The following is a 115343-nucleotide window of genomic DNA, read 5'->3' on the forward strand; positions in this document are numbered from 1 at the left end:
TTGAACTTCTTTCTTTAATTGATTTACTTTTACACTTAGTAAAGTATCTTCAGGATGCTTCTCATCTTCAGCAGCACGGCAATATAAGTGATACTCTGCTTTTTCGATAGCCTGTATAAGTTGTGAAAGGATTACTGGGTCTTTTGTTGCTTTATATTCTACTTTTAGCTGTTCTATAGAAAACATAGGGTCCTGTTCATTGGAATATAGCCTGCATAAATCCCAGTTAGTTGGAGCATGTATAAGCTTATTCATTTTTAATAGCCTCCTATTTTTACAAATAGTTACAACAATTTAATCCCTCCATAATTATATATGAATCTTCAATTTTTAGATATATCCAAATATTGAAACTTGAATGAATGCATTTTAACATTCCTTACTCTGCTCCCTCCCATTTACAAGTCTACCTTTTATGAAATGTAAATAGCATAAAGACACTAAAGCTACAAGTATTGGAATAAGTATAACTCCTCCAATAAAGGGATAAACCGATACACAACATGTAAAAGCTATTATAGAAAAAATTTTACCTAACCTATTCTTTATTAACTTAATTCCGGCCGCAGTACCGACTATATATGTAACAATCCCCAGTGAGTTCGGTATTAATACGATTCTATCTATACTAATATGAAAAACGAAACTTATTAACAAACCTATTATTGCAATAAAACCCACAACTTTTACTGCATTTGTTGGTGCTGCTCTTTTTACATTAATACATGCTAAATAACGAGGGGCAACTTCTTCCTTTCCTAGTGAATAGCCTAAACGCCCCATACTTGTGATAAATGCATTTGTTGTCCCTAAACAAATAATAAAAGCTACAAATCCAATTAACCATGCAAATTGGTCACCTAATGTTTGCTTGATTACAAGTACTAGAGCTGTAGTATTATCAGCATTAATATGATACGATTTCGTTCCGATTACTGATAATGCAATGCCAATATATAAAACTCCAATAATAATAATCGCAAATCCCGTAGACAAAATAATATTTCTTTTTCTAGGCGTTTTAAATTCTGGAGCTAAACTCGCAATTGCTTCCCAACCGAAAAACGACCAAAAAATTAATAATGACGCATCTAAAATCGGTTTTACTGCTTTCATAGAAATATGTACATTTATATTTTTCATTTCAATATAAGGTAGTGAGCTTATAATTGTTACGATTAAAATAAAAAAAGTTAATACACCGATACATACTTGAAATAAACCGCTCATTTTTAATCCAAATAAATTGAAACCGATAGAAATACTTACTATGATTAACCCGATAATATAAGAAAAATACGATGGTAAAGAAAAAACTTTTACTATATACATTCCACCTGTCAGTGATACAATGATTTGTCCAACACTACCTGCGATAAAAAAACACCACCCTATAATGGCACCTACTTTTTTACCAAAAGCCTTCTCTGAAAAAGTTGCAATTCCCCCTGCACTTGGATGCTCAATAGATAAAAAAGCAAATGTTAATGCAAGTGGGATACTAAGTAAAATCATAATAAGCCAAGAAATAATCGCATTCCCTTCCGCTATACTCGCAGTCATACCAGGTAAAATAAGAATTCCTGATCCTAAAACTGCCCCTACATATAAAGCTGTTCCCTTTTTAATAGAAATTGTTTCGTTGAAATGATTAGACATTACATGCACCTCCATTTATATTTTAATTATAGAAAGTTATCAGTCTATTCGACATTCAATAGTGTATGTAATTTAGCATTAGATTTTATATTATGCATGTATTTCAGAAGTTTACTTTCAGTTTTGCAAAGGAGCATGATTAATGGATGAGATCGATAAGAAAATAACCCTATTATTACAAGAAGATGCCAGGATGACAATTACAGAAATGACTGAGCATTTACACCTTAGCCGCCCTAGTGTTACAGAAAGAATAAAAAGGTTACAAGATACAGGAATAATTGAAAAGTATACAGCACGGATATCACTAGATGCAGTTGGAAAATCAATTCAAGCATTTTTAAGAATTGAAAACTTAAAGATTCCATGTAAAAAATTTGAGGAGAAAATATACGAAGAACATAGGATACTCGAATGTCACCGGGTTACAGGTGAAAGTAGCTATTACTTAAAAGTAGCGGTTCACTCAATGAAAGAGTTAGAAGAAATAATTGATATTGTTATACCGTTGGGTACTGTAAAAACTTCTATGATTTTATCTTCACCGATACCATATCGACCAATTGTCACAGATTAAAAGTAAAAAAGGATTGATCAAAAGATCAATCCTTTACTCTACTTCATTTAAGAAGAACAATGTTAACGCACCAGGTCCTGTATGCGCTCCGATTGCTGCTCCAATTGTATTTACGATAAATACTTCACAAGCGAATCTTTCAGTAATTAATGCTTTTAATGCTTCGGCAGTTTCTAAATCATCACCGTGAGTCATACCGATTGTTTGACCTTTAAGGTCTTTCCCACGCTCTTCCATAATATCAACAATTCGGCTTAATACTTTCTTTTTCCCTCTTACCTTTTCAAGTGGTACAAGTTTTCCTTCATCCACATTTAAGATCGGCTTAATGTTTAATAAACCACCGATAAAACCAGCTACTTTACTTAAACGCCCACCTCTCACTAGGTACTGCAAGTCAGCTACAGTGAAGATATGTTCCATATGGTTCATTAGAAAAGCGACACGGTTTAATATTTCTTCTTTTGATGCGCCCTCTTTTGCCATTTTTGCAGCTTCTAATACGACAATACCTTGACCGAGTGAGGCACATTTTGTATCAATAATTTCTAAATCTAAATCAGTGTATGTTTCTTTCACTTCTTCTTTAATGAGAACTGACGATTGATATGTACCAGACAGTTCAGATGAGAAAGCTAAATATATACAAGGATTACCTTCTTTTGCATAAGAAACAAATTTTTCTTGGAAAGTTTCAAGTGAAGGCAATGACGTTCTATAAACTGCGCCTTCTCTCATTTGTTGCAGTAATGTAACCGATTTTAATGTAACCCCATCTAAATACTCTGTTTCTGCTTCATCATATACACGGAGTGGAATTAAATCAATATCATATGCTTGCAGCAATTCTACCGGTAAATCCGCCGCACTATCCGTAATGATTTTAACACCCATTTTTAAACCTCTATTCTGTTATAAATATAAAAAATATAAAATAAAAATAGTACTTTTAAATTATATACGTAAAACTTAAATGAAGAAAGGAAAAGACTTTATATTGTATGCACTATTCTTCAAAACTTGAACTGCAAATAAAAATGATTTCATTTTAACCTCTTTTTACAAGTTATTACACTGTGTATAATGAGAATATTACATTTTTTCTGAGGGAGGATACATATGAGTATTCAACTAGCTACATATAATGATTTAGAATGGGTTAATAATCATTATGAATCGATAGGATTTGTACCAAGTGATTTAACACGAGACACAGTTGCGATCATTACATATAACAACGAGTATGCAGGTGTTGGACGTTTAGTCCAAATAGATGAAGGTACTATTGAAATGGGTGGAATTTTTATTCTCCCTAAATTTAGAGGTCTACAATTAGCTGGGCAACTCGTTTCATTTTTAGTACAAACTGCAAAAAAATTACAAATACTAAATGTGTATTGTCTTCCTTTCGAGGAACTAGAAAATTTTTATAAAAAATATGGCTATACTGAAGTCGATACTACGAAAGAAGTTGTCCACCCAATTATTCTAAAAAAATATAATTGGTGTTTGGAAAATTACGATAAACATGTTTTACTATTTAAGTTGTGAGTTTTGTAAAAAAGGAGTCAATGCACTTTGTATTACACATCAGATTATACAAGCAATTATCTGTGAATTAGCTTCTTTATTCAAACAACATATACGCCACATTTTATACCCGTTTTTAATAAGTGTTAGCAAGTTCGTTGACAAACTTGTTAGCACCTTTTTAAAACTTAAACCTGAAGAAATTCATACAATTAAGTAACTATCCTAGCTAGCAATAATATCATCCTTCATAAATATTAAAGTGAATTCATTGAGGATAAACCGTTTGGAGGATATTCTATAGCACTGAATGATTTACAAAAGATTACGCATTGATACGCTACGAATAAAAATAATGAGCTAATCAAGGGAATATAATCATTTTTATGTAATTCGCACTTGTACTTCCTGTTCTTGTATCACTTGAATGATTAATTCCAATACAATATTTTGTACTAACTGATACACATTGTCATGAAATGTACTTTGTTCTGATATGTATTCAATACATTGATATATATATCCTTCTACCAATAAGCTCCCTTTTTCAACTGTAAATTTATTTTGTCCATTCTTTTTTACTTTTGGTACTAAAAATTCGGTTTTTGTCAAAACAATCTCCTGTTCCACCTCTTTTATTCCTATGACTTTTTCTGTAAATACCACTTTTTCTCGTAAACTAATTTCACCTTTATATCTTCCTATTTCTATTGGTAGTCTGGCTGTTATATAATTACTTACTTCTCCCCCATTTTCACTCTCTAATATTATGCTGTGAATAGGAATCCATGAAGATGTCTCTACCTTATTCTCTTCATTATTCCCTTTAACTTTTTGATTATATAATTCAACAAGCACTCTCTTTTCATGAAGATTTAAAGAAACTAATTTACAATAAGCCTCCGAATGATACTGTTGCACTGTAGTTAATAACTTAGAATCTAATTCACGCCCCTCCGCATCTTTTTCATTTCGAAATACAAATGCATCTTGATTTTTCACATTTATTTTTGGAAATACTTTAAAGCTAGACACTTCTGAAATAATAGAAAATGGCGTTTTCACTACCATTGAATGCACTGAAGTCTCTATTTTTGATCCTAAACCTATACTTTCTCTCTTTGATTCAGTTTCTTCACTTTTTTTCTCTGATTCATTTGCTACTTCTACTTTCTCTAATCCAATCACTTTATTTTCTTTTGCTGGTTCAGTCTCTTCACTTTCTTTGTTTGATTCAATTGCTATTTCTTCTTTCTCTAATTCTCTTTCTTCATATTCTTTTACTGATTCAATTTTCACCTCTTCTTCCTCTAATCCAATCGCTTTATTTTCTTTTGTTAATCCAGTTTTTTCACTCTCTTTCTCTATTCCAATTACTTTATCTTCTTTTTTTGACTCTGTTTCTTTACTTTCTTTCTCTATTCCCATTGCTTTATCTTCTTTTTTTGACTCTGTTTCTTTACTTTCCTTTTTTTCTCTTATTTCGCGCGAATCATCTTGAACATTCAGCATTTTCCATTTGTAAACTTTGTTCCATATTTCCTTACCAACCCATGGCTTATTCATCACCATCCCCCCATCTGATGAAATTCATAAAAATATGCTTTTTGTACGCGACCATTCCATCATTATATATGTTTTATAATAATAAAAAAGACATTGTCTTTTTATTAAAGACAATGCTTTTTTAGTCTTATACTTGTACTTGTTGTACTTGTAAAACTTTTAAAGTAAGATCTAGTACAATTTTTTCACGAAGAGTTCCAAATGGCTCGTTTAATTCTGTTGGACAAGGTGAAAAGTCTAATTCGAAAAATTGTGCGCTTACTAATTCACAATATGGTTGTTCATTATAAAAAACTGTATTTTCGAAGAAGTATTTGTCTAAACGTGGTAAATCACCATTTTTAGGATTAATAAAGTGAGATGTAGTATCTGATGAAGAAGCTACTAAAGCTAGTGAAAGAAAATCAGCTGCTGTCAAATCTGCAAAACCAGAAAATGGAACATTTGCAATACGATCATATAGCACTCCATTACACTCATCATTTGCATATTCAATATTTTTACGAATATATCCTTGTACAAATAATTTTGCTCTTGTAACTCGGCGATAAGGTGTAGCATCTACTGGAGTAAATGCTACAGGAACTAACTTACATTGTGTTAAAAATACATTTTTTAACACACGTTTAATCTCAGTTGCTGGAGGATCTAATGAAATATCAGATTCTACAACAATTTGAATTGTTCTTTCTGCTAATACAACTGGTATTTTTACAATCGGTGTTCCTGGAGTAAGAATTGGTGTTGCAGCTGCATCACTTAATGGCGTTTGAGTTTGTCCATCTACCTGACATGGTACATTAATTGGGCATTGTTCGCTCATATTTTATAATCTCCTTTATATGAAAAATTTAGAGCTTTTTAACTCTCTATACTGTATATGTTTGTCTTCTATTAATGCGTGGGTTTGTATCATAGTCACTTTTATCATTTACAAAAAAAAGAGTATTTTCCCTTTAATAATCAAATATACACAACTTAATATACTGAGTTTTTATGAGTATTTACCGATAAAAAATAAAATTTATTAACTCTCATCGTGGGAGAATAAAATGATATGTTAATTAAGTTCCGTAGTAAAAAAGATAACCATATTTTCAAAGAAACTTTCAAAAAATCTATTCTCAAATTTATTAAAACAGATAAATTTAACTTTATTGATTTCTTCATTTCATAATATCTATACAACTGCAATTTAATATTGGTAGCACCTTATTATTAAAAAATAAAAACCGACTTAATAAAGTCGGCTTTTATACCCAAATTGTTGTGGGATCACTTCATCTTTAATTCATATCGTTTTTTTACTCTCACCTTTTTCAATAGAATTTATCAATACTTCTATTGAAAACAATCTTGTCGTTGTTCTCCCCTCTAATACTAGTAATTAACATCTCTCTTAATTCCTTTAGTTTAGGTAAAATTATCTTTGGATATTTTATATTTGTAATTATAAAAAAGGACTAATTGATGTTAATTTAATTGGATTTTCTAGCCTTTTTATTTTGTACAATTCAATTCGTACAAACTCGTTCAATTACCTATTATTCACTGCATCCCAGTTTAGGTATTTCCCTTTTTCTAAACAATCCAATATAATAGCTGCACTAACTACAGTCGCCCATCCCTTTCTAATATGATCCAGATCGGTAGCAACTTCAATTTCAATCCCATCATTATAAATACTATACGATGATGCACCGCATACGACGTCTCCTTTATAGAACCAATCCCTCGATTTATATAATCATCTGTCAATTGAAAAAGTATATCTTGCACAAGGGGTAACATATTTACGTAAATCATTTGATGGACTAGCGGCTGTTGGGCGCATACCAGACGGAAATTTGATGAAGCCTTAAAGGCTTTATCTGATTCACAGAAGGGGAAAAAAGTGAAGTAAACAAAAAATAACTCCAAAATCAACTTCTATTGTATATTTTGGAGTTATTTTACGCTCGCTTTAAATTCGTAATTTTCTGTTTATATATATTTCTATTTTCCTTTTCTTATTTATGTTTATCAGCTAAGTATCTAGCATAGTGAACTAAATTTCTAGCTACATCTAATTCAAGATTAAATATATTAGGTACACCTGGTCTCCAATTCACCTCAAACAACCACAATTTTTGGTTTTCATCAATCCCAACATCAATTCCTAACTCATCAAATAATACATCCTTATATAAAGAATTAAAATGGTTAGAAAAACTCACCGCAAATCGTTCTAAATACCTTTGAACATTATACCAATCGTTATCAAACTCCGTTTTTAAAAAAATATCTAAATAAGTACTATAACCACCGCTAGCCATATTTGATACAACACTTCCTAATGGACCTATTCTCGGGAATATTGAAGTAATAACCCACTTTCCTTCTCCATTTCTTTGAACATGCAATCGAAAATCATAAACATGACCAGATTTCATTTGACATGAAATAAACTGTTGAACTATGTAGCCTTTCTCTTGAATCTTATCAGACAAAAAACTTAGTAATTGTTTTTTATTAATAAGTGAAATTTGTTCTGACTCATTCATACTGTAATTTATCCCATGTTTTTCAATAAAAATAATACCCTTACCTTGATGTCCAGAAATTGGTTTAATAATAAGTTTTTCATAACGATTAATCATGTCAAAAAACTTATTAACATCATTTAATTCATAAAAAGGAATAAGATATTGCTTAAATTCCCCTGCTTTTTTTATTCTGTTATATACACTTAATTTATCTCCGATTGAATGACTTGTGAACGGGACTTTATCATATAGATAATCAAAAATTTGCTGATTTTTATCACTAACATGAACACTTGCATTATAAATAACATCAGGAAAAGAAAATTCTTGTTCAACCCACTCACCATTTTCATAAGTTTTACCTAAAATCTTCTCAGTTTCTATATTTACTTTCCCTAAAGTAAAATAAAAAAAGTTTATACCTTCAGCTTTGGCTACAGCAGCATAAGTATATGCTTTCTTTACGTCATTCGGATCTTTCCGATGATGAAGCATACCAATTATAGTCATGTTGGCTCTTCTTCCCTTCTTTCTAAAGATCTTTTTCAAAACAAATATCAAATTCATTATATATATATTCATGTTCTCCCTCATTCAACCATTTTTCGAAAAATCCAGAACAAGCTTAACCTCATTTTAATATTCTACCTATAGAAATAATAAACCTGAGGTTTTATAAAATGATAAATGATAAAGGTTAAGGTGACATAAAATGGATACTATCGTTTTCATTGAAACAAATAAATCTGGATCAAGTAGGGAAGCAATCAAAGCAGCTGAAAAACTTAATTTTTTTACTGTTTTGTTAACTAAAAAAACAAAATTTATTAATGAACGCACTACATTCCCTGATGTACATCAGATGATTTTCACTGATGTAAATGATTATGATAATATAATTACAACAATTGAAAAATTAAATAAATCAGGAAAAAACATAAAAGGGATCTTTAGTTTTATTGACCCTTTTGTTTATGTAGCTGCACGTTTATCAGAAAAATTTTGCTCAAACTCACATATTGTATCTACTAAAGCTATCTATCGTATGGAAAACAAAATATTAACTCGTAATGCCCTTAAAGATTTACCAATCTCACTCAACTATTTAATTTACAAACCAACAGAATCATTATCATCTTTTCTTGAAAAAACTAAAGAGATGAATTTCCCTCTTATTGTAAAATCCCCTAAATCAACAGGATCCAAAGATGTATTATTAGTAAAAAATAAAGATCAATTAATCTTATCTATACAAAGTCTTTTAAAAAAACTACCTAATGAAGAAATTCTACTTGAAGAATATATAGATGGACCTCAGTATTTAGTTGAAATTTTAGTTCAAGATGGAAAAGTCCATATTATAGCAGTAATTGAACAAGAAATTACACTCTTTGAACGTTTTATTGTTACTGGTTATTCTTTACTAGGACAGGTAGACAAAAGTCTATATAATAGTCTTTTCAATGCAGTTAATTCTGTTATTCAGGCTTTTAACATGAAAAATGGAGCTTGTCATCTAGAACTCCGGAGAATAAATAATGATTGGAAATTAATTGAGATAAACCCCAGAATATCAGGTGGGGCAATGAATGATATAATTGAAATTGGACATGGAATCAACTTAGTGCAAGAGACTATTCAGTTAATGTTAGGAAATAAACCTTCACTAAATAAAAAACATCATAAATATGTATACACTCATTACCTAACAGTTAAATCTAAAGGAAAACTAATTCGAGTTACAGGAAAGAACCGTAGTTCTAAATATCCTGGTGTGGAGAAAGTTTATATAAAACCTAAAAAAGGAACTGTCTTAAAACCACCTACATCAATGGGACATCGATGTGGCTACGTTTTAGCAGCATCCTATTTTAAAACAGAAGCTAAAAAAATAGCTTTAAAAGCAGCTAAAGAAATTTCATTTGAAATCCAAAAAGAATAAATATAACATAAAAAACAAGATATATACACCAACTGATAAAATATACTAAAATCAAGTTTCGTATAATTCTAATTATCATAATGCATAATAAAAAAGTTCACTCCTTATCTACATTTATAGAAGGAGTGAACTTTTTTATTATGAAATTTTAATTTATTTACCCAAGCAGTTCCCATATGTCCTTGCAAATAAGAAAGTAGAACAACATTATTGAAACCTTCAAACATAGAAACTAACTTTTTTCTTGTATGTATATTCGCTTCATATATCATTTACATTCCTGCCTTCTCTGAAAATCAGCTTCTTATTGGACTACACGTAAATCATCCAAAAAGAAAGAATTGATACCTTGTTAACCTCGTCTACTAAAATTAAATTATCAAATAATTATAAATTATATACAAATACAAACTATTATAACACTTACTTACAGTAAAACGATTCCATCTAGATAAATAAATACTTTTTTATTTGTTGTATACAGTAGCTTTCCTCCCTATTTTCAAAGTAAAAACATGATTATTCGTAAATAATGCACAAAATATGTAAAAACCATATAAATTTCCGTATAAATACACATAACAATTTCATCTTTCTACAAAAAAGCGTTATAATAAAGTGAAACTCCCATTAGTAAGGAGCTCTATTCCTACTAATGGTTTGCCCTCACCAATCGGGCTCTTACGGGCAGTACCTCTCATCATTTACTTCTTCATCTTGAAGTGAGAGTTTACTGCTCGTTATTGCGGGATGAATTGCAGCCTCTAAGATTACGTAATAAAGGAGATTAAAACAATGACTAAAATTAAAGTATATCAAGTAAAAGAAGAAAATATGGAAGCAGTAAAAAACATCATTGATGTTGAGGAACAAAACCCAACTGCTGAGAACTTACAAAATCTATATACATGTGTATTAGATACTGAAGATATGGCATTACCTGAATCATACGTTGAAGAAGATATCTTAATTGATTCTATGGAAGTTATGGTTAACGCTTCTCAAAGCAAGCTAAGAGACTTAGGTACATATGATGTAATCGAAGTTCAAAACAAAGGTAAGAAAACACAAATTTTATTATTAGCAGACGAAGAATACGAAATTATCGAAGGCTAATTCGACTCCGTACATAAGAAAAAGCTCCTTTCAAAATTGAAAGGAGCTTTTTCTTTACGCTTTTGATGTTTCACTTTTCACCTTGTTTTGTTCTTTTTTATATACCATGCGCTCATTTCCCATAAAGAAAACGAATACGAACGCTAAACTTGCGGGGACTAACGCCCACATAAATGTCTGAACGATTGAACTAGAGAGAGCTTCAATAATTTTATCTAATATTTGCGGCGGAATTTGAGCTCTTGCCGATTCTGATAGAATAGCTCTTGAATCTCCTAAAGCGTTTGTATTCATTCCTCCGCTCATACCTTTAAACGATTCTTCTAATTGATCCTGGAAACCAGTTCTTTGAATCATCCCGAAGATTGTAATACCAAGTGTCATACCTAATGAACGAATGAAGTTACTCGTTGAAGTCGCAGAACCGCGTTGCTCCATACCGAAGTTATGAATAGCAGCCATACTTAGTACAGAGAATGAGAAACCAACTCCAAAACCGATAATAACCATATAAATTGTTAATAATATACGACTTGTTTCTGGTGTTAATGTACTTAATAAGAATAATCCGATTAGCATAATTACAGCAGAAATAATCATAATGTTTCGGTAGCTAAGTTTCGATGTTAAAAATCCACCTAACTGCGCTGTAACTACTGACCCTAACATCATTGGTAATAACAATAATCCTGAGTTTGTTGCCGTACCACCGTATACACCTTGAATAAATAACGGAATGTACACAGTTGCTGACATAAATGCCGCCCCGTAACATAAGGCAATAATTGTACTCATTCCGAATAGACGTTGTTTAAACATCTCAAATGAAATGATTGGTTCTTCTACTTTTCGTTCAATAACAATAAAAGCAATTACTAAAATAGCGAACCCAGCAAATAAACTTAAAATAAAGCTAGAATCCCAATCATACTTTTGTCCGCCTAATTCTAAGGCGAACATTAAACAAACTACTGCACCAACTAAAGTAATTGCGCCAAACCAATCAATCTTTTGTTCTCTATGAACTCGTGACTCTTTATAAAATAATGTAATAAAAATAAGTGCTAAAATTCCAAGTGGTAAGTTAATATAAAACACCCAGTGCCAGCTAATATAATCCGTAATATATGCGCCAAGTAATGGCCCGAAAATACTTGATAAACCAAATACTGCTCCGAATAAACCACCCATTTTCCCGCGCTTTTCAGGTGGGAAAATATCAAAAACGATAGTAAATGCGATCGGCACTAGTGCCCCGCCGCCAATACCTTGAATGGCACGATAAATACCTAACTGTGTAATATTTTCAGCAGTTCCACAAAGTGCCGAGCCAATCATAAAGACGATTAAACCGAAAATAAAGAATCTCTTTCTACCATACATATCTGATAGCTTACCGAAAATCGGCATCCCTGCCATTTCTGCAACCATATAGGCAGAAACAACCCATACAAAGTTTTCAAGACCTCCTAAGTCACCAACAATCGTCCCCATTGCTGTTACTACAATGGTATTATCCATTGATGCCATTAAAATCCCTAGCAATAAGCCCGCCACAACAAAACCGAGCTTATTATTCTTCTCAACCATAACCTTGCTCTCCCTCATACTACTTATATTTGTTTATGTTCTTTTACGACTGCATTACCTTTCTGATTAAAACTAGTATGATATTCTACTACACTAATTTCACAGCCAGGGCCAATTATAACATGATTTCCTCTTACTACGTCTGCTATTGTATGTTCTAAATAAATATCATCCCCTTCAATAATTGATGTTTGAAGGCTTCCTGCATGACTTGTAAAAGGAATAAATCTCGCTTTTTTACGTACTGTAATCTTTTTCCCACCGATTTCTCTCACTTTACTTCCTTCATAATGAAGTGAGATTTCAATATTTTCAGCATTAAGCAAACCATCACTTTCAAGACCACCAGTTAGTAATAATTCCTCTACTTCTATATCTCCCTTTACATTTAAAGCGCCTTTCACATCTACGAAATCACCGGATAGCTTCCCTTTAAACTCTATCATACCTCTAACTTTTGTTTTATTAATTTGTCCGTCGCCTTGTACTTGGGCATTGCCATATACTTTTACATATTCCGCCTCCATATTCCCCTGTACTTCACTATCTCCATACACGACATAATTTTTCGCTTTCATATTGCCACGTACTTCACTCGTACCATACGTTTTAAAATCATTACAACTCATATGATTAGAGATTGTTCCTTCGCCGCGTATCTTTACTTTGTTATAATCTCCACCTGCTGAGCTACCTGATCCATTTACAGTAAGACTATGTTGATTTTCCATACCGATTCCTCTCTCCCTTTTAAACTTAAACTTGCTTAATTTCTTTTACATTTGCGCTTTTATCAACAGTAAGAACCCCAGTATATTCAATTAGTTCAATCTCACAGTTCGGCCCTACAGTAACATTGTTTCCCCTTACTGTTTTAATGTGAGCATAATCAATATCGATATTGTCACCTTCTAGCAGTTCAGCTTCTAACTGTAAGCCAAATACTGTTTTAAATAGTCTACTAAAAGCACTCAATCTATGTTTTACTTTAATGGTTTGGCCACCAATTTCTTTCGCTCTACATGTACCGTGAATATTTATATTAATTTCATCTGCGCTTAATAATCCACCAACTGTAAATTGCCCTTCTGAAGAAAAAATATCAACTTCACAATTACCATCAATCGTCGCTTGACCATTGATTTTAAATTCTTCACCAGTTACATTACCACCTATCGTACCTTTTCCTGCAATTTTTAAACTGTTCGCCTTTACATCTTGTGTAATTGTCGCTTTCCCATCGATTCGCATCATTTCTGTGCTAACTGTACCATCAACTTTACCCGATCCGCTAATTCTTGCATTACTACTTTTCAAATCACCAGTAACTGCACCGTAACCATTACATTCAAATTGCTCACATTCAACGTTTCCATTAACAGTTCCTTTTCCGTTTAGCTGTACTTTGTGAAACTCACCGCCATTCGATGTACCGTAACCGTTTATAATTAAATTTTCTGTACGCATTATTTCTCCTCCACTACAACAGTTTAGTTTTTAATGCTTCGGTATATTTCATAATTGCTACACGTAAAACAATCTTTGTTCCCTTTTCAAAAATTAAATCCTCAACGCTTGATACTAAGAAGCATGTAGAAATCCCTAACTTCCGAATAATAACTAAGTCACAATTTTTATGTTTAATCGCTTCATAATTTTCACGTAAAACTTGTAAAACCATTTTCCCTTCTTCTAAGCTAACGTCTCCTGATTGAAGAAGTTCTTCTAACACGTATACATAAAGAATATCTGCAAATTGAAAATCTGCCGTTTTGTTCGTTTGCTCCATGAAAAATTGTAAAACAGGTTCTGATGTAATTTCTTTACGAATGAGATCTTCCTTTGCTAAAAGAATCTCTGTTACGCTTGGTGAAAACATATTTGCCAATTCATCAAGCGATAGATCCTCTTTCATCGTTTGAATTTTATCAATACGCTCTAATATCTTTTCTTTCGGAAAAAATGTTTCCTGACCTGTGAACGTTGACTTCCGTACAAACCAATCTTCCGGTATTAAATTTTTTCTCTTCCACCTATATAACTGTCCGTATGAAATACCAGTTAACTCTAATAAATCTTTTTTTGAAATTAAATCTGTAATCAACTGTATATCACTCCTTCCTAACAACAATGTAACATAACACTGTTACGCTGTAAATGAACTTTTATAACATGTAGCGTAAAAATGTGCAAAACAAACTTCATTTCCATACAAAAAAGGTTCTTACACATCTTACTAAAATGCATAAGAACCTTTATATATCAAGGCTTAAACCATATTTGATAAAAATCGATCCAACCTTGTGGATTGATCATTATATTTTGCACTTTTTCGTGTGAACTTACTTGCTGTTTGTTACGATATAAAGGAATAATATGAATTTGACGTAACAATGTGTCTTCAATATCGTGTAACAGTGTCATCCGTTTCTCTAATTGATTCTCTATAAAATAAGACTGCAATACTTCGTTAAATTTTATATTGCTATGCTGATGAATAAAGCTGTTTTTTGTAAGAAACATATATAGTAAACTATCTTCTATCCGTTCACTAATTGTCGCACTATCATGTATTATATCAGCCTTTTGTATCGTACTTGCTTGCAATAACTCTTTTGTTTCAAGAAAAACGACTTCAATAGTGACGCCATACTTCGCAGACTCTTTTTGTATCCAATATGAATCTTCAACATGATCTTGTTCTGTAAATGTATATAGTCGCAGTGTTTCATTACGGTAAGAGCTCTCTTTAATAAGCGTATATATGTCCTCATTTATATGTATAGTGCCACCCTTTGTTAGAACCAATTCTTCTGCTATTTCTCCGCGCGCTCCTTGCAATTCCTCGATAAGCGCATTGCTATGAATGATTTTATATAGAGCTTTCCGAAACATCGTGTTTCGCATAGGTCCTTCTTTTGCGATATTTAATGTAATGTATGTTACATTCGACTCAAGTCTAGTTAGTTCTTTATGATGTTTTTCTATATTGTTATAGTGTGCTTTCGCTAAAATATCGCACGTATTTACGCTTTGCTCTACATTCCATAATTCAATTCGATCGAGAAATGTTCGCTCGCGAAAATATAAATCATTTGCTTCTAATACGAATACATCCTCATTCTTTTCACATAATCGAAACGGTCCAGTACCGATTAACCTTCCATCTCCATCTTCATTTACAATAGAACACTGTTCTGTACTTAAAGCATGTAAAAACAACTTATTATCTGTAGATAAACGAATCTGCACAATGTAGTCATCAAGAATATGTAAACTTTCAACGTGCTGTAACATCCAAGCATGCGGGTTATTTTTCTCTTTCATAAATCGTTTAAATGTATGTACAACGTCATAAGCAGTAAATTCTTTCCTGTTATGAAACTGAACACCTTTTCGTAAGTAGAAGGTCCATATATATTTCTGGTCATCATATTCCCAATAAAACGCAAGTCTTGGCTCTACACTGTTTGTATTTCCGTCTATATACACTAACGTGTCGTATATATGTTTTACCATATGACATTCCGAACGCATCGTAGCGTATACAGGATCTAATGCAATATCTAGATTCATTTGGACTTGCAAACGTAGCACATCTCTTCTCCCTTTAGATGTCCTTTCGACTTGATAACCGAATATCGAATCAATCCACGTTTGAAATTGCGTTTGAAGTGATGGAAAATACGAGCTATATCTTTCAATAAATGCACTTCCACTTTTTACGTCCCCTTGTTTCGTTATTTCTTTTCCTCTTTCTAAAATTAAAGAAAGTGGATGTTTTTGAAATAACAACTTTGAACGATTTCCTCTCCCTCGGCCTGGAAACCACATAATCCAATTAAATTCTTCTAATTTTTTTATGATTAATTTACTATTTCGCTCTGTACAAAATAATGTTTCAGATATATTTTGTATAGTTATTTCTAATTGTTCTCCCTCTGCTCTCCCATTTCCATACTGGAGCCACAGGTGCATATATTGCTCCAAAATAATCATAAAACGCCCCCTAAAAGATGAAAAATCTTCCTCTTTCATTCTACCCTTTTTCATTTCTGGCTTCCATCTTATCATTTCAATATAGAAAGGAGGAAATAAAAATGAAGTATCTTTTAAAACGTTATAATAAGCCTATTCTCATTCGATTGTTCGGTGAATTGTTAGTCCGAACGACTGAAGCGATGTTAGCTATCATTTTTATCGTTCATGTTAATAAAGCGTTAAATGGTAATGTCATCGTTACAATGCTTCTTTTCGGATTACAGCCTCTCGCTGATATTGTGTTTACATTAATCGCTGGGGGTGTAACAGATAAATACGGCCGAAAGAAAATAATGTTACTCGGATTACTTTTACAAGCTTTTGCCGTAAGCGGCTTCGTTTTTGCTGAATCGGTCGCCTTTTTCGCCTTATTGTATGTAGTAAATGGTATTGGACGCTCTTTATATATTCCGGCACAGCGAGCACAAATCGCTGACTTAACGAAGGAAGAACAACAGGCAGAAATATTTGCTGTTCTGCATACTACGGGAGCAATCGGCTCTGTAATTGGCCCATTAATCGGCGCCTTTTTCTATACTAGTCACCCTGAGTATTTATTTATTTTGCAAGGTGTAGCCCTTACGCTATATGCTATTCTCGTTTGGACGCAGCTTCCTGAAACGGTCCCACTCAGACAAAGCGTTAATAAAACTAAAGAAGTATATTCGCCAAAACAATTTATTTCAAAGCATTATGCTGTGTTTGGACTTATGGTTTCTACACTACCTATTAGTTTTTTCTACGCTCAAACCGAATCAAATTATCGTATATTCGCCGAAAGTGTATTTCCAAATTTTTTATTCATACTCGTATTTATCTCAACTTGTAAAGCAATCATGGAAGTTATGCTCCAAATTTTCCTTGTGAAATGGTCTGAACGATTTTCTATGCCTAAAATCATTGTTATTTCCTATACTTGCTATACGTTAGCTGCGATTGGCTACGGTTATTCCACAACAATATGGTCATTATTCTTCACATTGCTCTTTTTAGTAATTGGGCAAAGTATAGCTTTGAATCACTTACTACGATTCGTTTCACAAATCGCTCCAAGTCATAGACGCGGATTATATTTTTCTATATACGGTATACATTGGGATATTTCAAGAACTTTCGGGCCTTTTGTAGGTGCATTGTTATTAAGTAAATTAAACGGTAGTACTCTATTTTATATTTGCGCCTTCTTATTAATAATCGGTGGTATCATTCAAGCTTTTTTTGTTCAATCGTTAGAAAGAAACAAAACAAAAGAGCTGTCCCTATAGGAACAGCTCTTCATTTAACCTGCCATTTTATTAATACTATCCTCCGGTGAGAACACAGAAATATGATGTACTTTACCAGTTGACTTTGGAATAACGAATTTCAATTCAAATTGGTCATTTACTTTATAAACGTATATTTTGTCATTACCATTTACTTTAACAGACGCTGGTTTTCCTAAAGCCTTTTCGATTTCTTGCAACGTAATCGATTTGAGTTCTGAATGATATGAGCGAACGTCAAAGACTTGAGATCCTTTGTTAAAGCCAAATGCTACATTTTTACTTGTAAAAGTTGCATACATCCCGTTGCCTGCTTGATCAGTTTTATCTGCTTTTCCCCACTCTTTTTCTATTTCCTCGATGTCACCTGTATGTGCTGCATATGGTACGTTAGGTACTTTACCTTCTTTCGCTTGCTCAAATAAATCTTTTACATGGTTAATTGATTTTTGATTAAGCACTGTATTTTTCGTATTAGACTCCGTTGAAGGTTTTACAGAATCATGACCTTTTGGTTTTTCCACAGGTTCTTTCTCTTTTTTGGGAGCAGTCTCTTCATTCTTTTTACCCGTTTCTGACGTATCACTCTTTTTTTCCGTACTATTTTCTGATGTTGAATTAGTTTGCTTCTTTTCCTCAGCGTTAGTACATGCGGTTAAAGCCGCTACACACGTTAAAGTTAGAAAAAATATAAGTACTTTCATATATACTTTCATCATTTTCAGCCTCCCTCTTCAACATATTCACTTTTGTAACCATTCCATTACACTACTCTTTAAATTATTTTTAGTCCAAAAAGTAAGTGCTTCGCTTTCCCCGAAAGTATTCACAATATACTCCATATACGATGTTCCTAAAAAATAACCGAGTCGGTTGCATCCGAAATAAGTCCCTCCTGATAAACGGAACCATTCTTTCTCTTTTTCATCTGTCCACCCTTTAACATAATCTTGTAAAAAATGTTTCTTAATATGATCTTTATGTTCTTCATAGCAATACAACCAATCGTCACCATCATTATCATATGAATAATAGACTGATTTACTTAATCCTTTAGCTATTCTTTGCGATAAATATGTCGCGACTCCCTCACGATATAAACTAACCGCTGCATCAGTCCATTGTGCTTTAGTCCAATCCATTCCACTCTCTTGTAATGCTACATTATGATATATATGACCAATTTCATGAGCAACGATAACACGAAGATGCTCCCTTTCAGGAGATAATTTTTCTGCCGAAAGAAATATATCCCCAATAATATCTCTTTCTACAAATGCATTGGAGCCAAACCCACCTACAAATAGATGAAAAGTCAAATCTATATTAAAACCAAATTGAATGTGATACTCCTCACTAATTTCTTGAATAATAGATGGTAAAGTTTCCGAAATAATACGGATGTCTTTTAGTTTTTCAGGATATTTTTTAATTGCACTAGAAAGACGTTCTTCCGTCTTAGGACAATGATAATTAAAATACTCTTCAAATGCTTCTGGATATATATCATAATATTTGTCCAAGTCATGTAATCCTATATCATCGCTTTCCAAAAGCTTCAAAAAGCTTGGAATTGTATTGTTAATCATCTTATTCATCTCCTTGTATACACCTTCTCTCCATACTCGCTATATCCTTTTTGTAACTTGAATTAAACTGCTACAAAATCTCCTTTAAATGCAAAAAACCAGCAGAAAGTGAATACTCATTCTCTGCTGGTTTAATGTTTTGTTCCTTCTGAATCTTATTCAAATCATTTGTCATGATCAGAAATCCATTAAGATTAACTATTTATATAATTAAAAAAGCTGTCCTATTAAAGGACAGCTTCAATTATGTATTTTTATACTTCGATAGATTTACCATCTTCAACGATATGGTAAAGTAAGTGCGCTAAATGATGAATTGGACCATTTTCTTCCTCTTCTTCATTTGTCTCACCTTGGAATTCAAGATCATTTAAGTATAGTGCTAAAAATTGATAGAACAATTTCAAATCAAATCCGTAGCAAGCACTTGGTTCTTCATGATCTCCTTCATATTGTAACATTAAGTATTGCTCGTTTCCTTCTGTATCTTCAGCATCAAAGAATACGAAGAAACCAACGTTTGTATCTAAATCAAATAGATGACGAGTACCTTTTTCTGTTGCTTTCTCGAAGTCCTCTTCACTTAATTTATGTACTGTTGTTGCCTTTGCATTATCCTCTTGATGAAAATTTACTGTAAATGATTTCAATGCTGACACCTCCTGATTGTATAACAGTAGCATAACAGATTAGACAACATAATACAAAGGGACTGCTTACAAATGTAAACAGTCCCCTGTATTCATTTCCGCATTGCACGGAATATAAAGCTTACGATGAAAATCAAAACAATCGCGCCTATTAAAGCCGGAACAATCGCATATCCGCCTATAACAGGTCCGAATTTACCAAGTAACGCTGTACCAAGCCAAGAACCGACAATACCTGCAATAATATTACCGATTACACCGCCAGGTACATCCTTCCCAGTAATTAAACTTGCAAACCATCCTAATATACCACCAACGATTAAAGACCAAATCATATCATTTCCTCCTTTATAATTGACCAATAAAAATTATAATCAGAAACAATTGCTTACCATTAGTTATGTTACATTTTTCGTAAGTTATTCGTCTTATGAAAATCATTCAAATCTGCTCACCCTTTTAAGGACAATCTGGCTTCAATATTGTTCTCATAAATTCGTCTTTAAACGCTTGATAATTAAATTCAACGGCAATTTTTTGTATAGGACGATTATCAAACGTCGTTGGCTCAGCTATTTTTCTAAAATCTGCAACACTTTGACCTCTCGTTACATCATTCGTCGTACTAATCCAAACTGCTGATTTTTTATATTCAAAAATATCATCATTTATAAATGAAATGAACGGAAGTAAATCGTGAATCGGACTCCCAGCAATACCTGGATATTCTTTTTTGTAAAAGTTCTCGTAATAAAAATCGATCATTGGCTTTATGAGTTTCGCCTGCCCTGTTCCTTCTTTATCAATAATATCGACCATTTCAGGGGTAATAAGAGCACGCTGCGTTACATTTAACGGATATATTGTAGCATTCTGCGCATATTTCATAACGATATTCGCGGCAATTGGATCGCCGTAAAAATTAGCTTCTGATACAGGTGTAACGTTTCCCGGAAATAGAAAAGCACCGCCCATTATATAATAAGAACATACTCGATTCATTAAATTGGGGTACAATAAAAATAATGTTGCAAGTGTTGTTAATCGTCCCGTCGCCACTATAATAATATCTTCTGGACAAGGCTCAATTAATTTAATCAATTCACAAAAATTTTCTCTGTCACAAATTCTCATTTTCGGTGGAATAATTGGACCTAAACCGTGATCTCCATGAATTTCAGGGAAAAACAAAGGTTCTTCAGCTGTCATTGGTCTACTGGCACCTTCGATAATCTTTACTTTTGTAGCATAATATCTTTCTAAAAAATAAACATTTTCCGTAACAATTTCTCTTGATACATTTCCATACTCTGCAACGATACCTATAATATCTAATTTGCATGTTTTATTCGCATAAATTAACGTCACTGCATCATCAATACCAAAATCTCCGAAAAAGATTATTTTTTTATTAACTTTCCTCACCCCTCTCCAGCATAATCTATTATCATTATTATGCGAAAAAGACAAGGCGGTGAAACAGAGATAATAAAAAAAGCCGCCTATTTATTGGCGACTTCAATCTTTTTATAAGATAAATATGCTAGTATACTTTTGCTTGAATCATATTTCGGATTATTCCCTTTTCTTGGTTCTCTCATATGTGTTTTTTCAAACCCAGGAATGTCAGGCATTTTCTCTAAAAATTCAAGCATCTCTTCCTCAGTTCCCTCAATACGTACACGAATCATTATTACTATTCCTCAATTCTCATTTTCTCTGTACTAAGTATATCGTACATCAGAAAGACTGCAAGAAATTTATCTTTTTAATGTTGAACTTTTTTTACATACGAACAGTGCCATTTCAGTATAAAACGATTCTATTTTATTATTTTCAAATTGAATTTTGAAAAATTCTTGCATTTCATTTGATGTTTTCATCATACACTCTGTTAACTTTACACGTTTTTGCATAGGAACATCCATCATATCGCACCACCAATCAAAATCGAACTTCTTGTCAAAAGTATGACATGACTGCATGTGCAAACCATGTTTTTCTAATAAAGTAATCCATTCTGTTTTTTTCAAAGCTCGTTCATGGCTTGGATCTCTCTTCTTTTCGATAAAGTTATAAAATGTATCAAACTCATTATTTTCTGGTGAAACGTTATCAATTAATATAAATAACCCATTATCTTCTAACGTTCGATTTACTTCAAAAATAAATTGCAAAGGATCAACAAAGTGATGTGCTGCAATTCGGCATGTAATTGTATCAAAGGATTCATCAGCAAATGGTAACCTTTCTGCATGTCCTGCTACAAATGATACATTTTCATGTCCGTTCCCTTCTATAAAACCTTTTGCTTTTTCTAACATTTTTTCTGTTAAATCAAGAGCGACTACCTCTTTGAACATTGGGGCTAACAAATTAGCAACATGTCCACCACCAGTAGCAATATCAAGAAGACGAGTATTATGACGAGTTTCAACTTGCTTAACTACATATTGTAAATCCAGTCCTTTTGCATGAATTTTACTTTTTACATACTTCTCTGCATTACTACCAAATTGTTGTTTCACAAGTTCTTCTTTACTCATTTTTATCATCTTCTTTCTATAAAGTATTATATTTAATTTATAAGTTCTCTTTATATAATTTCAAATCCTCTTTTAGTTTAGTCTCGTCTCTTGTATTAGAGACCTTCTATCAAAAAAATTTAACTCTTTTATTTTTAAGCACAAAACAAAAAAGGTTATGGGGAATTATCCCACACCCACACAAAGTATCTCTTATATTTGAGGATCTTCTTACACGTCTAATCCCCCTGTAACTTCACAATAACTTCTACTTCGCTATTAGTAGCCTCTCTTGCATGCAATCCATATTGGTCCATGCCAATCCATATCCACCCAGGACTATCATAAAGAATATCTATGTTGAAATGCTTCAACTTAGTAAGCTCTGACCTAATAAATTTATCCCTACTAGCGATTTCCTTATCAAGCAAGCCATATTCTTTCCCATTTTCAAATAGCGCTATCATCTTTCCTGCAAGTGGATGTATACGAACTATAAAGTGATATTCTTTTTCATTTATATTCGCTACAATCGTATTAGAATCAGGTACATCACATCTAGAATTCGGCATATTCATATCGGTCAGCTCCTTTATTGATTTCATTAATATCGCAACAGGTTAATATTTAGATACTATTAATATAATGTAAAAAATATAAAAGCTGACTTCCCTTTAGAAATCAGCTTTTACACATTGTTTATCTTTAAACTTTGTACAAATTTTATAATGTTTCTTTCTCTTCATCATTTCCGGAAACTAAATCTCCTAAAACATCCACCGTAACTTCAACTACAAATTCACAAATCCCTGCTACAACTTCTCCAATTACTTCCTCCATCTTTCTACCCCCTTGTTTTATGGAACCTATTTGTAGTATAGAAGATACTGGTTAATTTTAACTATCGGCAAAGGTGACAAAAACATTACAGATTTGTAAGCTATTTCAATGTTTTTTTGAACTTATACTTCTCCCCTTTGAAACTTTAAGTATTATTAACAACCAGATAGGTCATCATAATATAAAGTATTTAAGAATCCTAATTTAAAGGAGGCGTGTAAAATATACTACGTAAAATTAATTAAAGGTCAATCTTTCTATGCTTTTGATCATCGATTCTTAGTGTCTCATGAAGAAGAGGTTTCAGAAAAAATTTTTAATTACTTACGCCGGAATGAATTCTTCGAAGTACGTAAAGAAGAATATTCTGCCTAAAGTATGAAAAGCATCAAAAAATGACTCTCATAATTGGGATTTTTTCTTGATGCTTTTATATTATCTCCCTTTATTCAACATTACTCCTCAATTCTCTTAAAATCTTATAGTATATGTCCAAGCTAATTCATCGTTACCTTCATATTTTAGTATATGAGGAGGTGACGAATATGACTCATATCATTGATTATCAAGCTACTCAACCCTTAAATAAAACAGGTGAAACAACTTTTGTAATTCCCCATTCCCCAGAAAAAGCAATTCTAGCAAGTATTAAATTAAAAATTTCAAGAAGAGATTCACGTAATAATCGAGTAGAATTAATCGCTACAGTTGGGGTTAAAGGTATAACTGAGATTTCACAAGTTTTATTCCGAATTTTCCGTGACAATACAGAAATCTTCAACGCTCAAGTAGGGATTGAATCTACAGATTCTGAGCAATTTTACGCGCAAACATTTCAAGCTATAGATCAAAATGTTAGCTGCGGGACTCACGAGTATTCATTAACTGTAGAAAACCTTACTAGTGGTGCAAGTGCAGACATTGTTGGTCCTCTGTCTTTTAGCGGTTTAGCTATTGGACAAGATCATAAGTGTTGCTAAAGGAATCTATTGTTTGATGTTGCATTTGAGAAAAGTGAGACGTAGTACCTACGTTCTCACTTTTTTATTTTCTCTATGTTTTTCATTACTTTAAATTTGTATTCAATCATACATTTTTTTCATTTTGAATTACTTATTTCACCACTTAATAAATCAAATTTTCAACAAATCAAAAAGATTGAAATTCACTTATGAAACACGTAATATAGACTCTGACTCTAAAAAAGTTCGTTAAAAATAATACATAAAATAAGGAGGTTTTATATACGAGTTTTTCATTTTAAAAGACGGAGAGGTTTTACATTATGTGGCGTAATAAAAATGTTTGGATTGTGTTAATTGGGGAGTTTATTGCTGGTCTAGGGTTATGGCTTGGTATTCTTGGTAATCTTGAATTTATGCAAAAATACGTCCCTTCTGATTTTATGAAATCCGTTATATTATTTATCGGACTGTTAGCTGGCGTTCTAGTTGGTCCAATGGCTGGGCGTGTCATTGATCAATATGAAAAAAAGAAAGTTCTTCTTTACGCTGGATTTGGTCGTGTTATTAGTGTTATTTTCATGTTTTTCGCTATTCAATATGAAAGTATCGCTTTCATGATTGCATTTATGATTGCACTTCAAATTTCCGCGGCATTTTATTTCCCTGCATTACAATCTGTAATTCCACTCATCGTTAATGAACATGAGCTATTACAAATGAACGGTGTACATATGAATATCGGTACAATCGCTCGTATTGCAGGTACTTCACTAGGTGGCATTCTTTTAGTTGTAATGAGTTTACAGTATATGTATGCCTTCTCAATGGCAGCATACGCTTTATTATTCCTCTCAACTTTCTTCCTACAATTTGAAGATAAAAAATCCGCTACATCAAGTAAACAATCAGCTAAAGATAATAGTTTTATGGAAGTATTTCGTATTTTAAAAGGAATTCCTATTGCTTTTACAGCACTTATATTAAGTATTATCCCTCTATTATTTATAGCTGGATTCAATTTAATGGTTATTAACATTAGCGAAATGCAACATGACCCAACGATTAAAGGATTCATATATACAATTGAAGGTGTAGCATTTATGTTAGGTGCCTTCGTTATTAAACGTTTATCTGATCATTTCAAACCTGAAAAGTTACTATACTTCTTCGCAATTTGTACCGCTTTTGCACACCTTTCGTTGTTCTTTAGCGATATTAAATGGATGGCACTTGCCTCATTTGGTTTGTTTGGATTTAGTGTAGGCTGCTTCTTCCCTATTATGTCGACAATTTTCCAAACGAAAGTCGAAAAAAGCTATCACGGACGTCTATTCTCATTCCGTAATATGTTTGAAAGAGTTATGTTCCAAATTGTCTTACTTGGAACTGGCTTCTTCTTAGATACGATTGGATTACAATATATGGTTCTCATCTTCGGAGTTATTTCGTTGTTGATTATTTTTATTTCCTTATCTAAGCAGAAACAATTTAAAAAACAAACGTCACAATCTGCGAATATATAAAACTAATACTTCTTAAGAATGGATCCCGTATTTTACTGGGTCCATTCTTTTTGAATTTCAAGGATTAAAATCTATTTTCTTTATGTAGTTTAAATATTTAAAGGAGTATCCCCTACTACTTTCGAATAAAATAAATTATAGTTTTTCAAAAAGGAGCTGTGGAAATGTCTTATGGCATCCAATTATTAATTATCCTTCTTTTTTCATTGGTCATGTTTGGCGTCCTTAATTTTTTAGCTATTTCCTTATCTCAAAATAATTTTAAAAGAAGGATTGTTGCAGGTTTCCTATTTTTATTGTTAACTCCCATTATCTTTTTGACTACTACAGCACTCACATCTATATTCGATAAAGGTGGTTTGGGAGTAGCTAACCTAGTCTTCGTTATTTTAAATGTATATATTGTAAATGGAATTGTCATTCTTCTTTCCGCTTCATTTATCCTCAAAAAACATAACATAAGATAGAGTACTAGGCATGAATCTAGCATTACACTAGATTCATGCCTTTTCATTTTAAAAATCTCACCTTTCTCCAAATTTTTATGTGAAATTTAAAAATTCTTTATGAAAATTTAAACTTTATTTTTTACAATATTCCTATCGTATTCGCACGTTTATAAAAACGAATAAGAAAGGAGTACACAATGAAAAAGTTTCTATTTATTTTCCCTATATTAATCGTTCTACTTAGTGGATGTAGCAATAATGATATATACGGCTCTTGGGAAGTCATTGATAATAAAAAAGGTGAATGCCCTGTATATTATAAATTTGAAACAGTTATGAAAGAAGAAAAGAAAGAAAAGGTTGTTCACAATTTAGTGGAAATGCAAACAACAAATAAAAAAGAGGATTTATTTAAAGGATCGTTTGTTAAAAATTCTAACGTGTATCGTATTGATTATGGCAACTCGTTTACATCGGATCAATCTTTAAAAGTTGTCGATAATGAATTAAATGTATACTTTTTTACAACTGAAAACACATGTACATATAAAAAAACAAACAATTAATCTTCATTTATAACGTAGAAAATATTTTCTACGTTATTTTTATATTTCCCCTTATTATCCTCCCTCTAAATTTGTCAATCGTTTTAATTTTCATAAAAAAATGATAAAATGTAAACATGTGTTTTCAGAATAATTAAAAATACAGAAAGAAAACACTGTTTTTAGGAGGGGTTTTGATGACTTACACTTTAGCAACTAGAATGAAAGCATTCCAATCTTCTATATTTAGTGAATTAGGGGCCTATAAAAAAGAGAAAATTGCAGCAGGTCATAAAATGATCGATTTAAGTATCGGGAATCCTGATATGCCTCCTGCTGATTTTGTGAGAGAAGAAATGGTACATACAGCAAGTGCAAAAGAAAGTTACGGATATACATTATCTGGTATTCAAGAATTTCACGAAGCTGTAACTGAATATTACAACAACACTCATAACGTTATATTAAATGCTGAAAAAGAAGTTTTATTATTAATGGGTTCACAAGACGGACTCGTTCATTTACCTATGGTTTTTGCAAATCCGGGAGATATAATACTAGTTCCTGATCCAGGATATACAGCTTATGAAACAGGAATTCAAATGGCCGGTGCAACATCTTACTACATGCCATTAAAAAAAGAAAATGATTTCTTACCTAACTTAGAAGTTATCCCTGAAGAAATCGCCAATAAAGCAAAGATGATGATTTTGAACTTCCCAGGAAATCCAGTTCCAGCAATGGCACATGAAGATTTCTTTAAAGATGTAATCGCATTCGCGAAAAAACATAATATTATCGTTGTCCATGATTTTGCTTATGCTGAATTTTATTTTGATGGTCAAAAGCCAATTAGCTTCTTATCTGTACCTGGTGCAAAAGAAGTTGGCGTTGAAATTAATTCTTTATCTAAAAGTTATAGTTTAGCTGGTAGCCGTATTGGTTATATGATTGGTAACGAAGAAATTGTCGGCGCGCTTACGCAATTTAAGTCTAATACAGATTACGGTGTGTTTTTACCAATTCAAAAAGCTGCATCCGCTGCATTACGACACGGCGCTGCATTTTGCGAAAAAAACCGTGGAATTTACCAAGAACGTAGAGATACTTTAGTGGACGGATTCCGCAAATTCGGTTGGAATGTCGATAAACCAGCTGGAAGTATGTTCGTTTGGGCTGAAATTCCGAAAGGATGGACTTCGCTAGAGTTCGCTTATGCACTTATGGATCGTGCAAATGTCGTTGTCACACCAGGCCATGCATTTGGTCCTCATGGCGAAGGTTTTGTACGTATTGCACTTGTTCAAGATAAAGTAGTATTACAAGAAGTAGTTGAAAACATTAAAAACAGCGGTATTTTCTCTATTGAAAAAATAGAAGAATTAGTTAAGAATTAATAATAACCCCCCTGCTTAACTTTAGCAGGGGTATTATTATTCCTGGAGGTACGATATGAATATTAAAGATACTCTTCCCCATCGCTATCCATTTTTAATGATTGATAAAATTACAAACGTTAAAGAATCTCAATCGGCTACAGGATACAAACTGATTACAAATAACGAGTGGTTTATTAATAAAAATCAAAACTATATGCCTCATATGCTAATTGTAGAAGCACTCGCTCAACTTAGTGCTTTTGTAAGTACAGGTGAATCTGAAGGACTTGGTTTCCTCTCCTCTTTAGATGGGGTGGAATTTCATGAAAATGCGTATCCCGGTGATAAACTTGACTTACATTATGAATTAACACGTAACAGACGAGGTTTTGTTCTTGGGAAAGGAATTGCCTCTGTAAACGGTCAATCAATCGTTACCATTGAAAAGCTATTAATATATCAAGCTGATTAAACAGATTACATAGTAAGGGGTAGGGAAATGCGGAATGTTGTTGGTATTGATGCTGGGGGAACATTAACAAAAATTGCTTACTTTAACGAAATGAACAAATTAGTTTTCGAAAAATTTTATTCATATGAACAAGAAAGAATTAAAGAATGGCTTCATAATAATAATTCAATTACACAATTATGCATTACAGGTGGTAAAGCTACACAGTTAGAACAACTCCTTTCAAGTTCATATAAAATAGTAGAATTAAACGAGTTTGAAGCTACTTTAGCAGGAGTACGATACATACTAAAAGAAGAAAAACGTGCTATAAACAACTTTGTCCTAACAAATATCGGTACAGGTACTTCCATTCACTATGTTCACGACAATCAATATGTTCGTGCTGGTGGAACTGGAGTTGGCGGTGGTACTATTATGGGTCTTTCAAAACTATTAACAAATATAGATCATTTTGAAGACGTGATTCCGCTTACGAAAATTGGTTCAAGAAACAGTCTAGATATTACAGTTGGAGATATTTATGGTGGGATTCTCTCCCCTCTTGATAATAACTTAACTGCTAGCAATTTCGGAAAAGCGACCATTACAGACTCAAATTATAGTAATTCAGATATACTAGCTACCGTTCAAGGACTTGTCGGTGAAGTCGTCACAGCATTAAGTCTTCAATTCGCCGAAGCAAAAAATATTGACCATATCATTTACATCGGTTCTACTCTATGTAATAACGTACATCTTCAAAATATTATTAGTAGCTATACAGAATATCAAAACAAAATACCAGTCTTTTTACAAGACGGTGGTTATAGTGGTGCAGTTGGTGCTTTACTTCATAGTTCGAAATAAAAAAGCTGACTTTTGTCAGCTTTTTTGCAATGGTACTTCAAATTCAATAATTGATTTTCCATTCTTTCCAATTCGCTCCACGCTAATTCTATCAATTACACAATTTAACTTCTCATGAAAACTAGGAATATCCTTCGCTATTTCAGTTGCTAACTCTGTGCTATGTTTTCTCCCAACTGTTACAGGAGCGACACCTCAAACAGAGCAATTTAAACGTGCAGTAAATGCTCGTATGAGAGCATTTGAAATAGGTTCTGTTAAAGATGTTTCGAAACTTGTATTACAAGCAAATAGCCTATAAAAATAAAAACTTCTCAAATGAGAAGTTTTTATTTTTATATCACATGATTACTATTCCCGTGCCAAACTTTCCTAAACTTTATATAACAAGCAATTCTCCACGGAATAATATAAGACACCGCAACTACGTAAAATAATAAACCTATTGTTTGCTGATCTAAGTCAACAATATATTGTCTTGAACCATATCTTAAAATAACAATTCCGATAAAAGTAATTAAAAAGGCAGCACTTTTTTTCGTATAAATGTTTCCGTCTTCTCTTCGCTCATAGTTTGTTAGAAATATAAGTGGGATTGCGAAAATCACCCCAATGGATGCTGCTATAGTCACTTGTACTATAGCTGGATGTACTGTACCAAAAAACAATAAAATACCCGGTGTTAAAAATAGTAATGGCCACAAAATACGTTTTCCCGTTCCCTTTATCGGCTTATACATAGAACGATATCGTCGCCAAAAAATTAGCAGTGCCACGCATAAAAAGACGGTTATTAGTGAAGAAGTATCTCCCATACAGTCTTCCTTCTCTCTTAAAGTATTTGTGCTTAAATCGTATCCTCAAAAGAAACTTTACGAATAAATAGAGCGCTAATTATAAAGTATATTAAAATAAGTACTATCGAAATTGATATAACATTGGGTATATCAAGTAACGATTTACTATCAATAAATACCAATTCTTTCAAACCTACCTTACCATAAATTGTACTCGTCAACCCCAAGAAAAAAATCACACTAAAAGCAAAGCCTATCCAATTAAATCTTTTCTGAAAAATAGTTGTTAATTGAAATAAGCTAGCTAATAATAGATAGAACACGAACTGTGCAAAGAATTGTTCGATTGTATGTGCTCCTAAATTTATATGTTTCGTTTCATAAAATGTACCTTGTAAAAGCAAAACTTGTAGAAATGAAAAAATTACTGATTGTAATATGATAAAACATACTGAACCAATAAAGAATTGTAATCTAGTAACGCCAAATGAGACAACTGTACGAAATATGTCATCTTGAACAAGAAAAATACTTGCCACAATAAATATTGCAATTGCAATAGATGAATTATTGAAGATATCATGTAAAAATGCTACCTTTAGTCCCTTTATATCAGTTGCAGTTGTTGTCCATTTTATAAGTAATGCCACACACCAAAAGATAAGAATAGCCTTATAATGAAATTTCATATGTAACTTTAATTGTTTTAAAAGCATTTTCATTTCACCTCATTATCTGTTAGATAAATAAATAGTTTTTGCAGTGTTACTCTGTCTATTTCTAACCCTTCAGTTTCTATCAGCTCATAATCTCTAGCAGAAAGATCTCCCCATATCGCAGAAATCTCTTTATTCCCATACAACTCTTGTTTTACAACATTTTTCCCCATTAAAAAATTTGTCACTTTATCTTTATGTCCTGATATTATGTGTCCTTTTTCTAAAAAATCTTCCACAGAGGATTGAACAGCTAATGATCCTTCTTTTAATATGATTACATTTTCTATAACATGGGACACTTCCTCAACTAAATGTGTTGATAAGATGATTGTTCGTGGATATTCACTATAATCTTCCAATAGTAATTCGTAAAACAACTCTCGATGTGCTGCAACTAAACCGGTAGTCGGCTCATCAAAAATAGTAATTGGTGCTCTACTAGCTAAACCTTTAATAATACCAACAATTGTTTGCATACCATGGGATAAATCATAATACTTTTCTTTTGCATTCAATTGAAATTTTTTAATAAGTTCCTCAGCATATTCTTGATCCCAATTTTCATAAAACATGTTACACAAATAAAAAACATCTTTTACCTTACTACTTAAATTAATGTTTTCTTTCACCTTTACGAAACAAATATTTCGCATCGCTTTACTATTTTCAAAAACATTTTCACCAAATACAGCTACGCTTCCACTACTTGAAATGATTTGACCAGCAAGTATGTTTAATAATGTCGTTTTCCCCGCTCCGTTTCTTCCAAGCAAACCATATATTTTATGCTCTTCCAATGAAATAGTTACTTCGTTAACAGCTAATTTCTTTTTATATTTTTTAGACAAGTTTTTCGTTTCAAGTGCAATCATCCCTCTTTCCCCTCCTTCGTAATTTTGTGTATCATGTCCATCAATTCGTCTTTTGATATTTCTAGTACTTTTGCTTCTTCCCACACTTTAGGTAAATACTCAGTCATAAAAACATGCTGTCTTTTTTTTAGTACGACTTCTTTTGCTCCCTTTGTAACAAACATCCCGATCCCTCTCTTTTTATATAAAATCCCCTCATCTACTAGTAGATTTACTCCTTTTGCAGCTGTAGCCGGATTAATTTGTAACATCTTCGCAAATTGATTTGTCGACGGAACTTGTTCTTCTTCAAGTAATATGTCTTTTAAAATATCAGATTCAATTGTTTCTGCAATTTGTATGTATATTAACTTATTTTGTTCTAGAGTAGGTTTCACGATTTCACCACCTTAGGTTCATAGGTTCATTACTTATGTAATTAACCATAGCACAACGTTATATTTTTTTCCATAATTTTCATCAGAAAAAAAGAATCATTCGATACTGAATGACTCCCTTTAAAAAATGTCCGTATTTTCAATCGTAAAATAACCACATCTTCCTCCATATCACTTAGATTCCCTCACAGGATGTTCATTAAAAAATTGCTTTCGAAAATCTTTATTATTAACTAGCTTTTCTATTTTTTCTTGATTACCGTAAAAGAAATTCATTACGATTCCCTTATTCCATATAAGATCATCCTTTGGCAAATCATTAAATTCTTTATACAGTATGGGTAAAAGTTCTTCTCTTTTTAATGCAAAACTTTGATTTTCAATCTGAAACTCATACCCTTTCGCATTCGGTACTAAAACTGCAAGATAAATAGCATTAAAGAGTAAATTCTTCTTCATCGTATCCTTCCCATCAAACCAATACGTCTCAATCATTTCTTCTGTAAGATTTCCATTCTCTTTTGCACCATATTCCACTTTAATATTTTCATTTTCTAAATTTAAACTTTGAACTGTTTCACCACCGGGTAAGTTTGTAACAATCGCAATAACGTCGGAATTATTTCCAACGTATGTCCCCGTATATTTTTTAAAAGCCCCAGGTTCAATATGTGATATTTCTTTTATTTGCTCCCCATTAGAACAAGCAGTAACAACTAATAAAATTGTTAGCATAATACCTGCTATTCTATTCATATAGTTCATTAGACACCACCAAGTTCTATTTATTATCCAATCTATACAATGTATCCTTTAAAAAAACCTTTTAAATATACGCATTTTAATCAAAATTAAAAATTTTCAATTTTTATGTTTACAATTATCCATTAATTGTATATAATTACTAACGTAAGAAAAATATTCTAAAAGGAGGTCGAAGGAAATGATGAAATTACAATTACATGCTTTAACTTTAGCGTTAACTGCATCTGTGTTTTTCGGACAATTAAATATGAATTCGACCACCCTAATGGAGAATTAAAAATCGTACTTTATTTCTTTTAATTCATAAATTCGCCACAGGAGGTCGTATACTTTCCTGTGGCTTTTTCACGCCCAGCCATAGGAGAACGACATCTTCCTGTGGCTTTTTTGTGCGATTTTTTAGTCTCATACATTATTTTTTAAAGAAAGGAGCAACATTCGATGACAATTAGCGTATTGTTTTTAAGTATTACGATTCAAAGAAATACACTTTCCAAAGCTGAAATTCTTCATAATGAGCAAATTACAAAAGCTATGAATGATGTTAAGGAGCGCCAAGTGCTTTATTGCGATCACCTGTAATTCCTTTTCGAAAGGAGGAATTCGTCTATGACTTTTCATATTTTCTTTTTTACGACAGCACTTCAGAAAAAAACTTTATCTGAAGCTGAAATCTTTCGTAAACAACAATTAAAACAAACTATGGATAAAATAACGGACATTAAAAGTTCGTATTATACACAAATGTATTAAAAATATTTTTTAAAGGGGCAATTTCCTAATGAAATTCAAAGCTTTCTTTTTAACTATCACCATTCAAAAACGTAAATCTTCAAAAGCTGAAATCTTACGTGAACAACAAATTAAAATTATTATGGACGAAGTAAAAGAGCGTCAGTCCTCTTATTACAATCGCCTTTACTAAATAAATTATAAAGGGGTAATATCCTAATGAAATTTAAGGCTTTCTTTTTAACGATTACCATTCAAAAACGCAAACTTTCAAAAGATGAAATTTCTCGTGAGCAACAAATTAAAAACATTATGGATGATGTGAAAGAGCGCCAGTCCTCTTATTACAATCGTCTTTACTAAATAAATTATAAAGGGGTAATATCCTAATGAAATTCAAAGCTTTCTTTTTAACGATTACCATTCAAAAGCGTAAACTTTCAAGAGATGAAATTTCTCGTGAACAACAAATTAAAAATATTATGGATGATGTGAAAGAGCGCCAGTCCTCTTATTACAATCGTCTTTACTAAATAAATTATAAAGGGGTAAAAATCCAATGAAATTCAGAGTATTATTTTTAACGATTACCATTCAAAAAAATAAACTGTCTGAGTCTGATATGCTTCATGATCGACAAATTGAGCAGGCTATGTACAACGTAAAAGAGCGACAAAGTCATTATTGTAGTCACCTGTAATTCCTATTCGAAAGGAGGAATTCATGTATGAGGTTTCACCTTTTCTTTTTAACCATTACGATTCAAAAAGAAACTATATCTGCAAATGAAGTAAAACAAGAGGAACAGTATAAAAAGATTATAGATGAAATTCGTGATCGTAGAAGCAAGTACTACACTCGCCTATAATTGTTTGAACTTATATAAGAAATGAAAGGAGTCGATTATGATGTTAATAACGCGGTGTAAAGAAATGATTTGGATAGTTCAGAGGGATTCCACATAGTTTATAAAGTGAAACTTTAATCAGTGGGGGTTTTGTTCATCCCCCACTGATTATTAGCTCTCACCAATCGGGCGTTTACGCGCAGTTGATCTCCCACCTAACTTCTTTTTTCTTCACCTGAATTTTGAGGTGGGAGTTTTACTGCCCACAAATAGCGGGATAAAGTTTATTTAACAAAAATTCACCGCCTGATTTGATGTGTAAAAAATATACAATAATAAGTATTTCATACACTAAAAAATAAAAGATACACCCCTTTTTATTAAGCGGTGTATCTTTCTCAACATATTCTATTTCCGTTTACTTCGTTTCGTCTTAAACAATCTCACTAAGTTCGAAACAACTGTTTTTGTTACCGCATAAGCTGGTACTGCTAAAATCATCCCGATAATTCCCGCGAAATTACCTACCCCTAAAATAAGGATGATAATTGTCAACGGATGGATATTTAATTTTGAACTCATAATACGCGGTGAAATGATGTTACTTTCAAACTGTTGTACGATTGTTACTATAATAATTACGTACAGAGCTTGCATCGGAGATACGAACAGACCTATAATGACAGCTGGTGCTGCTCCGATAAATGGACCTAAGTTCGGAATTATATTTGTAAATGCTGCGATAATTCCTAAAACGAAAGCATACGGTAAACCGATGATTAAATAACCAGTAAATGTAAAGGCACCAATAAACATACAAACGAGCGCTTGACCTTGAATATATGCAGATAATGTTTCGTTCGTTTCCTTTATGATACGAAGTCCTTCTTCACGGTAAGACTCTGGTAATACACTAACAGCTTTTCCTGGAAATGCATGTCCATCTTTAAACATATAAAATAAAATGAACGGTACTGTAAAGATAACTAACGCCACGTTCGTGATAATACCAAATAAAGCCGTTGCACTCGACGTAAGTGTGTTTGGTATTTCCTTTAAGTATTCAATTGCATTTTTCTCAATTGTCTCAATGGAAACGTAGTTTTGTGTAGATAGCCATTCAAATAATCTATGATGGGATAGATCTTGTATGTATACTTTTCCCTCTTTTATGTAAGTCGGCATATTTTTTACTAAATCCATTAACTGTTGTGAGATGGTTGGAACGACTACTCCAATAGCAACTCCAGTTAATGTAATGATAAAAAGGTACAGTAGTAAGATCGCTAAACCTCTAGGTACTTTTTTATTCTCCAAAAAGACTAACAATGGGTTAAATATGAAGTATAAAAATAACGCGATTAAAATTGGGAAAAATAATGTTGATATGAAGATACCAATCGGTTGAAATAGAAACGATATTTTTGTGCAAATAAATATAATTCCTACAACCATCAGCACTTCTAATGTCCAAAAGTGCACTTTCGATTTCAAAAAAACGTCCTCCTTTAAACTAGCACTTCTCTTCATTGTACCAAATTAAACTTAGATTTCACATAATATTTTCCTTTACAATATTCCAAAATCCCATTAAATACACTACAATGAGATTACAGACAAATTTGCAGGTAAAGGTGATAAATATGACACAATGCATCATTTGCAGAAAAGATACGAAAGAACTTAGTGAACAATATGTCATTCCAGAGATATTATGTGGATATTATTTCATAAACTCAATTTGTGATTCCTGTCATGAACATATGACAACAAATATTGACCGTCCTTTAATTAGACATAAATTAAGTCAATATAAGATTGAGCAAATGAAAAAACAAATCGACTCCCCTCTCTATACGAATGAACATGGTGAGGAGCTAGCAGCCGCTGAGACAGATGTAGTCGAAGTAAGTGATGAGATACTTTATTCCAATGCATTAATTATGAAACTATGTAAAAAGCACGATATTTCATTACATAATGAAATTTGGAAAGAAGAGCGCGTAACAAAAGTAGCTAGTTCTATTCAACGTGAATTGCTTTTAGATAACCGTAAATATAAAATGAGTGTATTAAAAATGGCTTATACTTTTGCTGTACAAACAATTGATGGCTACTTTGACGATCCAGATGCGATTGATATTTCTACCATTCTATTAAATGCCGATTTCATGGAATTAAAGGAAAAGAGTATCGTTCGTGACTTAAGCAAAAGCTCTTTATGGAATACATTAAATACAACGAGCGAAAACCATTACTTTATTTTACTTAGTGATAAAGACGGTCTATTCTGCTTCATTCGCCTATTTGATATTTTTGATGTTGTTGTTCATTTATCAGAAAAAAGATACAATCTTCCATCACCAATTGTCGGCGTAAATAATGTAGACAAAAAAGGATTTTTTGTGGAAAGTTTAAAACAGTATATGGATGGGCTATTTAAAGAAACTACACGTTCTATTTAATCCATATAGGAACATACGGTCTCCTTTCTTCATGAAAAGACACTGTGTTATAATGAGTGTGAAAAGAACAATACAATCACATAAAACAATTAAAACCTGTATATAAATAAAAAAGACTAGTGTGCGGCTACACACTAGTCCACGTAACTTAGCAGATTGGATTGTTCATTTATCCTATTTGTTTCGTACAAACACAACAACCCACATTCTATAGGCATAGGTGGGTTGTTATTTTTTGAGCTTGTCAATTAAGACGACAATAAACGTTAACAATGCAATGAGAAACAGTCCACCTTGCAATAACAACGCAATTTCACTCACTTATTATCACCCCCCTCCTACTTTGGAGAAGTGATAATTGAACAACCAACCGTACCATAAGTTACCTCTTAATTTTATCATATTTTCTAATAGTTTACGACGAAAACCCGCAAGCTAGTAAGCTGCGAGTTTTTTTATTTTTCATGTAGAAAAAATCTCTTTCTGTTTAAATATAGTCTCCGTTTCTAAAATCATTTGAGGTAAGAAGACATGAATTGTATCCGTAAATACGTTAAGAGCTTCTTTCACATAACCATTTTCAAATTGATCTAATGACTCAGGTAATTCGACTTCATCTAATATGAAATACTCACCATTAGGAAGAACCATAATATCAATGATTAAATCTTCAAATGTTACTAACTCATTTCCTACATGTGTGTTTTTTATGATATTAAAATATGACCCTAAATAATGTCCAGCATCATCTCTCCATATGTATAGGTTATACGGACGATCTTCCCAATAATATGCGGTTGTATAACTACCTTTAGGAATAGTTAATTTTATTTCGTTTGCTGTCATAGTAAAAGGGTACTGTACCTCATGAAATAGTACGATTCTCTTCGGTTGTGCTTCTACTAATAAACAAACGTGATCTACAGTTGTAGAATCATAACGTATTTTTCTTTCTATAATTTCAATCCTTGATGTACGTAAACAATTCATTTTTTAGTTACCCCTTTTATCATATAGTCCGTTTTTAATTATATCCTTTACGCTCCTGATTAAGAAAGTATACCGTATTCCGCATCATAAAAACTCCTTCTATAATGGAAGGAGTTAATGAACTACTACTATTTTATTAACCACAATTCATATATGGTTTTTTATTTTTTTCAATACAAACTCCATATACACCAAACGCACGGTGATACTTTAGCATTTTACTCCTATTTCAACTTCTCCATAACCGCAGCATAAAATTCCCGTTCATTATCAACATTTAAATGGACACGACTTACTGTTTTAGAAAATCCATATAACAACTGCGCTTTAATTGGCTCTTTTAACGTTATTTCAAAAGTTGCAGGTTCCTTTATAAATTCCATAACAGTTGCTTCAAGAACCTCTTTCTCTTCTTCTTTCGTTAAAGATTCGCCTTTATAAAACACAATGTTATCAATTTGTGTAAATGGTAAAACGATTTTCTTTCCTAATCCAATTTGAATGATCACTTTTTCTTCCACAACGATAATTGGATTTTTACGCATCGCTTGTATTTCAGCTAAAAAATAAAATATCGCATATATGTTTAAGATGAGTAAAACCCAAGCTATTACTGGATTCCATTGATGAAGTAAATAATGAAAACCGATACTTTCAATTAATGTTGCATGAATAATCATGATATAAACACCTATTGCACCGGTCTTTTTATGATATGAGTATGTGAATTCACTTTCTAATACTTTTACACGCCATGATAAAAAAGCATAATAGAGTAACTTACACTCTGTAAGAATGATATTTACTCCCTTACTTCTCTTCATATTAGCATCAAACGCTGCATCAATCGCATAAGAAAATGAAGAATACTCACTTCTATATTCTTTATATCGTTTTATTATTTTAGGAAGTACTCTTATAATTTTATATATAAGAAACAGTTCAAAACATACGAACACAATTTCTCCAGCAACTATTACATACGAAACAAATGAAAAAGCTTGTAAATAATCACTAGGAATTATAAATCTTGCGAATACATATCCAGCTATAACTACAGGAAACATATACGTTAACGAATATCTTTTCCGTATAATAAAGAAATATGTGATGACTGGAATTACAAACATAAAATCTAATAATGAACCGAGGACTACTTCTTTCGGGGCAGCTGGCACTATTGGGAGGGCATACAATAGATAGTTTGATAACATAATTAAAGATACGAGTCCAATCCAAATGCCTTTTTTCCTTCGTGAAATTGATGGATTCATTCCTTCTCTCCTCTATTCAAAAACCTCATTTAAATGGTCTTTATAAAATGAAATAGCACGTTCAAATTCTTTTATCTCATCTACTTTCACAATTGTCTCTAACAGTAATTTCATCGCTTCTTCATGTTCGTTTACGTTATATTTTGCTAATGATAAAAACACTTTCATCACGTCATTTTCCGGGAACTTCTTTATCCCTGCTTCTAATACAGTAATCGCTTTATCATATTCCCCTATACAACGATACGTACTGCCAAGACCGATATACGCACCGCAAAGGGATTCACCATCAAGTCCGTTCGCAATTGCCTGTTCATAATACGGAACCGCCTCCGTTTCAAGACCCATTACATCATGTATCCAAGCGCATTGATATAGCACTTCTGCATCCCTCGTAAAGTTTGTTAATCCTATAAGTATCTCTCTAGACTGCGCATATTTCTTTTCATTTCTAAGTTTAATAGCTTGCTTTAATAAATGTTCCATACAATCCACTCCTCACAAAATGTTCATTATGCATATATCATGTATTACACATTTACGAGCAGCTAATGGCCTATTTCATTGATTTGATTCAATTTAATAATCAGTGAGGGCTAAGTTCCCCCACTAATTTAATATTAACTCCATTATATACTATGCGACTGCATCTCTTTCTAAAAGCTTAAATCTACATAGTAGTGATACGATTACATAAATGCTCTAACATATTGACAATTTCTTTTGCAGTTTCATCTTTCCCATTACATAACTTCACATTACCGTCTTGTCCAATAACGTGATGCACAGCGCCGCGAGAATATAAAGAATGCGGTGAGTTCGCTATCATTACACTCGCTTTTGCACCTTCCATTCTTTTGCTTGCTCTTTCAATAAGTTCTGCTTCATTTACGTCACTTTCCAGTTTAAAGCCAACGAGTATCGTTTCTGGATCCCAACTCTTTATTTGTTTTAATACTTTTGGCGCTTTTTGAAAATGAATAATTGGAGCGATGTCACTTGAAATCTTTCCGTTCATATTAAGAACATTTCCATCTTGATCACAAATCTTTTCGACAACCCAATCTGAGCCAGCAGCAGCCATAATAACTGCATCTACTTTTTCATGTGTAATAATACTTTTCATCTTATCTTGTAAATCAATAATCCCCTCAAATGGGTGCAATTCTAATTGGTTTTTTACATCCATTGGCTTCTCAGCGAAATAGCCATGCAAATATATAACATTTGCTCCTTTTTTCATTAGCTCTTCTGCAATAATTCTTCCAATCGTACCTTTTGCTAAATTTGTATGCCCACGTACTTGATCCCATTTTTCTAGGCAGCCGCCGCTCGTAATTAATACTTTTTTCCCCTGCATAATAACCATCCCTTACTGATTTTTCGCACGAAACCACTCTGTTCCAAAGTCAACTGCATCACGCTGCCTCATAAAACGGCACGTCGCATTCCCTATCTTCCCACGCGTAACTGTTCCTTTAAGCTCATATTCAACTCCGATTTCTACAAACGTATCAGAATCGTAATCCATTTCAACGAATTCTTTCCATACTCTTACACCTTCTTCTATAATAGGTGCTCCTACCTTTATTAACTCGCGTGCACCTGTACGTACCTCAGATAAATGTATAGACGTATTAGAGTCATAACCAACACCAAGTAATAATATGTATCCATCTAAATCGTATATTTTTCGTAATGGCGATTCTTCACCAAAACTTATGGAAAGTGAATGATTCGCTGTAATTTCTTCTGCGTGTTGCCCCCATGCTGCAAAACTACTGAGTGGATGATTACTGCGCAATACATTCGGATATGTACGAAAACATTCAACTACTTCTCCCATTGCCCTTGTTGGTGTTATACGTGGATCAAATGCTGGGACGTTATCCCGAATAATTTGCCACCATTCTTCTGGTACAGGTGGTCTTGACCAATGTTTTGGATCGGATAAATCCGAAGATTGCGTCGGCATAATTATCGTTCCTTCTTCTGTAACAACTTTCATTAACGCTTCTACTACGGCAACTGCACCGCCTGATATCCAACCGATTGAACTTAATGAAGAATGTACAATAACTGTCATTCCCTTTTCTATCCCTAATGCTTTTAAATCATTTGTAATTGTTTCGATTGTATTTGGAAATTGTGTATTCGCCACTATGTCATTCATTTTCACGATTGTTCCCCCATTTTGCTTTAAACTAATACATACATATATTATCATATTTTTCTTAATTTTTAACTTAATCATTTCAATTACTATACCTCTGTCGTTTTTATCATATCGGAAACAGTTAAATTATGGTGTATTTATTTAAAATTAATATAGAAAGGTTAACACAATCAAAAACTTTCAATCTAGCAATCTTAATTTATACTAATATGAAATAGCCCATCACAAATGATGAGCTATTTATTTTATTCATTCTCTAAATAACAATAAAACCTCTCTACCCCCAGATATTTCTCTCCCAAGCTTTCAATCTTAAAGTTACATTTCTTGTAAAATCCGACTGCCTCTGTATCTGTCTCAGCCTCAATATATGTTAACTCATATTCCCTAATTATTTCTTTAATCATTTGAAGTGCAATTCCTTGATTACGATATTTTTCATCAACAGCTATGTGACACATTCTCGCTCTATTTGTATGAATTAGCACTATACCTATGCAACCCTTATTCCCATATTTATATAGCACTGCCTGATCATTTTTATACATTGAAACTGCTTTAAATAAGCTCGCTTCACTCGGACCGGTCGCATGCTTTAATACTTTTTTAATGGGATCTATTTCTAAATACTCAACACGTTGTAACATCCTATCTCCATCCTTTCTCATGAAAAAAGATTAGCTCTTTATTGAAAAAGAGCTAATCTCATTACGCCGTTATTTTCTCTTCTTTTTTCACAACTACAGCTACATAACTATGAAGTATCATTCCGACAATTACAAGACTCATTCCAACCCACGATAAAGAAGACGGAATTGGAGCCGATAACCAGATCAGCTCTCCTACTAATGCAAATAAAACTTCACCAGACTGTGTCGCCTCGACTGTTGCTAATTTTTGCGGATCATCTTTTACAAGATCTGTCGCAAAGAAGAATAATACCGTTGCGATTAACCCTGAACTAACTGCTACAATAAAACATTGGAAAACTTGACTACTTGACGGTAATCCGCCTGTTGATACTTCATAACCAGATAGTAAAAACCAAAATGGTAAACTTGCTAATGTCATACCGAGAACTCGTTGGAAGACATCTAATTCGCCCTTACATACTTGCATCATTTTTCTATTTCCAAGTGGATATGCAAACGCAGCAATGAGTACAGGAACCACACATAAAATGGTTTCACGAATCCCTAAAGAAGAAGCGTGTTCTACTTGCATAAGAACAACACCGAATAAAATAATGCCTGACATTACTAATTCTTTCATTGGAAGTTTTTTATGTAATGGGTCTACCGCAAAAAATGGTGTTAACAAAATCCCTGCAACTATTGTAATTTGCCAAGTCGAAGCGACAAGCCACCCCGGTCCAAACGCACCCGCGAAACTAAGCGGTGCATAAAAGAGACCAAACCCTACAATACTCCATAACAACCACTCTTTCGGATTGTTTTTCATATATTGCAAGAGTTGTTTTAAATTCCCTCTATACATGACAATAAGTAGTAGCATTGGAACCATAAAGTAATACCGTAGTGATGCACTCCAAATCCAACTCCCGCCCCCTAAGTCCATCGACCGGTTTAACACAAAGGTAAAGGCAAAGAAAAACGATGCCAATATCCCTACTGCAATAGCTTTCATTATAAAACCCCTTATATAGTTTCTTTTTCTACTATATAACAAAATGAATATAATTAATATTCAAAAATTTAATCATACATGCGGTCTACTTCTATATAACTTTCGTAATCGACTAATATGAGCTTGATGGTACCGATTATGATCGGCTATATGCCATATTCCCCACCTTATAGTCGCATTTTCTCCCTTTTCATAAAAAACTTCTCGTGTTAAATCATTTTCTGTTAGTTTCATACATTCCTCATAAAACATATGTTGCACAGCTTCATAATCTTGCATTAATTCTTGTAATTTGTACTTTCTTAAACTAGGCAATTCTCCCATTTCATTCAACATTGGTCCATATTTATTTTCAAGTGCAGGCGGAACTCCCTCTCCTTTTAAACGATACACCCAGTGTAAATCGACTACTGCTAAATGCTGAAGTAGCTGTCCAATGTTATTTTCATTATTTTCAGACCCTTTATAGGATAGTTCGTTCTTTTCAATACCTTCGACTAACCTTTGCAATCGTTTAAATGTATCAGTAACCGTTGCATACAAAATTGCCACGTTGGGGTTCATATCTTTTTCTAAATGGAGATCTTTCATGATAATATCCTTCCTTTAAAGAAACAACACCATATTTTCATCATCACTATACACACCATTCACCTTTATAGCTCTTTTTTCAATTCCATACGTTTTAAATCCCATTGATTCATACAATTTTTTTGCTGGTTCGTTTGTAGATACAACACCTAATGTCAATTGCTCTAGTTTTATATCTCGCGCTCTTTGAATGGCATTTGTTATTAACTCACGTGCCAATCCGTTCCGCCTGTTTTGTGCATCTACATACATCGCAACGATATGACCTTTATGTTTATACGCCTCTCTCTCTTCTGTTAGTAAAGTGACAACTCCAACTAAATGATTTTCTTCATTAAATGCACCAAATGTACAACTAGTAGTAGCTGTTAAATTACTTTCCACTCTCTTAATAGGATTTTCCTGGCGAATCGCCTCTTCATAAGTTGTTACAAATGCCTCTGGATTTACTTGTAAAGCTTGTAAACGTAAGTCCCAATATTTTTCCGCATCTTCTTTCGTAAGTAATCGAATCATATTCATCCTGCCCCTTTAAGTTAACATAATATTTTTATAAGCTACTATTTAAAGATTGGTATTCTTCTCTTAACATACTATAGCGATAACGATGAATGAACTTCCCTTTACGTAACCGATCATTTCTCATTATTCCTTCACAAACAAATCCTGCTTTTTCATAACTCTTTCTAGCTTGTAAATTATCTTCGTCTACTCGTAGCCAAATTTTTTCTAATTTGAATTCAGAAAAACCGATTTGTAACATACTGTATAGGGCCGCCATTCCATATCCTTTACCCCAATATTCTTTATTTCCAATTGCAATCCCTAGTTCAGCATTTTTATTTGTATTATCAAAGTTTTTTAGGTCTACCCATCCAATGTGTATACCTTCCTTTGTAACGATAGCTCGTTGTTCATAACCATTCTTTCGACTTATGCATGCTTCAATCCATCTTCTCGTATCGCCACGAGTGAACGGTGGATATTGATCTGGTACAACTAAATGTTTTGTTACTTCTGTATCTAATGACCATTGATATCGATCTTCTACATCGTCTTGTGTCAATTCTCTTAATTGAACGAATGGTACATTCATTTTGCTATCCCCTTTTCATTTCCCGATAGAAAACCCTTCAAAAACTCTTCCTCCATACTGCTCTAACGTATTTTCTATAAAACTAATTAATTCATTTTTCTTCTCTGTTTTATAAAAATGATCAAAAGCCGCTACAAAATGTTCTGCATATCGCTCGTCATACCTTCTTAACACTCTAATAAACCATTTTGAATTTCCAAGCCATTGACCATTTACCCTTAAAACATATTCATGTACTAAATCAGCTAATAAATTTGCGATGAACAATTCTTCTTCTCTCTTTGTTGCACCAATGAAATCATCCAAGGTATCCGTAATAAAATAGCGTTTCTGCTTCATCGTTTCTTCTGACCATTTTTTTGGTCCTTTATTTAATAAACCATTCGCTTCTCTTTTAAGTGTCTCTACAATTTCATCTTTTCCTTTTAGCACAATCCCTTCTGAAACTAATTGAGGTAATGAAGGTCTCCCGCGCTCACAATCACTTTTAAAAAAGGTTTTATACGTTTCAAAATTATGTACGAATACTTCAACAGGCCAGCCATTACTATAGAAGGATTCTCTATAACAAGATGACAAACTTTGGTCGAATATTACAATATCAAGGTCAGATGTTTTCGTAGCCTCTCCTCTAGCCACACTTCCCCCTAGTAAAGCAACATCACAATTCGAAAATTGTGATGTAATTATGCTTTGTGCCGCTTCAATTGGTTTCATAATCTTACCCCTTCTTATTTTACTTTCTTTTTTTCAGCTCTTTCTCTCGCTTTTTTTATATACGGTTCTGCGTCTGGTGTTTTGCATGACGTTGCCCCGTGATCAACTTGAACTTTCCCAATTTCACGTGCAATTTCAATCGCTTTTCGCTCTAAGTCTTCATTACGAATTCCTATCGCGATTAAAGCACTATTCATCGCTTCTTTTTTTCTATTTTTTTCATTATGTATATTTGCTTTAATTTCTTCGAGATACGGAGTGAAGAATTCATCATGTAACGTTTTATTTTTAATCGCTATATTCGCTAATAATGACCAACCAGCTCTTCCAATCCATTCTTCATCAGACTTCGTCCATTCTTCCATTCTTTCTATCGCGATTGGTGACGTACATATAGCTGTCATAAGAACGTCCATTAAACAATAGTAATCAACATCCTGAACCCATCTATTTAGTTGTTCTGACGTTAGTTTCTTCGGATCTAAAATCATCGTTGCTAAAGTCATTGCATCCATATTTTTTGTTTCCCATAATGAAATTGCTAAATCATGATCTTTTTTTATCTTCTTTTTTAACAATTTTAAATTTGCAAAACTAACTCCAAATAACGGCTCTTTCGCTCCGTGGTTTTTATACGTCTTACGAGTTTGTTCTGTCCCATACTCTTCTAGTTGCTGCATTACTTCTTCAAGTAACATATGCCCACCTCTTTTATGTTTTATGTTCACTTCATATATGTATGTACGATATATTCTACATTATTTTTTGGTTTTCCTATATTTATTTTTCACACGGTTGTTCATTCACACTCTGTATACCATACTCCACAAGCGCATTCAACGGATTTATTATGTTCCTTCCTATTATATTTTCTGCCCTTGTAGTAGCGTCTACCATAGATAATTGTGCAACTGAAAGCATTTCGTTTCTATCTTTCATAATTTCATATAAATATTTTTCTAATTTAACATCATGCTCTTCTTTACGCCCTTGCATAATTAACTCAAATATCCCTTCTATCACTTCTACTTTTACTTGTATGGATTTATTATTCTGCTGAGCGTATAGTCTTAAACGTTCCATCGTTCCTGAAACAGTACGGTTATTTGTAAATAGTATTGTCTGTGGCTCTTCAACCTGACAAATCATTTCAAAGAATGGCTCATCAATTTTCAATATAGGTATGTCTATTTTGAAATTCTCATCTAATAACGTGATATAATCTGTACAAGTTATTAAAAGTGTATCAACATCACTTTCAGCTATATACTTTATAATATCTTTTAAATTATTTCGTGCTTGTTCTCGTTCTATTTTTAGTCTGTGTGATAAGATTGGATCTACAAAATGGAGTATTTCTATTTCAAAAAATTGCAACGCTCGGTCAATGTATTCAATATTTGAATGATGAGCATGTAAACAAGCTAATTTTTTCATACTTATCCTCCCTTTCTAAAACAAAAAACGTGAATGAACCATTTTACATGCAGTTCCATTCATTTAATTCTTGTTTCATTTTTTCAAACCTGCAAAACAGTGAAATCTTACATACTTTTTAACAAACTTTTTTGCGCTTGTAAAAAAGTTTTTTTGCATTTCCCCCTCTAAAATTGCTAATATAGTAGAGTAGAACTTTTAAAGAGAGTAGGAAAATTATGCACAATGGAATTCGGATGACAACTTTAGTGAAAAGGGCTCTGTTGATTTGCGCTGGGGTATTATTTACATACGAAGCTGCTTACGAATCAACACATATCGCTCTAGCAAGTACAGAGGATGAAGCGAAATCTGTTCAACTTGTAAGTGAAATTCAAACGTCCCTTGCTCCGAAAGAAGCTCCAAAGCACTATAACGGGCAAGTTAGAAAAGTCGCTTACTTAACATTTGACGATGGTCCTGGAAAATACACAGCTGAGCTTTTAGATATGTTAAAGAGTGAAAATGCAAAAGCAACATTCTTCCTAATTGGTTCAAACGTAAAAGCTTTCCCTGATCTTGTAAAACGTGAAGATGCTGAAGGCCACTATGTTGGGATGCACAGTATGACTCATAACTACAAGAAACTTTACACAGAAGGTCATTACGTTGATGAAATGAAAGAAGACCAAGGCTTAATCGCTGGCGTTCTAGGAAAATCTCCAGTATTAACTCGTCCATCTTACGGCTCAATGCCAGGGTTAAATGAAGCTCTTCGCAACAAAGTTGTTGAAAATGGTTTAAAAGTTTGGGATTGGACAATTGATTCATTAGACTGGAAATACAACAAAATGCAAGTAGACGCTGCATCTGCTAAAATCGTAGAAAACGTTCTACATGGTGCTACAAACCCAACAGAAGTTATTCTAATGCATGATATTCATCCACAATCAGTTAAAGCAGTACCTGGTATTATTAAAGGGCTGAAAGAAAGAGGATATGAATTAGAAGCCTATAATGAGAACGAACACTTCCCATTAAACTTCTGGCATGATAATCGTATGTAATAAAAAGACTTGATTCCCTCTAGTAGGTTATCAAGTCTTTTTATTATCGTTTTGGAAATTTCCTTTGTTGCTCTTCAATAGAACGAATAATATTCTCCCTATCCTCTTGAGTTATACCGATAGAAAATTCGTATTCTTCTTCCTTACACCATGTGGGGTTAAGTTCCAGCGATAAGCGAATAACAATGTTAAACTCCCCTGCTTTTCCCCCCATAAATTCAAACGCTAAATTTGGTTCTATGAAATCTAGTTCGTTATATGTAGGGTTTGGTAAAGATTCAAACCATTTTATCATGTACTGTAAATCGTATGTTTGTAAAAAAGGATCCATCGTTTCAAAAACTTTATTTTCTTCTGATAGTTTCGCTTTTACTCTTAACCAATTTCTATCACACTCGTCTTTTGCATCTTTATATTGGTAATTTACAACCTCTAAATGTAATGATATTTTTTCATTTTGAAAATTCATGCATATCCCCCTTCTATCTCTGGATCTTTTGTTTTATAAATTTTTATTAATCCCGATACTTTAAATTATACTAGGTTATTTTAATCTTTTTTTAATACGGATAAATTGTTTGCATTTATTACCCTTTATACATAAAATAAATTTGATTTGCGATATAATCTGAACTAAAGTGAAGTCCATTCCTTATCCACCACATGATAATACCTACCAATGAAGCTGTTTTAATATCAACCGCAACATAATCATCAGGCAAATCCTTTTTCGTATTCTCTCTTCTCGTTTCTATTAACTCTTTTAAAAATAAAAATAGTTGCTCCTCAAATTGATTCATTTTAAATAATATAAATAAATAATTTCGATGGATATATAAATAATCAAGTAATTGTGTTAGCTTTTGTTTTTCTGATAAATCTTTTGCATGTATTAAATCAGCTATTTTATTTGAAAGTTCATTTGAAATCTCATTCGTGATTTGGTCTAGTAAATCTTGAATATCTTGATAATGTAAGTAAAAGGTTGTTCGGTTTAATCCTGCTTTTGTTGCGACTTTCTGAACCGTTAAACTTGAAATACTAGGATTCTCACATAGGAGAGAAAAAACAGCATTTTTAAACATTTCTCTTGAACGAACTGTACGAGGATCTTCTTTTTTAGGTGTAGACATTTTGAAACTCCTTTATAGATTTTCTCTTTACTTACTCGACAGTGCATACCTTCTATGTCGAGTAGTGAACATTTTCAACAAAACTGTTCATGGTCAAAGAAAATTTATTTTGTTACCATTAATTTTATCGACACAATGTCGATAAATCAAGACAACAATGAAGGAGTTTACCAATGCAAAAGGAAATATCAGAAAGAAATAAAAAAATTATATTAATTGTGCTCATTTCCGGTTGTTTTTTATCAACATTAAATCAGACGCTATTAAATGTAGCGATGAGTAATTTAATGGAAGTATTTGATGTTACAGCTGCAACCGTACAATGGCTATCAACAGGCTTTATGCTCATAAATGGCGTTCTAGTGCCAATTACTGCATTTTTAATGAAACGATTTACAACAAGGCAACTGTTTATTTGCTCGATGCTCTCTTTGTTTATCGGGACTGTTCTTTGTGCATGCGCCATGAATTTTGGCATTTTGTTAACAGGAAGAATGATTCAAGCAGTTGGAGCAGGAATTATTATGCCACTAATGATGACAGTTATTTTATATTTATACCCTAGTGAAAAACGTGGAAGTATTATGGGAACCATCGGTTTCGCCATAATTTTTGCGCCAGCCATCGCTCCAACATTATCTGGCTTTATTATTGAATATGTATCATGGAGATGGTTATTTATTGGATTCGCTCCATTTGTATTAATCGTTATTATTCTCGCGCTAAAATATTTAATGAATGTTGCTGAGACAACAAAAGCAAAATTAGATATCGTAAGTGTCATTTTATCAACGATTGGCTTTGGTTGTATTATATTCGGATTTAGTAGTGCAGGAAGTAAAGGATGGGATCATCCAGTTGTTATTACTACAATTATCATCGGAATAATTGTTACAACCCTATTCTGTTTACGTCAAATAAAGTCTAGCGATCCACTATTAAATTTATCCGTATTTAAGTATAAAATTTTCACTCTTACATCAGTCATTAACGTACTCATTACGATGATTATGTATGCTGATTTAATTCTTTTACCGATTTACTTGCAAAACGGACGAGGTTTTACTGCTTTTGAATCAGGTTTACTTCTATTACCTGGAGCTGTAATTAATGCATTCTTATCACCTATCACGGGTAAAATGTTTGATAAATATGGGGCAAAACCACTCTTTATTATAGGTTTAATATGTATCATTATATCGATGTGGGGTGTAATTGATTTGACCGAATCCACCACTTATATGTATTTAATGGTTCGTACCATTATTCTACGCATTGGACTAAGTTTCATTTCGATGCCTTTAAATACAGCAGGTTTAAACGCTTTACCAAGAGAACTGGGTTCACATGGTAAAGCAGTGAATAATACCGTACGTCAATTAGCAGGTGCTATAGGAACAGCAGTCATTATCACTGTGTATACAATTCAATCCACTTCACATACTTCACAGTTATCTAGTGAGAACGGAAGCATATCAACTATGCAAGTAACGAAATTAGCTTCTATCTTCAGCTCAAGTGATGCCTACGTATTTATGTTAGTCTTATCCTTTGTAGCTTTGATTATTGCATGTTTTATGCCTAAAAAAGTAGCACTCCAAAAATCCGAAAGTAAATCTTAAAACAAAAAATCCTACTCGTTTTCTATACGAGTAGGATTTTTTATTATTTATTTCGTTTCCCCGTCTTCAGTCGTCTTCACCTTCGTTTTATCTTTATCACGATTGTTATAGTTATATTTAGAAGGTTCTACCGGTGTAAATCCTTCTGGTGTGTAGAATCGTAATAAGTCACCGTTAACAACTTGGTCGGAGTATTTTAGTGATTTTTGAACCATTTGCTCATTTTGTTTTATTTCATCTGTAAATTCTACAGGTTTCCCAGTCGCTGTATCATAGTATTTGCCGTTAAGTGCAGTAACTGTTGGGCTTACGTAGTTACCGTTACGGAACGGAACAACTTGTTTATGCTCTGGTGATAATAAATCTGATCCGAATTGGACATAATTTTTCGTATCTGTACCTAGTAAGTGTAATAACGTTGGAAGAACGTCAATTTCTCCGCCGTATTGATGTTGTACGCCGCCTTCCATTCCTGGTACGCGAATGATTAATGGTACACGTTGTAATTGAGCATTTTCAAATGCGTTCATTTCTTTACCCATTATTTGAGACATTGCTGCACTATGATTATCTGAAATACCGTAATGATCACCGTACATAACGATAATTGAGTTATCGTATAGACCAGATTGTTTCAAGTAATCAATGAATCCTTTTACAGATTCATCTAAATAGCGTGCTGTTTGGAAGTACGTATCTACTGATGAATCACCTGTTTTAGCTGGTTCAATCGTTGCTTCCGCTTTATCAATCGGATAAGGGAAATGGTTCGATAACGTAATGAACTTCGTATAGAACGGTTGTTTCAACGTTTGTAATAACGGAATTGATTCATTAAAGAACGGTTTATCTTTTAAGCCATAGTTTACTACATCTTTTTCATTCATATCGTAGTATGACGCATCAAAGAATTTATTAAAACCAAATGATTTATAAATTTCATCACGGTTCCAGAATGTTTTGTAGTTACCGTGGAACACTGCTGATGTGTATCCTTGTTGTCCTAAAATAGCCGGTGCTGATTGATACGTGTTATGAGCTTTATTTGTAAAAACAGATCCTTGTGGTAATCCAAACATTGAGTTCTCTAACATGAACTCCGCATCAGATGTTTTCCCCTGTCCTGTTTGATGGAAGAAGTTATCAAAGTATAACGTATTCGCATCTTTTGTAAATGAGTTTAAGAATGGTGTAACCTCTTGACCATTTAGCTTGTAGTTTAGTAAAAAGTTTTGGAATGACTCTAAATGAATATAAATTACGTTCATTCCTTTTCCTTTACCGAAATACTCAGGGTTTGGACTTGCATAAGTTGATGAAAGATAGTTTCTAACTTCTGTCATATTATCTCCATCCGCTAATGCTCGTTCTGTTGATGCTTTCGCACTTTGAATACCATCATAAATCGTAAAGTTGTACGCCCCTAAATATTTCACGATATAATTGCGGTCAAATGTTCTTGTTAACAATTCAGGACGGTCAGATTCTGCCAGACCTAAGTTAACGCTAAATAATAAAATACCTGCTACAAATACTAGAGATAATTTATGCTTCGCAACACGGATTGGTTTAGGATTTACAAATTTCGTTGCGACTAAAACAATTAAAATGATTGTATCTAAGAAATATAGTGGATCATATAAGTGTAGCAATGCAAAAATACTACCACCTAAATCTCCAAAGTTATTCGATTGTGTTAATGTCGGGAACGTAATAAAGTCGCTGAAAAAGCGATAATATACTACGTTTGCGTATAAAAGTATAGACATTAGCAAATTAATAATAATTAACCAAATGTAAGCTCGTTTCCCTTTTGCGAATAGTGCGAGCCCTAAAAATAGAACCGCTGAGCTTAACGGGTTGAAAAACAGTAAGAACTTTTGGATTGTGTTCGATATCCCTAAATTAAATTCTGTCACATATGCGGCATATGTTTTTAACCAAAGTAAAATAACGGCAAATACGAAAAATCCAAAATGATTACTTAATACTCGTTTACTCTTCAATAAAAATTGTTGCATCTCTCCACCTCTTTTGATCATCCAAGGCTTATTTTATATAAGTCTGTCTCTCTATTCAATTTTTCTTCTTCAAATAGATTTTATTTGTTTAACTATATGAAGAATATTAGTAATTATAATTTGTAGCTTTTATTTATTCAACTATTTCTTTTTAAACATTTTGACCTTGGTTTCTATTTAACAAAATACATTTGTAACATTTCCTGTTTTCTCCCAAGGCTCATCCACTAATTATGACTCCACAAACTATAATCCTTTATTTCCTCATTTGCAAACTAACCTATCTCCAATTTTGGTACATTCATGTAAACTACCCAATTTCATAAAATAAAAAGTGTAGTTTGGGCAATTTGCTCAAACTACACTTTTTCGACTACCGTTTATCATCCTTTGTAGCTATTCCCTCTTCTTTTAACCAATTCTTTCAGTCCCATGAATATTACATTCCAACCATGCTCAGAGCCAGCATGACACCCCTTTAAAGCTTTTTCAATATCATATTTTGTCCAATCTTCTTCATGAGCAACGATTATATTTTGTGAAAATATCATTTTAAATCTTTGTTGTTTCTCTTTTATTTCAACTGTGATTTTATCTAATAATTCACTAAACTGCGGCGTTTTTAATGTAAATACTAATTTTTTTAGGACGATTCATTTCGATATATTCCCCAATTGCTCGATAATCTTTTCCGCCACGATGATCAATAATTTCCCAACTCCCTCCTACTTCAGGAGTATTTCCCGTTACTTTATCCGTCCCTTCCAATGTAAAAAACCATTTCTTCATCATTTCAGGGTTTATCCACGCTTCAAAAATTTCTTACCATCGCTAATGTTATTTTTGAATAATTATTCATTTTAATCCTCCCCCCACTTTATATTAAAACGAATATTTGTTTACTTAAAAAACCCCCGCTCTCATAAAAGAAAGCGAGGGTTTTAATCATTTATTATTGACCTTTGTACATTGCATCAACTTGTTTTTGAAGTTCTTGACTTTCTAAGAACTCATCATACGTTGCTACCTTATCAACTACACCGTTTGGCGTTACTTCGATAATACGGTTTGCAATTGTTTGTACGAACTGATGGTCATGAGAAGTGAATAGTAATGTTCCTTTAAATGTGATTAAACCGTTGTTTAATGCTGTAATAGACTCAAGGTCTAAATGGTTCGTCGGATCATCAAGTGTTAATACGTTTGCACCGCTTAACATCATTTTAGATAACATACAGCGAACTTTTTCTCCTCCAGATAAAACAGAAACGTTTTTCTTTACTTCTTCACCAGAGAATAGCATACGGCCTAAGAAACCACGTAAGAAACTTTCTGATTCATCTTGTGGAGAGAACTGACGTAACCAATCAATTAAAGTGTAATCACTGTTCTCGAAGTACTCAGAGTTATCTCTTGGGAAATGAGCTTGAGATGTTGTTACACCCCATTTGAATGAACCGCTATCTGGCTCCATTTCACCCATAAGAATTTTAAATAATGTTGTCATCGCAATATCGTTACGTCCGATAAATGCAACTTTATCACCTTTATTTAAAGTGAAGTTCACATTATCTAATATTTTTTCGCCATCAATCGTTTTCGAAATACCTTCAACTGTTAATAGGTCATTTCCTACTTCACGTTCTGGTGTGAAACCAACGAACGGATAACGACGTGATGATGGTCTAATATCATCTAATGTAATTTTATCTAACAATTTTTTACGAGAAGTTGCCTGTTTCGCTTTAGATGCATTTGAGCTAAAGCGTGCAATAAAGTTTTGTAACTCTTTTACTTTTTCTTCTTTTTTCTTGTTAGAATCTTGCGTTAGTTTTAATGCTAATTGGCTTGATTCATACCAGAAGTCATAGTTACCAACGTATAATTGAATTTTACCGAAATCAAGGTCAGCCATGTGCGTACATACTTTATTTAAGAAGTGACGGTCATGGGATACAACGATAACTGTATTTTCAAAGTTCATTAAGAAGTTTTCTAACCATTGAATCGCTTTTAAGTCCAAATGGTTGGTAGGCTCATCTAGTAATAGAATGTCAGGTTGACCGAATAAAGCTTGAGCAAGTAATACTTTTACTTTCTCTGCCCCTGTTAATTCAGACATCTTTTTATCATGAATATCTTCACCAATACCTAATCCTTTTAGAAGGATTGCAGCTTCTGACTCAGCTTCCCAACCGTTTAGCTCAGCGAACTCACCTTCAAGTTCTGCAGCACGCATGCCATCTTCATCACTAAAGTCTTCTTTCATGTAAATTGCATTTTTCTCTTGCATTACTTTATAAAGACGTGTGTGACCCATCATTACTGTTTCTAGTGCAGGGAACTCTTCATATTCGAAGTGATTCTGTTTTAATACTGCTAGACGCTCACCTGGCGTAATATGTATGTCACCTGTTGATTGGTCAATTTCTCCAGATAAAATCTTTAGAAATGTTGATTTACCAGCACCGTTTGCTCCAATTAAACCGTAGCAATTACCTGGCGTGAATTTTATGTTAACATCTTCAAATAATTTGCGATCTGCGAAACGCAAACTAACGTTACTTACTGTAATCATTTGTGTCCTCCTACTAATACCTAGGGTTTCTCAACCCTTCTCCAATTTTAACAGAAATCCGTAATTTACGATTCCTTTATTTTCATCTGTAAACAATTCTACTAGAACATGCTTATCATTACAACTTATAATTATGATATAAGTTGTTTTATTACTTTTTTTAAAGAATTATTTAAAAATCTCCTCTAAAATCCATTAATAATTTAATACGCTAAACACCTAGCAATATAATCACAAGAATTGCTACCATTTGCATACAAAAAAAGAGGCGAAACCCGCTAGGATCTCGCCAAACTTCGTTATTACACTGCAATTATACGAATCGTTTCCGCGCCTTCACTATTAAGTCGGTGAATATGGTGCGCCAAAACCTTCGCCTTTTCCTCTTGTAGTCTGCTGAATTCGTCAATCTCTTCTCTTTCCGCAGTTTCTTGTGCTTTTAGTCGCGCTTGTCTCTTCATGTATAGTCGTTGCTCTGATTGCTCGATTTCGTGTAATTCGTCGATCTCTTCTAGGTGGATTTCATGTATTGTTTTCATTATCTCGCTTCCTTTTTCCAGTTATTTGTTTTCGTTTCTGTTTTCGTTTTCGTTTTCGTTTTCGTTTTCGTTTTTTGATCGCATGTTTTGACTTTGTGCAGTTTTGTTCTGTATGGCCCAGCGCAGCAGCAGCGATAAAAGCCGCCACCGCCAGCACGTGACACAAATATATTAATATCATTCAGTGATCGCCACGCCTTGCATGTCAGAATGCTGCATTTGTACGGCTAGCACTCTTTCGCGATGCGCATCGAAATATCTTTCGCTATCATTTGCGAATTGCTTTAAGATCGTATCGCCGCTGATCTCACTGAATACCTGGTCATATTTCGCATGGTTAACAAATTGCGCTTTTTCCATATCGGAAATATCCGCCAGACTTCGTTGCGCCTCTAAGTATCCGTCCGCCTTCGTCGCCTCGTTTAGCTTGTTATGTCCGTTTAACAAGTCAAGTCGCATTTTCATACCTTGTTCGGTATTCCCTGCACGTTGTGCGATCGCTGCGCCTAGTTGCAAGTATTCTTCCTGCACTTGTTTCGCTAGGTTCGGATGTACTGACGCCCTTTCCACTAATTTCGCCAGGTGCGCCGCTGATCGATCTGGTGTCGTGCCAAACATGATATTTCCGCGAAGTTGGATAAGGTCTGCATTAAATAATGCTTGCGTTTGTGCGTCAACTGCTGGGACTTCTCGCAACAATTCCGCCTGGGCCAATTTCTTCGCCTTGCTTAATGCTTCTTTATATTCCTTGTGCTTTTCGCCGATCGTTACCATTGCAGCAACTTCCATTTTTCTTTTTAGGCCCGCTTCTTCTTCTAGAACGCCTTTACTTGATAACAAGCCGTCTTTGTTTAGCTTCGTTTTTGTATCGCGGAAATAGTTCGCCATTGCTAACATTTCCCCGCTTAGTGAATTTTGGATCTCGCGTGCTTGATTCAATAGTTCTCTTGTATTGTTTTTCATTTGACTTCCCCCGTATGGTTTATAGTTTTTATAGTTTGTTATTAACTTTTGTTCGTAGTTCGTCCATCATTTCCACATTATCCAGATCGTACAAGATTGCCTCTATACGCTGAAAATTTCGCTCACCAACGAAGCCGACAACCTTCGCGGCACTTTCCGCAGTTGGGTTGTATCTTCCGTTTTCCCAGGTTGATATCGATCGTTTTTCGATCCCTAGTAATTCCGCCAGTTGTTTTTGATTTATGTTAGCGAATACTCTTATTAATCGCAGTTTATCGCCTGTCAGATGATATTTTTTATCGTGCATTGTATCGCTTCCTTTCGTATGTATCGTTTTATATGCGTATCATTACATTTTCGGTGTATCGTATTTATAAATAAAAGTTTCGGAGGGTTTCACCCCTCCTAGTTCGCTACCGCTCCACATTGACGTATTTCGATAACTTACGAATTTTCTACGAAATCCACTTTGCAGCAGGTTCGCAAAAATCAGTATTACTTGCGTATGTGATTCCGTGTAGGCGTCACGGCCGACATACAAGGCGCTTTGATTGCTCAAAATTTGTTCGAAGAATTTTGATTCAAAGAGAAATACCCTATAACTTCAATATAGTTACATCGATTTCTATTTTTTATTTTGCGGATTTTCGTCCGCTAAGTGATTTATATTAAATTGATCGGGCCACCTTTCTATAAAATTCATGTCCTATAAAAAGAGATCCAGCGACGCTGATCCGTGCAGCGTCACCGATCCAAAAAAATGATTTATGTATTTTTGGGAAATCGGGAAGGCTGGAAAACCTCCCCTCTCATATGAAAAAGAAAGAAAACAGATCCAGAAAAGAAAGACGGCTCTTTCTCTTCGATACATATGTACGGCCAACCCCTATCGAATTTCCACGAAGTACGCATATTTCTATATTTTTTTATGTTTTTCTTGTATTGGCTGCAATGAGCGCCATTTTTACCGCTCTTGATCTCCGCTTTCGTTCCGTCTTCTTTTCGTTTTCACACGGTCCGCAGCTTCTGCGCCTGTGATTTTGTCCCCTTCATAATGAAGGTTGCATCTTGTTGCGGTCTGTATATGTACTGCGTGACAGCGTGTCACATAGTAACTTTTTACGATATTTTTATAAACTCGCCTGTTCTACGGTATATGAACGGGTAGAAATCCTGTCTACTAGCATTTTCTTCGTCATCCTTTCCGATTAGTTTCCGAACTCTATCCATGATTCGCTCAATCGTGGATCACCTACGTATTTTTGGGCTAACTTAATAGATCCCCTCGGTGTAATCATTAACGTACGTTTCATTACATCGTTGTATTGTTTAACAGGTACGTTAATAATCCAGTGTTCAAAACCTTTTCTAGTTCGATACACTCCGTTTGTGTTTCTGTTTTCGTATAAAATCCCGTCCGCTTGTAACCAAGCAATAAACGATTTCGTTTTTAAGTCGTTCAGATATTGTTTGCAGAATTCTTGCATTGTCATATTTAAACCACTATCGATATAACGATCAAATAGATCCGACTTTCTACGCGATTTTTCTAAATCTTTTACTATATCTTCGAGTTTTTCGCCAGTTTCGGTTGCTAGCTGCTGGAATAGCTTCGTATTTTCTTCGGCTTTCTTCCGTGCTGCCTTCGCATCTTGCGTTTTTTGCTTTTCTTCTTGTAACTCTTGTTCGGCTCTTCGTTCTAACTCTTTGATCGTAGCTTGATAGTGTTCGATCGTAGTTAGTAACGATTCTTGCGCCATTTTCGGCACACCGTCGGTCATTTTATCGTACAATTCCGCTTTCTGACGCAGTTGCTCGTCCCTAACTTCTACGATCGTATTAACATCGGTTCTATTTAGAATCTTTGTTGCCTGGTTGCGGAACTCACGTGCAACTTCCGAATCCCGAATTAGCATCCCGACACGAATCACTGAATCTTTTGTAAGCAGTGTGTTTTGCCCGTTCGCTATTTTTGCCGACCGTTCGCCGATGGTGACTAATTTATATCCTTTCGTGTGTTCAATGTTAGTCATTAAGAAGTTCTTATTGACTAAACCAAGAATCTCTCTACCCGATGCGACTTTAATTCCTGTTTTTTGAAATTCCCGTTTGTTATATCTGATAAGCATATGAATTGTTTCTCTAGTTACGTTGTAAAATCTTGCAACCTCGTTAAGTGGCGCGAAGCTCTCGTTATCTAGCAACATTAAACCGCCTACTTTGTTGATAATATCGAACGCTCTATCTTGATGCTTTCCGATCTCTTCTCGTAGTTCCTTTTCATAGATGATATTTGCATTTACGTCTGCTTTTGTATTTGTGTTCATTTGAGTTCCTCCATATGTTTTATAGTTTTGTATTTTTCGTATAATTCCAGTTGTCGAGATCCTGGCCGCCATTGAATTCGATAGTGATCGGCCTTTTTTCGACTTTACTGCGCTGCTGCTTCGGTTTCGTCGTCTCTTCTGCCTTTTCCAGGCCATATTCGAACAAGTATCGCAGTAATTTTTGTTTGGTTTTCGGTTGCTTCGACCGCTTTCGTGGCTTCTTCGCTTTGTATTTCGCTTTTGGCCGCTCTTTTGGTTGCGGTATTTCGATATATATGGAATCTTGCGCCGTGTTTTGCTCCATATTTTCGGGCCACCTTTTCGAATTATTTATTTTTATTTTGTGGAAAGCGGAAAAACGTATATTGATAGAAGTCTAAGGCGATTAGAACGAAACTTCGCCAGGTTCATCGGCCGTTTCCGTCGTTTCCGCTTTTTCTTTAAGTTCTTTAATTTCTTTTAATGATGTTTCTCGGCGCTGCTGCATATGTTCGGGCATTCGATCAAGATTCGTTTTATCGTATATCTTTAAATCATCCCGCAATTTCTCATATTTCTTTTTCGCAGCTGGGAAAAGTTCTAACATTCGTTCGAGTTTCATCGGTACTAGTGGCTTGTACACGTTGGCGAAGCCCTTGCCGCGGCTTTCCGTTTTAAGCAGTCCGACGTTTTCGAGTACACGCAAGTTTTGTTTAATTGCATTTGGCTTCCGTCCCATTTCGAATGCTAGCTGGCTTTGAGTCGGGAATGCATAGCCGTATAAATCGTTATATCTATCGACAATTACGAAATATAGCCACAATGTGGACTCTTTCACGCCGTAGTCAGACATAAACATGTAATGCTTTAGATCCGCTGGTGTACGGATGTATCTAACCCCGTCGTTAAAATCTTCCTTGTTATATTCGGGCTGCTGGCCGTGCTCCTTGAATACTTCTTTTGCTGAAATTAATTCCTTTCTTTTTGGATCTTTCTTTTCTTCTTGCTGGCTGGTTTCGTTGATCTGCATCATTTTTTCCTCCTGTTATATATGTGAGTAGGCTTATCTTTCCGAACCTGGGATCTTTTCGAATGCTACCTAGTATTTTTTCGAATGCTACCTAGTAGTTTTCCGATGCTTAGTGTTGTACTTTTCCGATTACGTAATAAAGCATTATATAAACCATTATTTATAAAGCATTATCTATTCATTTGAGTTTCGAGTATAAAAAGAATACTCTCACTCTACGCAGGTAAGGTTATTGATTAATAGCGAAGATCTTCTTATATAAATAATCGCCGTCGGCCCGCCTTTTAACATAGACGCTCTCACCTATACGTTTTGGGCTGCGTCCATACAATTTATTTTGCGTTTCTTGTCGGCTTCTTCTCGCTTACAAAAACATAGGCGCGGCTTTTTCCGAACCTGGGTTAATAAAATACGCCCCGAATTTAAAAAATCTGCGCAGAAATTTTTATATGATCAACAAAATAGCGGATTTCGGCCGCACTGGGTAAACCAATATAAATTCACGTTACTTTTTCGATAATAAATCGCCAGGAATGCGAAAATGGCGTACGACGTTGTACGATGCTGCACGTTAACTATCGATCTAATACAAATCATAAAGAAACGCTAAAGATGCACAGAAAGGACGACAGACGACTTTAAATCGATATACGCATGATAAGCGAAGGAAAGTCGATAGGATTTCGAAGGATAAGGGAAGGATCTTCGATTTTGTCCCCTTCATAATGAAGGTTGCAACGCGAGGATTTTCGATACAACTGCGGCTAGACTTCACACCCCGACTTCGAAATGTGAACGCGCTTGTTCTAGCAGCAGCTGCACTTGATTTCGCCTGGCGGGCTGGAGGTCACGGGAAAATTTTCTTTTTGGGATCGGCCTGGCTTGTTCGCTTGCTTCGATGCTGATTCAATTCGATTCGACTGCGACAACGAAACGAAGATGACTTTTCATCGCAGAATTAACAACGAAAATAAACAATGAATTTAATTAAACGAAATCAATTACGATTCAATTCGATTGCAATTCGATTCGACTTCGATTGATCAACGATTATTTTTAATAGGAAAGAAAGAGCGCAACTAACTTCGAACGATCTTCGATTGACTTCGATCAAACAAACAAACGAAATAATAATTCTTTTCGCTCACATAATTTAAATAAGAAGAAAGAAAGAAGAACGATCAAAGAAAGATCGCAGCTACTCACGATGATCGATGACATGATACATTGCAGCAGCAGCCGACACGATAGCATACAGACATAAGTCACGCTACTTATATATGATAGACTGCGACAGATATCCGATAGGCTTTCATATCTCTTCGACAATGCTTTCTAAACGTTTAGCAACGCAATAGTATTCGAAGTATATACGACGTACCGTGTAACCTATACACGGCCTTGTATAGTGCCCTGTTATATGTCGGGGATATACGCCAGGATATACGGGCCTGGTTGCGATAGGTATGGCCGCCCTGGTTACGTATGAGCGTACGGCCTGGTGATAGATATTGCGCAGATATATACGGGCCTATCTTCGTATAAGTTGCGGTCCTGGTCGAATGTATGAATTTACATAGAAGTTTACTTTCAGTTTCGTCAATAAGAAAAACCACAGCAATCGCCGTGGTTTTGACCAAAACTATGTTGTAAATGCTCATAGCATTGTATGTGGATTTCAGTTTTAAGTTCCAATGTATGAAAATAGATAAAAACGTACATTCATTTCATTGTTATCGTTGACGTGTACACATTTCGGTGATATTATATAAACACATTAAAAAAACGTACATTCAAAACCGCATAAATATTAGGTTTATAATAGGAGGAAATAACATGAATCAACTTAAGGACGTGCAGCCGATCCGCAGTAAAGAACAAATAGAGGATATGAAGTGGGCTTTGAAACGTCATTGTTCTGAAAGAGATTACATATTATTCCTTATCGGTATTAATACGGGATTACGTGTCGGAGATCTTTTGAAGTTGAAAACATCGGACGTTATTCGTAGAAAGATCGTAAAGGTTTCAGAGGGAAAAACAAAAAAAGTCCGTGAAGTTAATCTATTAAACATATACGAAGAAGTACAAGCCTATGCGAAGGCTAACGATAGTGAATGGTTATTTCCGTCAAGAAAAGGTGATAAGCCGATCACGACAACGCAGGCATATCGACAGTTACAAAAAGCCGCTGAATTCGCAGAAGTAGAAAGCATCGGAACTCACACGATGAGAAAAACGTTCGGCTATTGGTTTTACAAACAAACGAAGGATGTTGCGAAACTACAAGCGATTCTAAATCACTCACACCCGCAGATCACATTGACATATATCGGAATAACGTCGGAAGAAATCGAAAACAGTTTAAACGAATTTGTATTATAATGCGTGAAGGATCGGCCGCTTTTGGTCGGTCTTTTTATTTATCGTAAAACGTGTCCGTTGCGCCCCCCTGGTTTTTGAGATCGTTCTTCCTCTCGACCTTTCCAGCTAGTATAAAGGCGATAACTCAACGTTAATCTACCGTAATCCATACGTATATCCATCGGATAATTCCTGTATACGTAACCTCTCGTCAACTTTTTTCGTTCATTTACATGCGTGTGGCGGTTACTCTCGCAAGGGCTTCGGCTAATTTCCGTTAAATTATCGAGTAGTTTACATTTCAATTCATTCCGCTACATTCGACTACATTTTTACATAAACGAATACACTTCTACGATTAGTATTGCGGCTAAATCAATAGATAACTCTTCATTTCGCTACACTCCGCCACGTATCACTAGCTATGAGTTTATGCATCAGCGGTGCGTCCCTTTACCATAACTAACCAATGTGTGAATATGGTATAATTTCCTTGTGAAAATATTAAGAAAAGAAGGGATGGTATGGTACAAATAAAGGTAACACCTGAACGTTTAGAGCAAGCAGCCAAGACAGTAAAGGACGTACGGTACATCTTAGAACAAATACATAACGACTTATATAACCAAACCGAATATATATCTGCAAACTGGATAGGGGCAACCAGTCAACATTTCTATCAAATGTTTAACGAAGCTAAGCCGAAAATGTTCACTGTTTTAACGGAATTCGATAAAATAGCTGACGAACTAGAAAGAGCTGCGGAAAAATTCCGCACGGCGGATGCTGAATACGAAGGCAATCTAATCAAAGGCGAGATAACAAATACTGCGGCTTCTTCAGAAAAAGGCAGGGATGCAATTAATACACCTTCTTCGAAAAAAGATGGTGAAAGTTTAGAGAAAGTTACTAGAGACCTAGCGGGCGAGTTATCGGGTGAATATGATGTACGACGCGTTATAGAAGGTGTTGACCCCGACACTGGCGAAAAACTTTCGTGGTGGGAACGCACTGGTGCTGGTGTCATGGTTTTTGCGGGTCTTACTCCTGTTGGTAAGGGAATAAAAGTAGTCAAAGGCGCCAAAAAAGTTTCCAATGCAATAGATGCAGCAGCCACACTAGAAAAACAACGGAAAACTTTAAAAGCTAATAGCTTAGCAGGTAAAGAATACGAAACAAAAATGTTCGAGGTTATAAAACAACAAAAACCTAAATCTGAATTGAATGAACAAATAACCGTACAAACAAAATCGGGCGTACGCACTCGTATAGATATAGGAGGCAAGGACGCAAATGGTAAGATTGACTTAGTGGAGTTAAAATCGTCACCTACTGCACCCCTTACTAAAAATCAGAAAAAAGCCTTCCCCGAAATTGCGGAATCAGGTGCAATTGTTAAAAGTAGGAACAAACCACCATTTGAACATTTAGAAGAGATTCCACCAACGAAAATAAATGTAATAAGAAAAGAAGAATAAGGAGGCTTTTATATGGCATTACATGATACGGATCAAGTCGATTTAGTTTTAATAGACGAGGATAATAAAGATAATGTGTACCTAATAATCTTTGATGCTTTAGAGTGGAATAAAAGCGAAGAACTTGACGATGAGCACATTTTACTTCTACAAGACAAAATCAATACATATTTAGGATTCATTGAAAGTGATGAAATCTATGAAAAAGTTCCAAGTACAATAGGAAGAACACAATTCATTATACAAGTGTATTCGCAGAATGAACCTAGTTTTTATGGGAAAAAGTTTTATAACATTGTAAGTGAACAATTAGGAGAATCTGGATATGGATTTGAGTTCCATCATAAACCTATTGATTCTTTAAATTAAATAAGAGGAACAGGGCGCATAAATGGCGCTCTTTTTTTATTTGCGAAGGAAGTACGTACACAACTGCTAAATATCAAAGAGAAAGCGAGTACAGGCGCTAAAACTGCGCATATTAACGAAAAATTAGCGCTACAAACTAACGTAGGTAGGGCGTTTGTGTCAGGCGATCCAATGGGGATACGAATTCGACAACTGCGGTAATTGGGTTTAAGAATCGTCATGTCGCGAATACCAAAAAGAAATGCTATAATACGGGAAGAAATAGAGCGTGCTGTCACAAGCCCTATTCATGTGCTCTCTCAATAAGAACGGATTTTTCGTGAAACGGAAGGATGCGCTCACCTTAGCGCTTGTCTTTCCGTTTTTTCATAGGTACAGACCTTAATATGTAATTAGCGTACGATCTCAATCATGCGATTTAACCGCTGGATATACGAGTCCTTTCGCGTCCTTCTTAATAAGCTTATAATTCAAATCGAACGTGAGTAACATATAAGACTCAGCTCCGTTTCCGTTACCTGTATAGCCGAATACAATTTCTTTCTTATAGTCTTCTATGGTACGCGGAGATGTTCCGACGATCTCCGTTACTTGGTCGGCTGTCATTCCAACCTTTATAGATTCGAACATATCTAGCGAAACTAAATGCGATTGCTCATTGACATCTGTGTTATACGGTGAATAGTCGTCTTGTTTGATTTCTTTGCGTTGCTCTTCTTCGGAGACTTCGCGCTCAGCCTTCTTACTTGTTGCTTGTACATCTTCACGCTTAACGCCATAATTACGTTCAAAATCGTCTGGCTGATAACGAAGCCCCTTTTGCTCCTTTTTCGTAACAGTGCCGTTTGTATCGAAGTAAACAACCATTGCACCTTCGCTATCCCAGCCTCCGTAACGATATAGCGAATAAGATTTATATTTTTCAATATCGCTAGGTTTTCCAATTAGTTCTTTCACCTTATTCGCAGGCATTCCAACCCCTATTTTCTCGTACTCTTCCATATAAACAGGAATCCCGTCGTCATTCGTTTCTTTATAGTACGGTGTATTGTCGTTAGTTTCTTTGCTTTTCTCTCCCTTCTCCTCCGCTACCTTATCAGCATCAGCTTTGACCTTCTCTTTTAATTCATCGTTCTTTTGTGCATCGGTCCTCGTTACTTGTTTCGCATTGTCCTTTGTATCGCTTTCAGTATTCTTTATAGAATCATTACCGCACCCGACCACGCCAAAAATCAATACGGAAACCGTACCTAATAAAAATAATTTCTTAAATGACTTCGTGCTAAATTTCATAGTACAATCCCTCCGACTTCTTTACTGAATCGAACCTTAATGCGCACCTTCCTTCTCTTCCATTTCCTTCATTTCATCTTGCCAAGTAGCGCCAATGCCACCGCTAGGCGTATTCCATCGTTTTTCTTGACGCAGGATTCTCGCCTTTTCCGCCTCTGTTAGCGCTGGTGTACCATCATCTAAAAGTACCGTGCCGTTTTCATCATACTTGCGGTTTGCCTCTTCTTCGCGTTGTTGTGCCTCTTTCAGTTTGCCGTATTCCTCTTCCTGTTGTCGCAGATGCCTTTGGTGCGCTTCTTCATCAATAATCTTGTCGCAGCCGTGCGCTAGTTCCTTCGTTTCATCGTGTCCATGTCCGCAATAATCGTTTGGAATTTTAGTACTAGATTTCGTAGCAGGTTTAGGATTACCTGTTGCACGGTCTTCGCTAGCTTTCGCATCTTTAACCGCAGTATTTCTAAGACCGTCTTGCGCTTTCTTCGTTACACTTCCATCAGGATTAAACGTTATAGTCATCGAACCTTCTCCACCATGCCCTAGATATCCGTAGATAGAGAACGACTTATATTTCTCGATGAATCTAGGCGTTCCCGCTATCTCTTTGACTTTGTTCGCAGACATTCCGATCTTGATGCCGTCATACTGTTCTATTGACACGGTTGGTGCATCATTATTCGCATCTTTATAATATGGACGTCTGTCGTTAATCTCCGAATCTTCCTTCGTTGATTCCTCCACTTGTTGTGGCTTCGCGTCCTTCGCAGGTTCTTCGTCAACCTTTTCGACCTTAGTCGGGTTGGCCGTTCCCTCTTCTCCTTTCTCGGTTTCAACAGAGTCGTGTTTCTTATACGGCTCGTAGTTTGCTTGTTCTTTCGTAGAGCAAGCGCTAAAGATTGACGTTGTAGCCACCCCTAATAAAACTACTTTCTTCAATGACTTCATAGTAATTCCCCCAGTGTTGTTTAATGCATATTAATCAATCTATGTTAACTTCATTATATATTAATAGTAGATTTCATAAAGGGCACTCAACTTCACATACGTAACGTACTTCGATATTGCCCTTTATGTAGTATTCCCCCACGATTTTTATTAAATCGAACCTTTATACGTCCTCTTCTTCTTTCCTTTTACTAATAAACTCACCAACCCTAGCAGTAACAATCGATGCAGCTACCGCCATTGCAAACACTACCGCCAGTCCTCCTATAATGACGTTCCCTATTATCTTCGTAACTATCAAAAGTACGAACGCAACTATTAACAGAATTGCAGAAGGTTTCCGCCCCTTTTTTATTTTAATTTTTATCTTCATGCAATATCCCCCTTTCTAATATTCCTTTTGCGTATTCTCTGCTTAAATCCTCTCACCGCACCTCTAGCAGAATCAAACGATCTTCCAGTCCTTTCAGATAACAATCGGGAAACCGATCTCTCTGAAACTTTATCGTAATTCTCTGCCACATAGATCATTGCATCCAATACCAAAATATCTGCTTCTTTCTCGCATAGCTTTGCGTATATCTCTTTGTATGTACTTACATTATAGATCGCTTTGTCTTCCGTATTATCTATGCATTCCCTCAACGATTCCAATGCACTAATATCCCCAATCATCGTTAAAGCATCCCGTTTCTTCCCTCTATTTCCGCAATACTGTCGTATACTCTGATACAATAACCATTTAACTCGACTGTCAAAATCCCCCCGATCTATATCAAACGTTCTAATCGTATATCTTATTCTACGAAAGCAATCGTCTATAAAGTGTACTTCGTTGTTTATATCATGCCAGTTATCGTTGGCTAATCGTTCTATTAACGGTATGTAATGCGCTTCAATTTTCTCTACATACTTATTATCACATATTCCAGTGTAACATTCTTCCACTTCTTTTTCCGCTAGTAGCGCTATTCTGTTTAATGTTGCGTTTATATCCTCATCTTTTTTCGCATATTGTCTTATAGTAAGCCTGTTTTCCATGCGTAGGTCCTCCACTCCTTATAGCGCCTGTGTTTTCCTCCGATATTCAGCTAACTTCCGCTAGTGGCGTTAAAAACCGAATTTATGCTATTGACAATCGGTGGACGACTACTAGCCGAGGTGAGCGAAGCTAGGTTGAGTTGGGCGCAGTTTTCACCCCTATTCGCATAGATAAAAAAAATAACGAAGCGTTTAAACTTCGTTATAATTTCGTAGTTTCTGTGCAAAATAAGAGTAAGGCGTTTTTACTAGCGTCGGATCGCTTGTAGTGTATCGTAGTAACGCATTCCCCGTCCTTTACGATTTCTCGTAATATCGACTTTCTACACTACAAAACGTCCCATAGTGCGTAAATCTTTCGATACACCCTGTTACCGTAGTAACAACGTATTTCCACCCTTGCCGTACAATGCCCGCAATCGGCTAGACCTATACGACGCACGGGGAATGATATGCGTTGATTGTATAGCGCTAGTGGTTGCGGCGGTCTAGCTACCCTTTTACGTTTTTATAGCGGTACGGCTTCCGCTTTTTCGACTTACTACCGCATCAGCACCTAAAAAAGACAATAAGAAACTAAGCCTTGCACCCTTCGAATTTTTTCGATAGAATGAAGGTACTGAATGATGGTATCATCGGTTATTTAGTTATATGTGAATGTTTTGAGTCTCCAGTTGGCGCTGGGGACTTTTTTCTTTTTAATTAATCTCTTAATTTCCTTAATGGACTGTATTTTTTATGTAACTCTGTTATATCGTCAAACATAAAATGCGTGTATCTCCTTGTCATCGTAATATCGCTATGACCCATTATTTGTTGTAGTGAAAATAAATCTCCACCGTTCCTTAAATATATGGATGCAAATGTATGTCTAAAAATATGAGGACTACACCTAGATTGAATGTTTGCTAATTTGGCATACTTATAAATCATTTGTCTTAATCCACTATTTGTTAAAGCATTTCCAGATATTCCACAAAACAATCTTTTTGTATACACCTCCCCCCTTATCAGTAACCATCGCTTTAGTGCGTTTTTGGTATTATCTGTAATCGGCACTTTTCTTTGATGATAAGTTTTAGTATGTTTCACTAATAGTAAATCTTGTTCCCATACTACATCTAATACACTAAGGTTCAATATTTCATTTTGCCTTAATCCTGTCTCTATTAAAACTAATAAAATGGCATAATCTCTAATACCATTCCAGGTCTTTTTATCTACCTTAGAAAGTAAAGTTTTAAGCTGTTTTGGCGTAAGAACTTCAACCTCTTTTGTACGAGTTCTTAATTTTTTAATATCTTTTATTGGATTTATGGGGATGTGTTTGTTCTCAAATAGAAATTTAAAAAATGTTTTATTTGCCCTTATTACAATGTTGATTGTTGATGGCTGCAAATTTCTTTTTACTTTACAGAATACAATAGCATCCTCTATATGTTCTTTCGTTACCTCGTATGGCTTAATTCCAACAGGTAATGACCTTAAAAGTGATTTCAATTGGGCTTGATAGTGAAATAAAGTCGCTTCCCTCAATCCTTTTAAAATGCCCGCTTTGTGAAAAAGTTCAAAAGCCTCCTCCCAACTCTCGATATATTCCTCAGCTGCTTCCAATTCTCCGAGAACATCTAATTCTTCCATAGACAATCTGAAATTTCTTTTCGTTTTACTTTTTTTAACCATTAAAAAACCCCCAGTTTACGATTCAATAAAGCAGAACCGCAAACTAAGGGTTGTTATAACTGGATTTATATAGGTTTTATAGAGGAGTCAAATAATTTGCGATCTGCGAAACGCAAACTAACGTTACTTACTGTAATCATTTGTGTCCCCCTACTAATACCGCTTATTTCAGCGTTTTCTCACCGATTGTCTTAAAAAATCGCATATTACGACTCAATTATTGTAGACTATAGCTATTATATAGTAGAAGCTGGATGAATAGCAACGGTTGATTAGCTTTCTACAACGAAATCGAATAGTTTTTATCCATTCCCCTAGCTATTTTTTGTATATCATCGACCTCTTTCTAATATCCCTATTCGCTTCTCATTCTGTAATACATTGAATCATTTTTTCATTTCATATTTTATATACAAAAAACCTGTAGAGAAAACATTCCCTACAGGTTTTTCTTATTTCGTATTTATTATTTTCTCTTTATAACTCTTCAATTTACTCGTCAATCCTATTAAAGCAGGTAACAATATCGGCATTACAATTAAAGCTAATAGTAAAAGAGCAACACCAACAACGGATGCTACTTGTATAAGTGTCAATACTCCTGAAGGAATTAACGCTGCAAATGTCCCTCCCAAAATAAGTGCCGCTGATAATACGACTCCTCCTATGTGACGAGATGCATTTACAATTTTCGTTACTGAATCCCCTTCTAGCTCATTGTATCGCATCATAACGAAGATGCTATAATCCACTCCTAAAGCGACAATCATAATGAAGCTAAAGAATGGAACATTCCAGCTTAATGACTCTACGTTTAATACATGTGCACTAATTTGTTCACTTATACCAAGTGATGCAAAGTACGCTAAAATTAAGGACCCAATAATAAAGATTGAGTTTAAGAATGAGCGTGTAATCACGATTAATACAAGCGAAATCCCTAATAACATAATCGTAGCAGTACGTAGGAAATCTTGCCCGGTTACTTCTTTTAAATCAACGTTTCTAGCTGTTGTCCCGCCAATTGCTTTTTTCGCACCATTTAGTTCTGTTCCCTTTAACGTACCATCTATCGTTTTATTAATTTCTTGAATGATAGGCATCGCTTCTTTTGAATACGGGTTTACGTCTAAAATAATTGTCATTTTAGCAGTCTTTCTATCATGTGACATGTACGTATTCAATGCTTTTTGGAAATCTTCTCCTTCTAAAACTTCTTTCGGAATATAAAATTTCTCAGAGCTTTTCGACTCATTTAGCTCTCCTAAATATTTTTGAGCGTCACCTAGACCGTTACTTACTTTTCCTAAACCCTCTGTACTTTTAGATAAACCTGATTGCAATTGCCCCATCTTTTCTTGTAAATCTTTCAGTCCAGTTAATAACTGTCCTTGCCCATCGTTTATTTTCGTTAATCCAGATTGTAAGTCAGCCGATTTGTTCGCAATTTGTTTTGAACCTGTAGCCCCTTCGCTCAATCCTTTGTTCAGCTCAGCAGCCCCTTTTTGTAACTTGGTAACTCCATTGTTCATTTCTTTTAAACCGTTATCTACTTTCAGTAACGATTGATTCGCTTCTTTAAATGAATTCATCGCTGCTTTATGCTGCACCGCCAATTGATTTAATTCTTTTGAAAGTCCAGTTAATTGTTTTTGAGCTTCTTTAGCAATTCCTAATGTTTGCTGCACATTAGGATCATTTGCTAATTCTGGTTTTGTTTGAATGAAATTGTTCATTAACGTTTCAATTTGTTCATATCCTTTTTTCGCACCATCAATCGCTTGAGAAATACTTCCGAAATATTGATCGTACGAACTTAAACCTTTTTCTAACTGAGCATAACCAGCATGAAGCTGCGAAGTTGCATTTGACAGGGCATTGATATTTCCGTTTAATGATGCTAGCCCATCCTCTATTTGCTTCGCTCCTTGTGCTCCATTGTTTATTCCATTCGATAATTGATTTAAAGCTGTCCCTAAGGCTGATACGCCATTTTTCGCTTCATTTGTTCCATCAATTAATTTTTGAACATTTGCAAGACTATTTGAGTCATTACTACCCATTTTATCTTTCGCATCAGTTAATCCTTCATTAATTTCTTTTATGCCACCATTTGCATCGCCTAAGCCTGTATTCAATTCTCCGGCTTGTTTATTTATATATAATTCTTTAATCTTATCTCCAGTTGGACGCGTCGGTGAATATACTTCTGAGACTCCTTTAACTTTCGAGATTTTATCAGTAAGTTCATCTAAAGTTTGTAAAGAAGTCGCCTCATCTAACTTTTTATCCGATTGAATGACTAACGTACTTGGTGAAGAAAAACCAGGCGGAAAATGCTCTTCTATTACGTTAATCCCCATTTTTGATTCATATTTATTATCCACTTCAAATAAATCATTGTAATTAAGCGTGTTAGAATATTTTAATACGAATGGAATCGATATCACGAATACGATAATTAAAGCGATAAATGGTCTTGCTACTGAATTTTTTGCAAAGAATCCCCATAAGCGACTATCCTCATGCCCTTTAAATGTTTTAACTGGATAAAACATTCCTTTTCCTAAAAGCACCATGAAAAATGGATTTAAAGTAGTTAATACGAGTAGTAGTACTGCGACACCAATTGCTACCGCTGAAGTAGATTGATATAATTTAAAACTCGCTAAAGCAAGAGATGCAAAGCCAATTAGTACTGCTATCCCGCTATATAAAACGGTTTTACCTGCCGATTTAAACGTTTCTTTCGTAGCCAAAAATGCATTTTCTTGTTTACTTAATTCTTCTTTAAATCTTGTATATAATAAAATGTTATAGTCTGTTCCTACTCCAAACAGGACGACTACTACAAACACTTGCGTAAAGTTTGAAAACGGAAAATTAAATTGATCTACAAGATGGGCAATAATCCCCATTGAAATTAAATACGAAACACCAACTGTAAGAAGAGAAATAATCGGAACAACTGGTGAACGGAATACAATGATTAATACTACAAGAATGAAAATGATCGAAATAACTTCTGTCTTTTTCACGCCCTCTTGAGAGGATGTAAGAAAATCACCCGCTATTAAATCACTTCCTGTTAAGTACGTTGTAACTCCTTTCGTTTGCACTTTTTTATGAAGATTATTTGCAATTTTTGACATTTTACCATGTTTTTTATCTACCGATATTTGCGTTAAAATAGTCGTATTATCTTTAGAAACTAATTGTTTCTGCAGTTCTTTATTATCTAAATGTGAAACGACTTCCTTAATTCCTAATTGCTCTTTTTCATTTTGCAGGGCATTGATCGTTTTCGTTATTTCCTCTTTTTGCTCATTTGTTAAAGCCTTCTTACTTCCACTATTAAAGACAGCTATAATTTCATACTTTTCAGCCCCTTCTTTATCCATCTTCTTTATCATCTTGTCAGCAATACTGCTTTGTTCTGTATTAGGAATCGTGATTTGCCCTTTTTCCTTCACTAACTGATCCATATTAGGCATCGTTACGATCATTGCAATAGTAATAACTATCCATAATAGAAAAGATAAACTTCTCCAACTTTTTAGCTTGCTCATTTGAATCATCTCCTGTTATTAGAGTTTCATGGTGCATAGAGAATGAACATTCATTCCCTGTTTTTGAAAATATCATTTCGGAATGAACGTTCATTCCTATTATCCTATTAAATTATTTTTCAATTCTATCAAATCACTACCAGCGGAATGAATATTCATTCCTTAAATTGTGCAGTTATATCAACTCCTGTAATCGTTTTTTATATTTATTTAGGAATGAATGTTCATTCCTGTCCTTATAAGGCTATAGAATCAAATGATTCTAATAGCATTCCAAGAGCTTTCTTCCAATTCTTTTACTAATTCTTTTGAGTATTCTAACTGCCCTGTCGCCATTACTTTTATTAATTTTTCAAGTGGTTGATATACAATAATAATTAAAGCAATTATAGGCAATGGACGAAGAAAACCTTTTTCGATTCCATCTTCAATAATATTCATAAAGAAGCCTATAAAATCGTCAAATATTTTCTTACTCTGTTCATCAAGAAAATAACTATCACAGTGCGAATTTGTAAAAAGAAAAGCATCCACATTGTTTCTCGCAAATTCAAATAAACGGTTATACGTATGACTAAACTGTTCTCGAATATTTGCTTCAACAGGAAAATCAGTCTTTATTGTTTCAGATAGCTGTAGCATGCTTTTTGAAAATAATGAGTTAACGAGTGCCTCTTTATTTTCAAAATAGCGATAAATAGTACCAGCGCCGACATTTGCTTTTTCAGCGATCATCGGAATTGTCGTACCATCGTAACCACGCTCTGCGAAAAGTTTTATAGCAGCATCAAAAATGTCTTCTTGTTTATTTTTAGCCATTTTTCTCACCTCAATTTCCAGGAATGAAAATTCATTCCGTTTTTAATTATAAATTACATGAATTAAAAGTCAAGTGTGTAAATACGCTATTGAAACATTTATCAAATAACACACTCAATTAAGATATTAATATATTTTTTGCGTTATCCCATCAAAAAATTTCTTTGTATCATCATGGCTTAAAACCCTCAATACATCTTGTATCTTAAAAAATTGAACTTGACTTATTTCATTATCTTTTGGATGTAAATCTATTCTGTCACCTATATATTCTACATAAAACATAGTAGTTTCTTGCTCTTCATATCCAGTTTTCATTTTGAGTTCTTCAGGAAAGCCAAAGCAAATTTTATCTTCAAATTGTTTTATAACTTTAAACTTTGTAGATCCAGTTTCTTCTTCCAGCTCTCTCAAAATAGCACTCTCTAAATCATTATCTGTATGTTTCACTCCACCTTTAGGAAAATCCCATTCCCCCTTTGACATAGCATATTCTCCATCTATGTCGCTAATTTTCACCTTATGTACCAATAAAAATTCACTGTGTTGGAATACGACCGCACCTACGGCTTGCCTAATCATTTTACTTTTCCTCCTAAAACAATGATTTCACTCTATTAAATAGAAAAGTACTATAATAAAAAGTTTATCATTATAGTACTTTGTTACTCATACATAGCACATGACATTAATTAAAAGAAATCATAAATAAACGGCTTACGCACCGGCACTACATTCTCAAATGCACGTATCTCCTCTTCGCTACCGCTTATTAAGTCTATTTCATTTAATTCTAGCGGTCGCTTGTAACCAAACATAATAGTAGATAACGCATTAATATCGATTTGAATTCCATTTTCTTTTGCTGTTTCTTCTTTAACGATTGTTATTTCGTTATTTTTAAGTTGAACCGTTACGTTATTCCACGGTGCAAATGAATCTGTAATATGTAAAATTACTTCTTGCTCTTCGTTGTTCCAGTTCCATTCATATTGTTTGAAAAACTGTTCTACATCTACAATTCTTCCCATGAAATATGGAGTTACTTCTGCTTTTACTCGTGGTTCTTGTAATGTGTAAAGAAGTGGTTCTGTCTCACTTAGTATCATTTCTAGATCTTTAATCATAGAATCATGATGGCAGATGAAGTTCCAAAGACCAATTCTTGCTTCATTATGTAATGGGACAAATTCTTCTACTTTCATTTTAGAATTCTCTATTTTGTATAAAATGTAACCAGCCGCCGTTTTATTTTCATCATAGTAAACTGCCAATGTTAAATCATGATACACCGCTTGTAGCCACCATTTACGTCCGCGAACTAACATACCAGAAAATCGTTCTGCAAATGTTTCATATAGATTCTCTACTTCTTCTGGATGATTATCTTTACTAAAACGTTTCACTGTACCATTCACTTGTTTTTTAATTATTAAATCGCTCTTTGTCATCTGACATACGATTCGATTCGCACAAAGTTCCCAGCCGTATTTACGATAAAATGAAACGGCAAATGGATGTAACATCGATACACTATATCCATCTCTTTTCATAGTTTGCAGTGAATGCTGAAGTAACTCTTTTACATATCCACTTCTTCTATATTCCGGATACGTCGCTACCCCCGCAACGCCGCCCATTTTAAACTTTTCTTTTCCTATGTAAATATGAAAAGGGATTAAGTGCAACTTTGCAGCTAACTCTTCTCCTTCCATAATACCGTATATTTGATGGCTTTCCTTCATTCTTGCAATTTTCTGCTCTATCCATTCTTCATTTGCTTTATATTGAAAAGCATATTCTGATAAACGTAATGCTTCTCTAAACTTATCTTCTTTTAATTGTATAACGTTCATATCTTTCTCCTCCATTCCTCGTTTGAATTATATCATAATTCAAACTATTATAGTTCGGTAAGTGAAATTACGAGGATGTTTCAACAAAAGATATCGATTTAGAAACAATCTAACATAAAGGCTCTTTTCAACTGCTTTCTATTGGCGGCATAAGAATATTAAAAGCCTTTGAAAGTGATGAAACTTATGACAACGGCAACATTACGGGCATAAAAAAAACCAGTTGATTAGGAGAAACTGGTTCAATAAAGGTTTTATATTGGATATTCATTCAACCAAATTAATGCTTGTTCATAATCATCGAAAAATTTTACGGATTCTTTTGTATTGGATTGTTGTAAATAATTCATTGTCTCCCCTTCTTCAAGGAGAAACGCAATTGCCTTACTGTGATTCAAAATGGTTTCATTGAAGAACTTATCTTTCCATGCTTTTTGAACAGAAAAATGATCTGGCGTGTATCCTTTTCTATCCACCAACAATTTGTATTTCCGACCCTCGGAAATGAATTGCTGACAAACCTGCTCGAAGCCATTAAACCATTCATAAACATCAGCTGTATTAATCTTGCCAATTAGATGGGTAACAATTAAATCCCCTGAAACTGTTGTGCTGATATTCTGTTTACTCAACTTGGAACCATCTCCCTTAGTTACAATTATGCGTAAAAATCTCATAAAATCAATAAGGATAAAATTCTTACGCAATCAAGCAACATTATTTACGAAAAAAGCCAACATAAAAAAGCAGATACATTGCATATCTGCTTCTCATCACTTTATTTAGCTAACGTTTGCAGTTCTTCAAAAAATGTAGGATACGATACACCTACTGCTTCTGCATCTTCAATCGTTGTTTCTCCTTCAGCTATACAGCCGGCAATCGCAAGCATCATTCCAATGCGGTGATCACCGTGACTATGTACTGTATTTCCTTTTAGCTTACATTTACCGTAAATAATCATTCCGTCGTCGGTCGCTTCAATACGAGCTCCTAGTTTCGTTAGTTCCGCAACGACTGTATCGATACGATTCGTTTCTTTCACTTTTAGCTCGTGTGCATCTTTAATGACTGTAATTCCATCTGCTTGTGTTGCCGCTAAAGCGATAATTGGGATTTCATCAATCAGTCGTGGAATGATATCTCCACCGATTTCGATTCCTTTCAGCGGCGATGTTTCAATTGTAATATTTGCAGCAGGTTCTGATGCTCCTTCGTTAATCTGCTCTACAGTAAACGTAGCGCCCATTTTCTCAAGAACATCAATAATACCTGTACGAGTCGGATTCATTCCCACATTTTGTAATAGTAGTTTACTATTTGGAATAATTGCACCTGCTACTAAGAAAAATGCCGCTGATGATACATCACCTGGCACTTGAACATCTGTTGCGGTTAACTTCTGTCCTCCTGCTAGTTTCACTGTTTTCCCCACGCGAGTTACTGTAACGCCAAACGCCTCAAGCATTCTTTCTGTATGATCGCGGGAAATATGAGGTTCTGTAACAGTTGTTACACCTTCTGCGCGAAGGCCTGCAAGTAAAATAGCTGATTTCACTTGTGCACTTGCTACCGGTGAAGTATATTCAATCGCCTTTAAATTCCCGCCTCGTATTGTGAGCGGCGTAAACGTTCCTTCTTTTCGGCCATCAATTTTTGCACCCATTTGCTTTAGTGGATTTGTTACACGTTGCATCGGTCTCTTCGCAATTGAAGCATCACCTTGCACGCAAGAAAAGAATGGTGTGTTTGCAAGTATTCCTGACATTAATCGAATCGTTGTACCAGAATTACCAACATCTAATACAGCTTTTGGCTCTTGTAAACCTTCTAATCCTGTTCCAATTACCGTAACTTCGTCTCTATTTTGTGTAATCTCTACTCCCATTTCTTTAAAACAAGAAATAGTACTTAAACAATCCGCACCAGGAAGAAATCCTTTAATTGTTGTTTTACCTTCCGCGATTGCGCCAAACATGACAGCACGATGGGAAATTGATTTATCTCCAGGGATTGTAATTGTACCATTCAATCCGTTATTTACAGTTTGTACTGTTTTTTCTTTCACGTTGTCACCCTCCTCATTAAATTGTTTCATACGTTTGGTATTCTTCTTTTCCGAGCGCAATTTTTGCCTGCGTTCGATCCTCTTCTCTTTGGAAACTAATTCGTAAAACTCCGAGCAATCCTTCTCGCGCTTCTAATATTTGCAAGTTCGTAATACTAATTTCTTCTTCTGCTAGAATGCTTGTGATATGGGCTAATGCCCCTACTTTATCTAAAACGTCGACGTATAAGTCGTGATAGGCAGGAATCGCCCCTCTTTTTCGAACTGGTAAAGAGTCACGATATTCTTTCGCATCTGCAAAATAACTTTGTATTTCTCCTGCATCTCCTTTAGAAACCGTCTTATATAGCTCTTCCATTTCTGAAATCCATTCTTCTAATAGTTCCAATAAATGCCCGCGATTTTGCTTTACGATATCACTCCACATTTTCGGACTACTTGATGCAATACGTGTTATATCTTTAAATCCGCCTGCCGCTAGTTGATGAATAAGCGGATTATCACCAGCATGTTTCTCAACTTGTTTTACTAATCCTGCTGCAATTAAATGTGGGAAATGACTAACTATTCCTGTTATATAATCATGTTCTTTTGTATTTAATACAAGAAAATGAGAGCCTGTTCCTTTTAACCATTCTTTTAGCTCGTCTACTTGATCCGCCTGCACGTGATTCATTGGCGTTAAAATGTAAAATGCGTTTTCAAAAAGGTGTGCCTTTGCACTTTCAACTCCTGTTTTGTGAGAACCTGCCATCGGATGACCGCCGATAAATGAAACTTTCTTTGTTAATAAAGCTTCCGCTTCATTCATGATTGTCCCTTTCGTACTTCCTACATCGGTAACAATGACATCTTCTCGTAAATGAAATGATGCAAGTTTGTGTAACAACTTTTTCGTTTCTTCAACTGGAGAGGCAAATACAATTAAATTTGCCTCCTCACATGCACGCTGTAAATCTACTGCTACTTCATCAACTACATGTAATTCTTTTGCGCGCTCTACTTGCTCTTTAAATATGTCATAACCGATAATCGTTACATCGTGCTCTTTTTTAATCGCTAATGCAAGAGAGCCTCCTATTAATCCAGTACCGATTAATACTACCTTTTTACACATTTGCCTCATCTCGAGACTTACCTTTTTTATTTTCAAAGTGTTGTTTTAACACTGAAATCACTCCTTCATTTTGTTCCCTAGTTCCGATTGTAATACGGACACCATTTGGGAACGGACGAATAATAAACCCTGCATGCGCACAAGCTTCATAAATTTCCCCAGCATCATCTACCGGCAAGAAGATAAAGTTCGTTTGCGACGGATAAAATGGAATTTCATTTTCTGTACAAAAACTTTCGTATTGTTGTAATCCTTCTGTATTAACACGAACTATTTCTTCAATAAACGCTTCATCGTTAAAAGCAATCGTCGCTGCTTTTTGCGCTAATGAAGATACGTTAAATGGCAAACGTACGACATTTAATTTCTCGATTAACTCTTCCTGTCCAATCGCATAACCAACGCGGAAAGAAGCTAATCCGTACGCTTTAGAAAACGTTCTAAGTACAAGAATGTTGTTATGTTTTTCTAGAAGCGGTAATGTCTCAGGGAAATCTTTTGCTGTTACGTATTCATAGTACGCTTCATCAATGACAATTAACGTATTTTCACTAATGCTTTCAATGAATTGAGTCAATTTTCGCTCATTCACATATGTGCCTGTCGGGTTGTTCGGATTACAAATCCATACGATTTTTGTATGTTCATCAACTGCTGAAGAAATTTCATCTAGATCATATACACCGTTCTTTAAAGGAATTTCTTTCACTTCACAGCCTTCAATAATTGCATGATGACGGTACTGAGGGAATGTCGCGCCAGCAGTTACGATATTATCTCCTTTACAGAGCACTGCACGACTTATAATTTGAATGACTTCATCAAGTCCACTACCACAAAGCACTTGTTCCATTTGCACTTGTAATTTCTCTGCAATTGTTTGACGGAGTACTTCAGCACCTCCGTCAGGATATAAAGCATGTTCCTGCCACAATTTTTGTAATTCTCCTAAAACACGAGGTGAACAGCCAAATGGATTTTCATTTGATGCTAACTTAACAAATGAATGATTCCCGTATATTTCTTTCATTTGCTCTGGTGATTTACCTGGTTTATACGGTTGTAATGATGATAGTTGATCTTTTACTCGCATGTTAAATCCACCTTTTCATTAAAATTCTTTTGCGTATTTGTTATGTTGCGAAATATTTTGTTTTAGTAATTCCATGCGATCTTTTCCGAATTGCTCGACTAGTGCACCGGCAAGTTCCCATGCAACGACAGCTTCAGCTACAACACCTGCTGCTGGTACTGCACAGCTATCAGATCTCTCAATACTCGCTTGGAACGCTTCTTTCGTATCAATATCTACGCTTGCTAACGGTTTATATAATGTAGGAATTGGCTTCATTACGCCTCTTACGACAATTGGCATACCTGTTGTCATACCGCCTTCTAAACCGCCGGCATTATTCGTATTTCTCGTGTATCCTTTTTCTTCATCCCATAAAATTTCATCGTGCACTTTACTTCCCGGCTGTCTTGCCGCTTCAAAACCAATTCCGATTTCAGCACCTTTAAACGCATTCACGCTCATAATAGCACCGGCAAGTTTTGCATCTAATTTGCGGTCGTAATGAACGTAGCTACCAACTCCAATTGGCATTCCTTCTGCAACGACTTCGACAATACCGCCTATAGAATCTCCGCTACTTTTCGCATCATCAATCGCATTCATCATCTCTTGTTCTACTTCTTTATCTAAACATCGAACTGGTGAATTTTCAGTTATCGTTTGAATTTCTTCAATTGGTAAGTTTGAAATACGCTTCGCTTGTACCCCACCAATTTCAAGAACATGTCCTGCAATTTCCACACCTAGTTCTTTCAAAATTTGTTTCGCAACTGCACCAGCAGCAACACGAACTGTCGTTTCTCTTGCAGAAGAGCGCTCTAATACGTTTCTTATATCACGATGGCCGTATTTAATTGCCCCGTTTAAATCCGCATGTCCTGGACGTGGTTTCGTTATAGTACGTTTCATTTCTTTACTTTCTTGCTCCGAAATTGGTTCAGCACCCATTACTTTCGTCCAATGTTTGAAATCATCATTTTTTACGATTAACGTAATTGGTGAACCAAGTGTCATTCCGTGACGTACACCACTTGCAATTTCAACTGTATCTGTTTCAATTTGCATGCGTCTTCCGCGCCCATGCCCTTTTTGTCTTCTTAATAATTCTTTATTAATATGTTCCGCTGTTAATGTTAAACCTGCTGGTACACCTTCTAAAATAACTGTTAACTGCGGCCCATGTGATTCTCCAGCTGTAATGTATCTCATTTCTCTTGCCCCTTTACTATTTTTTTGTACAAAAAAGTCCCTACTGAGCGCTCAGTAGGGACGATGTTTATCGCGGTACCACCCTAGTTGTAGACTTCTTTCGTCTACCTCTCTTCTTCTTTAACGATCGTTTGACCGTCTTTCTCTCCAAAAGTTGGCGGGAAAGATGCTCCAAGGCTGTAATTCATGCTTACCTTTGTACTGATTCACACCGGCCATCAGCTCTCTTTAACAGTGAGATAAGCACTACTGTTTCCTCTTCAGTGCATTTATGATATGGAATTAAGATAATTTATTTTTGAAACCTTTTAACTCATCCATGAATCTATGGAATTCTGGAATATCCATTTGTTGCGCAGAATCTGATAACGCAACTGCTGGGTCTGGATGAACTTCAGCCATTACTGCATCTGCTCCAATAGCAAGTGCTGCTTTCGCTGTTGGTAATAGTAAATCTCTACGTCCAGTTGAATGTGTTACGTCAACGATAACTGGTAAATGTGTTTCTTTCTTTAAAATCGGTACTGCTGAAATATCTAATGTGTTACGTGTCGCTCTCTCGTATGTGCGAATACCGCGCTCACAAAGAATAATTTGGTCATTACCTTGTGCAATAATGTATTCCGCTGCATTAATGAACTCATCAATTGTTGCTGCTAAACCACGTTTTAATAATACTGGCTTATTAACTTTACCTACAGCTCGTAGTAAATCGAAGTTTTGCATGTTACGTGCTCCAACTTGAATTACATCAACGTATTCTAGCGCCATTTCTACGTCATTCGGATTTAAAATTTCACTAATAATCGCTAAGTCGAACTCATCTGCTACTTGTCGTAAAATTTGTAAACCTTCTACTCCTAAACCTTGGAAATCGTATGGAGATGTTCTCGGTTTGAAAGCACCACCGCGCATTAATTTTAAGCCTTGGTCTTTCATAGCTTGCCCTACTTGGCGAACTTGCTCTAAACTTTCTACCGCACAAGGTCCCATGATGAACGTTTGTGTTCCGTTTCCAATCAATTCACCTTTAACATTAACAATTGTATTTTCTTTTTTCTTTTTACGTGAAACTAGTAATGCTTTACGGTTATCATCTTCTTGTAATTCTAAGCTTGCTTTGAAAATCGTTTTGAAAATATGTTGAATCGTTGACGTTTCGAATGGTCCTTCGTTATGCTCTGCAAGCATATCAAGTACTTCACGCTCACGTACTGGATCAAAGCGTTTCGTACCTTGTACTTGTTTTTGCTCCCCAATCTTTTGAACGATTTCACCGCGTTTGTTTAATAGGTGTAATAGTTGTAAGTTAATTTCATCTACCTGTTTACGTAATTGATCTAATTCATGATTTGCCATTTGGAAATCCTCCTCTAATGTTTTAAAAGTATAGTAAGAGAATAAAAAATTCTCTATTTTCTGAACTGGTTAATTATACAAATTTAAAGTGGAATCGATACCTCTTCTTATTTTAAACTAATAATTACCATAAAGACACTAACTACTAGTTAATAAGCCACTTTTTTGTACAAAAAAGCCCTACTGATTCAATCAGTAGGGACGATATTTATCGCGGTACCACCCTAGTTGTAGACTTATTTCGCCTACCTCTCTTCATTGTTAACGATCATCTGACCGTCTTTCCCTTCATAAAGACAATAACTATCTTTACTACGAAAAAGATGCTCCAGGACTGTAATTCGCTCTTGTTTTTGTACTGGTTCGCACCAACCACCAGCTCTCTGTTACAGGGAAACAACAACTACTGCTTTTCCTTTCAATGCATGACTATTTTATTTTCAAGTTGGACCACTAAAATACAAAAAGTCCCTACTGAATAAATCAGTAGGGACGATATTTATCGCGGTACCACCCTAGTTGTAGACTAACTTTCCGTCTACCTCTCTTCACTGTTAACGATCATTTGACCGCTTTTCCTTCATAAAGACAATAGTATCTTTACTACGAAAAAGATGCTCCAAGACTGTAATTCATGATTATCCCTGTACTGGTTCACACCAACCACCAGCTCTCTGTTACAGTAAGACTAACCACTACTGTGATCTCTTCATTGCACTTTGTTTATTCAAATGTTTTTGAAATTGAATAAGTATGATTCGTATTATAGAACGCTTTTCAAAACACTGTCAATAACTTTTTATATATTTTTTAAAAATTCCACTTCCGCCCTATGATTCCTCTTGTAAATTCTCCGTTACGATTCCGATGCGAATTATTTCATTTTCTATTAAATTTAATACATGTCTTTCTACTTCATACCTGGTTAATAGTTCTTTTATTTGTATGATCTCACTTTCAAGTAAATCGGCTTCTTGACACGTCTGCAGTAAAGTGAAAAACACATTTGCATACAATTCTTTATACGCTTTCATACGCTCTTTCTTTTCAAGTATCTCTATAAACAACTGTTTCATTTCTTCTTGATTAGATTGTCCCTCCACACCTTGAAATTTACTAGAAATAATATTTAATCCTTTTTCTAAAACCTCATCCATGCATAAAACAATACGTAAAAGCATCATATATTCTCTCGTTGTTATTACGCCCATTTTCGGACGTTCTCTTAAAAACACACTAAGCCACGCTGTCCAAAATTTTTGTTGTTCCTTACCACTTAACGTTTTTACGTAGTAGCATAAATACTGCATAAACTTAATTTTATTCTCTTCGTTTTCTTGCATCAAAAGTGGATATAACCAATCTGTTTTTTGCTCCCAATATAATACGCATTTAATAAATACAAAGCTAAGCCATTTTAAAAATGCTTCTCTCGTATATGGATGTAGTGCATCTAAATGTTCTACTGCATACTTAATATATCGTCTTATTTCTGTAAACAAATGTAGATTAATTTGCGTATAACATAATCCCGCCCACGCATATTTCGTAAGCTCACTTTCTTTCTTTAAATCTAAGTAAGGTAGTACATTTTTCCGACACCATTGCTTCTCAATATGGTATAAAAACGTAATATCTGCTGTTAAACGAGCTAACATAAAGTTCGTTCGTTCCGAAGTAACCCTTACCTGTTCTTCAAATAAAAATAAATATTCATATACATTGCGATCATATAAGTGATCGTACGCTAACAGTTTTAGCAATACAGCTGTCATCTTCCCAACAGGATGCTGTATAGACTCATTGTAAAACTCTTGTTTTCCAATTTTAAAATCTGTTTCCCCTCTCATAACATGTGGAAATACTGAAAAAGCAAAGCGCTTTATAACCCGTATACTGTTTTCTTCTAGCTCTTCTAATCGATTGCTAATTTCATATAGAAAACTACTAATTAGCCAATGAAAAGTAGTATTTCGAGAAAACTTCTGCAATAACGGAATAATCCTTTGAATTTGCTCACTCGTTAAATTCCTATTATTTCGCCATTCTCTAATACACACAAACCATACTTCATTACTAATTTCGTGCACGCCTACTAGTTGATAAGCAAACGAAATACTCCACTCTACATTCAATTTACACGCTTTTGATAACATCTCTAAAAAATGGCGTTGTTCAAAAACACCGTCTCTTGAAAATTGCCGAACTTGCTCCATTATTTCATCGTCTTTCAGCTGCAGTAATCCATCAGCTGTTACATTGCATGTAATACGTTGTTCATTTTCCTCTTTCTTTGGAACACTGTATAGATCTGAAGAAAAATGGGGGTGTTTCTGTTTCATTAGCTCGTATCCTTCCGCCGTACACTTACTATTCGAATCACACGTGAATAGTAAGTCTAATACAAGACAAGCATCAAACGTCCTCTCTTCTGCAAGATACTCTAATACATGTTGAATTACTTCTTCTTTCGTTTCCTCTAAAGCATCTGCGTAATAATTCTTTAAAAGTTGAAACACTTCATGTTTACATGTGAAATCTAACAGAACATCTACATGTAACAGCCACTTCAGTTTGTCATCCGCTGTAACGAATACATTATTAATCATTGCTTCAATTGCAATTCGCTTTTGAAGTACACTATCAGTTTCTATCATTTCTGTAATATAATGATTTGCTTTTTTCTCATTGTTTTCACATAAATATGTAAGACACTCTTTTACAATTTGAATTAAAAATGTAAAATCATTTTGCTGTAACTCCTGCTCTGAAATTTCTCTATCTCTTTTTTTCAGTGCATTTTGTCTTAATGACAATAGTTGTATTTTTTCTAACCCCGTAACCATAATCGGATTTGCGTAGTAAGTAATATGTGGTCTCATTTTCTCTTTCCAAATTCGCTCCACATGAGAAAAAATAGGCATCGGTATACGACTCGATTCCTCGAGTTCAATCGACTCTTGCGTATCATTTCCCCATTTTCTTACACGCTTCAATTTAAGTTTCCCGTCTAAAATAAACGTTAATAGCAACAAGCCAATTTCTTTATGCTCAGGGAAAGAACATTTTTGCAATAAATATGTGATCATTTCAATAGAGCTACTATCTTTCTCTGCTGTTTCTAATAAAAGCAATGTCCATCTTGCAAACAACAAAGGGTCCATCGTTTCTTTCGTTTCGTTTAAGTAAGTACAAATTGTTCGCCACCATAACGGGGATATTTTAGAATGATTTTTAAAAATCAATTGAAATAGTTCTTTTTGATGACTAAATAGAAATTGCTCCACTAACCATTCCGCAAGCAATTCATCTACTTCATCATAATTTGCTGTAAGCAGAAATAAATTTCTTAGTTTCCCTTCTGCTTCAAGCCATTCCACCCATTCATAATCACGAGCAAATTCAACGAAGTACCGAACGGTTTCAATTTTTTTTATTGACTGTTTTATATAGGATAATTGCTCCTGCTCTACTGATGGAGGAACGGTTACAATATCACGAATACGCATTCTTTTCGTAATATAATTATCCCCCATTAATTCCGCCCACCGCTTCACCGCTTTCACAAGCGCCTGATGATTATTTGCTTTATTCGGATACACAATCGGTCTTATCCCTAAATGCTCCCAATGATATGTATTATCACCTTGTGCGACGAAAGCATAACGCCTTGTACTCGGTGGTAAGCCTGTTGCTAAATATTTCATTACAGGATCATTATGACTATACCCAACGAATAAAACAGTGTAATTTGAAAATAAATCAACTAAAAATCGTCTCGCCCATCCTTCTGTTAAGTAAGCCCTTCCAAAATCACCATCCGTTAAAATTAAAGCTTCTTTCTCTTGTTCTACATTCCCATGTATGTAAGCCAACCCTTTAAACGCTCTCCCTGTCGGTAAAGCAGGTGCATAATAAATATTCAGCTCTCTATTCATTTCTGTAATTACAGACGTAAAATGTTGATCAAAGTTTGTCGTTACAATTCGAACATCCGTATCTAACGGAAACAGCCTTGGAATCGCATAGTGTAATGGATTTGGTTTTGATTTTTCTATATTAACGAGGTCTCTTGCAACTTGATGCACATCTTTCGTTTTCGCAATTTTACCGAGATAATAATCGTGGGGTTCTGTCATCTCACGCCTTTCGACATATAAAGCTTTCGAAATTTCATCAACTAAATCATCGAAATTCGGTAAGTTTGATTTCCCCTTCATAGAAACTCCTGCTCCAACGAATAATACTAACTTACCTTGTTCAAGGTGATCGATTAACTCATCTGGAATTTCTACTTCTGAAGTTATCCACATCCCGGATTCCCCCTTACCTAAAAATGTCATACGCTCTCATTTCACTATAACATTTTTTAATTATTTTTTTAATATTTAGATAAAATTTCAGCATGATAAAGTTTTATATAAATTAAACCGTTCCAATGTATGAACTCCTGCATTTATTGTAAAACTATGTATAAATGGGAGGTGTAAATATTGAATGATATTACTGTAATACTTATCAAATTTATATCATGCATCATCGCTTTTAGTATCGGACTAGCTCTATTTTTCCCAGCAACGCTCGTCCAAATCATTTCTTTTAGTCTCTTCGTCACAATCGTTTCTTATATGTTTGTTGATAAAATTATTTTAAATCGAATTGGCAATTCCGCTGCCATTATGACGGATTTCTTACTTACGTACTTAAGTGTTTGGATTTTCGGTAATATTTTATTAGACAACTACATGCAAATTGCATGGGGCAGTATCCTTTCTGCCATCGTCTTTACATTATCAGAAGTAATCGTCCATCGCTTTTCTAATTCCCACACAAGGCACAGCAATGATAACATTCGAATTAATCGCCGGTTTGCATATGGCACGGAGTTTGCTGAAGAACAGAATGTGTTGGATAAAGATAAGAAGAAATAAAGCCATAATTACTGGTGCAAAAAAGTAGCTGTCTCATCAGTCGAATTTTTGACGATGTGGCGCTCCTTTTTGTTTTTTGTACTATCAATACGGTGAATGAAATTATATCAACGGTTCGACAAGAAATATCGATTTATCGACAACGTTTGATAGCCTATCTTCAAATAAAAAAGCTGCCCCATTAAGAGACAGCAACTTCTGTAATTACGCTTTTACTTTTAAATCTTTTAACGTAATAACATCTGCAAATGATCCAAACACAACATTATGATGTTTTACAATATCTTCAGCGCGTAATACATCTGTGTCAAATGTACTATGTGCATCACTTACTAATGTTACTTTATACCCTTCACTAAACGCTCTTCGCGTTGTCGTATCAACACAGTACTCTGTTTGCATTCCTGAAATAATAACATGCTCAATCCCTTTTCCTTGTAACACTTCGTTTAAGTTTGTCTTATGGAATGAGTCTGGAGTCGTCTTTTCAACGACAAGCTCCCCTTCTCGCGGAGCAATCGCCGCATGCACTTTCCAGCCATCTGTCCCTTTTTCTAATGGATGATCCTTAGGTCCATTATGTTGGATATAAATAACCGGAATACCATTTGAACGACATTCCCCAATGAGCTCTTGCAACGTTTCTAAAAACTTTTCCCCATTATGTACTGGGATTCCTGCTGTATACATACCCGCTTGCACATCAATAACTAGTAATACCTTTTTCATTTCACACAGCTCCCTTTATTTTTATAAGCCCCTGCATATTTATTATAATTGTTTATATTCTACCATCCAACAATCTTCTAATTTCCCCTCATGCAGTTCATGTTTCTTTAATATCTTCACCTTTTTAAATCCGCATTTTTCATAACAGCTTATCGCACGTTCGTTATTTACTTTAGGGTCCATTGCAATTGCTTCTGCACCCACTTCTTTCATAATGTATGTAATTGCTGCTTGAACGAGTTTTGTTCCAATTCCCTTTCCCCAATAGAGTGGTTCACCGATAAATTGGTCCATTCCCCATACATTCTGCGATTCTTCATATCCATATAACGCTTTCCATTCAGAATCAACTGGATACATTTGAATGTAACCGATTGGAACGGCATCAAATTCTATTAAACATCTTTTTTCATGACCGTTTGGATGATGTATAAAATGATCAAGCACCTTTTCTACAGATTGCGGATTATCTCGTCCTTCGTAATACTGCAGGACTTCTGGGTCTGTTAGCCATTTTGAAATGATAGGTGCATCGTTTTTTATTACGTATCTAACTAATAATTGTCCCTTTTGGAATAACATAGGTCACCTCCTTATTAGTTACTCTTATAATAACTTTTCTATATGCGGATAGTAAATTTTTCAAACAGCTTTACTTGCATAATCCCACAATAAGAAATTATTCTGTTCAACCTATACTGAGTATCATAAACTATTATTTAACTAACTAAAAGAATGTTTCCCATAATGAAGTTCTTTTGTAACAGGACCTAAAAAACTAAAACAATTTGGAGATGAGAATTTGAAATCAACATTAATTATTCTTCGAGGAAACTCCGCAAGTGGCAAAACAACAATCGCAAAGGAACTGCAAGAACATTTCGGGCAAGGGACACTACTAGTCTCTCAAGATGTAGTTCGTAGAGATATGTTAAAAGTTCACGACACAATGGGAAATCTGTCTCACGATTTAATTTTTGAAATTACGAAGTACGGAAAAGGAAAATGTGAATTTGTTATTTTAGAAGGTATACTAAACAGTCGTAGATACGGTGAAATGTTAAGAGAATTAATACATTATTTCGAAGGAAACGCTTATACATATTATTTTGACTTATCACTTGAAGAAACGATTAGACGGCATAATACGAGAGAAAAACGACTTGAATTTGGAAAAGATTTATTGAGTAAATGGTATAACCCACACGATACAATTGAGGTTAATAGAGAGACTGTTTTTACAGATGATTTCACGCAAAGAGATATATTTCATGCGATTATTACTGATGTTACGATACAAAAATAAGACTGACTCTTTTTGTCAGTCTTATTTTATTATGTTCCTTGTATTTCAGTTTTCATAACGGAACAATCTTTACATAAGTAATAATATATATTCATCTCACCGAACAGAAAATCAACTACTGAAATAAGTTCCCTTTCTTCAAGATCTTGTATAATTGTAGCAACATATTTCATCTCTTTCGAACAAGTTGGACATCCTAAATCTTCTGGAACATCATCGTATAGGGGCGCTCCTAACAATCTACATACATATTCCGAACCGAATAAGTCAAAAGCTTCCCAGTAACTATCTTCATCAGTAGGTATATCTTTATTTTTCATATTCGTTAGCTTTACATTAGTTTTTGGAAGATTGACCGGTAGCTTATACTCAGCTTCCATAATCCACTCTTCCGTATTGTCTTGTTTTATTATTTGTACCGTTTTGCCCCCATTACTTAATTGAAAATATTGCGGCTCCCACACCATCGCACAATTCAAGCAAGAGATGAATGGTAATACAATCAATTCAGCATTTTTAAGTTCAGCAAGTCTCTCATCTTTCAAATCAAAACAAAAAATTTGATGCATTTTCTCACCGCATAACTTACACAATGGTAATTCACAATCTTGACCACCGAAATAATGATTATATGAATCTTTCCCTTCCATTACTCTATACCCTTTCATTTCATTGCAATGTGCGCCATATAATTCCATTGTCATTTTTAATCCTCGCTTCATTTAAATCTGATCCACTTTATTATAAGAAAATAAACATTACAAGTCGTCATCTTCCTGAATAGTTTCTATAATAAAATCTTTTAAATTTGGGGCTATTTCTTCAATTTCAGCATCTTCGTGATACCAAATATATATTTCATCATCCATTATTCCGTTATTTATTTTAAAACACAATTTATCTCCTGAACCATCGTCACCAATTATAATAAGATCTTCAGGCATATGCTCATCGCTCAACTCAACGTTTTGTCTAACTATATCATCCCAAGTTTTCACTAAATTTCTATTATCTTTAATAGGATATAGTATCCATTCTCCTATTTCGGCGTTATTAACTAATTTAAAAAGATCCCTATATTGTGCTGGAAAAATAGCACCTAACTTTTCTTCGGTTTCTTTTATATGTAATTCAAATACTCCTTGTTTCTTTGTTTCAATATATCCTCTTACTTTTTTCATGAAATACACCTGTCCTTTAAACTGAATTACAATATTGTAATTCAAAATATAATTACCAATAAACCGCAACTTCATCACTTTCAGCCTGATTACTCCAACAATTATGTTATATAAAAATGCTATGTAAATGATTTAATCGGTTTTATTTGTATATTTCATTATACGTTAACTCTTCGTTGCCATCATACTAGTATTCTGTATTTCCCGATAAATTTCAGTTCCACACCCAACCACAAACTCACTTAAATAAAAATTAAAACTCAGCTCGTTCTTAATATATTTGTATTTTATAGACATACTACAAGTTTCATGTTTAATTTAAGTTTTGGTGCAGATTTAGCAACACATCCCTTGAAAAGCCTATGTCAGATCAACAAAGTTTTCCAATGAATTACACTAACTCAAAAACAAAAGCCAGTCTCAATATTAGAGAACTGACTTCTATTTGGATAACTATAATTATTATAAAACTTTTACTTTAACAGTTTGTCTTCCCCAGTTCATAGCTTTACTTTTTGAACCCATTAAAACATCAATACGATTTCCTTTAATAGCACTACCAGTATCACCAGCAATAGCTTCTCCATAACCTTCTACCCATACTTTAGATCCTAATGGGATTACCTTCGGATCCACTGCGATAATTCTCATATTAGGATTTGCCGTTAAATCATGACCCATCGCAGTTAAAACGCGTCCACCATATGTACCATTTTCACTTGGATCAGCAGTATATGCTGTCGCTACTACCGTTAATTCACGTTTAGCAGACTGTGTGTTATTTTTAGATACTTCTTGTGTCTTTGTTGCTTCTTTTGCTTTCGCTTCTTCTTTCGCTTTTTCTATTTCTCGTGCTTGCGCTTCTTTCTTAGCCTTTGCTATTTCCTGCGCTTTTGCTTCTTCTTTTGCTTTTTCTATTTCTCGTGCTTTTGCTTCTTCCTTAGCTTTTGCTATTTCTTGTGCTTTTGCTTCTTCCTTAGCCTTTGCTATTTCTTGTGCTTTTGCTTCTTCCTTAGCTTTTGCTATTTCTTGTGCTTTTGCTTCTTCCTTAGCTTTTGCTATTTCTTGTGCTTTTGCTTCTTCCTTAGCCTTTGCTATTTCTTGCGCTTTCGCTTCTTCTTTTTCTATTTCTTTTACTTTTGCTTCTTCTTTAGGCTTTACTATTTCTTCTGCTTTCGTTTCTTCCTTAACTTTTACTCTCTCTGTTACTTTTGCTTCTTCTTTAGGCTTTACTATTTCTTCTGCTTTCGTTTCTTCCTTAACTTTTACTCTCTCTGTTACTTTTGCTTCTTCTTTAGGCTTTACTATTTCTTCTGCTTTCGTTTCTTCCTTAACTTTTACTCTCTCTGTTACTTTCGCTTCTTCTTTAGGCTTTGCTATTTCTTTTACCTTCACTTCTTTCTGCTCTTTTGTTGTTTCTTTCGCTTTTGCTATTTCTTGTACTTTTACTTCTTTCTGCGTTTTTACTTCTTCCTTTGCTTTAACTGCTTTTTGTACTTTCGCTACTCGCTTCGTTTTCTCTTCAGCTTTCTTTTCAATTGGTGCTGTACTTGATAGGAAAGAAACATTTGCATAGGCTGTTTTTCCTTTATACTCAAATTGCAGCCATCCATCTTTTACTTGATGTGTTGATTCAATTACATCATCTTGTTTCAGTCTGCCAAGAATTTCTGATTCTGTGTTTGCTTCAGTACGTACATTTAATAGGTTTGCTGTTACATGATAAATATCTTTTGTATACTCCGAACTTACAAACAATTCTTTACCATTTAAATCAATTTTTGACCATCCTTCTTCAGTATGTATGACCTTTAACTTTTGTCCTTCTTTTACTTTTTCGACAACTTTTGATTCCGTAGTTGGCTTTTCACGTACGTTGAGTACATCCGCTGTTACGATAGTTTCTGCGATAGCAGATGTGGTAAAAGCCCCCAATCCAAGAACTGTTGCTGTTGCTGCGCCAATTATTTTTTTCATAATAGCCTCCATTACATTTTTTTGAATTCTATGAAATCCTTCCATAAAATTAGGGGGTTCCACAGAGTATCAAAACATTTGTAACAGTATATTAATACCACTTAATATACTGTTTTTAAAACTTCCTACTCCAATATTATCAAATTTTCATTTCTAATTCTATACATTATAAATCTACTTATCTTCTATAAACTCTTCATGACCTTCTACTTCACACTAGATAGTTGTCGCAATTCCAGCCAAAAATAAACTTACAATTGCTAAAAATGGCGTTCCAGCTATTGCACCTCTTAAGTGAAACTTATAGTCTTTATATCCTTTCATTCCCTCAGTACTAGGAATAACAGCAAATCTTGGAGTAATCCAGCAAAATATAAGCCAATCGATTATTAATAAATCTACTAAATTGAAAATCATTACAATCCCAAAAGTATGTAAATAGGCTTCAATATACAATAATTTCCCATGGTGATGTAGTATATATGTAGAAACTAAAGGCGTTCCGAAGAGAATAATATTGTAAATAATTCCGAAATAAAATGTTTGTTTTTTTTCATTTATCGATTTTGGCAATACTACTTTTTGAATATCTTTCGGATAATCATTTAACCAAAGGCGAGGATTATAATATGTAGACCCTAATATCATAATAGACAGTATAAAAGACATGGAAATACCGACAATCACCATTTGTTCAAATTGCCCCACAAATGTCCCTCCTTATTTGAAATTTTGACGTACGTAATTCACTTAATTAGACATTGTATGCATGTTATGACTTAAAAATTATCTAATACCATTAATAAAAATTTTCATTACAATCCGCTTTTTCCTAACGTCCATTCTTATTTCTTGCAATATGCATGCAAATTTAATAAAGTGAACATCTAATTAGTGTTGTTGAATTTCGCTAATTATTACAGAGTACATATTTTTTAATTTACATAAAGAATGGATTGGTGAAACGAATGAAAATCGAACATATAGCAATTTGGGTAAATGATTTAGAATTAATGCGTACTTTCTATACAAAGTACTTTAACGGTAAAGCAAACTCTTTATATCATAACGAAGCAAAGCAATTTGAATCTTATTTTATTACGTTCGAATCTGGAGCAAGGCTTGAACTTATGCGTAAAAAAGGTATAGAAAATGAGCCTAACCTTAATATTACTGGTTATGCACATATGGCATTCTCAGTTGAAAGTGAAGAACGTGTAAATGAACTAACAAAAACGTTAAAAGAAGCTGGTTCTCCTTTATTAAATGGACCACGTTTCACTGGAGATGGCTATTACGAAAGTGTAATTAGTGATCCGGAAGGCAATCAAATAGAGATCACTATTTAACTATCGTTTATCTTTTCTGAAGAACTAATAAAAATTCGTTTGGAGGAACCCTATGCATAAACTGCATTTCAAAAAATTTGAAGCAACAGATTTTAGTCCGTATTTCCAGCTCGTATCAAATGAAAGAGTGATGGCACAAATTACAGAGCGTGCTATTCTGCTAGAAGAGGCACAAAACGACTATGAAAAATTGTTAAGGCGCAATGAAAAGCATAAACTGTTTGGGTCTTATAAAGTTTATGACAGTGCAACAAATGAATTTATCGGCCTTGGACATGTAACAGTGAATGAAGATAATGTAAAAGAAGCTGAAATTGGGTATATGATTTTGCCAGAGCACTGGGGAAAAAGATATGGTAGTGCAATTGCAAAGGAATTAATAAATATAGCGAAGCAGACAGATGTAAACGTACTAAAGGCAATTATCGATCCGAGCAATACCCCCTCTCGGAAGATTTTACTAAACGTTGGTTTTACATCTGAAAAAGTTTGCGAGATTGATGGATTACCTGGGGAGATTTTGAGTACATATATTTAAATATATAAAAAAGCAATGCTACATTTGAACTAACCGTAGCATTGCTTTTATCTTTTATTATTATAAAAGTCCATTTTCACTTTAATACGAACTAAATCATTATTTCTTTATCTCGTCTACTACACTTTGAACTAAAGAGATAAGAGCTTTCTTTGTATCCTCATCTGTTATTTTTGCATCATCACTAAATTTAGTGCGCACAGATGGGATTAATAGCGAACCATTTTGAACGACAATTGTATCTAGCATACCTAGCGTAAGTAATAATGATTCATGAGCTTTATCCCCTCCAGCAATCGACGGTGAAGCTGTTATAATAGCAACTGGCTTTTTATAAAGTTCCGCTGATGAAACAAGCCATTCTAATGCATTCTTCAAAACTCCTGGAATACTTTTTGCGTACTCTGGTGTACAAATAATAAGTGCATGTGCTTCACTTAATGTCTTTCGAAATTCTTCAACAACAACCGGTGCTCCAACTCGATCTACATCCGGATTAAAATGAGGTAGTTCCTCTATCCCATTATAAATAGTGTAATCTATACCTTCTGGAATAAATGCTGCTAAAGTTTTTAATATGTTTGTGTTGGATGATCCTTCCCTAATACTTCCTGAAATCGCTATGATTTTTTTGTGTATACTCATATGATCCTCTCCTACAAACATCATACTTATGCAGCCAGAGAAAAATCAAAAATATTGAACTATTTAACAAGCTGTACATTCATCAATTTTGACATCTTGCTTTTGATTCCCTAATAAAAATACTACTGTCTATAAATATCTTTACTTGTTAATTTATAAATAACTCGAAAGGCTTCTTGGTCTCCAGACTCCATTTTATACAGCCATTCTTTTAATTCTACTTCATCCAAAATTACGTTACCCTCTCATGATCTTTCACACTATATTCGCCCGTTTCTCACAAAAGGTTCATTTTACATAAAAATTTATTTATTACAATAAAGATATACTATATATTTTACAGAAAGGATGATTCGTATAATGAACAAAGAAGACAAACTTTATGCTGAAAATGTATTAAAACATCTCTTCATAGGAGCACAAGTTGATGGATTGCAATTTGGTATTTCTCCAGCAACTATAAAGATTCATTTTACAGATTTTGAAGCCACCGTTGATTATGACGGGCAATTATATGTCAACATCGAATCGAAATGGTGTTTATTTCATACTCCACCTGAAAAATATCCATCTAATGAGGGTGAATTTGACGATTATACTGAGGAAGAAGAATATAAGATAATATTTGAAATGAGAAGAAAAAAAGTTACAGACATACAACTAGGTAAGGCAACTCCGCATTTAATTATTACATTTAAAAATGGGCAAATCATGTTTGTAAATGGTTTTCATGACTATTATGAATGCTGGCAAGCTGGGGTCCAATTTGAGGATTGGCTTGTAGTTGCTGCACCTGGAAATGAAATCGCTACTTGGACTCCCGATGAATTTACTAATAAATAAGCTGTCAGAAATCACAATATAAAAAGTATATCTTGCACAAGGGGCAACAGATTTACGTAAATCAATTGATGGACTAGCGACTGTTGTAAAAGAAGAATTTGAAATTTAAAATCACCTCGTTTTAACAGGAAAAAGTGGCATTTTTACTTTTTCTAATGTTCACTAATGCTTATTGCGTGATTTGGTTCCATTGCTACACAAACCCCAATACCCACCCTTAGCTTGATTTGCATGTATAGTGCCCCTATTAGCATCAACGAGAAGGAATAGACCTTGTAAAAAAACATTTATAATTCCACTGATACGCAGAAAAATAAAAAGAGAATAATTCAGAAATTCCCTATGAATCATTCTCTTTTTATTTTCATATTTTAACATGCTGGATATGCCTTAGAACCCAAATAACGTTCTTTTACAAGTTGACGATGATGAAGCTCATGACCAGCAATTATGTTTGCTAATGCAAGAACCGTGACTTCAGAATTGTTCGCAATTCCCCTTTGTAACCAAGCTTCTTTATCTAAACTTTTAAGCAAATGCATAGTAGATTGGCGAACAACTATTAAATTCTCAAGAAGATCTTGCATAGATTGCTTATCAAAAGCTGCTCTAAGAACATACATATCATCGTTATATCCAGGAAGTTCTGCTGTCTCACCTCTTGCTATGGAAAGCAATCGATACGCCATAATACGTTCAGTATCCACAATATGACCGATTACTTCTTTGATACTCCATTTATTAGGAGCATATCTAAAATGTCCCTCACTATCAGAAATATCCTTCAACAAAAGATTCGTTTCCTTCATTTGTTGCTCTAGAATATGTATGATATCTCCATCTGGTATTAAGTTTATGTACGTTGAATAATACGGGTTGTATTCATTTGCCTCTGGTCTCTTTTGCATGCTTATCATCCTTTTTATTTTATCCTTATATACAAGTTATCATAAATTATTATCATATTAATCAAAAAAATTTAATTTTAAAACAAAATGTCCCCATCCTATAGGATTACATTAACAAAGCGGCTTATCCCCAAGCCCCCAACTAAACCATCTCCCATGCCCTTCCGTTTCCCCAACCGTTTCACAATATTCGTTTCCGTTAATATAATAATCAATATGAAGGTCCCGGTCCCACATGTTGTTATATAGGTGGAATACATCACGTTTTGCACCAATTTCTTTAATTTGTTTTTCTAGCGTATGTTTTACATTTTCAGGTATTTGATTTGCGACGTGTGTATGGAAAATGCAGATTACAGCATCTTCCCTTATTTGATTCGCAATGGCTGGAAGAAGTGCTACACCGTCCCCTTCAATTAATTGTACTGATTTTTCTTTTACAAGCGTTGCTGCTTGATCGAATAGTTCAAGTCTTTCTTTATGTTCTGGCCAAATAAGCGCGCGTAACCATAAATAATCTTCTTCATCATTTAAATTATTCACATGTAAATCTAGTCCGATTCTTTCCATAACAGGTGGACTTTGTTTTAAAAAGGAGGGCTTCTTCTCCCCTTTTATTTCTGATTGTAAATGAACATTTGATTGTCTATTTCCATACATTTCTTCCGTTCCATATGAATAACGATATTGATCCCAAAATAGTTGTAATCCCGCACTTGTACCAATTTCTATTAACGCCAATGGTTTGTTCACTTTATTAAATATGTAACAGAAACTTGGATATAAATAGGCACATCGTCTTACTTCATTCGTTTGAACAAGTTTCGTTTGTAATAAAGAGATAATTTCTTCTCGATATACATGGCAAAAATCTTTAAATTGGTAAAAGGCATTTTCAAAATTTATATCAGCATTTTCAACTAAACTTTGATAATAGTTTTTTAAACTGTGCTCTTTTCCTTTTAACAATAAATAATGGACTGCACCTAATAATAAGTTTGGGACTGGTTGACCAGGTTGTGCGTAGGAAGCTAACGTAAGAACTTCCTCATCTTCAGAAATTTTTATTGATAAGTATTCGTATAAAACACTCGATCCTTTACATTCATTCGCAGAAAAATTCCGAAATAAGTTTGCAATTTGTTCACGTGTAAGCAATGGTATCCCTCCTATTTAATTTTCTGAATAATCTTATCGTTTAAATGTTATTTATACTATTTTTTCACATTAAATGTTTCAAAATAGAATTTTACTAGTTCTCAAAGATAAAGAATTTAAGTATTTATAAGCTTTTTTGGGATAACATCAAACTGGAATTCTTCTCCAAATCTAGCTTTACTACTATGCAGTTTACCCTTATGGCAGAAGAATTCTAAGAAATAAAACGTTAAATAGTTTAAAATTATCAGATAACACTAGATATTTTACTCTATTAATTATTATAATAGAGTATGAGATGGTTATATAATTGAGACAAAAAAGATAGATTCCTAGGTGGGGCCTAGGCGGTGTTTTCTTTTTACGGCTTAGAAATAAAAAACACCTACTCTTTTTTGCCAATATAGGGGATGGAGAGATTATCATGAGCAACATGCAGCAAAAAACAGACGTTATCTTAATTGGCGCAGGAATTATGAGCGCAACGTTAGGATCATTACTGAAAGAATTGGCACCTGAATGGGAAATTAAAGTATTTGAAAAACTCGCAAATGCCGGAGAAGAAAGTTCTAACGAATGGAATAATGCCGGTACAGGACATTCTGCGCTATGTGAGCTTAACTATACATCCGAAAAATCCGACGGATCTATAGATATTGGTAAAGCTGTAAAAGTTAATGAACAATTTCAACTTTCAAGACAATTCTGGGCGTATCTTGTAAAAAGAAATTTAATTCGTAATCCACAAGATTTTATTATGCCACTACCTCATATGAGTTTGGTACAAGGGGAAAAAAATGTAGAGTTTCTAAAAAAACGTTTTGAAGCGCTTTCAAAAGATGCTCTATTCCAAGGAATGGAATTTGCTGATGCACCTGACACATTAAAAAAATGGCTTCCACTCATTATGGAAGGTCGTAATTCTAATGAACCTATGGCTGCAACAAAAATTGATTCTGGAACAGATGTTAACTTTGGTGCGCTAACACGTATGTTATTTGATTACTTAAAAACTAAAAATGTGGAGCTTAACTACAAACATAGTGTCGAAAATATTAAACGTGCGAAGAACGGTTTGTGGGAAGTAAAAGTACATGATATGAATAGTGGTAAAATCGAACACCATACTGCAAAATTCGTCTTTATCGGCGGCGGTGGCGGTAGCCTACCTCTACTTCAGAAGACTGGTATTCCTGAGTCAAAACATATTGGAGGATTCCCAGTAAGTGGACTATTTATGGTATGTAAAAACCAAAAAATTGTAGAGCAGCATCATGCAAAAGTATACGGAAAAGCTAAAGTTGGTGCTCCACCAATGTCTGTACCTCACCTTGATACAAGATATATAGACAACAAAAAAGCTTTACTGTTTGGACCATTTGCAGGCTTCTCACCTAAATTCTTAAAAACTGGCTCAAACCTTGATTTAATTGGTTCTGTAAAACCGAATAACGTCTTAACGATGTTAGCAGCCGGTGTAAAAGAAATGGGATTAACAAAATACTTAATCCAACAAGTTATGTTATCACACGAAAAGCGTATGGAAGAATTACGTGAGTTTATTCCGAACGCTAAAAGTGAAGATTGGGATACTGTCGTGGCTGGACAACGTGTGCAAGTAATTAAAGATACTGATGCAGGTGGGAAAGGAACACTTCAATTTGGTACAGAAGTTGTTAGTGCAAATGACGGATCAATCGCTGCGTTACTTGGCGCTTCTCCAGGTGCTTCTACTGCTGTCCACGTTATGCTTGAAGTATTAGAAAAATGCTTCCCAGAACGTATACTAGAATGGGAGCCAAAAATAAAAGAAATGGTCCCTTCTTACGGCGTGTCACTTACGGAAAATCCAAGACTGTTCCAAGAGCTTCACGCTTCAACAGGACGCACACTTGGGTTAAATGAAAAAGAAGCTGTTCACAATTAATGAATAGATTAAAAAAACGACATAATAAAAACGTCCGATATATTCGGACGTTTTTATTTTCTACTAGAAAGTATACTTATCAATATTATCCTTCGTAAATACAACTCGTTCAGGTAATACGATAATACCATTTCCTTCTGCCTCATGGTCATACCCTTGAATAGAGTTCGGCTCTACTTTCACTTTTCCGATTCCTTTTACTTCAAAGCTATCCCCGACTTTTAACTTCTTCCCTTTTACAACAATTTCATTTGCAACATACGTTGCGAGGGCACCTTGTTGTTTTACATCCCATAATCCAAATTGTTGTACTGTTCCTCGTTTTACATAATCACGCATAACGTTCGGTGTCGAAAATCCCGTTACGACTACTTTCTTATCCATTTTCAAATTCTCAGCTGCTTGCGCCATTGCTGGTAGTGCTGTTGCATCTGGACATATTACTGCGTTAATATCTGGATACGTTTTTAAAATACTCTCCCCTACCGATAAAGATTTTTGAGCATTATTTTCACCGTATTGCGTCGTTACAATTTCCCAATTCGGATATTTCTCTTTAATAATCTCTTTCGCCTTCGTTACCCATTGATTTTGATCTGTTACAGTCGGGCTTGAATAAAAGAATGCGACCTTCCCTTTATCTCCAATTTGCTTAGATGTCATTTCTATTAATAACTTTGCTAGTTGGTCTGGTGTACCTTGGCTAATATAAAACGAACGGTCTTTCGGATTCACATCAGAATCCCACGTTAATACGGTCATCCCCTTTTTCTTTGCACGTTGTAATGATTGCGAGAGACCATCAACTGACGTAGATGAAACCATAATTGCATCGTAGTTTTGATTAATAAAATTGTTTATATATTTTACTTGCCCTGATACGCTCGCTTCAGAAGGTCCATCATATTTCACTTGTACACCTAACTTATCTCCCATCTCTTTTGCACCTTCACCGCCTGATGTAAAGAAGCCAACTCCCGTTAATTTCGGAATGAATGCAAATTTCACATCATCTGCTTTTTTCTTGTCCGCTGTTTGGCTAGAACAAGCAATTAAACCGATTAAACAAATACACATAATAATAACAATCCCCAGTTTTCTCTTCATGACATTTCCCCCTTATGCAAATTCCTTCTTTTCCCCGTAGTGAATCGTTGTAATTTGAAATGTCTCATAATAACAGAAACAATAAGGATAATACCTATTACTACATTAGATTGTTCATTCGTTAAGCCCGTCATTTGTAAACCGTACTGCATGAGTCCTATAAAAATACTCGCTAGTACTGTCCCAATAATACTCCCTTTTCCGCCTGTAATAAGTGTGCCGCCTAATACAACTGCCGTAATTACTGGCAAAATCGTTTCACTTCCAATATCTGCACGAGCTGAACCGAAATAAGCTGTTAAGAAAGCTCCTCCTAATCCACCTCCTAACCCAGAAAGTACGTAAGCAATAATCACTACTTTCTTCGTTCGAATGCCGGAATATCTCGCCGTACTTTCATTTGCGCCAGTTAATTTTGCGTAGCGACCATATGTTGTACGGTGAAACAATATCGTAAATACTATCGTTAAAATGACAAGGAGCCATAATAGATTAGGTATACCGATAAAACTACCATTTGCCATTTGCACATACGAATCTGGTAAACCACTTATTCCTTCATAGCCCGCTGCACCCGAACCACCTGAAATAACAAGGGCGATTCCTGCATATAAAAACATCGTTCCAAGTGTAACGACAAGAGGTTCTACATCTGTCATTTTTATAATAAGTCCATTTAATCCGCCCGCTATGCAACTTATTACGAGCGCAATGATAACGGCCAACAGTATAGGCATGCCATTCATCCAAAGTGCTCCGATAAGAATCGAAGTAAGCCCCATAATAGATCCTACTGATACATCAATTCCGCCAGTTACAATGACAAATGTCATCGGAATAGCCGCGATTGAAATAATGAGGAAATCGTTCATACTAAAAAGGAGGTTACTAATGTTTAAGAAATCACTATTTATGAAACTAAAGAGAATGAGTTCTACGAGAAGCAATATGAGAAGAACCCCTTCCCATCTATACAAGCTACGTATTCCCCTCATAGATTCACCCTTCCTTCTTCTAGTTGCCGGAGTTTCTTCCATTTTTTTAAGACACTATCTAATATGATGATGAGTAAAAGTAAAAATCCTGAAATAGCACTATTCCAAAATGCAGGTATTTTTAAAAAGACGAGTGAACTGCTTATCACTTCTAAAAAAAATGCACCTAATGCCGCTCCAAATATAGAACCTGTTCCTCCTTTTAAATGTATACCACCTAAAACAGCAGCGGCGATAACTTGCAATTCTATCCCTGTACCTGTTTGATTTGGAACGAATCCAATATTCATTACGAATATACATCCAGCGAGCCCAGCGCTTATGCCTGATATGATAAACGCGTATATTTTCACTTTATCTACATGTATTCCAATAAGCCTTGCACCATCTTCATTATCACCGACCGCATAAAAATATCTTCCAATTTGTACTTTCATTAATAAGAAATATAGTAGTAGTAATATGATAAGAACGGTCCATACCGTTACCGGAATGCCTAACATCATAATAGAAGAAATTTGTTTATACTCATTCGGAATATCTTCAATCCACTTTCCGCCCGTGAATAGTAACATTGCACCTCTAATAATACCGAGCATTCCTAATGTCATAATGATAGCTGGCACTCGAAATTTCGTAACGCCAATTCCATTTACCATACCAATAAGAGCACCAAGTATAATTGCCACAAATATTGAAATAAAGGCACTGTATCCATCTGTTAACAACATCCCGCAAACCGCAGCGCTTAATCCCATAATAGATCCTACTGATACATCTATATTTTTCGTAAACAATACGAAAGATTGACCAATTGCCAAAATAACTAAAATAACGCTTGATTTCATAATTAAAGATAAAGAGCTAAACTGAACAAAACTAGGATTCATTACTCCAACGAAGGCTATGTAAAGAAGTAATAAAATAATAATAGACGTCTCATGCATTTTAAATAAACGGTTCACTCCGTTACACCTCCCTTTCCTCCGTACGCAAGGCGTGTAACTTCATCAATACAAATTTCCTTCTTCTCCAAATGAGAGACGAATCCTCCGTTTCTCATCACATAAACACGATTCGCTAATTGAGCGATTTCTTCCATATCTGAAGAAATTAATATGAGCGCAAGTCCCTTTCTCTTCAAACTTTGTATCGTTTCGTATACTTCTAATCTTGCTTTCGCATCAATACCACGGGTCGGTTCATCAAGAATAATCACTTTCGGATTACATGCAAGATATTTCGCTAGCACGACCTTCTGTTGGTTCCCACCTGATAAAGACGTCAGCTCTTCATTCATATGAGGGACAACAATTCTAAACTGTTTTATATACAATTCGGATAAAGCGCTTTCTTTTTTGCTATTTAAAAAGCAGCTACTCATACTGTTTAAAGATGCAGATGTTATATTTTCCTTAACAGACGCAATTGAAAAAATACCATTCCCTGCTCGATCCTCCGGTACATACACCATACCTTCCTTTATTCGCTTATGTACCGAATACTTTGTAATGGATTTCCCATCTAATAAAACAGAACCTGATTTCAAAGGCTTTAATCCACATAACGATTCAGCTAGTTCAGTCCTACCTGATCCAACGATCCCAGCAATCCCAACAACTTCTCCAGCGTGTACAGTAAATGATACATTTTGAAACGCATAGCTTGACGCATTCGTGACATCTAATAGTTTTTCCGCATGCTCTGTTTCCTCTTGTATGATCTCTTTTTTCTCCTCAAATTTATATCCTTTCGGTAATAACCCCTCCATTAGCATGTCATATGTATACCTTGATACATCACCTTGACTTACAATCATTCCGTCACGTAAAATTGCTACTTTATTCGCAATTTCAAAGATTTCTGGAAAACGATGCGTAATATAAATCATGCCAATTCCTTTTTCTCTTAAACTTTTCATCAACACAAAAAGACTCTTAATTTCGTGAGTTGTTAATGTCGATGTTGGCTCATCTAAAATAAGAATCTCAGCTTCTCTTATTAATCCCCTCAATATTTCTACTAATTGTTGCTGTGCGATGGATAACGATACCCCTAGCTCACGAAGTTGAATGTTCCACCCTAAGTCTTCTAGCAACTTTTTAATTTTATTTCGAAGCTCTTTCTTTTTCGCTTTCATTCCGATACAAATGTTCTCTTCAATTGTCATATGAGGAAAGATGAGCGGCTCTTGTGGTATTAAGTAAATACCATGTTGATGCGCCTCTGCTGTGTTTGAAAACTTTTGTATTTCCCCCTTCACATACATTTTGCCAGCATCGTATGAATACAAGCCCGTTAGTATTTTCATTAACGTTGATTTCCCGGCACCATTTCCTCCAACTAAAGCGTATATATCTCCACGCTCTAATTGTAAATTGACTTCTTTTAATACGAGTTGATCTGCAAATGATTTACTCATCTTTGTAACTTGTAATAAGGGCACGCTCTCCACATGTTGTCACCTGCCTTTATGCAGAACATTTTTTGAGAAAATGATTTTTTGTTCTACTTGTTTTGTAGCATTGTATATTTCTTTTTTCATATCTAGAACACTTTTTTCACTGGGCTATTTATCGCTTCAACTGGAATAAACAAAATAACGAGCACATATGTTTAAGCAGTGGTCAATTGTTGAAAGGGATGAAGAGCATGTCACAGCTGAACTTTGAAGACAATTTGTTAACAAAAGTAGCTTGGTACTATTATAAAGATCAATTAACCCAGCAAGAAATTGCTTCACTTCTTCACATTTCAAGAAATAAAGTCGTTCGGTTGTTAGATAAAGCACGGACGGAAGGTGTCGTCACATTTCACATAAAAGGTACTGGTTTGCACTGTTTAAGCATCGAACGTGACCTTATAAAAAAATTCCATCTAAAAGATGCTTTCGTTATTCCAACGCCAACTGAGAATTATGCATTTTCACTCGGAAAAGCTGCCGCACAATATTTAGAAACTCAATTGCAACAAGGAGATTTACTTGGGATTGGCTGGGGAGAGACGATAAGTAAAATGCTAGAAAACATTCATTTTGATAGCTCTATGAGTCTTTCAATCGTTACTCTTACAGGAGGCGTAAATCACTATATTCCAAGAAATCAAAGCTATTTAAACTACATGCAAGGCGATCTTCATATTATTCCTACCCCTTTTCTTACATCTACAAACGAAATGACACAAATTATTCTATCTGAACCGAGCGTGAAAGATATGCTTCACGTCGCTTCACTCGCTCATACAGCAGTAGTTGGCATTGGCAGCTTATCTCAAGACGCCACAATTGTGAAAGAAGAAAAATTAACACTACGTGAAATGACTTATATACGTAGTCAACACGGGGCTGGAGATATTTTAGGGCAATTTTATAATACTGACGGAAAACAATTAGAACTTCCCCATCATAACCGTCTTATCGGCACACCACTCTCTGTTCTTCAAAATATGAAACATGTCGTTGGTGTAGCTGGCGGTACGGAAAAGATAGCTGCAATTTACGGCGCCTTAAAAGGAAAGTTCATTCATACATTAATTACCGATGAAGAAACTGCCCTCTCCTTATTAAGAAAGGAAGGTGACTCTTAATGTCTACTCTATTAGCTTACGACGCTGGTACAGGGAGCATTCGAGCAGTTCTTTTTGATTTAAATGGTAATCAACTTGCTGTTAGTCAAAAAGAATGGATTCATAAATCAGATAGTCGTTACCCTGGTTCTATGAATTTTGATGTAACTGAAAACTGGCAGCTCGTTCAACAATGTACGAAAGAGGTTCTTCAAAAAAGTAATACGTCCTCCTCTTCTATTAAAGGTATTAGTGCAACGAGTATGCGTGAAGGCTTTGTTTTATACGATAAAAACGGGCAGGAAATATGGGCTTGTGCAAATGTTGATGGCCGCGCGTCAGCGGAAGTTAGTGAACTAAAACAAATTCGTTCCGAAATTGAAAAGGATTTATATAAAAAATCCGGTCAAACTTTTTCATTAGGTGCTTTACCTCGCTTACTTTGGATTAAAAAACATGAACCAGACGTGTACAGGAACATTCATTCTTTCACGATGTTAAACGATTGGATTTTATATAAATTGTGCGGCGTACTACAAATTGATCCTTCAAACGGATGTACGTCCGGTATATTCGATTTACAAAATAGAGCTTGGGATAACTGGGTTGCTGAGCAATGCGGTCTTACTCTAGCCTTTTCTCCAAAAGTAAATGAAGCTGGTACAGTTATCGGGAATATCACAAAACGAAGTGCTGAGTTAACAGGATTACATGAAGGAACACCGGTCGTTGCTGGCGGCGGAGATGCACAAATGGCATCGCTTGGAACTGGAGTTGTAAAACCTGAACAAACATTTATATGCGGGGGCAGTTTTTGGCAACAAGAAGTAAATATAACAAAACCAGAAACTGATCCAAATGCGGCACTTCGCGTAAATTGCCATGTCGCTCCTAACCTATGGCAATACGAAACAATCGCTTTCTTCCCTGGCCTTGTTATGAGGTGGTTTCGAGATGCCTTTTGCCATGAAGAAAAACGGCTCGCTGAAAAACTCGGTGTAGATGCTTATGAATTACTAGAAGAACAAGCAAAAGATGTTCCTATAGGCTCTCACGGTATAATCCCTATTTTTTCAAATGTAATGAATTATATTTCTTGGCGACATGCTGCACCATCCTTTTTAAATTTGAGCTTAGATGCTGATAAATGTGGGAAGAAAGAGATGTTTCGTGCAATTGAAGAGAATGCGGCCTTCGTTACACTTGGCAACTTGAAATTAATTGAAGCTCTCACTGGTAAATTCCCTTCTGAAGTAATCTTTGCTGGCGGTGCTGCTAAAGGAAAACTATGGCCACAAATTCTTTCAGACGTACTCGGAATTCCTGTGAAAGTACCAGTTGTAAAAGAAGCAGCAGCTTTAGGAACTGCAATTGCTGCTGGGGTTGGTGCTGGCATATATTCATCTATGGCAGAGACTGCCGAACAGTTTGTACAGTGGGAAAAAACATTTGAGCCAGTCACTGAAAATCATGAACTATATAAGGAATTCTATGAAACATGGAAAACTGTGTATAACAGTCAGCTCGCTTTAGCCGATAAAGGGCTCACCTCACATATGTGGATTGCACCCGGTGCTCTGTAACACATTACATAAAGTGAAACTTTAATCAGTGGGGGTTTTGTTCCTCCCCCACTGATTATTAGTTGAACCAATCGGGCGTTTACGGGCAGTTGACCTCCCCCTAACTTCTTTGCTCCAGCCAAATTTTGAGATGGGAGTTTTACTGCCCGTTAACGCGGGATAAAGGAGTGAAATGTATGTTAAAAGCGAATGAAAATGATTTCTCCTATCGCTTCGGTGATAACGGGCCTAAATATTTAATACAAGGTCCAAATATCGATCTTGGCCTAGTCGTGATTCAGCCTGGGCAAGAGTTTCAAAATCACTATCATACAACGTGCGAAGAAGTCTTCTATGCGTTAGAAGGCGAAATAGATTTCTATGTGAATAACGAGAGAGTTCCGATCAAACAAGGGGATGTCTTGCAAGTTCGACCTCATGAATCCCATTATCTTATTAACCATTCTGATAAGCCTTTTAAAGCTGTTTTTATAAAGTCACCACATTTACCAAATAAAGATACTGTACAAACTGAAAATCCAACCTTAACGAAGGAGTGATTCCTAATGACTTGGGGATTTAAAAATCGATTAAACACAATTTTACCTGACGGCAGAGCGGTTATGTTAGCGATAGATCACGGCTACTTTTTAGGGCCAATTCACGGACTTGAACAACCGTTAGAAACAGTTAAAAACTTGCTTCCTTATACAGACTCCCTCTTTTTAACTCGAGGTGTACTCAGCTCCTGTATACCTGAAAACTGCAGCACACCAATGGTTATGCGTGTATCAGGCGGGGCAACTGTAGTAGGCAAAGATTTAGCGAATGAAACAATTGTTACACCTGTGAAAGAAGCAGTAAAACAAAACGCGATTGGCGTCGGCGTTTCTGTCTTTGTTGGATCAGACTATGAAACACAAACTGTTTCAAATCTCGCAAACGTAGTCTCTGAAGCTCACGATTACGGCCTGCCAGTACTCGGTATTACCGCCGTTGCGAAAGAACTACAAAAACGTGAAGCTCGCTTTCTAGCACTCGCCTCCCGCGTATGTGTTGAAATGGGAGCTGATATTATTAAAACGTACTACTGCGAAGGATTCGAAAAAATCACAAGCACATGCCCTGTCCCAGTCGTAATCGCGGGAGGACCAAAACTAGATTCAATCGAAGATGCATTAAACATTACGTACAACGCTCTCCAAGAAGGCGCAATCGGAGTAGACATGGGCCGAAACATATGGCAATCCGAACATCCATCTGCGATGATTCAAGCAATTCATGGCATTGTGAAAAATGGATTTAGTGTGCAAGAGGCGCTGGAACTATATAATGATGTGAAAAATTAATGTAAAAAGATGGACTATTTATTATAACGGGTTCAGTTAAGAAGAGTAAAACTTGTTTTGACACTCAAACTACACAAGGAAAAGGATGGCAAGTGCCATCCTTTTTGACATACATTGAACTTTTACTGTTTTCAAGTTTTTTTCTTCGACTAACGAGCCAAAAATTTTAATCAACCTTTAACTTTATAGCTTTTGTAGCAATAAAAGTTTTAATATGCTTATCTAATATCCTTGTTCCACCAAAATCATCCTCGTAAAAACCCGTTATAACAAAACCAGCTTCAACTTGACCTTGGATTTGATCTTCTAGTGTATGTGCGTATTCTATTGTTTGATTTAAATTAATATAATCTTGAACTTCATCCTCTGGTAAATAATCCAATGTTGATGAAGGTATTGAATGTTTAACATCCAAAATACCCTTTTGTTCTTGGTTGTCATCAAAAATCCATAGTAAAGGATTTGTAAATCCAGAAATAAGAATACCTTTATTCTTTAAAACCCTTGAAATCTCATTCCATACAAGATGAACATCTTTTACAAACAAATTAGAAACAGGATTTACGACAATATCAAAATATTCATCTTCAAAATCACTAAGGTCTGACATATCTCCTTGTACTGTTTTTAAAGTTAATCCATCCCGTTCCGCTACCATTTCATCTTGTTCCAATTGCTTCTTCGATATATCAGTAACTGTTACATCTGCTCCAGCAGCAGCCAGTACTGGTGCTTGTTGCCCTCCACCTGATGCTAAACAAAGTATCTTTAATCCCTCTAATGACTTTGGAAACCAATCTCTAGGAACTGATTTTTCTGTGGTGACTGTGATTTCCCATTCACCTGATTTACTTTTTTCAATAACCTCACTACTTACAGGCTCAGTGTATCTAGAACCTTCTTCAACCTTCTTATCCCATGCATTACTGTTTTGTTGTGTAGTATCCATTATAATCATTCCTCCTAACTATCTAGTTGCATTTTAATTGTGACATTATTAACTATTTACACCCTTTTTCTATTAACCTGCCGATAGTTAATACATGGTTTTCTATATTTATTTTAACACATAAACATCCTATTTTTCTAAATATTTAAATTAATTGATTATATTGTAAAAAACGAGAATTGTTTCAGTTATAATAAAATATGAAAACAAAATAAAGGAAAAGAGGAATGATTATGCAACGAATACCTTTTGAACGCCCTACTGATCATTATGATGAACGCTTATCTTCTATTGATGAAAAAATTTGCTCTTTATTAAAAGAACGGAAAGAACTTTCGAATGGGAATCCGGGTTTCCCACCAGATGAAGCCATTTCTAATTGGGCAAAGCAGAACGGGTTATATCCCGATTATTTAAATTCATTATTCTCATCTATGATGGACGAAGATGAGTTTAAACCTCGCGTCGAACCGACTAAGTTTAAAAAACATATACCCGTTTTAAAAACTTATGCACATAAAGAAACTGTGTATACTGTAACCTTTATTCGTCAATATTCTAACGCTAGTGTAATTAATTTATATAAGGAATGGGATCCAAAAAACAATACACTTAATGAGAATAATACACATAGCCTTGTTGAATTATCGATAAATGATACATACGATTGCTGGGCAGAAGGATGGACTGGAACAGATGGACATACAAGTTACCAATTCGTCATTTCCCCTGCTCTTCCTGATAACCCGTCTGGTATTAGCTTTTTATTTACAGAACGTAGTATGCCTTTTTCGGACAAGCATGAACGGCTTGAATTTGAAATTAAGTTAGATTAGATTAAAATAACGGAAATATTATACGGTTAATATGTCCGTTATTTTTTGTTCTCTAGATTCACTAAAACCCACTCAATCACGATAATTGCCGAATGAATACGTTCCTTCGTATCCCCTAAGAACACTTTATTAAGCAAATCATCAAAATTAGTCGGTCTACTAGGTAATGCTTGAATATACCTTAAAACAGATCCAGCTGAAGGTGTTGGTCTGTTATTAATAACCCATATTCCCTCTAGCAATGTCCACATTGATGTGTGAACTATGTATGAAGCTTTTAACTCATCTTTTGCTTTCAAAGCAGCCTGAATTTTAATAAGCGAACTATGTAACCAATGAGAAATGCCTTTTACTTTATCACTAGAAACAGCATAATTTTCATAATTATGTTGAGCTATTTCCTTTAACCTTCTCAACTCACCGTTACTATCAAATAAAATTTCTCCTTCTAAAAAAGAGTATAATTCCATTGGATTATTTTTAAGGTTTAATTGAATTCTATTAAAATCTGCATACTTATATTCAATTAAAATACCTTCTCTCATTTCTGAATGAAAATCCTTCTTTTGTCCATTCTCTAAAAGAACATATACGTCTATATCGGATTCGGGGTATGCGTCACCTCTTGCGATAGATCCGATGAGCATTAACCCACTCACTTCATTCCTAGCGATATATTCATTTAGAATTTTATGTACTAACTCTTTATGGCTTTCATATGTAATAAATGAAAGATTTTCTAACATTTCTATCCTCCAAGTTATCGATCTATTCTTATAAGAATAGATCGATATTTCTCAGTTTCTAAAATAAGCAAACACCTTTTAAACGATATTGAATTATATTTTTTCTCATACATTTCCATTATACACACTGCTAATTTTACATACCGAGCTCTATTTTATTTTCACATACTTGTGAAATGCTTAGTCGCATTGCTTTCTATTAATTCTTTGTGCAATTGGGTGATCATCCTTTAGTTGCAGTAGATCCCATAAATTCCCGTATAAGTCCTTAAATACTGCAACAATTCCGTATGATTGCTCTTTCGGCTCTCTCACAAATTCTATTCCTCTTGAAATCATTTCATTATAATCTCTCCAAAAATCGTCAGTATTTAAGAAAAGAAATACTCTACCGCCTGATTGGTTACCAATAAAGGGCTCTTGCTCAGGTTTAGATGCCCTGGCTAGTAATATTGTTGTGCCGACTGAACCTGGAGGAGATACCACTACCCACCGTTTGTTTTCTTCTGGCTGATAAATATCTTCAACTAATGTGAAATTTAGTTTCTTTGTATAAAATTCTATTGCCTCATCATAGTCTTTTACTACTAATGCGATATGAACTATCGATTGAACCATTATTGTTCCTCCTAATCTTACTCACTGATCGAGTTTATATTATAACATTTCTAGTTTTAACTTATCCGTTAATTATTCTTACATCACATGCGAATCATTCTCTTTATTCAATATAAATAACCATCTATCAGTAAGCAGATAGATGGTTATTTATTCGAAAGAATATAATTAAACAAATGTATTTTTACGACTGTTGATAAGCCGATTTCGATGATTTCACATAATAAACTCCGTGCTCAACCTTAATGATATGATCTGGTTTTGGCTTACCGCGGCCCGCTCTATGTCCAGCTAAGTGCTCTTCACTCGTTTCCCAGTTCTTCCATGCTTCTTCCGATTCCCAGCGAATCATAACTACAACTTCTTCGTCTCCGCGTCTTACTTTTTTAACGAGAACACTTAAGTCGATGAATCCTTCAAATTTTTCAATAATGCCTTCTCCTGTGAAACGCTCTACAACTATATTAGATGTACCTTCTTTTACTGTAAATGTCTTCGTTTCGATAAACATATATTCCACTCCCTCTTTGTAATACGAATACTAGTATTCTTCTATTATAATTGATTATGATAATTGTTTTCAATTATAAAGTTTCAAATCTTTAGAATTATGCTGACTTCTCCTCAATCGCCTCATCTAAAAATTTGAAATACGGAAGCAATATTCCTATTAAAGAAGTGACACATATAATCGAGCCAATGATAAAGTATAGTACTCTCACTCCCCACATTTCACTCAGTATTCCCCCTAATAACACACCTAATGGCATTGCCGATCGTATGAAAAATAATCGCACTGAAAATACTTTTCCTATCATATTACTTGGGACAGTTTGTTGGCATATCGTCGTGTTATGAACATTGAAAAATGCAATACATATACCAGCAATTACCTCGATTACAATCGCAATAATAATACTATTATTTAAACCTAGTGAAATGTAAGGAAGGCCCCCTACGAATAATCCTCCAAGCATAAGTAATCTACGGCTTCTATACTTCACTTTCCCAACTAATATGGAACCAACTACATAGCCAAGTGGGAATCCTGCCATAAAATAACCGTATTCAGCATACCCTGCCGATAGTTCATCTTTAATATAAGGAAGATTCGTAACCATCGTTACTCCTACTCCAAATTGAACGAATGTTAGAAAGATACCAAGCCAAACGATAACTGGTTTTGTGAAAAAATATGTAAAGCCGTGAAGAAACTGCTCTAGCCACGTTTTTCGAAGTTCTTGCTTTATCCTCTTTTCTGTAATGAAAAGTAATAATCCTCCACTTATAAATAGACAAACGCACACAAAAAATAATGTAAGCTTCATTCCAATAAAATGAATGACGATACCACCTAATACTGGCGCTAGAAACATCATAAGACGATTCATTCCATCTATATATGCATTTGCATCTTGAAGCTGCTCTTTACTTACAATGCTCGGTGTAATCGCTTGACTAGCGGGTGTATACAGCGGCGTAATGAGCCCTACTATAATTTGAACAACGTAAATGTGCCATACTTCTACACTGTTAGTAACTAGCATTACTAAAGGCAGTAAGAAAACAGAGGCCCGCATCCATTGCGAAAAAATCATAATCCACTTTCTGCTCCATTTATCAATATATGGCCCGCTTATAAGTTGCAGTATGAGTGACGGGATAAAATATAGTAACCACATGCTACTTAATGCTGTTTTTGATCCTGTTAATTCATAAACGAGAATTGAATTACATAACGTCCCGAAAGCCCCGCCTAATTCTGAAATTGCACTGCCAATCCACATAAAAAAGAATGAACGATTTTTCAATACACTATTCACTATAGCTCACCAACTTTTTTATTAAATTCCTCCCTTTATGTACATTCCCGTTGTATATTATCTATTCAAAAATGCATCTAATTCTTTCGCTAACGACTGTACTGCTTTCTTTCTCAATACATATTTTCCGTCATGAATATCTACTAACTTTGCTGAACGTAACAATTTCAAATGATGATGTACTGTCGATTTTCCTAGTTGTAATCTTTCCGTTATTTCTTGCAATGTACGTTCTTTTTCAAACAACATTTTTACAATTCGTAATCTCGCTTCATCCCCGAGCGCCTTATGTTTATGAACTAAAAAATAACTCGGTTCATACGGATCTTCCGGATGTATACTTTCATTTGCGACCGGATAATGAAACACTTTCGTATCTTCAATATCAGCTTCTATGTTCCACGGTCTGTATGTAATTTGCGGGATAAGAAGTACGTGATGCACACTTGGCTCTGGCATATATGTAACGCCACCTGTAGCCCACTCGACAAACTCTTCCGGTTTCATCTTTTTATTCATTTCATTTTTCGCTTCATAATCTCGCTTTAATATAGAGAGCAGTTGCTCCTCTTCTTTCTTAATAACACCCTCATACCATCCTGTCATAACCGCGATTAAATGACCCTTTAGTTCTTGTACATCTGCATCACATATAAAGCCAATATAAGTAGAGAAAAACTGGTGATCATGTGCCAGTTCCTTTAATTCATGTATTGCAGTTACGTCTCCATTTGCTGCTAAACGTCTTTTTCCTTGATGCATTTCTCCTAAAAACGGTAAGCACACATATTTAAAATCTACTTCCGATAACGAATTGATATTGTGAACAAACTGAGATAAATCCGTAAAATCTCCATCATACAGTAACTGTAGCAACGCTTTCCACGTATTATGCTTCTCAACAAATTGTAAATGCTCTATCATTTCATGTGATAAAGATTGTCTAATTTCTTCCCATTCGCTTTGAGATTTTTCAAGCGTGTCAATTAACCTCTTATGAGTAATTGCCGCAATGCCAAGTGCGCATTCGAAAAGTATCGAATACTTCATTTGAACGTTGTATGTTTCCCTTTTTCTACTCGTCACGTGAAAGACTTCCATTTTATCCCCTCCTTATTTGCTATGTATTAAATTCTATATCCATCGAATTATACCTTCTAACTTTTTAGAATTTTAAAACTCTCTGAAACTTTATATTGCTACAAGTTTTTAAATTTAAGCTGCAGTTAATTTTCTTGTTCAACTATGAGGCAGGTTTATTGAAGAGAAAGGAGAATTTATTACGTTTATAAAAATGATTTTGAAAGCATAAGTTTATTTCTGCAATTACTACAACGGCGCCGTATTGTTCTTTTAAAAACTTCCAAACATCAATCAGATGATAAGTAGGTACGTTTCTAATTTCTCTAACACTTGTTGTTGGTCTATCTCATAGTTAAGGAGGCTATACGAATGAGTAAAAAAGAAATATTACAAAATGGAGTCAAGCAAGTTTTTTACGAAGAAGAATGGTACCCACCGATATCAGAAGCGTTAAAGAATCTTACTGCTGCACAAGCATGTTGGCACCCAGAAGGAACGGCCAGTAATACGATTTGGGAAAATGCAAACCATTTACTAATCTTTAAAGAGCGCTTACTTTCCCGCTTACATCAGGATGACACATTTGTTGCTCCACAAAATAATGATGACACTTTTGTCCAAGGTGGACCTAATGATGATG

General features: G+C 34.7%; 127 protein-coding genes, 5 pseudogenes and 3 other annotated features (2 of these 135 running past the window's edge). Of the genes and pseudogenes, 40 read left to right on the forward strand and 92 right to left on the reverse strand.

The window, feature by feature from the left end; translation table 11 throughout:
* Positions 1-255, reverse strand: partial view of a M3 family metallopeptidase gene (locus tag QCI77_RS14275; protein WP_353825099.1) — the beginning only. 1356 nt of this gene lie to the left of the window's left edge; 255 of the gene's 1611 nt are visible here — the first part of the coding sequence; it begins with the start codon at positions 253-255; the stop codon falls past the left edge of the window.
* Positions 256-369: 114 nt separating this feature from the next.
* Positions 370-1659 (reverse strand): APC family permease, encoded by a 1290-nt coding sequence (locus QCI77_RS14280; protein WP_353825100.1) that lies wholly within the window; start codon positions 1657-1659, stop codon positions 370-372.
* 142 nt (positions 1660-1801) lie between these two features.
* On the opposite strand from QCI77_RS14280, the gene QCI77_RS14285 reads away from it, so the two are divergent.
* Complete coding sequence (locus QCI77_RS14285; RefSeq protein ID WP_353825101.1) at positions 1802-2236, forward strand: Lrp/AsnC family transcriptional regulator; 435 nt, start codon at positions 1802-1804, stop codon at positions 2234-2236.
* 33 nt (positions 2237-2269) lie between these two features.
* Here the strand turns inward: QCI77_RS14285 and QCI77_RS14290 are convergent, their stop codons facing one another.
* Positions 2270-3130 carry a DegV family protein gene (locus tag QCI77_RS14290; RefSeq protein ID WP_353825102.1) on the reverse strand — a complete coding sequence of 287 codons (861 nt, stop codon included), beginning with the start codon at positions 3128-3130 and terminating at the stop codon, positions 2270-2272.
* Between the two features lie 225 nt (positions 3131-3355).
* Between QCI77_RS14290 and QCI77_RS14295 the strand changes: the two genes are divergently transcribed.
* A complete protein-coding gene (locus tag QCI77_RS14295) occupies positions 3356-3787 on the forward strand; it encodes a GNAT family N-acetyltransferase (RefSeq protein ID WP_060749954.1) in 432 nt (143 codons plus the stop codon).
* A gap of 363 nt (positions 3788-4150) precedes the next feature.
* Here QCI77_RS14295 and QCI77_RS14300 read toward each other — a convergent pair whose 3' ends face one another.
* From QCI77_RS14300 to QCI77_RS14315, 4 genes and pseudogenes are all read right to left on the reverse strand, one after another.
* Positions 4151-5332, reverse strand: coding sequence for a BC_2427 family protein (locus QCI77_RS14300; protein ID WP_060749953.1), 1182 nt, complete (start codon positions 5330-5332; stop codon positions 4151-4153).
* Positions 5333-5459: 127 nt separating this feature from the next.
* Complete coding sequence (locus QCI77_RS14305; protein ID WP_078179262.1) at positions 5460-6155, reverse strand: CsxC family protein; 696 nt, start codon at positions 6153-6155, stop codon at positions 5460-5462.
* 723 nt (positions 6156-6878) lie between these two features.
* A pseudogene (locus QCI77_RS14310) lies at positions 6879-7096 on the reverse strand (GNAT family N-acetyltransferase); the annotation flags it as partial.
* Positions 7097-7341: 245 nt separating this feature from the next.
* Positions 7342-8439: a YheC/YheD family endospore coat-associated protein gene (locus tag QCI77_RS14315; protein ID WP_289404049.1), complete on the reverse strand. Its 1098-nt coding sequence runs from the start codon at positions 8437-8439 to the stop codon at positions 7342-7344.
* A 130-nt stretch (positions 8440-8569) separates the two neighbouring features.
* Between QCI77_RS14315 and QCI77_RS14320 the strand changes: the two genes are divergently transcribed.
* Entirely contained in the window at positions 8570-9799 is a 1230-nt protein-coding gene (locus QCI77_RS14320) for an ATP-grasp domain-containing protein (RefSeq protein WP_353825103.1), read from the forward strand.
* A gap of 146 nt (positions 9800-9945) precedes the next feature.
* Here QCI77_RS14320 and QCI77_RS14325 read toward each other — a convergent pair.
* Positions 9946-10071: pseudogene (locus QCI77_RS14325) on the reverse strand (GNAT family N-acetyltransferase); the annotation flags it as partial.
* A 523-nt stretch (positions 10072-10594) separates the two neighbouring features.
* On the opposite strand from QCI77_RS14325, the gene QCI77_RS14330 reads away from it, so the two are divergent.
* A complete protein-coding gene (locus tag QCI77_RS14330) occupies positions 10595-10915 on the forward strand; it encodes a hypothetical protein (RefSeq protein WP_002032538.1) in 321 nt (106 codons plus the stop codon).
* A 54-nt stretch (positions 10916-10969) separates the two neighbouring features.
* Here QCI77_RS14330 and QCI77_RS14335 read toward each other — a convergent pair whose 3' ends face one another.
* From QCI77_RS14335 to QCI77_RS14355, 5 genes are all read right to left on the reverse strand, one after another.
* On the reverse strand, positions 10970-12505 hold the full coding sequence (locus tag QCI77_RS14335) for an MDR family MFS transporter (protein WP_113769295.1): 1536 nt from the start codon (positions 12503-12505) through the stop codon (positions 10970-10972).
* 23 nt (positions 12506-12528) lie between these two features.
* Positions 12529-13236, reverse strand: a complete 708-nt coding sequence (locus QCI77_RS14340; RefSeq protein WP_353825104.1) for a polymer-forming cytoskeletal protein — start codon at positions 13234-13236, stop codon at positions 12529-12531.
* Positions 13237-13261: 25 nt separating this feature from the next.
* Positions 13262-13972: a polymer-forming cytoskeletal protein gene (locus tag QCI77_RS14345; RefSeq protein WP_353825105.1), complete on the reverse strand. Its 711-nt coding sequence runs from the start codon at positions 13970-13972 to the stop codon at positions 13262-13264.
* Positions 13973-13985: 13 nt separating this feature from the next.
* On the reverse strand, positions 13986-14609 hold the full coding sequence (locus QCI77_RS14350; protein ID WP_002189908.1) for a YhbD family protein: 624 nt from the start codon (positions 14607-14609) through the stop codon (positions 13986-13988).
* Positions 14610-14767: 158 nt separating this feature from the next.
* Positions 14768-16543 carry an ABC transporter substrate-binding protein gene (locus QCI77_RS14355; RefSeq protein ID WP_353825779.1) on the reverse strand — a complete coding sequence of 592 codons (1776 nt, stop codon included), beginning with the start codon at positions 16541-16543 and terminating at the stop codon, positions 14768-14770.
* A 62-nt stretch (positions 16544-16605) separates the two neighbouring features.
* Between QCI77_RS14355 and QCI77_RS14360 the strand changes: the two genes are divergently transcribed.
* Positions 16606-17811 (forward strand): MDR family MFS transporter, encoded by a 1206-nt coding sequence (locus QCI77_RS14360; RefSeq protein ID WP_078176546.1) that lies wholly within the window; start codon positions 16606-16608, stop codon positions 17809-17811.
* A gap of 14 nt (positions 17812-17825) precedes the next feature.
* Here QCI77_RS14360 and QCI77_RS14365 read toward each other — a convergent pair whose 3' ends face one another.
* The 8 genes from QCI77_RS14365 to QCI77_RS14400 form a co-directional block, all read right to left on the reverse strand.
* Entirely contained in the window at positions 17826-18530 is a 705-nt protein-coding gene (locus QCI77_RS14365; protein ID WP_113769294.1) for a YjgB family protein, read from the reverse strand.
* Positions 18531-18554: 24 nt separating this feature from the next.
* A complete protein-coding gene (locus QCI77_RS14370; protein ID WP_113769293.1) occupies positions 18555-19400 on the reverse strand; it encodes a DUF5700 domain-containing putative Zn-dependent protease in 846 nt (281 codons plus the stop codon).
* Between the two features lie 254 nt (positions 19401-19654).
* Complete coding sequence (locus QCI77_RS14375) at positions 19655-20050, reverse strand: hypothetical protein (protein WP_002084959.1); 396 nt, start codon at positions 20048-20050, stop codon at positions 19655-19657.
* 92 nt (positions 20051-20142) lie between these two features.
* The gene (locus QCI77_RS14380) at positions 20143-20385 is read right to left on the reverse strand and encodes a GlsB/YeaQ/YmgE family stress response membrane protein (protein WP_002013368.1); all 243 of its coding nucleotides are present in this window, start codon (positions 20383-20385) and stop codon (positions 20143-20145) included.
* Positions 20386-20509: 124 nt separating this feature from the next.
* Positions 20510-21475, reverse strand: a complete 966-nt coding sequence (locus tag QCI77_RS14385) for a nucleoside hydrolase (RefSeq protein ID WP_002013369.1) — start codon at positions 21473-21475, stop codon at positions 20510-20512.
* 77 nt (positions 21476-21552) lie between these two features.
* Positions 21553-21741 carry a DUF3970 family protein gene (locus tag QCI77_RS14390; RefSeq protein WP_002065918.1) on the reverse strand — a complete coding sequence of 63 codons (189 nt, stop codon included), beginning with the start codon at positions 21739-21741 and terminating at the stop codon, positions 21553-21555.
* Between the two features lie 69 nt (positions 21742-21810).
* On the reverse strand, positions 21811-22596 hold the full coding sequence (locus QCI77_RS14395; protein WP_033709167.1) for a class I SAM-dependent methyltransferase: 786 nt from the start codon (positions 22594-22596) through the stop codon (positions 21811-21813).
* 218 nt (positions 22597-22814) lie between these two features.
* Positions 22815-23153, reverse strand: coding sequence for a hypothetical protein (locus QCI77_RS14400; protein WP_002127815.1), 339 nt, complete (start codon positions 23151-23153; stop codon positions 22815-22817).
* A gap of 484 nt (positions 23154-23637) precedes the next feature.
* Here QCI77_RS14400 and QCI77_RS14405 point away from each other — a divergent pair, with 484 nt between their 5' ends.
* From QCI77_RS14405 to coaW, 8 genes are all read left to right on the forward strand, one after another.
* A complete protein-coding gene (locus tag QCI77_RS14405) occupies positions 23638-23790 on the forward strand; it encodes a YqbF domain-containing protein (protein ID WP_080001761.1) in 153 nt (50 codons plus the stop codon).
* A gap of 170 nt (positions 23791-23960) precedes the next feature.
* On the forward strand, positions 23961-24395 hold the full coding sequence (gene exsC / locus QCI77_RS14410) for an exosporium protein ExsC (RefSeq protein ID WP_002165595.1): 435 nt from the start codon (positions 23961-23963) through the stop codon (positions 24393-24395).
* Positions 24396-24700: 305 nt separating this feature from the next.
* Positions 24701-25903 carry an MFS transporter gene (locus QCI77_RS14415; RefSeq protein WP_002032512.1) on the forward strand — a complete coding sequence of 401 codons (1203 nt, stop codon included), beginning with the start codon at positions 24701-24703 and terminating at the stop codon, positions 25901-25903.
* A 164-nt stretch (positions 25904-26067) separates the two neighbouring features.
* Positions 26068-26370 (forward strand): hypothetical protein, encoded by a 303-nt coding sequence (locus QCI77_RS14420; RefSeq protein WP_000120186.1) that lies wholly within the window; start codon positions 26068-26070, stop codon positions 26368-26370.
* A gap of 179 nt (positions 26371-26549) precedes the next feature.
* On the forward strand, positions 26550-26918 hold the full coding sequence (locus QCI77_RS14425; RefSeq protein WP_151304428.1) for a hypothetical protein: 369 nt from the start codon (positions 26550-26552) through the stop codon (positions 26916-26918).
* 176 nt (positions 26919-27094) lie between these two features.
* Positions 27095-28294 (forward strand): LL-diaminopimelate aminotransferase, encoded by a 1200-nt coding sequence (locus tag QCI77_RS14430; RefSeq protein ID WP_044444173.1) that lies wholly within the window; start codon positions 27095-27097, stop codon positions 28292-28294.
* A gap of 55 nt (positions 28295-28349) precedes the next feature.
* Positions 28350-28748, forward strand: coding sequence for a 3-hydroxyacyl-ACP dehydratase FabZ family protein (locus QCI77_RS14435; protein ID WP_001021821.1), 399 nt, complete (start codon positions 28350-28352; stop codon positions 28746-28748).
* Positions 28749-28775: 27 nt separating this feature from the next.
* Positions 28776-29597 (forward strand): type II pantothenate kinase, encoded by an 822-nt coding sequence (gene coaW, locus QCI77_RS14440; RefSeq protein WP_002032506.1) that lies wholly within the window; start codon positions 28776-28778, stop codon positions 29595-29597.
* A 15-nt stretch (positions 29598-29612) separates the two neighbouring features.
* On the opposite strand, the pseudogene QCI77_RS14445 reads toward coaW, so the two are convergent.
* Positions 29613-29780, reverse strand: a pseudogene (locus QCI77_RS14445) (2'-5' RNA ligase family protein); the annotation flags it as partial.
* On the opposite strand from QCI77_RS14445, the gene QCI77_RS14450 reads away from it, so the two are divergent.
* Positions 29755-29898 (forward strand): hypothetical protein, encoded by a 144-nt coding sequence (locus QCI77_RS14450; RefSeq protein WP_154214672.1) that lies wholly within the window; start codon positions 29755-29757, stop codon positions 29896-29898. The pseudogene QCI77_RS14445 and the gene QCI77_RS14450 sit on opposite strands and share 26 nt — an antisense overlap.
* Before the next feature lie 34 nt (positions 29899-29932).
* Here QCI77_RS14450 and QCI77_RS14455 read toward each other — a convergent pair whose 3' ends face one another.
* From QCI77_RS14455 to QCI77_RS14475, 5 genes are all read right to left on the reverse strand, one after another.
* On the reverse strand, positions 29933-30412 hold the full coding sequence (locus QCI77_RS14455; RefSeq protein ID WP_215589785.1) for a CcdC family protein: 480 nt from the start codon (positions 30410-30412) through the stop codon (positions 29933-29935).
* 32 nt (positions 30413-30444) lie between these two features.
* The gene (locus QCI77_RS14460) at positions 30445-31116 is read right to left on the reverse strand and encodes a DUF4052 family protein (protein WP_353825106.1); all 672 of its coding nucleotides are present in this window, start codon (positions 31114-31116) and stop codon (positions 30445-30447) included.
* Positions 31113-31985 carry an ATP-binding cassette domain-containing protein gene (locus QCI77_RS14465; RefSeq protein ID WP_353825107.1) on the reverse strand — a complete coding sequence of 291 codons (873 nt, stop codon included), beginning with the start codon at positions 31983-31985 and terminating at the stop codon, positions 31113-31115. Before QCI77_RS14465 ends, QCI77_RS14460 begins: the two co-directional genes overlap by 4 nt.
* Entirely contained in the window at positions 31982-32362 is a 381-nt protein-coding gene (locus tag QCI77_RS14470; protein ID WP_000805181.1) for a GntR family transcriptional regulator, read from the reverse strand. The genes QCI77_RS14465 and QCI77_RS14470 overlap by 4 nt, the downstream gene beginning before the upstream one ends.
* A gap of 171 nt (positions 32363-32533) precedes the next feature.
* A complete protein-coding gene (locus tag QCI77_RS14475) occupies positions 32534-33127 on the reverse strand; it encodes a DUF4825 domain-containing protein (RefSeq protein WP_353825108.1) in 594 nt (197 codons plus the stop codon).
* A 441-nt stretch (positions 33128-33568) separates the two neighbouring features.
* Here QCI77_RS14475 and QCI77_RS14480 point away from each other — a divergent pair, with 441 nt between their 5' ends.
* Genes QCI77_RS14480 through QCI77_RS14510 form a run of 7 tightly spaced genes read left to right on the forward strand, consistent with a single transcriptional unit; the run spans position 33569 to position 34727 of the window.
* Positions 33569-33709 (forward strand): YrzI family small protein, encoded by a 141-nt coding sequence (locus tag QCI77_RS14480; protein ID WP_000156202.1) that lies wholly within the window; start codon positions 33569-33571, stop codon positions 33707-33709.
* 27 nt (positions 33710-33736) lie between these two features.
* Positions 33737-33880 (forward strand): YrzI family small protein, encoded by a 144-nt coding sequence (locus QCI77_RS14485; RefSeq protein WP_000142704.1) that lies wholly within the window; start codon positions 33737-33739, stop codon positions 33878-33880.
* Between the two features lie 28 nt (positions 33881-33908).
* The gene (locus QCI77_RS14490; RefSeq protein ID WP_000668987.1) at positions 33909-34052 is read left to right on the forward strand and encodes a YrzI family small protein; all 144 of its coding nucleotides are present in this window, start codon (positions 33909-33911) and stop codon (positions 34050-34052) included.
* A gap of 26 nt (positions 34053-34078) precedes the next feature.
* Positions 34079-34222: a YrzI family small protein gene (locus QCI77_RS14495; RefSeq protein WP_002013394.1), complete on the forward strand. Its 144-nt coding sequence runs from the start codon at positions 34079-34081 to the stop codon at positions 34220-34222.
* A gap of 26 nt (positions 34223-34248) precedes the next feature.
* Positions 34249-34392 (forward strand): YrzI family small protein, encoded by a 144-nt coding sequence (locus QCI77_RS14500; protein ID WP_002120145.1) that lies wholly within the window; start codon positions 34249-34251, stop codon positions 34390-34392.
* A gap of 26 nt (positions 34393-34418) precedes the next feature.
* Positions 34419-34559 carry a YrzI family small protein gene (locus QCI77_RS14505; protein WP_000672237.1) on the forward strand — a complete coding sequence of 47 codons (141 nt, stop codon included), beginning with the start codon at positions 34419-34421 and terminating at the stop codon, positions 34557-34559.
* A gap of 27 nt (positions 34560-34586) precedes the next feature.
* Positions 34587-34727: a YrzI family small protein gene (locus QCI77_RS14510; protein WP_002189927.1), complete on the forward strand. Its 141-nt coding sequence runs from the start codon at positions 34587-34589 to the stop codon at positions 34725-34727.
* A gap of 387 nt (positions 34728-35114) precedes the next feature.
* Here QCI77_RS14510 and QCI77_RS14515 read toward each other — a convergent pair whose 3' ends face one another.
* Positions 35115-36200 (reverse strand): AI-2E family transporter, encoded by a 1086-nt coding sequence (locus QCI77_RS14515; protein ID WP_000837889.1) that lies wholly within the window; start codon positions 36198-36200, stop codon positions 35115-35117.
* Positions 36201-36349: 149 nt separating this feature from the next.
* Between QCI77_RS14515 and QCI77_RS14520 the strand changes: the two genes are divergently transcribed.
* On the forward strand, positions 36350-37171 hold the full coding sequence (locus QCI77_RS14520) for an HNH endonuclease (protein WP_000189680.1): 822 nt from the start codon (positions 36350-36352) through the stop codon (positions 37169-37171).
* A 228-nt stretch (positions 37172-37399) separates the two neighbouring features.
* Here the strand turns inward: QCI77_RS14520 and QCI77_RS14525 are convergent, their stop codons facing one another.
* The 14 genes from QCI77_RS14525 to QCI77_RS14590 all read right to left on the reverse strand — a co-directional run bounded on the left by QCI77_RS14525 (position 37400) and on the right by QCI77_RS14590 (position 47099).
* Positions 37400-37492 carry a putative holin-like toxin gene (locus tag QCI77_RS14525; RefSeq protein ID WP_001289318.1) on the reverse strand — a complete coding sequence of 31 codons (93 nt, stop codon included), beginning with the start codon at positions 37490-37492 and terminating at the stop codon, positions 37400-37402.
* A gap of 141 nt (positions 37493-37633) precedes the next feature.
* The gene (locus QCI77_RS14530) at positions 37634-38161 is read right to left on the reverse strand and encodes a ribonuclease FAU-1 family protein (protein WP_113769282.1); all 528 of its coding nucleotides are present in this window, start codon (positions 38159-38161) and stop codon (positions 37634-37636) included.
* A gap of 224 nt (positions 38162-38385) precedes the next feature.
* On the reverse strand, positions 38386-39435 hold the full coding sequence (locus QCI77_RS14535) for a hypothetical protein (protein ID WP_353825109.1): 1050 nt from the start codon (positions 39433-39435) through the stop codon (positions 38386-38388).
* Positions 39436-39447: 12 nt separating this feature from the next.
* Positions 39448-39921 carry a tetratricopeptide repeat protein gene (locus tag QCI77_RS14540; RefSeq protein ID WP_353825110.1) on the reverse strand — a complete coding sequence of 158 codons (474 nt, stop codon included), beginning with the start codon at positions 39919-39921 and terminating at the stop codon, positions 39448-39450.
* 184 nt (positions 39922-40105) lie between these two features.
* The gene (locus QCI77_RS14545; protein WP_193653280.1) at positions 40106-40795 is read right to left on the reverse strand and encodes a phosphopantothenoylcysteine decarboxylase domain-containing protein; all 690 of its coding nucleotides are present in this window, start codon (positions 40793-40795) and stop codon (positions 40106-40108) included.
* Positions 40796-40807: 12 nt separating this feature from the next.
* Positions 40808-41608 (reverse strand): AAC(3) family N-acetyltransferase, encoded by an 801-nt coding sequence (locus tag QCI77_RS14550; protein ID WP_125930143.1) that lies wholly within the window; start codon positions 41606-41608, stop codon positions 40808-40810.
* Between the two features lie 248 nt (positions 41609-41856).
* Positions 41857-42258 (reverse strand): GNAT family N-acetyltransferase, encoded by a 402-nt coding sequence (locus QCI77_RS14555; protein WP_002168173.1) that lies wholly within the window; start codon positions 42256-42258, stop codon positions 41857-41859.
* 61 nt (positions 42259-42319) lie between these two features.
* On the reverse strand, positions 42320-43258 hold the full coding sequence (locus QCI77_RS14560; protein ID WP_002065948.1) for a DMT family transporter: 939 nt from the start codon (positions 43256-43258) through the stop codon (positions 42320-42322).
* A 72-nt stretch (positions 43259-43330) separates the two neighbouring features.
* Entirely contained in the window at positions 43331-43849 is a 519-nt protein-coding gene (locus QCI77_RS14565) for a DinB family protein (protein WP_353825111.1), read from the reverse strand.
* Positions 43850-43864: 15 nt separating this feature from the next.
* Positions 43865-44365 carry a GNAT family N-acetyltransferase gene (locus QCI77_RS14570; RefSeq protein WP_002032747.1) on the reverse strand — a complete coding sequence of 167 codons (501 nt, stop codon included), beginning with the start codon at positions 44363-44365 and terminating at the stop codon, positions 43865-43867.
* Between the two features lie 34 nt (positions 44366-44399).
* Positions 44400-44945, reverse strand: a complete 546-nt coding sequence (locus tag QCI77_RS14575) for a GNAT family N-acetyltransferase (RefSeq protein WP_078176529.1) — start codon at positions 44943-44945, stop codon at positions 44400-44402.
* A 15-nt stretch (positions 44946-44960) separates the two neighbouring features.
* Positions 44961-45662, reverse strand: a complete 702-nt coding sequence (locus QCI77_RS14580; protein ID WP_098635681.1) for a nucleotidyltransferase domain-containing protein — start codon at positions 45660-45662, stop codon at positions 44961-44963.
* A 14-nt stretch (positions 45663-45676) separates the two neighbouring features.
* Positions 45677-46360, reverse strand: a complete 684-nt coding sequence (locus tag QCI77_RS14585; protein ID WP_159146792.1) for a DNA alkylation repair protein — start codon at positions 46358-46360, stop codon at positions 45677-45679.
* An 82-nt stretch (positions 46361-46442) separates the two neighbouring features.
* Positions 46443-47099: a hypothetical protein gene (locus QCI77_RS14590; RefSeq protein ID WP_353825112.1), complete on the reverse strand. Its 657-nt coding sequence runs from the start codon at positions 47097-47099 to the stop codon at positions 46443-46445.
* A gap of 218 nt (positions 47100-47317) precedes the next feature.
* Between QCI77_RS14590 and QCI77_RS14595 the strand changes: the two genes are divergently transcribed.
* Positions 47318-48145 (forward strand): peptidoglycan-N-acetylglucosamine deacetylase, encoded by an 828-nt coding sequence (locus tag QCI77_RS14595; RefSeq protein ID WP_353825113.1) that lies wholly within the window; start codon positions 47318-47320, stop codon positions 48143-48145.
* A 43-nt stretch (positions 48146-48188) separates the two neighbouring features.
* Here QCI77_RS14595 and QCI77_RS14600 read toward each other — a convergent pair whose 3' ends face one another.
* Positions 48189-48614: a WapI family immunity protein gene (locus tag QCI77_RS14600; protein ID WP_002189939.1), complete on the reverse strand. Its 426-nt coding sequence runs from the start codon at positions 48612-48614 to the stop codon at positions 48189-48191.
* A gap of 118 nt (positions 48615-48732) precedes the next feature.
* Positions 48733-49278, reverse strand: coding sequence for a TetR/AcrR family transcriptional regulator (locus tag QCI77_RS14605; RefSeq protein ID WP_002013396.1), 546 nt, complete (start codon positions 49276-49278; stop codon positions 48733-48735).
* Between the two features lie 173 nt (positions 49279-49451).
* On the opposite strand from QCI77_RS14605, the gene QCI77_RS14610 reads away from it, so the two are divergent.
* A complete protein-coding gene (locus QCI77_RS14610; RefSeq protein ID WP_353825114.1) occupies positions 49452-50900 on the forward strand; it encodes a DHA2 family efflux MFS transporter permease subunit in 1449 nt (482 codons plus the stop codon).
* 47 nt (positions 50901-50947) lie between these two features.
* On the opposite strand, the gene ltaS is transcribed toward QCI77_RS14610, so the two are convergent.
* The 12 genes from ltaS to QCI77_RS14670 all read right to left on the reverse strand — a co-directional run bounded on the left by ltaS (position 50948) and on the right by QCI77_RS14670 (position 60337).
* A complete protein-coding gene (ltaS, locus tag QCI77_RS14615) occupies positions 50948-52921 on the reverse strand; it encodes a lipoteichoic acid synthase (RefSeq protein WP_002165580.1) in 1974 nt (657 codons plus the stop codon).
* A 383-nt stretch (positions 52922-53304) separates the two neighbouring features.
* Complete coding sequence (locus tag QCI77_RS14620) at positions 53305-53472, reverse strand: ATPase (RefSeq protein WP_088035389.1); 168 nt, start codon at positions 53470-53472, stop codon at positions 53305-53307.
* Between the two features lie 55 nt (positions 53473-53527).
* The gene (locus QCI77_RS14625; protein WP_002142226.1) at positions 53528-53713 is read right to left on the reverse strand and encodes an SRPBCC family protein; all 186 of its coding nucleotides are present in this window, start codon (positions 53711-53713) and stop codon (positions 53528-53530) included.
* Positions 53714-53873: 160 nt separating this feature from the next.
* Positions 53874-55499: an ABC-F family ATP-binding cassette domain-containing protein gene (locus QCI77_RS14630; protein ID WP_002032778.1), complete on the reverse strand. Its 1626-nt coding sequence runs from the start codon at positions 55497-55499 to the stop codon at positions 53874-53876.
* Positions 55500-55801: 302 nt separating this feature from the next.
* Positions 55802-55960 (reverse strand): hypothetical protein, encoded by a 159-nt coding sequence (locus tag QCI77_RS14635; protein ID WP_353825115.1) that lies wholly within the window; start codon positions 55958-55960, stop codon positions 55802-55804.
* Positions 55961-56021: 61 nt separating this feature from the next.
* Positions 56022-56219: a hypothetical protein gene (locus tag QCI77_RS14640; RefSeq protein WP_353825116.1), complete on the reverse strand. Its 198-nt coding sequence runs from the start codon at positions 56217-56219 to the stop codon at positions 56022-56024.
* The gene (locus QCI77_RS14645; RefSeq protein WP_353825117.1) at positions 56216-57001 is read right to left on the reverse strand and encodes a hypothetical protein; all 786 of its coding nucleotides are present in this window, start codon (positions 56999-57001) and stop codon (positions 56216-56218) included. The genes QCI77_RS14640 and QCI77_RS14645 overlap by 4 nt, the downstream gene beginning before the upstream one ends.
* A 28-nt stretch (positions 57002-57029) precedes the next feature.
* Positions 57030-57308: a helix-turn-helix transcriptional regulator gene (locus QCI77_RS14650; protein ID WP_353825118.1), complete on the reverse strand. Its 279-nt coding sequence runs from the start codon at positions 57306-57308 to the stop codon at positions 57030-57032.
* 657 nt (positions 57309-57965) lie between these two features.
* Positions 57966-58109 carry a hypothetical protein gene (locus tag QCI77_RS14655; protein ID WP_353825119.1) on the reverse strand — a complete coding sequence of 48 codons (144 nt, stop codon included), beginning with the start codon at positions 58107-58109 and terminating at the stop codon, positions 57966-57968.
* A gap of 100 nt (positions 58110-58209) precedes the next feature.
* The gene (locus QCI77_RS14660; protein ID WP_353825120.1) at positions 58210-59328 is read right to left on the reverse strand and encodes a phage antirepressor KilAC domain-containing protein; all 1119 of its coding nucleotides are present in this window, start codon (positions 59326-59328) and stop codon (positions 58210-58212) included.
* 19 nt (positions 59329-59347) lie between these two features.
* Positions 59348-59632, reverse strand: a complete 285-nt coding sequence (locus QCI77_RS14665; RefSeq protein WP_353825121.1) for a hypothetical protein — start codon at positions 59630-59632, stop codon at positions 59348-59350.
* Between the two features lie 81 nt (positions 59633-59713).
* On the reverse strand, positions 59714-60337 hold the full coding sequence (locus tag QCI77_RS14670; RefSeq protein WP_353825122.1) for a helix-turn-helix domain-containing protein: 624 nt from the start codon (positions 60335-60337) through the stop codon (positions 59714-59716).
* A 1836-nt stretch (positions 60338-62173) separates the two neighbouring features.
* On the opposite strand from QCI77_RS14670, the gene QCI77_RS14675 reads away from it, so the two are divergent.
* From QCI77_RS14675 to QCI77_RS14685, 3 genes are all read left to right on the forward strand, one after another.
* Positions 62174-62722, forward strand: a complete 549-nt coding sequence (locus QCI77_RS14675) for a tyrosine-type recombinase/integrase (protein WP_353825123.1) — start codon at positions 62174-62176, stop codon at positions 62720-62722.
* Positions 62723-63225: 503 nt separating this feature from the next.
* Positions 63226-64179: a WXG100 family type VII secretion target gene (locus tag QCI77_RS14680; RefSeq protein WP_353825124.1), complete on the forward strand. Its 954-nt coding sequence runs from the start codon at positions 63226-63228 to the stop codon at positions 64177-64179.
* Between the two features lie 12 nt (positions 64180-64191).
* Positions 64192-64548 carry a DUF6572 domain-containing protein gene (locus QCI77_RS14685; RefSeq protein ID WP_353825125.1) on the forward strand — a complete coding sequence of 119 codons (357 nt, stop codon included), beginning with the start codon at positions 64192-64194 and terminating at the stop codon, positions 64546-64548.
* 405 nt (positions 64549-64953) lie between these two features.
* On the opposite strand, the gene QCI77_RS14690 is transcribed toward QCI77_RS14685, so the two are convergent.
* From QCI77_RS14690 to QCI77_RS14765, 16 genes are all read right to left on the reverse strand, one after another.
* The gene (locus tag QCI77_RS14690) at positions 64954-65841 is read right to left on the reverse strand and encodes a hypothetical protein (RefSeq protein ID WP_353825126.1); all 888 of its coding nucleotides are present in this window, start codon (positions 65839-65841) and stop codon (positions 64954-64956) included.
* 36 nt (positions 65842-65877) lie between these two features.
* A complete protein-coding gene (locus tag QCI77_RS14695) occupies positions 65878-66783 on the reverse strand; it encodes a hypothetical protein (protein WP_353825127.1) in 906 nt (301 codons plus the stop codon).
* A 163-nt stretch (positions 66784-66946) separates the two neighbouring features.
* The gene (locus QCI77_RS14700; protein WP_070143568.1) at positions 66947-67156 is read right to left on the reverse strand and encodes a hypothetical protein; all 210 of its coding nucleotides are present in this window, start codon (positions 67154-67156) and stop codon (positions 66947-66949) included.
* Positions 67153-67824 (reverse strand): hypothetical protein, encoded by a 672-nt coding sequence (locus QCI77_RS14705; RefSeq protein ID WP_353825128.1) that lies wholly within the window; start codon positions 67822-67824, stop codon positions 67153-67155. Before QCI77_RS14705 ends, QCI77_RS14700 begins: the two co-directional genes overlap by 4 nt.
* A 702-nt stretch (positions 67825-68526) precedes the next feature.
* Complete coding sequence (locus QCI77_RS14710) at positions 68527-69507, reverse strand: tyrosine-type recombinase/integrase (protein ID WP_353825129.1); 981 nt, start codon at positions 69505-69507, stop codon at positions 68527-68529.
* A gap of 452 nt (positions 69508-69959) precedes the next feature.
* Positions 69960-73076: an MMPL family transporter gene (locus QCI77_RS14715; RefSeq protein WP_353825130.1), complete on the reverse strand. Its 3117-nt coding sequence runs from the start codon at positions 73074-73076 to the stop codon at positions 69960-69962.
* A gap of 252 nt (positions 73077-73328) precedes the next feature.
* Positions 73329-73895 (reverse strand): TetR/AcrR family transcriptional regulator, encoded by a 567-nt coding sequence (locus QCI77_RS14720; protein ID WP_002013443.1) that lies wholly within the window; start codon positions 73893-73895, stop codon positions 73329-73331.
* Positions 73896-74021: 126 nt separating this feature from the next.
* Entirely contained in the window at positions 74022-74477 is a 456-nt protein-coding gene (locus QCI77_RS14725; RefSeq protein WP_353825131.1) for an NUDIX domain-containing protein, read from the reverse strand.
* A 110-nt stretch (positions 74478-74587) separates the two neighbouring features.
* Positions 74588-75751, reverse strand: a complete 1164-nt coding sequence (locus QCI77_RS14730) for a GNAT family N-acetyltransferase (protein ID WP_353825132.1) — start codon at positions 75749-75751, stop codon at positions 74588-74590.
* 254 nt (positions 75752-76005) lie between these two features.
* Entirely contained in the window at positions 76006-76428 is a 423-nt protein-coding gene (locus QCI77_RS14735) for a SpoIIAA family protein (RefSeq protein ID WP_353825780.1), read from the reverse strand.
* A 101-nt stretch (positions 76429-76529) separates the two neighbouring features.
* Positions 76530-77819, reverse strand: a complete 1290-nt coding sequence (gene aroA / locus QCI77_RS14740) for a 3-phosphoshikimate 1-carboxyvinyltransferase (RefSeq protein ID WP_044438257.1) — start codon at positions 77817-77819, stop codon at positions 76530-76532.
* Positions 77820-77835: 16 nt separating this feature from the next.
* The gene (tyrA, locus tag QCI77_RS14745) at positions 77836-78936 is read right to left on the reverse strand and encodes a prephenate dehydrogenase (protein ID WP_002084896.1); all 1101 of its coding nucleotides are present in this window, start codon (positions 78934-78936) and stop codon (positions 77836-77838) included.
* The gene (hisC, locus tag QCI77_RS14750) at positions 78929-80029 is read right to left on the reverse strand and encodes a histidinol-phosphate transaminase (RefSeq protein WP_113769263.1); all 1101 of its coding nucleotides are present in this window, start codon (positions 80027-80029) and stop codon (positions 78929-78931) included. Before hisC ends, tyrA begins: the two co-directional genes overlap by 8 nt.
* An 18-nt stretch (positions 80030-80047) precedes the next feature.
* Positions 80048-81220 (reverse strand): chorismate synthase, encoded by a 1173-nt coding sequence (gene aroC / locus QCI77_RS14755; protein WP_012261155.1) that lies wholly within the window; start codon positions 81218-81220, stop codon positions 80048-80050.
* A gap of 53 nt (positions 81221-81273) precedes the next feature.
* Positions 81274-81493, reverse strand: a binding site (T-box leader).
* Between the two features lie 9 nt (positions 81494-81502).
* The gene (locus QCI77_RS14760; RefSeq protein WP_002013433.1) at positions 81503-82579 is read right to left on the reverse strand and encodes a bifunctional 3-deoxy-7-phosphoheptulonate synthase/chorismate mutase; all 1077 of its coding nucleotides are present in this window, start codon (positions 82577-82579) and stop codon (positions 81503-81505) included.
* A gap of 194 nt (positions 82580-82773) precedes the next feature.
* Positions 82774-83010 (reverse strand) — a binding site (T-box leader).
* A 54-nt stretch (positions 83011-83064) separates the two neighbouring features.
* Positions 83065-83301 (reverse strand) — a binding site (T-box leader).
* A 108-nt stretch (positions 83302-83409) separates the two neighbouring features.
* Entirely contained in the window at positions 83410-86922 is a 3513-nt protein-coding gene (locus tag QCI77_RS14765) for a DUF4020 domain-containing protein (RefSeq protein WP_353825133.1), read from the reverse strand.
* A gap of 150 nt (positions 86923-87072) precedes the next feature.
* Between QCI77_RS14765 and QCI77_RS14770 the strand changes: the two genes are divergently transcribed.
* Positions 87073-87510: a YndM family protein gene (locus QCI77_RS14770; RefSeq protein ID WP_002168161.1), complete on the forward strand. Its 438-nt coding sequence runs from the start codon at positions 87073-87075 to the stop codon at positions 87508-87510.
* 204 nt (positions 87511-87714) lie between these two features.
* Here the strand turns inward: QCI77_RS14770 and QCI77_RS14775 are convergent, their stop codons facing one another.
* Together QCI77_RS14775 and QCI77_RS14780 are read right to left on the reverse strand one after the other, a co-directional pair.
* Positions 87715-88239 carry a cysteine hydrolase family protein gene (locus QCI77_RS14775; protein WP_353825134.1) on the reverse strand — a complete coding sequence of 175 codons (525 nt, stop codon included), beginning with the start codon at positions 88237-88239 and terminating at the stop codon, positions 87715-87717.
* A 42-nt stretch (positions 88240-88281) separates the two neighbouring features.
* Complete coding sequence (locus tag QCI77_RS14780; RefSeq protein ID WP_353825135.1) at positions 88282-88821, reverse strand: GNAT family N-acetyltransferase; 540 nt, start codon at positions 88819-88821, stop codon at positions 88282-88284.
* Between the two features lie 220 nt (positions 88822-89041).
* On the opposite strand from QCI77_RS14780, the gene QCI77_RS14785 reads away from it, so the two are divergent.
* The gene (locus QCI77_RS14785) at positions 89042-89545 is read left to right on the forward strand and encodes a kinase (RefSeq protein ID WP_353825136.1); all 504 of its coding nucleotides are present in this window, start codon (positions 89042-89044) and stop codon (positions 89543-89545) included.
* Between the two features lie 29 nt (positions 89546-89574).
* Here the strand turns inward: QCI77_RS14785 and QCI77_RS14790 are convergent, their stop codons facing one another.
* From QCI77_RS14790 to QCI77_RS14805, 4 genes are all read right to left on the reverse strand, one after another.
* Complete coding sequence (locus tag QCI77_RS14790; RefSeq protein WP_353825781.1) at positions 89575-90249, reverse strand: hypothetical protein; 675 nt, start codon at positions 90247-90249, stop codon at positions 89575-89577.
* Positions 90250-90303: 54 nt separating this feature from the next.
* On the reverse strand, positions 90304-90726 hold the full coding sequence (locus QCI77_RS14795) for an SMI1/KNR4 family protein (RefSeq protein ID WP_033715036.1): 423 nt from the start codon (positions 90724-90726) through the stop codon (positions 90304-90306).
* 462 nt (positions 90727-91188) lie between these two features.
* Positions 91189-92703, reverse strand: coding sequence for a cell wall-binding protein EntB (entB, locus tag QCI77_RS14800; RefSeq protein ID WP_353825137.1), 1515 nt, complete (start codon positions 92701-92703; stop codon positions 91189-91191).
* 216 nt (positions 92704-92919) lie between these two features.
* The gene (locus QCI77_RS14805; protein ID WP_002032812.1) at positions 92920-93411 is read right to left on the reverse strand and encodes a hypothetical protein; all 492 of its coding nucleotides are present in this window, start codon (positions 93409-93411) and stop codon (positions 92920-92922) included.
* A 260-nt stretch (positions 93412-93671) separates the two neighbouring features.
* Here QCI77_RS14805 and QCI77_RS14810 point away from each other — a divergent pair, with 260 nt between their 5' ends.
* Positions 93672-94052: a VOC family protein gene (locus tag QCI77_RS14810; protein WP_033709223.1), complete on the forward strand. Its 381-nt coding sequence runs from the start codon at positions 93672-93674 to the stop codon at positions 94050-94052.
* Positions 94053-94104: 52 nt separating this feature from the next.
* Positions 94105-94590, forward strand: coding sequence for a GNAT family N-acetyltransferase (locus tag QCI77_RS14815; protein WP_353825138.1), 486 nt, complete (start codon positions 94105-94107; stop codon positions 94588-94590).
* A gap of 99 nt (positions 94591-94689) precedes the next feature.
* Here the strand turns inward: QCI77_RS14815 and QCI77_RS14820 are convergent, their stop codons facing one another.
* Both QCI77_RS14820 and QCI77_RS14825 read right to left on the reverse strand, forming a co-directional pair.
* Positions 94690-95235, reverse strand: coding sequence for an NADPH-dependent FMN reductase (locus tag QCI77_RS14820; protein WP_012261165.1), 546 nt, complete (start codon positions 95233-95235; stop codon positions 94690-94692).
* Between the two features lie 90 nt (positions 95236-95325).
* Positions 95326-95465 (reverse strand): annotated as a pseudogene (locus QCI77_RS14825) (sigma-70 family RNA polymerase sigma factor); the annotation flags it as partial.
* Between the two features lie 130 nt (positions 95466-95595).
* Between QCI77_RS14825 and QCI77_RS14830 the strand changes: the two are divergent.
* Complete coding sequence (locus tag QCI77_RS14830) at positions 95596-96078, forward strand: hypothetical protein (protein WP_353825139.1); 483 nt, start codon at positions 95596-95598, stop codon at positions 96076-96078.
* 34 nt (positions 96079-96112) lie between these two features.
* A pseudogene (locus QCI77_RS14835) lies at positions 96113-96187 on the forward strand (hypothetical protein); the annotation flags it as partial.
* 262 nt (positions 96188-96449) lie between these two features.
* Here the strand turns inward: QCI77_RS14835 and QCI77_RS14840 are convergent.
* Complete coding sequence (locus tag QCI77_RS14840; protein WP_353825140.1) at positions 96450-96986, reverse strand: DinB family protein; 537 nt, start codon at positions 96984-96986, stop codon at positions 96450-96452.
* A 111-nt stretch (positions 96987-97097) separates the two neighbouring features.
* Positions 97098-98144 (reverse strand): DUF2332 domain-containing protein, encoded by a 1047-nt coding sequence (locus tag QCI77_RS14845; RefSeq protein WP_353825141.1) that lies wholly within the window; start codon positions 98142-98144, stop codon positions 97098-97100.
* Between the two features lie 421 nt (positions 98145-98565).
* On the opposite strand from QCI77_RS14845, the gene QCI77_RS14850 reads away from it, so the two are divergent.
* A complete protein-coding gene (locus QCI77_RS14850; protein ID WP_353825782.1) occupies positions 98566-100071 on the forward strand; it encodes a malate:quinone oxidoreductase in 1506 nt (501 codons plus the stop codon).
* 63 nt (positions 100072-100134) lie between these two features.
* On the opposite strand, the gene lsrB is transcribed toward QCI77_RS14850, so the two are convergent.
* From lsrB to QCI77_RS14870, 4 genes are read right to left on the reverse strand one after another with little or no spacing between them, the layout of a single operon-like run.
* The gene (gene lsrB / locus QCI77_RS14855) at positions 100135-101178 is read right to left on the reverse strand and encodes an autoinducer 2 ABC transporter substrate-binding protein LsrB (RefSeq protein ID WP_098635667.1); all 1044 of its coding nucleotides are present in this window, start codon (positions 101176-101178) and stop codon (positions 100135-100137) included.
* On the reverse strand, positions 101175-102173 hold the full coding sequence (locus QCI77_RS14860; protein WP_002189993.1) for an ABC transporter permease: 999 nt from the start codon (positions 102171-102173) through the stop codon (positions 101175-101177). The genes lsrB and QCI77_RS14860 overlap by 4 nt, the downstream gene beginning before the upstream one ends.
* The gene (locus QCI77_RS14865) at positions 102170-103138 is read right to left on the reverse strand and encodes an ABC transporter permease subunit (protein WP_113769256.1); all 969 of its coding nucleotides are present in this window, start codon (positions 103136-103138) and stop codon (positions 102170-102172) included. Before QCI77_RS14865 ends, QCI77_RS14860 begins: the two co-directional genes overlap by 4 nt.
* A complete protein-coding gene (locus QCI77_RS14870; protein WP_113769255.1) occupies positions 103135-104628 on the reverse strand; it encodes a sugar ABC transporter ATP-binding protein in 1494 nt (497 codons plus the stop codon). Before QCI77_RS14870 ends, QCI77_RS14865 begins: the two co-directional genes overlap by 4 nt.
* Before the next feature lie 197 nt (positions 104629-104825).
* On the opposite strand from QCI77_RS14870, the gene QCI77_RS14875 reads away from it, so the two are divergent.
* From QCI77_RS14875 to lsrF, 4 genes are all read left to right on the forward strand, one after another.
* The gene (locus QCI77_RS14875) at positions 104826-105758 is read left to right on the forward strand and encodes a sugar-binding transcriptional regulator (RefSeq protein ID WP_215588276.1); all 933 of its coding nucleotides are present in this window, start codon (positions 104826-104828) and stop codon (positions 105756-105758) included.
* Positions 105758-107320, forward strand: a complete 1563-nt coding sequence (lsrK, locus tag QCI77_RS14880) for an autoinducer-2 kinase (protein ID WP_353825142.1) — start codon at positions 105758-105760, stop codon at positions 107318-107320. The genes QCI77_RS14875 and lsrK overlap by 1 nt, the downstream gene beginning before the upstream one ends.
* A 176-nt stretch (positions 107321-107496) precedes the next feature.
* Entirely contained in the window at positions 107497-107859 is a 363-nt protein-coding gene (locus QCI77_RS14885) for a cupin domain-containing protein (RefSeq protein ID WP_000909986.1), read from the forward strand.
* Positions 107860-107865: 6 nt separating this feature from the next.
* Positions 107866-108648: a 3-hydroxy-5-phosphonooxypentane-2,4-dione thiolase gene (gene lsrF, locus QCI77_RS14890; protein WP_340813432.1), complete on the forward strand. Its 783-nt coding sequence runs from the start codon at positions 107866-107868 to the stop codon at positions 108646-108648.
* A 166-nt stretch (positions 108649-108814) separates the two neighbouring features.
* Here lsrF and QCI77_RS14895 read toward each other — a convergent pair whose 3' ends face one another.
* Positions 108815-109597 carry a class I SAM-dependent methyltransferase gene (locus QCI77_RS14895; protein WP_016101165.1) on the reverse strand — a complete coding sequence of 261 codons (783 nt, stop codon included), beginning with the start codon at positions 109595-109597 and terminating at the stop codon, positions 108815-108817.
* Positions 109598-109830: 233 nt separating this feature from the next.
* On the opposite strand from QCI77_RS14895, the gene QCI77_RS14900 reads away from it, so the two are divergent.
* Positions 109831-110433 carry a chorismate mutase gene (locus QCI77_RS14900; protein ID WP_176280968.1) on the forward strand — a complete coding sequence of 201 codons (603 nt, stop codon included), beginning with the start codon at positions 109831-109833 and terminating at the stop codon, positions 110431-110433.
* A 38-nt stretch (positions 110434-110471) separates the two neighbouring features.
* On the opposite strand, the gene QCI77_RS14905 is transcribed toward QCI77_RS14900, so the two are convergent.
* The 5 genes from QCI77_RS14905 to QCI77_RS14925 all read right to left on the reverse strand — a co-directional run bounded on the left by QCI77_RS14905 (position 110472) and on the right by QCI77_RS14925 (position 114721).
* Complete coding sequence (locus tag QCI77_RS14905; RefSeq protein WP_353825143.1) at positions 110472-111179, reverse strand: nucleotidyltransferase domain-containing protein; 708 nt, start codon at positions 111177-111179, stop codon at positions 110472-110474.
* Between the two features lie 180 nt (positions 111180-111359).
* On the reverse strand, positions 111360-111797 hold the full coding sequence (locus QCI77_RS14910; protein WP_000250787.1) for a VOC family protein: 438 nt from the start codon (positions 111795-111797) through the stop codon (positions 111360-111362).
* A 184-nt stretch (positions 111798-111981) separates the two neighbouring features.
* Positions 111982-112308 carry a heme-degrading monooxygenase HmoA gene (hmoA, locus tag QCI77_RS14915; RefSeq protein ID WP_000469495.1) on the reverse strand — a complete coding sequence of 109 codons (327 nt, stop codon included), beginning with the start codon at positions 112306-112308 and terminating at the stop codon, positions 111982-111984.
* A 97-nt stretch (positions 112309-112405) separates the two neighbouring features.
* Positions 112406-113620 (reverse strand): MFS transporter, encoded by a 1215-nt coding sequence (locus QCI77_RS14920; RefSeq protein ID WP_353825144.1) that lies wholly within the window; start codon positions 113618-113620, stop codon positions 112406-112408.
* A gap of 57 nt (positions 113621-113677) precedes the next feature.
* On the reverse strand, positions 113678-114721 hold the full coding sequence (locus QCI77_RS14925; RefSeq protein WP_215589811.1) for an ArsR/SmtB family transcription factor: 1044 nt from the start codon (positions 114719-114721) through the stop codon (positions 113678-113680).
* A gap of 351 nt (positions 114722-115072) precedes the next feature.
* Between QCI77_RS14925 and QCI77_RS14930 the strand changes: the two genes are divergently transcribed.
* Positions 115073-115343, forward strand: the 5' portion of a protein-coding gene (locus QCI77_RS14930; protein ID WP_113709971.1) for a DinB family protein. 221 nt of this gene lie beyond the right edge of the window; the window shows 271 of its 492 coding nt (coding positions 1-271); it begins with the start codon at positions 115073-115075; its stop codon lies beyond the right edge, outside the window.

Origin of the sequence: Bacillus cereus group sp. MG9 (assembly GCF_040459995.1) — a bacterium.
Classification (GTDB): Bacteria; Bacillota; Bacilli; order Bacillales; family Bacillaceae_G; genus Bacillus_A; species Bacillus_A mycoides.

Coding starts and splice junctions, on each gene's coding strand:
- QCI77_RS14280 (WP_353825100.1), bottom strand. CDS start 1,659: ATGTCTAATCATTTCAACGAAACAATTTCTATTAAAAAGGGAACAGCT.
- QCI77_RS14285 (WP_353825101.1), top strand. CDS start 1,802: ATGGATGAGATCGATAAGAAAATAACCCTATTATTACAAGAAGATGCC.
- QCI77_RS14290 (WP_353825102.1), bottom strand. CDS start 3,130: ATGGGTGTTAAAATCATTACGGATAGTGCGGCGGATTTACCGGTAGAA.
- QCI77_RS14295 (WP_060749954.1), top strand. CDS start 3,356: ATGAGTATTCAACTAGCTACATATAATGATTTAGAATGGGTTAATAAT.
- QCI77_RS14300 (WP_060749953.1), bottom strand. CDS start 5,332: ATGAATAAGCCATGGGTTGGTAAGGAAATATGGAACAAAGTTTACAAA.
- QCI77_RS14305 (WP_078179262.1), bottom strand. CDS start 6,155: ATGAGCGAACAATGCCCAATTAATGTACCATGTCAGGTAGATGGACAA.
- QCI77_RS14315 (WP_289404049.1), bottom strand. CDS start 8,439: ATGAATATATATATAATGAATTTGATATTTGTTTTGAAAAAGATCTTT.
- QCI77_RS14320 (WP_353825103.1), top strand. CDS start 8,570: ATGGATACTATCGTTTTCATTGAAACAAATAAATCTGGATCAAGTAGG.
- QCI77_RS14330 (WP_002032538.1), top strand. CDS start 10,595: ATGACTAAAATTAAAGTATATCAAGTAAAAGAAGAAAATATGGAAGCA.
- QCI77_RS14335 (WP_113769295.1), bottom strand. CDS start 12,505: ATGGTTGAGAAGAATAATAAGCTCGGTTTTGTTGTGGCGGGCTTATTG.
- QCI77_RS14340 (WP_353825104.1), bottom strand. CDS start 13,236: ATGGAAAATCAACATAGTCTTACTGTAAATGGATCAGGTAGCTCAGCA.
- QCI77_RS14345 (WP_353825105.1), bottom strand. CDS start 13,972: ATGCGTACAGAAAATTTAATTATAAACGGTTACGGTACATCGAATGGC.
- QCI77_RS14355 (WP_353825779.1), bottom strand. CDS start 16,543: ATGAAAGAGGAAGATTTTTCATCTTTTAGGGGGCGTTTTATGATTATT.
- QCI77_RS14360 (WP_078176546.1), top strand. CDS start 16,606: ATGAAGTATCTTTTAAAACGTTATAATAAGCCTATTCTCATTCGATTG.
- QCI77_RS14365 (WP_113769294.1), bottom strand. CDS start 18,530: ATGATGAAAGTATATATGAAAGTACTTATATTTTTTCTAACTTTAACG.
- QCI77_RS14370 (WP_113769293.1), bottom strand. CDS start 19,400: ATGATTAACAATACAATTCCAAGCTTTTTGAAGCTTTTGGAAAGCGAT.
- QCI77_RS14380 (WP_002013368.1), bottom strand. CDS start 20,385: ATGATTTGGTCTTTAATCGTTGGTGGTATATTAGGATGGTTTGCAAGT.
- QCI77_RS14390 (WP_002065918.1), bottom strand. CDS start 21,741: ATGATTCGTGTACGTATTGAGGGAACTGAGGAAGAGATGCTTGAATTT.
- QCI77_RS14395 (WP_033709167.1), bottom strand. CDS start 22,596: ATGAGTAAAGAAGAACTTGTGAAACAACAATTTGGTAGTAATGCAGAG.
- QCI77_RS14400 (WP_002127815.1), bottom strand. CDS start 23,153: ATGAATATGCCGAATTCTAGATGTGATGTACCTGATTCTAATACGATT.
- exsC (WP_002165595.1), top strand. CDS start 23,961: ATGACTCATATCATTGATTATCAAGCTACTCAACCCTTAAATAAAACA.
- QCI77_RS14415 (WP_002032512.1), top strand. CDS start 24,701: ATGTGGCGTAATAAAAATGTTTGGATTGTGTTAATTGGGGAGTTTATT.
- QCI77_RS14420 (WP_000120186.1), top strand. CDS start 26,068: ATGTCTTATGGCATCCAATTATTAATTATCCTTCTTTTTTCATTGGTC.
- QCI77_RS14425 (WP_151304428.1), top strand. CDS start 26,550: ATGAAAAAGTTTCTATTTATTTTCCCTATATTAATCGTTCTACTTAGT.
- QCI77_RS14430 (WP_044444173.1), top strand. CDS start 27,095: ATGACTTACACTTTAGCAACTAGAATGAAAGCATTCCAATCTTCTATA.
- QCI77_RS14435 (WP_001021821.1), top strand. CDS start 28,350: ATGAATATTAAAGATACTCTTCCCCATCGCTATCCATTTTTAATGATT.
- coaW (WP_002032506.1), top strand. CDS start 28,776: ATGCGGAATGTTGTTGGTATTGATGCTGGGGGAACATTAACAAAAATT.
- QCI77_RS14455 (WP_215589785.1), bottom strand. CDS start 30,412: ATGGGAGATACTTCTTCACTAATAACCGTCTTTTTATGCGTGGCACTG.
- QCI77_RS14460 (WP_353825106.1), bottom strand. CDS start 31,116: ATGAAAATGCTTTTAAAACAATTAAAGTTACATATGAAATTTCATTAT.
- QCI77_RS14465 (WP_353825107.1), bottom strand. CDS start 31,985: ATGATTGCACTTGAAACGAAAAACTTGTCTAAAAAATATAAAAAGAAA.
- QCI77_RS14475 (WP_353825108.1), bottom strand. CDS start 33,127: ATGAACTATATGAATAGAATAGCAGGTATTATGCTAACAATTTTATTA.
- QCI77_RS14480 (WP_000156202.1), top strand. CDS start 33,569: ATGACAATTAGCGTATTGTTTTTAAGTATTACGATTCAAAGAAATACA.
- QCI77_RS14485 (WP_000142704.1), top strand. CDS start 33,737: ATGACTTTTCATATTTTCTTTTTTACGACAGCACTTCAGAAAAAAACT.
- QCI77_RS14490 (WP_000668987.1), top strand. CDS start 33,909: ATGAAATTCAAAGCTTTCTTTTTAACTATCACCATTCAAAAACGTAAA.
- QCI77_RS14495 (WP_002013394.1), top strand. CDS start 34,079: ATGAAATTTAAGGCTTTCTTTTTAACGATTACCATTCAAAAACGCAAA.
- QCI77_RS14500 (WP_002120145.1), top strand. CDS start 34,249: ATGAAATTCAAAGCTTTCTTTTTAACGATTACCATTCAAAAGCGTAAA.
- QCI77_RS14505 (WP_000672237.1), top strand. CDS start 34,419: ATGAAATTCAGAGTATTATTTTTAACGATTACCATTCAAAAAAATAAA.
- QCI77_RS14510 (WP_002189927.1), top strand. CDS start 34,587: ATGAGGTTTCACCTTTTCTTTTTAACCATTACGATTCAAAAAGAAACT.
- QCI77_RS14520 (WP_000189680.1), top strand. CDS start 36,350: ATGACACAATGCATCATTTGCAGAAAAGATACGAAAGAACTTAGTGAA.
- QCI77_RS14530 (WP_113769282.1), bottom strand. CDS start 38,161: ATGAATTGTTTACGTACATCAAGGATTGAAATTATAGAAAGAAAAATA.
- QCI77_RS14535 (WP_353825109.1), bottom strand. CDS start 39,435: ATGAATCCATCAATTTCACGAAGGAAAAAAGGCATTTGGATTGGACTC.
- QCI77_RS14540 (WP_353825110.1), bottom strand. CDS start 39,921: ATGGAACATTTATTAAAGCAAGCTATTAAACTTAGAAATGAAAAGAAA.
- QCI77_RS14545 (WP_193653280.1), bottom strand. CDS start 40,795: ATGCAGGGGAAAAAAGTATTAATTACGAGCGGCGGCTGCCTAGAAAAA.
- QCI77_RS14550 (WP_125930143.1), bottom strand. CDS start 41,608: ATGAATGACATAGTGGCGAATACACAATTTCCAAATACAATCGAAACA.
- QCI77_RS14555 (WP_002168173.1), bottom strand. CDS start 42,258: ATGTTACAACGTGTTGAGTATTTAGAAATAGATCCCATTAAAAAAGTA.
- QCI77_RS14560 (WP_002065948.1), bottom strand. CDS start 43,258: ATGAAAGCTATTGCAGTAGGGATATTGGCATCGTTTTTCTTTGCCTTT.
- QCI77_RS14565 (WP_353825111.1), bottom strand. CDS start 43,849: ATGAAAGATCTCCATTTAGAAAAAGATATGAACCCCAACGTGGCAATT.
- QCI77_RS14570 (WP_002032747.1), bottom strand. CDS start 44,365: ATGATTCGATTACTTACGAAAGAAGATGCGGAAAAATATTGGGACTTA.
- QCI77_RS14575 (WP_078176529.1), bottom strand. CDS start 44,945: ATGAATGTACCATTCGTTCAATTAAGAGAATTGACACAAGACGATGTA.
- QCI77_RS14580 (WP_098635681.1), bottom strand. CDS start 45,662: ATGAAACCAATTGAAGCGGCACAAAGCATAATTACATCACAATTTTCG.
- QCI77_RS14585 (WP_159146792.1), bottom strand. CDS start 46,360: ATGTTACTTGAAGAAGTAATGCAGCAACTAGAAGAGTATGGGACAGAA.
- QCI77_RS14590 (WP_353825112.1), bottom strand. CDS start 47,099: ATGAAAAAATTAGCTTGTTTACATGCTCATCATTCAAATATTGAATAC.
- QCI77_RS14595 (WP_353825113.1), top strand. CDS start 47,318: ATGCACAATGGAATTCGGATGACAACTTTAGTGAAAAGGGCTCTGTTG.
- QCI77_RS14600 (WP_002189939.1), bottom strand. CDS start 48,614: ATGAATTTTCAAAATGAAAAAATATCATTACATTTAGAGGTTGTAAAT.
- QCI77_RS14605 (WP_002013396.1), bottom strand. CDS start 49,278: ATGTCTACACCTAAAAAAGAAGATCCTCGTACAGTTCGTTCAAGAGAA.
- QCI77_RS14610 (WP_353825114.1), top strand. CDS start 49,452: ATGCAAAAGGAAATATCAGAAAGAAATAAAAAAATTATATTAATTGTG.
- ltaS (WP_002165580.1), bottom strand. CDS start 52,921: ATGCAACAATTTTTATTGAAGAGTAAACGAGTATTAAGTAATCATTTT.
- QCI77_RS14620 (WP_088035389.1), bottom strand. CDS start 53,472: ATGATATTTTCACAAAATATAATCGTTGCTCATGAAGAAGATTGGACA.
- QCI77_RS14625 (WP_002142226.1), bottom strand. CDS start 53,713: ATGATGAAGAAATGGTTTTTTACATTGGAAGGGACGGATAAAGTAACG.
- QCI77_RS14630 (WP_002032778.1), bottom strand. CDS start 55,499: ATGATTACAGTAAGTAACGTTAGTTTGCGTTTCGCAGATCGCAAATTA.
- QCI77_RS14635 (WP_353825115.1), bottom strand. CDS start 55,960: ATGAAGAGACAAGCGCGACTAAAAGCACAAGAAACTGCGGAAAGAGAA.
- QCI77_RS14640 (WP_353825116.1), bottom strand. CDS start 56,219: ATGATATTAATATATTTGTGTCACGTGCTGGCGGTGGCGGCTTTTATC.
- QCI77_RS14645 (WP_353825117.1), bottom strand. CDS start 57,001: ATGAAAAACAATACAAGAGAACTATTGAATCAAGCACGCGAGATCCAA.
- QCI77_RS14650 (WP_353825118.1), bottom strand. CDS start 57,308: ATGCACGATAAAAAATATCATCTGACAGGCGATAAACTGCGATTAATA.
- QCI77_RS14660 (WP_353825120.1), bottom strand. CDS start 59,328: ATGAACACAAATACAAAAGCAGACGTAAATGCAAATATCATCTATGAA.
- QCI77_RS14665 (WP_353825121.1), bottom strand. CDS start 59,632: ATGGAGCAAAACACGGCGCAAGATTCCATATATATCGAAATACCGCAA.
- QCI77_RS14670 (WP_353825122.1), bottom strand. CDS start 60,337: ATGCAGATCAACGAAACCAGCCAGCAAGAAGAAAAGAAAGATCCAAAA.
- QCI77_RS14675 (WP_353825123.1), top strand. CDS start 62,174: ATGAATCAACTTAAGGACGTGCAGCCGATCCGCAGTAAAGAACAAATA.
- QCI77_RS14680 (WP_353825124.1), top strand. CDS start 63,226: ATGGTACAAATAAAGGTAACACCTGAACGTTTAGAGCAAGCAGCCAAG.
- QCI77_RS14685 (WP_353825125.1), top strand. CDS start 64,192: ATGGCATTACATGATACGGATCAAGTCGATTTAGTTTTAATAGACGAG.
- QCI77_RS14690 (WP_353825126.1), bottom strand. CDS start 65,841: ATGAAATTTAGCACGAAGTCATTTAAGAAATTATTTTTATTAGGTACG.
- QCI77_RS14695 (WP_353825127.1), bottom strand. CDS start 66,783: ATGAAGTCATTGAAGAAAGTAGTTTTATTAGGGGTGGCTACAACGTCA.
- QCI77_RS14700 (WP_070143568.1), bottom strand. CDS start 67,156: ATGAAGATAAAAATTAAAATAAAAAAGGGGCGGAAACCTTCTGCAATT.
- QCI77_RS14705 (WP_353825128.1), bottom strand. CDS start 67,824: ATGGAAAACAGGCTTACTATAAGACAATATGCGAAAAAAGATGAGGAT.
- QCI77_RS14710 (WP_353825129.1), bottom strand. CDS start 69,507: ATGGTTAAAAAAAGTAAAACGAAAAGAAATTTCAGATTGTCTATGGAA.
- QCI77_RS14715 (WP_353825130.1), bottom strand. CDS start 73,076: ATGAGCAAGCTAAAAAGTTGGAGAAGTTTATCTTTTCTATTATGGATA.
- QCI77_RS14720 (WP_002013443.1), bottom strand. CDS start 73,895: ATGGCTAAAAATAAACAAGAAGACATTTTTGATGCTGCTATAAAACTT.
- QCI77_RS14725 (WP_353825131.1), bottom strand. CDS start 74,477: ATGATTAGGCAAGCCGTAGGTGCGGTCGTATTCCAACACAGTGAATTT.
- QCI77_RS14730 (WP_353825132.1), bottom strand. CDS start 75,751: ATGAACGTTATACAATTAAAAGAAGATAAGTTTAGAGAAGCATTACGT.
- QCI77_RS14735 (WP_353825780.1), bottom strand. CDS start 76,428: ATGAGATTTTTACGCATAATTGTAACTAAGGGAGATGGTTCCAAGTTG.
- tyrA (WP_002084896.1), bottom strand. CDS start 78,936: ATGTGTAAAAAGGTAGTATTAATCGGTACTGGATTAATAGGAGGCTCT.
- hisC (WP_113769263.1), bottom strand. CDS start 80,029: ATGCGAGTAAAAGATCAACTATCATCATTACAACCGTATAAACCAGGT.
- aroC (WP_012261155.1), bottom strand. CDS start 81,220: ATGAGATACATTACAGCTGGAGAATCACATGGGCCGCAGTTAACAGTT.
- QCI77_RS14760 (WP_002013433.1), bottom strand. CDS start 82,579: ATGGCAAATCATGAATTAGATCAATTACGTAAACAGGTAGATGAAATT.
- QCI77_RS14765 (WP_353825133.1), bottom strand. CDS start 86,922: ATGACATTTTTAGGTAAGGGGGAATCCGGGATGTGGATAACTTCAGAA.
- QCI77_RS14775 (WP_353825134.1), bottom strand. CDS start 88,239: ATGAAAAAGGTATTACTAGTTATTGATGTGCAAGCGGGTATGTATACA.
- QCI77_RS14780 (WP_353825135.1), bottom strand. CDS start 88,821: ATGTTATTCCAAAAGGGACAATTATTAGTTAGATACGTAATAAAAAAC.
- QCI77_RS14790 (WP_353825781.1), bottom strand. CDS start 90,249: ATGACAATGGAATTATATGGCGCACATTGCAATGAAATGAAAGGGTAT.
- QCI77_RS14795 (WP_033715036.1), bottom strand. CDS start 90,726: ATGAAAAAAGTAAGAGGATATATTGAAACAAAGAAACAAGGAGTATTT.
- entB (WP_353825137.1), bottom strand. CDS start 92,703: ATGAAAAAAATAATTGGCGCAGCAACAGCAACAGTTCTTGGATTGGGG.
- QCI77_RS14810 (WP_033709223.1), top strand. CDS start 93,672: ATGAAAATCGAACATATAGCAATTTGGGTAAATGATTTAGAATTAATG.
- QCI77_RS14815 (WP_353825138.1), top strand. CDS start 94,105: ATGCATAAACTGCATTTCAAAAAATTTGAAGCAACAGATTTTAGTCCG.
- QCI77_RS14820 (WP_012261165.1), bottom strand. CDS start 95,235: ATGAGTATACACAAAAAAATCATAGCGATTTCAGGAAGTATTAGGGAA.
- QCI77_RS14830 (WP_353825139.1), top strand. CDS start 95,596: ATGAACAAAGAAGACAAACTTTATGCTGAAAATGTATTAAAACATCTC.
- QCI77_RS14840 (WP_353825140.1), bottom strand. CDS start 96,986: ATGCAAAAGAGACCAGAGGCAAATGAATACAACCCGTATTATTCAACG.
- lsrB (WP_098635667.1), bottom strand. CDS start 101,178: ATGAAGAGAAAACTGGGGATTGTTATTATTATGTGTATTTGTTTAATC.
- QCI77_RS14860 (WP_002189993.1), bottom strand. CDS start 102,173: ATGAGGGGAATACGTAGCTTGTATAGATGGGAAGGGGTTCTTCTCATA.
- QCI77_RS14875 (WP_215588276.1), top strand. CDS start 104,826: ATGTCACAGCTGAACTTTGAAGACAATTTGTTAACAAAAGTAGCTTGG.
- lsrK (WP_353825142.1), top strand. CDS start 105,758: ATGTCTACTCTATTAGCTTACGACGCTGGTACAGGGAGCATTCGAGCA.
- QCI77_RS14885 (WP_000909986.1), top strand. CDS start 107,497: ATGTTAAAAGCGAATGAAAATGATTTCTCCTATCGCTTCGGTGATAAC.
- lsrF (WP_340813432.1), top strand. CDS start 107,866: ATGACTTGGGGATTTAAAAATCGATTAAACACAATTTTACCTGACGGC.
- QCI77_RS14895 (WP_016101165.1), bottom strand. CDS start 109,597: ATGGATACTACACAACAAAACAGTAATGCATGGGATAAGAAGGTTGAA.
- QCI77_RS14900 (WP_176280968.1), top strand. CDS start 109,831: ATGCAACGAATACCTTTTGAACGCCCTACTGATCATTATGATGAACGC.
- QCI77_RS14905 (WP_353825143.1), bottom strand. CDS start 111,179: ATGTTAGAAAATCTTTCATTTATTACATATGAAAGCCATAAAGAGTTA.
- QCI77_RS14910 (WP_000250787.1), bottom strand. CDS start 111,797: ATGGTTCAATCGATAGTTCATATCGCATTAGTAGTAAAAGACTATGAT.
- hmoA (WP_000469495.1), bottom strand. CDS start 112,308: ATGTTTATCGAAACGAAGACATTTACAGTAAAAGAAGGTACATCTAAT.
- QCI77_RS14925 (WP_215589811.1), bottom strand. CDS start 114,721: ATGGAAGTCTTTCACGTGACGAGTAGAAAAAGGGAAACATACAACGTT.